The 115343-nt window shown below is 59.4% G+C and carries 100 protein-coding genes and 2 pseudogenes (2 of these 102 cut by a window edge); 44 read left to right on the forward strand and 58 right to left on the reverse strand.

Going from position 1 to position 115343, the window contains the following annotated elements; translation table 11 throughout:
* The 20 genes from pseG to ACA048_RS21295 all read right to left on the reverse strand — a co-directional run.
* On the reverse strand, positions 1 to 14 hold the start of the coding sequence (gene pseG / locus ACA048_RS21200) for a UDP-2,4-diacetamido-2,4,6-trideoxy-beta-L-altropyranose hydrolase (RefSeq protein ID WP_497626136.1). 1492 nt of this gene lie to the left of the window's left edge; 14 of the gene's 1506 nt are visible here — the first part of the coding sequence; it begins with the start codon at positions 12 to 14; its stop codon lies beyond the left edge, outside the window.
* Positions 11 to 706 (reverse strand): pseudaminic acid cytidylyltransferase, encoded by a 696-nt coding sequence (pseF, locus tag ACA048_RS21205; RefSeq protein WP_497626137.1) that lies wholly within the window; start codon positions 704 to 706, stop codon positions 11 to 13. The genes pseG and pseF overlap by 4 nt, the downstream gene beginning before the upstream one ends.
* Positions 707 to 743: 37 nt before the next feature.
* Entirely contained in the window at positions 744 to 1913 is a 1170-nt protein-coding gene (pseC, locus tag ACA048_RS21210) for a UDP-4-amino-4,6-dideoxy-N-acetyl-beta-L-altrosamine transaminase (RefSeq protein ID WP_497626138.1), read from the reverse strand.
* A gap of 103 nt (positions 1914 to 2016) precedes the next feature.
* The gene (locus ACA048_RS21215) at positions 2017 to 4953 is read right to left on the reverse strand and encodes a TIGR00180 family glycosyltransferase (protein ID WP_497626139.1); all 2937 of its coding nucleotides are present in this window, start codon (positions 4951 to 4953) and stop codon (positions 2017 to 2019) included.
* 51 nt (positions 4954 to 5004) lie between these two features.
* A complete protein-coding gene (locus ACA048_RS21220) occupies positions 5005 to 5742 on the reverse strand; it encodes a cephalosporin hydroxylase family protein (RefSeq protein ID WP_497626140.1) in 738 nt (245 codons plus the stop codon).
* A 17-nt stretch (positions 5743 to 5759) separates the two neighbouring features.
* A complete protein-coding gene (locus ACA048_RS21225; protein WP_497626141.1) occupies positions 5760 to 6830 on the reverse strand; it encodes a class I SAM-dependent methyltransferase in 1071 nt (356 codons plus the stop codon).
* Positions 6820 to 7677, reverse strand: coding sequence for an NAD-dependent epimerase/dehydratase family protein (locus ACA048_RS21230; RefSeq protein WP_497626142.1), 858 nt, complete (start codon positions 7675 to 7677; stop codon positions 6820 to 6822). The genes ACA048_RS21225 and ACA048_RS21230 overlap by 11 nt, the downstream gene beginning before the upstream one ends.
* The gene (locus tag ACA048_RS21235) at positions 7674 to 8900 is read right to left on the reverse strand and encodes a methyltransferase domain-containing protein (RefSeq protein ID WP_497626143.1); all 1227 of its coding nucleotides are present in this window, start codon (positions 8898 to 8900) and stop codon (positions 7674 to 7676) included. Before ACA048_RS21235 ends, ACA048_RS21230 begins: the two co-directional genes overlap by 4 nt.
* On the reverse strand, positions 8897 to 9457 hold the full coding sequence (locus ACA048_RS21240) for a dTDP-4-dehydrorhamnose 3,5-epimerase family protein (protein ID WP_497626144.1): 561 nt from the start codon (positions 9455 to 9457) through the stop codon (positions 8897 to 8899). The genes ACA048_RS21235 and ACA048_RS21240 overlap by 4 nt, the downstream gene beginning before the upstream one ends.
* The gene (rfbG, locus tag ACA048_RS21245; protein ID WP_497626145.1) at positions 9454 to 10536 is read right to left on the reverse strand and encodes a CDP-glucose 4,6-dehydratase; all 1083 of its coding nucleotides are present in this window, start codon (positions 10534 to 10536) and stop codon (positions 9454 to 9456) included. The genes ACA048_RS21240 and rfbG overlap by 4 nt, the downstream gene beginning before the upstream one ends.
* The gene (gene rfbF, locus ACA048_RS21250) at positions 10518 to 11291 is read right to left on the reverse strand and encodes a glucose-1-phosphate cytidylyltransferase (RefSeq protein WP_497626146.1); all 774 of its coding nucleotides are present in this window, start codon (positions 11289 to 11291) and stop codon (positions 10518 to 10520) included. Before rfbF ends, rfbG begins: the two co-directional genes overlap by 19 nt.
* A 229-nt stretch (positions 11292 to 11520) precedes the next feature.
* Positions 11521 to 15093, reverse strand: coding sequence for a glycosyltransferase (locus ACA048_RS21255; protein WP_497626147.1), 3573 nt, complete (start codon positions 15091 to 15093; stop codon positions 11521 to 11523).
* Positions 15094 to 15217: 124 nt separating this feature from the next.
* Entirely contained in the window at positions 15218 to 16786 is a 1569-nt protein-coding gene (locus tag ACA048_RS21260) for a flagellar hook-associated protein 3 (protein ID WP_497626148.1), read from the reverse strand.
* Between the two features lie 13 nt (positions 16787 to 16799).
* Complete coding sequence (gene flgK, locus ACA048_RS21265; RefSeq protein WP_497626149.1) at positions 16800 to 18860, reverse strand: flagellar hook-associated protein FlgK; 2061 nt, start codon at positions 18858 to 18860, stop codon at positions 16800 to 16802.
* Positions 18861 to 18883: 23 nt separating this feature from the next.
* Positions 18884 to 20179, reverse strand: a complete 1296-nt coding sequence (gene flgJ / locus ACA048_RS21270) for a flagellar assembly peptidoglycan hydrolase FlgJ (protein ID WP_497626150.1) — start codon at positions 20177 to 20179, stop codon at positions 18884 to 18886.
* A gap of 11 nt (positions 20180 to 20190) precedes the next feature.
* Complete coding sequence (locus ACA048_RS21275) at positions 20191 to 21279, reverse strand: flagellar basal body P-ring protein FlgI (RefSeq protein ID WP_497629910.1); 1089 nt, start codon at positions 21277 to 21279, stop codon at positions 20191 to 20193.
* Positions 21280 to 21306: 27 nt separating this feature from the next.
* Positions 21307 to 22002, reverse strand: a complete 696-nt coding sequence (flgH, locus tag ACA048_RS21280) for a flagellar basal body L-ring protein FlgH (protein ID WP_497626151.1) — start codon at positions 22000 to 22002, stop codon at positions 21307 to 21309.
* Positions 22003 to 22054: 52 nt separating this feature from the next.
* Positions 22055 to 22840: a flagellar basal-body rod protein FlgG gene (gene flgG / locus ACA048_RS21285; protein ID WP_223517029.1), complete on the reverse strand. Its 786-nt coding sequence runs from the start codon at positions 22838 to 22840 to the stop codon at positions 22055 to 22057.
* A 45-nt stretch (positions 22841 to 22885) separates the two neighbouring features.
* Positions 22886 to 23626 (reverse strand): flagellar basal body rod protein FlgF, encoded by a 741-nt coding sequence (locus ACA048_RS21290; protein WP_497626152.1) that lies wholly within the window; start codon positions 23624 to 23626, stop codon positions 22886 to 22888.
* A 254-nt stretch (positions 23627 to 23880) separates the two neighbouring features.
* Positions 23881 to 25440, reverse strand: a complete 1560-nt coding sequence (locus ACA048_RS21295; protein ID WP_497626153.1) for a sigma-54-dependent transcriptional regulator — start codon at positions 25438 to 25440, stop codon at positions 23881 to 23883.
* Positions 25441 to 25720: 280 nt separating this feature from the next.
* Here ACA048_RS21295 and phhA point away from each other — a divergent pair, with 280 nt between their 5' ends.
* From phhA to ACA048_RS21325, 6 genes are all read left to right on the forward strand, one after another.
* Positions 25721 to 26506, forward strand: coding sequence for a phenylalanine 4-monooxygenase (gene phhA / locus ACA048_RS21300; RefSeq protein ID WP_497626154.1), 786 nt, complete (start codon positions 25721 to 25723; stop codon positions 26504 to 26506).
* 106 nt (positions 26507 to 26612) lie between these two features.
* On the forward strand, positions 26613 to 26969 hold the full coding sequence (locus tag ACA048_RS21305) for a 4a-hydroxytetrahydrobiopterin dehydratase (protein ID WP_497626155.1): 357 nt from the start codon (positions 26613 to 26615) through the stop codon (positions 26967 to 26969).
* The gene (locus ACA048_RS21310) at positions 26969 to 28162 is read left to right on the forward strand and encodes an amino acid aminotransferase (RefSeq protein ID WP_497626156.1); all 1194 of its coding nucleotides are present in this window, start codon (positions 26969 to 26971) and stop codon (positions 28160 to 28162) included. Before ACA048_RS21305 ends, ACA048_RS21310 begins: the two co-directional genes overlap by 1 nt.
* A gap of 194 nt (positions 28163 to 28356) precedes the next feature.
* Entirely contained in the window at positions 28357 to 28488 is a 132-nt protein-coding gene (locus ACA048_RS21315; RefSeq protein WP_010461912.1) for a hypothetical protein, read from the forward strand.
* Positions 28489 to 28564: 76 nt separating this feature from the next.
* Positions 28565 to 28747 carry a hypothetical protein gene (locus tag ACA048_RS21320; protein ID WP_497629911.1) on the forward strand — a complete coding sequence of 61 codons (183 nt, stop codon included), beginning with the start codon at positions 28565 to 28567 and terminating at the stop codon, positions 28745 to 28747.
* 111 nt (positions 28748 to 28858) lie between these two features.
* Complete coding sequence (locus tag ACA048_RS21325; protein ID WP_497626157.1) at positions 28859 to 30058, forward strand: MFS transporter; 1200 nt, start codon at positions 28859 to 28861, stop codon at positions 30056 to 30058.
* Here ACA048_RS21325 and arfB read toward each other — a convergent pair.
* The 9 genes from arfB to ACA048_RS21370 all read right to left on the reverse strand — a co-directional run bounded on the left by arfB (position 30055) and on the right by ACA048_RS21370 (position 39411).
* Positions 30055 to 30468, reverse strand: a complete 414-nt coding sequence (gene arfB, locus ACA048_RS21330; RefSeq protein WP_008010994.1) for an alternative ribosome rescue aminoacyl-tRNA hydrolase ArfB — start codon at positions 30466 to 30468, stop codon at positions 30055 to 30057. The two genes, ACA048_RS21325 and arfB, sit on opposite strands and share 4 nt — an antisense overlap.
* A gap of 417 nt (positions 30469 to 30885) precedes the next feature.
* A complete protein-coding gene (locus ACA048_RS21335; RefSeq protein WP_497626158.1) occupies positions 30886 to 31575 on the reverse strand; it encodes a DUF4225 domain-containing protein in 690 nt (229 codons plus the stop codon).
* Positions 31568 to 32068, reverse strand: coding sequence for an Hcp family type VI secretion system effector (locus tag ACA048_RS21340; RefSeq protein ID WP_497626159.1), 501 nt, complete (start codon positions 32066 to 32068; stop codon positions 31568 to 31570). The genes ACA048_RS21335 and ACA048_RS21340 overlap by 8 nt, the downstream gene beginning before the upstream one ends.
* Before the next feature lie 235 nt (positions 32069 to 32303).
* On the reverse strand, positions 32304 to 33725 hold the full coding sequence (locus tag ACA048_RS21345; protein ID WP_497626160.1) for an amino acid permease: 1422 nt from the start codon (positions 33723 to 33725) through the stop codon (positions 32304 to 32306).
* Positions 33726 to 34530: 805 nt separating this feature from the next.
* Positions 34531 to 35817 carry a 23S rRNA pseudouridine(2605) synthase RluB gene (gene rluB, locus ACA048_RS21350; RefSeq protein WP_497626161.1) on the reverse strand — a complete coding sequence of 429 codons (1287 nt, stop codon included), beginning with the start codon at positions 35815 to 35817 and terminating at the stop codon, positions 34531 to 34533.
* A 282-nt stretch (positions 35818 to 36099) separates the two neighbouring features.
* Positions 36100 to 37071 (reverse strand): SMC-Scp complex subunit ScpB, encoded by a 972-nt coding sequence (gene scpB / locus ACA048_RS21355; RefSeq protein ID WP_497626162.1) that lies wholly within the window; start codon positions 37069 to 37071, stop codon positions 36100 to 36102.
* An 11-nt stretch (positions 37072 to 37082) separates the two neighbouring features.
* Entirely contained in the window at positions 37083 to 37904 is an 822-nt protein-coding gene (locus tag ACA048_RS21360; RefSeq protein ID WP_123434000.1) for a segregation and condensation protein A, read from the reverse strand.
* Positions 37905 to 38534: an L-threonylcarbamoyladenylate synthase gene (locus ACA048_RS21365; protein WP_497629912.1), complete on the reverse strand. Its 630-nt coding sequence runs from the start codon at positions 38532 to 38534 to the stop codon at positions 37905 to 37907.
* 13 nt (positions 38535 to 38547) lie between these two features.
* Positions 38548 to 39411 (reverse strand): PHP domain-containing protein, encoded by an 864-nt coding sequence (locus ACA048_RS21370; RefSeq protein ID WP_497626163.1) that lies wholly within the window; start codon positions 39409 to 39411, stop codon positions 38548 to 38550.
* Positions 39412 to 39498: 87 nt separating this feature from the next.
* On the opposite strand from ACA048_RS21370, the gene ACA048_RS21375 reads away from it, so the two are divergent.
* The 6 genes from ACA048_RS21375 to ACA048_RS21400 all read left to right on the forward strand — a co-directional run bounded on the left by ACA048_RS21375 (position 39499) and on the right by ACA048_RS21400 (position 43788).
* Positions 39499 to 40095, forward strand: a complete 597-nt coding sequence (locus tag ACA048_RS21375) for a septation protein A (RefSeq protein WP_497626164.1) — start codon at positions 39499 to 39501, stop codon at positions 40093 to 40095.
* Position 40096: 1 nt separating this feature from the next.
* Complete coding sequence (locus ACA048_RS21380; protein WP_150655059.1) at positions 40097 to 40396, forward strand: YciI family protein; 300 nt, start codon at positions 40097 to 40099, stop codon at positions 40394 to 40396.
* 122 nt (positions 40397 to 40518) lie between these two features.
* Positions 40519 to 40932 (forward strand): SH3 domain-containing protein, encoded by a 414-nt coding sequence (locus tag ACA048_RS21385; RefSeq protein WP_497626165.1) that lies wholly within the window; start codon positions 40519 to 40521, stop codon positions 40930 to 40932.
* Between the two features lie 7 nt (positions 40933 to 40939).
* On the forward strand, positions 40940 to 41617 hold the full coding sequence (locus tag ACA048_RS21390; protein WP_497626166.1) for a response regulator transcription factor: 678 nt from the start codon (positions 40940 to 40942) through the stop codon (positions 41615 to 41617).
* Between the two features lie 218 nt (positions 41618 to 41835).
* Complete coding sequence (locus ACA048_RS21395; RefSeq protein ID WP_497626167.1) at positions 41836 to 42273, forward strand: Spy/CpxP family protein refolding chaperone; 438 nt, start codon at positions 41836 to 41838, stop codon at positions 42271 to 42273.
* Between the two features lie 174 nt (positions 42274 to 42447).
* Positions 42448 to 43788 (forward strand): sensor histidine kinase, encoded by a 1341-nt coding sequence (locus ACA048_RS21400; RefSeq protein WP_497626168.1) that lies wholly within the window; start codon positions 42448 to 42450, stop codon positions 43786 to 43788.
* Between the two features lie 116 nt (positions 43789 to 43904).
* Here ACA048_RS21400 and ACA048_RS21405 read toward each other — a convergent pair whose 3' ends face one another.
* Positions 43905 to 44468, reverse strand: coding sequence for a nitroreductase family protein (locus ACA048_RS21405; protein WP_497626169.1), 564 nt, complete (start codon positions 44466 to 44468; stop codon positions 43905 to 43907).
* A gap of 118 nt (positions 44469 to 44586) precedes the next feature.
* Between ACA048_RS21405 and ACA048_RS21410 the strand changes: the two genes are divergently transcribed.
* Positions 44587 to 46041, forward strand: coding sequence for a TrkH family potassium uptake protein (locus ACA048_RS21410; protein ID WP_497626170.1), 1455 nt, complete (start codon positions 44587 to 44589; stop codon positions 46039 to 46041).
* Here the strand turns inward: ACA048_RS21410 and ACA048_RS21415 are convergent.
* The gene (locus ACA048_RS21415; protein WP_497626171.1) at positions 45998 to 47059 is read right to left on the reverse strand and encodes an AraC family transcriptional regulator; all 1062 of its coding nucleotides are present in this window, start codon (positions 47057 to 47059) and stop codon (positions 45998 to 46000) included. The genes ACA048_RS21410 and ACA048_RS21415 overlap by 44 nt on opposite strands.
* A gap of 163 nt (positions 47060 to 47222) precedes the next feature.
* On the opposite strand from ACA048_RS21415, the gene ACA048_RS21420 reads away from it, so the two are divergent.
* On the forward strand, positions 47223 to 47534 hold the full coding sequence (locus ACA048_RS21420; protein WP_497626172.1) for an Mpo1-like protein: 312 nt from the start codon (positions 47223 to 47225) through the stop codon (positions 47532 to 47534).
* Between the two features lie 29 nt (positions 47535 to 47563).
* Positions 47564 to 48154 (forward strand): HD domain-containing protein, encoded by a 591-nt coding sequence (locus tag ACA048_RS21425; RefSeq protein WP_497626173.1) that lies wholly within the window; start codon positions 47564 to 47566, stop codon positions 48152 to 48154.
* A gap of 147 nt (positions 48155 to 48301) precedes the next feature.
* On the opposite strand, the gene ACA048_RS21430 is transcribed toward ACA048_RS21425, so the two are convergent.
* Positions 48302 to 49117: a UDP-2,3-diacylglucosamine diphosphatase gene (locus ACA048_RS21430; RefSeq protein WP_497626174.1), complete on the reverse strand. Its 816-nt coding sequence runs from the start codon at positions 49115 to 49117 to the stop codon at positions 48302 to 48304.
* Between the two features lie 129 nt (positions 49118 to 49246).
* On the opposite strand from ACA048_RS21430, the gene ACA048_RS21435 reads away from it, so the two are divergent.
* Positions 49247 to 50005 (forward strand): helix-turn-helix transcriptional regulator, encoded by a 759-nt coding sequence (locus tag ACA048_RS21435; protein ID WP_497626175.1) that lies wholly within the window; start codon positions 49247 to 49249, stop codon positions 50003 to 50005.
* Positions 50006 to 50083: 78 nt separating this feature from the next.
* Positions 50084 to 50977: a DMT family transporter gene (locus ACA048_RS21440; protein ID WP_497626176.1), complete on the forward strand. Its 894-nt coding sequence runs from the start codon at positions 50084 to 50086 to the stop codon at positions 50975 to 50977.
* On the opposite strand, the gene ACA048_RS21445 is transcribed toward ACA048_RS21440, so the two are convergent.
* From ACA048_RS21445 to recQ, 4 genes are all read right to left on the reverse strand, one after another.
* The gene (locus ACA048_RS21445; protein WP_497626177.1) at positions 50971 to 51258 is read right to left on the reverse strand and encodes an Rdx family protein; all 288 of its coding nucleotides are present in this window, start codon (positions 51256 to 51258) and stop codon (positions 50971 to 50973) included. The two genes, ACA048_RS21440 and ACA048_RS21445, sit on opposite strands and share 7 nt — an antisense overlap.
* Positions 51255 to 52496 (reverse strand): type IV pilus assembly protein FimV, encoded by a 1242-nt coding sequence (locus tag ACA048_RS21450; protein WP_497626178.1) that lies wholly within the window; start codon positions 52494 to 52496, stop codon positions 51255 to 51257. Before ACA048_RS21450 ends, ACA048_RS21445 begins: the two co-directional genes overlap by 4 nt.
* Before the next feature lie 126 nt (positions 52497 to 52622).
* Positions 52623 to 53057 (reverse strand): MarR family transcriptional regulator, encoded by a 435-nt coding sequence (locus ACA048_RS21455; RefSeq protein WP_497626179.1) that lies wholly within the window; start codon positions 53055 to 53057, stop codon positions 52623 to 52625.
* 119 nt (positions 53058 to 53176) lie between these two features.
* Complete coding sequence (recQ, locus tag ACA048_RS21460; protein WP_007948577.1) at positions 53177 to 55303, reverse strand: DNA helicase RecQ; 2127 nt, start codon at positions 55301 to 55303, stop codon at positions 53177 to 53179.
* Positions 55304 to 55694: 391 nt separating this feature from the next.
* Here recQ and ACA048_RS21465 point away from each other — a divergent pair, with 391 nt between their 5' ends.
* The 5 genes and pseudogenes from ACA048_RS21465 (at position 55695) to ACA048_RS21485 (ending at position 60305) form a co-directional block, all read left to right on the forward strand.
* Positions 55695 to 56282 (forward strand): UPF0149 family protein, encoded by a 588-nt coding sequence (locus ACA048_RS21465; RefSeq protein ID WP_008156162.1) that lies wholly within the window; start codon positions 55695 to 55697, stop codon positions 56280 to 56282.
* 10 nt (positions 56283 to 56292) lie between these two features.
* Positions 56293 to 56688: a YbaN family protein gene (locus tag ACA048_RS21470; RefSeq protein WP_497626180.1), complete on the forward strand. Its 396-nt coding sequence runs from the start codon at positions 56293 to 56295 to the stop codon at positions 56686 to 56688.
* A 224-nt stretch (positions 56689 to 56912) separates the two neighbouring features.
* Complete coding sequence (gene lapG, locus ACA048_RS21475; RefSeq protein ID WP_497626181.1) at positions 56913 to 57620, forward strand: cysteine protease LapG; 708 nt, start codon at positions 56913 to 56915, stop codon at positions 57618 to 57620.
* 22 nt (positions 57621 to 57642) lie between these two features.
* Positions 57643 to 59583 (forward strand): cyclic di-GMP receptor LapD, encoded by a 1941-nt coding sequence (lapD, locus tag ACA048_RS21480; RefSeq protein ID WP_497626182.1) that lies wholly within the window; start codon positions 57643 to 57645, stop codon positions 59581 to 59583.
* A gap of 363 nt (positions 59584 to 59946) precedes the next feature.
* Positions 59947 to 60305: pseudogene (locus ACA048_RS21485) on the forward strand (DUF6124 family protein).
* A 227-nt stretch (positions 60306 to 60532) separates the two neighbouring features.
* Here ACA048_RS21485 and ACA048_RS21490 read toward each other — a convergent pair.
* Positions 60533 to 69193, reverse strand: coding sequence for a retention module-containing protein (locus ACA048_RS21490; protein WP_497626183.1), 8661 nt, complete (start codon positions 69191 to 69193; stop codon positions 60533 to 60535).
* Positions 69194 to 69785: 592 nt separating this feature from the next.
* Between ACA048_RS21490 and ACA048_RS21495 the strand changes: the two genes are divergently transcribed.
* Genes ACA048_RS21495 through ACA048_RS21505 form a run of 3 tightly spaced genes read left to right on the forward strand, consistent with a single transcriptional unit; the run spans position 69786 to position 74700 of the window.
* Positions 69786 to 71144: a TolC family outer membrane protein gene (locus ACA048_RS21495; RefSeq protein ID WP_497626184.1), complete on the forward strand. Its 1359-nt coding sequence runs from the start codon at positions 69786 to 69788 to the stop codon at positions 71142 to 71144.
* A gap of 19 nt (positions 71145 to 71163) precedes the next feature.
* Complete coding sequence (locus ACA048_RS21500) at positions 71164 to 73323, forward strand: type I secretion system permease/ATPase (protein WP_497626185.1); 2160 nt, start codon at positions 71164 to 71166, stop codon at positions 73321 to 73323.
* 9 nt (positions 73324 to 73332) lie between these two features.
* A complete protein-coding gene (locus ACA048_RS21505; protein ID WP_497626186.1) occupies positions 73333 to 74700 on the forward strand; it encodes an HlyD family type I secretion periplasmic adaptor subunit in 1368 nt (455 codons plus the stop codon).
* A gap of 34 nt (positions 74701 to 74734) precedes the next feature.
* Here ACA048_RS21505 and ACA048_RS21510 read toward each other — a convergent pair whose 3' ends face one another.
* A complete protein-coding gene (locus ACA048_RS21510; protein ID WP_497626187.1) occupies positions 74735 to 75328 on the reverse strand; it encodes a tRNA-uridine aminocarboxypropyltransferase in 594 nt (197 codons plus the stop codon).
* A gap of 3 nt (positions 75329 to 75331) precedes the next feature.
* Positions 75332 to 76225, reverse strand: a complete 894-nt coding sequence (locus ACA048_RS21515) for a LysR family transcriptional regulator (RefSeq protein WP_007945995.1) — start codon at positions 76223 to 76225, stop codon at positions 75332 to 75334.
* Positions 76226 to 76528: 303 nt separating this feature from the next.
* Between ACA048_RS21515 and speB the strand changes: the two genes are divergently transcribed.
* The 4 genes from speB (at position 76529) to ACA048_RS21535 (ending at position 80200) form a co-directional block, all read left to right on the forward strand.
* Entirely contained in the window at positions 76529 to 77479 is a 951-nt protein-coding gene (gene speB / locus ACA048_RS21520) for an agmatinase (protein ID WP_497626188.1), read from the forward strand.
* Between the two features lie 223 nt (positions 77480 to 77702).
* Positions 77703 to 79082, forward strand: a complete 1380-nt coding sequence (locus ACA048_RS21525; RefSeq protein WP_497626189.1) for a sodium:solute symporter family protein — start codon at positions 77703 to 77705, stop codon at positions 79080 to 79082.
* A gap of 85 nt (positions 79083 to 79167) precedes the next feature.
* On the forward strand, positions 79168 to 79893 hold the full coding sequence (locus tag ACA048_RS21530; protein WP_497626190.1) for an MBL fold metallo-hydrolase: 726 nt from the start codon (positions 79168 to 79170) through the stop codon (positions 79891 to 79893).
* Positions 79894 to 79948: 55 nt separating this feature from the next.
* Entirely contained in the window at positions 79949 to 80200 is a 252-nt protein-coding gene (locus ACA048_RS21535) for an acyl carrier protein (protein WP_497626191.1), read from the forward strand.
* Positions 80201 to 80428: 228 nt separating this feature from the next.
* On the opposite strand, the gene ACA048_RS21540 is transcribed toward ACA048_RS21535, so the two are convergent.
* A complete protein-coding gene (locus ACA048_RS21540; protein WP_007914492.1) occupies positions 80429 to 80557 on the reverse strand; it encodes a PA1414 family protein in 129 nt (42 codons plus the stop codon).
* Positions 80558 to 80696: 139 nt separating this feature from the next.
* Complete coding sequence (ptrR, locus tag ACA048_RS21545; protein ID WP_497626192.1) at positions 80697 to 81590, reverse strand: putrescine utilization regulator PtrR; 894 nt, start codon at positions 81588 to 81590, stop codon at positions 80697 to 80699.
* A gap of 103 nt (positions 81591 to 81693) precedes the next feature.
* Here ptrR and ACA048_RS21550 point away from each other — a divergent pair, with 103 nt between their 5' ends.
* On the forward strand, positions 81694 to 82875 hold the full coding sequence (locus ACA048_RS21550; RefSeq protein ID WP_497626193.1) for an MFS transporter: 1182 nt from the start codon (positions 81694 to 81696) through the stop codon (positions 82873 to 82875).
* Here ACA048_RS21550 and ACA048_RS21555 read toward each other — a convergent pair.
* Complete coding sequence (locus tag ACA048_RS21555; RefSeq protein ID WP_497626194.1) at positions 82820 to 83752, reverse strand: DMT family transporter; 933 nt, start codon at positions 83750 to 83752, stop codon at positions 82820 to 82822. The genes ACA048_RS21550 and ACA048_RS21555 overlap by 56 nt on opposite strands.
* 128 nt (positions 83753 to 83880) lie before the next feature.
* Positions 83881 to 84717 carry a CvfB family protein gene (locus ACA048_RS21560; RefSeq protein WP_497626195.1) on the reverse strand — a complete coding sequence of 279 codons (837 nt, stop codon included), beginning with the start codon at positions 84715 to 84717 and terminating at the stop codon, positions 83881 to 83883.
* Between the two features lie 351 nt (positions 84718 to 85068).
* Here ACA048_RS21560 and ACA048_RS21565 point away from each other — a divergent pair, with 351 nt between their 5' ends.
* The 3 genes from ACA048_RS21565 to ACA048_RS21575 all read left to right on the forward strand — a co-directional run bounded on the left by ACA048_RS21565 (position 85069) and on the right by ACA048_RS21575 (position 87130).
* Positions 85069 to 85257, forward strand: coding sequence for a PFL_1563 family small protein (locus ACA048_RS21565; protein ID WP_017337097.1), 189 nt, complete (start codon positions 85069 to 85071; stop codon positions 85255 to 85257).
* 222 nt (positions 85258 to 85479) lie between these two features.
* The gene (locus ACA048_RS21570) at positions 85480 to 86196 is read left to right on the forward strand and encodes a TorF family putative porin (RefSeq protein ID WP_497626196.1); all 717 of its coding nucleotides are present in this window, start codon (positions 85480 to 85482) and stop codon (positions 86194 to 86196) included.
* A gap of 64 nt (positions 86197 to 86260) precedes the next feature.
* Positions 86261 to 87130, forward strand: coding sequence for a DUF6279 family lipoprotein (locus tag ACA048_RS21575; RefSeq protein WP_497626197.1), 870 nt, complete (start codon positions 86261 to 86263; stop codon positions 87128 to 87130).
* Positions 87131 to 87251: 121 nt separating this feature from the next.
* On the opposite strand, the gene ACA048_RS21580 is transcribed toward ACA048_RS21575, so the two are convergent.
* A complete protein-coding gene (locus ACA048_RS21580) occupies positions 87252 to 87641 on the reverse strand; it encodes a transcriptional regulator (RefSeq protein WP_497626198.1) in 390 nt (129 codons plus the stop codon).
* A gap of 178 nt (positions 87642 to 87819) precedes the next feature.
* Here ACA048_RS21580 and ACA048_RS21585 point away from each other — a divergent pair, with 178 nt between their 5' ends.
* The 3 genes from ACA048_RS21585 to ACA048_RS21595 all read left to right on the forward strand — a co-directional run bounded on the left by ACA048_RS21585 (position 87820) and on the right by ACA048_RS21595 (position 89445).
* Positions 87820 to 88554 (forward strand): DUF899 domain-containing protein, encoded by a 735-nt coding sequence (locus ACA048_RS21585; RefSeq protein WP_497626199.1) that lies wholly within the window; start codon positions 87820 to 87822, stop codon positions 88552 to 88554.
* Between the two features lie 60 nt (positions 88555 to 88614).
* A complete protein-coding gene (locus tag ACA048_RS21590) occupies positions 88615 to 89085 on the forward strand; it encodes an AraC family transcriptional regulator (RefSeq protein ID WP_497626200.1) in 471 nt (156 codons plus the stop codon).
* An 84-nt stretch (positions 89086 to 89169) separates the two neighbouring features.
* Positions 89170 to 89445 carry a hypothetical protein gene (locus ACA048_RS21595; protein ID WP_497626201.1) on the forward strand — a complete coding sequence of 92 codons (276 nt, stop codon included), beginning with the start codon at positions 89170 to 89172 and terminating at the stop codon, positions 89443 to 89445.
* Between the two features lie 68 nt (positions 89446 to 89513).
* On the opposite strand, the gene ACA048_RS21600 is transcribed toward ACA048_RS21595, so the two are convergent.
* Positions 89514 to 90860, reverse strand: coding sequence for a DEAD/DEAH box helicase (locus ACA048_RS21600; RefSeq protein WP_027925824.1), 1347 nt, complete (start codon positions 90858 to 90860; stop codon positions 89514 to 89516).
* A 192-nt stretch (positions 90861 to 91052) separates the two neighbouring features.
* Between ACA048_RS21600 and ACA048_RS21605 the strand changes: the two genes are divergently transcribed.
* Positions 91053 to 92351, forward strand: coding sequence for a mechanosensitive ion channel family protein (locus ACA048_RS21605; protein ID WP_497626202.1), 1299 nt, complete (start codon positions 91053 to 91055; stop codon positions 92349 to 92351).
* 133 nt (positions 92352 to 92484) lie between these two features.
* On the opposite strand, the gene ACA048_RS21610 is transcribed toward ACA048_RS21605, so the two are convergent.
* Positions 92485 to 93129 (reverse strand): hydrolase, encoded by a 645-nt coding sequence (locus ACA048_RS21610; RefSeq protein WP_027925826.1) that lies wholly within the window; start codon positions 93127 to 93129, stop codon positions 92485 to 92487.
* A gap of 159 nt (positions 93130 to 93288) precedes the next feature.
* Between ACA048_RS21610 and ACA048_RS21615 the strand changes: the two genes are divergently transcribed.
* Positions 93289 to 94176, forward strand: a complete 888-nt coding sequence (locus tag ACA048_RS21615; RefSeq protein ID WP_497626203.1) for a LysR family transcriptional regulator — start codon at positions 93289 to 93291, stop codon at positions 94174 to 94176.
* Between the two features lie 46 nt (positions 94177 to 94222).
* Here ACA048_RS21615 and ACA048_RS21620 read toward each other — a convergent pair whose 3' ends face one another.
* From ACA048_RS21620 to ACA048_RS21640, 5 genes are all read right to left on the reverse strand, one after another.
* On the reverse strand, positions 94223 to 94753 hold the full coding sequence (locus ACA048_RS21620) for a MepB family protein (protein ID WP_497626204.1): 531 nt from the start codon (positions 94751 to 94753) through the stop codon (positions 94223 to 94225).
* Between the two features lie 8 nt (positions 94754 to 94761).
* Complete coding sequence (locus ACA048_RS21625; protein ID WP_497626205.1) at positions 94762 to 96228, reverse strand: S41 family peptidase; 1467 nt, start codon at positions 96226 to 96228, stop codon at positions 94762 to 94764.
* 71 nt (positions 96229 to 96299) lie between these two features.
* On the reverse strand, positions 96300 to 97166 hold the full coding sequence (locus ACA048_RS21630; RefSeq protein WP_497626206.1) for a carboxylate/amino acid/amine transporter: 867 nt from the start codon (positions 97164 to 97166) through the stop codon (positions 96300 to 96302).
* Positions 97167 to 97509: 343 nt separating this feature from the next.
* On the reverse strand, positions 97510 to 98109 hold the full coding sequence (locus ACA048_RS21635) for an FMN-dependent NADH-azoreductase (RefSeq protein WP_497626207.1): 600 nt from the start codon (positions 98107 to 98109) through the stop codon (positions 97510 to 97512).
* A gap of 229 nt (positions 98110 to 98338) precedes the next feature.
* A complete protein-coding gene (locus ACA048_RS21640; RefSeq protein WP_497626208.1) occupies positions 98339 to 98653 on the reverse strand; it encodes a 3-phosphoglycerate kinase in 315 nt (104 codons plus the stop codon).
* A 49-nt stretch (positions 98654 to 98702) separates the two neighbouring features.
* Here ACA048_RS21640 and ACA048_RS21645 point away from each other — a divergent pair, with 49 nt between their 5' ends.
* The 5 genes and pseudogenes from ACA048_RS21645 (at position 98703) to aqpZ (ending at position 103832) form a co-directional block, all read left to right on the forward strand.
* Positions 98703 to 99626, forward strand: a complete 924-nt coding sequence (locus tag ACA048_RS21645; protein ID WP_046033335.1) for a PA3225 family LysR-type transcriptional regulator — start codon at positions 98703 to 98705, stop codon at positions 99624 to 99626.
* Between the two features lie 14 nt (positions 99627 to 99640).
* A pseudogene (locus tag ACA048_RS21650) lies at positions 99641 to 100446 on the forward strand (alpha/beta fold hydrolase).
* Positions 100447 to 100449: 3 nt separating this feature from the next.
* Positions 100450 to 101007, forward strand: coding sequence for a peptidylprolyl isomerase (locus ACA048_RS21655; protein WP_497626209.1), 558 nt, complete (start codon positions 100450 to 100452; stop codon positions 101005 to 101007).
* A gap of 85 nt (positions 101008 to 101092) precedes the next feature.
* Positions 101093 to 102925 carry an ABC transporter ATP-binding protein gene (locus ACA048_RS21660; RefSeq protein ID WP_497626210.1) on the forward strand — a complete coding sequence of 611 codons (1833 nt, stop codon included), beginning with the start codon at positions 101093 to 101095 and terminating at the stop codon, positions 102923 to 102925.
* 208 nt (positions 102926 to 103133) lie between these two features.
* The gene (aqpZ, locus tag ACA048_RS21665) at positions 103134 to 103832 is read left to right on the forward strand and encodes an aquaporin Z (protein ID WP_497626211.1); all 699 of its coding nucleotides are present in this window, start codon (positions 103134 to 103136) and stop codon (positions 103830 to 103832) included.
* Positions 103833 to 103847: 15 nt separating this feature from the next.
* Here the strand turns inward: aqpZ and ACA048_RS21670 are convergent, their stop codons facing one another.
* From ACA048_RS21670 to aceK, 6 genes are all read right to left on the reverse strand, one after another.
* On the reverse strand, positions 103848 to 104972 hold the full coding sequence (locus ACA048_RS21670) for a GNAT family N-acetyltransferase (RefSeq protein WP_497626212.1): 1125 nt from the start codon (positions 104970 to 104972) through the stop codon (positions 103848 to 103850).
* A gap of 125 nt (positions 104973 to 105097) precedes the next feature.
* Positions 105098 to 105334 carry an anti-sigma factor family protein gene (locus ACA048_RS21675; protein WP_497626213.1) on the reverse strand — a complete coding sequence of 79 codons (237 nt, stop codon included), beginning with the start codon at positions 105332 to 105334 and terminating at the stop codon, positions 105098 to 105100.
* Positions 105328 to 105942 (reverse strand): RNA polymerase sigma factor, encoded by a 615-nt coding sequence (locus ACA048_RS21680; RefSeq protein ID WP_497626214.1) that lies wholly within the window; start codon positions 105940 to 105942, stop codon positions 105328 to 105330. Before ACA048_RS21680 ends, ACA048_RS21675 begins: the two co-directional genes overlap by 7 nt.
* 21 nt (positions 105943 to 105963) lie before the next feature.
* Entirely contained in the window at positions 105964 to 107085 is a 1122-nt protein-coding gene (locus ACA048_RS21685; RefSeq protein ID WP_497626215.1) for a beta-ketoacyl-ACP synthase III, read from the reverse strand.
* Positions 107086 to 107417: 332 nt separating this feature from the next.
* Positions 107418 to 111329, reverse strand: coding sequence for an ATP-dependent RNA helicase HrpA (gene hrpA, locus ACA048_RS21690; RefSeq protein ID WP_497626216.1), 3912 nt, complete (start codon positions 111327 to 111329; stop codon positions 107418 to 107420).
* A gap of 190 nt (positions 111330 to 111519) precedes the next feature.
* On the reverse strand, positions 111520 to 113238 hold the full coding sequence (aceK, locus tag ACA048_RS21695; protein ID WP_497626217.1) for a bifunctional isocitrate dehydrogenase kinase/phosphatase: 1719 nt from the start codon (positions 113236 to 113238) through the stop codon (positions 111520 to 111522).
* Positions 113239 to 113395: 157 nt separating this feature from the next.
* On the opposite strand from aceK, the gene ACA048_RS21700 reads away from it, so the two are divergent.
* Positions 113396 to 114304, forward strand: coding sequence for a DMT family transporter (locus tag ACA048_RS21700; protein WP_497626218.1), 909 nt, complete (start codon positions 113396 to 113398; stop codon positions 114302 to 114304).
* 131 nt (positions 114305 to 114435) lie between these two features.
* Here the strand turns inward: ACA048_RS21700 and ACA048_RS21705 are convergent, their stop codons facing one another.
* Positions 114436 to 115343: the 3' portion of an aldehyde dehydrogenase (NADP(+)) gene (locus tag ACA048_RS21705; RefSeq protein ID WP_497626219.1), read on the reverse strand. 673 nt of this gene lie beyond the right edge of the window; the window shows 908 of its 1581 coding nt (coding positions 674–1581); its start codon lies beyond the right edge, outside the window; its stop codon occupies positions 114436 to 114438.

Genomic DNA, 115343 nt, shown 5'->3' on the forward strand with positions numbered 1-115343 from the left:
ATCAGCACTCTCATTTCAATTCACCACCGGCTTTCAACGCGGCGTACAAGTATTCGGCGCGCTTCCAGTCTTCAAGGGTGTCGATGTCCTGCACCAGATGCCGGGGCAGGATCACCGGCAGGCTCACAGGGGAAAACAGTACATCACCGCGCAACCAGGCTTCACTACGGCCCCAATAGAACTGGCCGGCGTCCTGAAACGCTTCGGCCAGATCCTGCGAGCGGGTATTGCGAAACTCCGGGTAAAGCGGCCGCATTGCGCCGTGATCGTCGAGGGTCAAGGCACGCTGCACCGGGAAGCCGAAACTGGCCACCGAAAACGAGAATGACTTGTCCGGATTCTGCTCCAGCACGTCCAGCCCCTCACGCAGATACCGCGCCTGCAACAGCGGCGCGGTGGCATAGATGCAGCAGGCAAAGTCGAACGTGGGCAGTTCATCCAAGGCATGCACCATCACCGCCGCCGTGCCGGTGAAATCATCCGCCAATGATGCCGGACGCATGAACGGCACATGAGCGCCGTGCTGGCGCGCGACCTCGGCAATTTCTTCATCGTCAGTGCTGACGATTACCTGATCGAACAGCGCCGAATCCAGCGCCGTACGAATCGAGCGAACGATCATCGGCACCCCGTCGAACGACTTGAGGTTCTTGCGGGGTATGCGCTTGCTGCCGCCGCGCGCAGGAATAATGGCAACGCTGCTCATAGCCCACATTCCGACACACGAGGATAAATCATGCTGTTCAACCCAGAATTCGCCTCAAATGCTCCACCACTTCCTCTTGCTCTGCATCCATCAGATCGGGATACATCGGTAAGCTGATGGCCTCGGAAAAATAACGTTCGGCCTGCGGAAAGTCTCCGTCCTTGAAACCTTGTTCACGGTAGTAAGGCTGCAAATGCACCGGAATGTAGTGCAGGTTCACGCCCAACCCGGCGGCTCTCAGCGCTTCGAACACCTGAGTCTGATTGAGCTTGATCCGAGGCAGTTGCAACCGGACCACATACAGATGCCAGGCCGATTCGGCCCCGGACTGAGCCACCGGCAATGTCACCGCGATACCGGCCAGCAGTGTTTCATAACGCGCGGCCAATTGACGACGCTTGGCGACAAACGTATCCAGGCGCGCCATTTGCGACAACCCCAGCGCGGCGTGCAGATCGGTCATGCGGTAATTGAAGCCCAGTTCCAGCTGCTGGTAGTACCACAACCCCGTCTCCGGCACGTTCATCTGCGCCGGATCACCGCTAATGCCGTGGCTGCGCAGGCGCCGCAAACGCTCGGCGAATTCCGGGCGATTGGTCAGTACCATGCCACCTTCGGCAGTGGTAATGATCTTGACCGGGTGAAAACTGAAAATCGTCATGTCAGCGTATTGGCCACAACCGACTGGCCGTCCCAGATACGAGGCGCCCACTGCGTGCGAAGCGTCCTCGATCAGCGTGAAGCCATAGCGCTCGGACAGTTGCGCGATGGCGCGCATGTCGCAACTCTGCCCGGCGAACGCCACTGCCACCAGCACTTTAGGCAGCTTGCCAGCGGCTTCGGCGATCTCGAGTTTCTCTGCCAGCAACCGCGCATCCATGTTCAACGTTAGTGGGTCGATGTCGACGAAATCGACTTCGGCGCCGCAGTAACGACCGCAGTTGGCCGACGCGACGAAGGTGTTGGGACTGGTCCAGAGCGAGTCACCCGGCCCGAGCCCGGCGACCAGACAGGCAATGTGCAACGCCGCCGTGGCGTTGCACACCGCGACGGCGTACTCGGCCTGACAGTGGTTGGCCAAGGCTTTTTCAAAGCGTTCGATCGTCGGCCCCTGAGTCAACCACGGCGAGTTGAGCACTTCCATGACCGCGTCGATATCGGTCTGATCAATGTTTTGTCGGCCGTAAGGAATCCGGTAGGGCATCATGGCCGTGACTCAACACAACGCCCAACCAGCGAACACGCATGAGCGTCCTTGAACATCATTTTGCCGTTGCACATATGATGAGTCCTTTTGCTGGTCAGACCGCTCAAGCGAGCAACTGCGCCCAATTCACACTGGAGGCTGCGCTGAGGGTAAAGCCCTTGCCGGTCAAGGCCAGGTTCTCGTTGTACGCCGCATCCTGGGCGAAGCGTGCCTGCCACTTGTCACGCAGGGCAGCTACCGCCTGCGGGTCATCCGGCAAAGTGCCGGGGTGGGCGATTTGCACTTGCGGCGTCCATACGGTCAGCAACCCGGCATCAGCGACTTTCAGGCACAAGTCGACATCGGCATACGCTTGCTCGAAATGCTCTTCATCCAGCCCGCCCAACGCGTCGAACACTTCTTTGCGCACCATCAGACAAGCGTCGGAGACCGCCGAATAATTCTGCTCGACCAGCAGTCGATGCATATGACCCGGTGCGTCTTTTTTCTCGCCGATGAACGCACAAGCCACACCCTCTTCCAGGCCCAGAATCAGGCCGGCGCCGGTCACGTTGCCCTCGCGATCAACCAGTTTGGCACCCACCACACCTACTTCAGGACGCTGAGCCTGGTTGAGCAAGGCTTCGATCCAATTGGCATTGACCACCTCGGCGTCCGCCGCGAGCAGTATCAGATACTCACCTTGCGCCTGCGCCACAGCCTGGTTAAGCAGTGCCGACGGGCTCACGCGTTGCTCGTTCTTGATCAGACGAATCCGCCCGCGGCCGTTTTGCTCCAGACTGTCGAGCCACGTCAGCAGATCGGCTGACTGACTGTGATTGTCGGCGATGATGATTTCGTTGTTCTGATAGCGCGTGCGCTGCAATACGCTCACCAGGCAGCGCTGCAATTGCTCCTGACAGCCTTCGCTGCGTACGATGATCGACACCTTCGGACGCCCGGCGTGGCGGTAGTCGATCCGCAACCCACCAAATGCCTCGGCACTCACCTGCGCCTGATAGCCACGGGTTGCCAGGTGGCGCACCAGCGTCTGACGTTGGTGCTCGTTCGGTGCCTGCTCCACCGCCGGAGTAATGAGCAATGGCTCGGCTAAATGCGCCAGACCCGCCAGCCCGCCAGTTTCGATCAGGCGCAGCAGCAGGTCGAATTCCAGGGCATCGCTGAACTCGCGGGCATAACCACCGACATCCACCAGCACCTCACGACGGATCAGCCAATGCCGGGCGGTCAACGTCGGCAGACTTTGCAGCAGGTCGAGGTTGAAGGCCGGGCGAAAAACGTCGGTCAATGTGCCGTTACTACGGCGATGAATCTCATTCATCGCCACTGCACGGCAACCTTCGGCGTTCTGCAGCTCAAGGCTGGCGCGCAGGAAGCCGGCAGCCGTGAACTCATCGCCGGCCTCGGCCAACAGCAGCCAGTCCGAGGTCGAGCGCTGGGCAATCTGGTTCAGTCTATCGACGTAGTTGCTTGCACTGACCTTTACAAAATGCACGGTATTTTGTTCGGTGGTGACGTCGGGCAAATCACCAGTGGTGAAGACCACCACCTTGAAGGCGCGGAAAGCGCTTTCCATCAGACTGTCGAAGGTGACCTGCAACTTGTCCATGTCGGCGTCGAGGTCCAGCAACAGAATGCCGAACTGAGGCCCACCCCCGTTGGCCACCAGGTGTTGATTGATTTTGCGTACTGCTGTCTCGTTCGGCTGGCGTGCCTGCAACCAGTTCAACAACCGGCCGGAGGGCATACTGTCGAGCAACTGACGACTGTCGTAGGTCGGTACGCTGTCCAGGCGTGCAATCCAGTCCGTCAATGTTTTCGCGTCGGCACTCTCCCCCATGTCCAGCAGCTGCTGCGTCATTTTTTGCACGACCCGGCGGTTGAAGGCGCCCAACTGTATGGCATGCAGCAAACGGTTCTGGATAGTTTCAGGCGTGTCATTGGAATAGATACGCTGCAACGTGTGCTGCTGAAGTAACGCACCTTCCATTTCTTCCAGCTGCAAGCGTCCGGCCGGCATCGCATGGAGCAGGAATTCACACTCGGTCAGTTGCTCAAAAAACGCCTGGTTGTAGAACGGCATCTCGACATACTGCTGGGGCCCGAATGCGCGTCTCGGGCCAATGGTGGGATCTTTCCAGTAGGACTCGAAGATCGGCTCGATCGTCAATGCATTGCGCGCGGCCAGGCTGTCGGCCAGCACCTGAAAACTTTGCAGGGCGAACGCTGCAGTCTGCGCCTGGTCCAGGCCACTGATGCCAGTCGGCAGCGTGGCGAGGAAACCGGCAAAGCGCTCACGCTCAGCGACGGAGCGGGCGTCTTTGAAACTCACGACGTGAAAGATTTCGGTTTTGTGATCCGAACGGCCATAGTTGACCTCCCGCACGACATAAGGCATCGGCAGGATCCGCGCCTTGGCCCGCGCGAGCATGTAGTACACGTGGCCGACTTCCTGCCACTCGAAAATCGTGCCTTGCGGCATGGCCGCGTACCAGTCCTGCAACAGCGAAGTGCGGTGCACCGCATAGAACGGCGGGATGTACTGGCCCATGTAGTCGAGCACACGATCCTGCGCGCGCTCGGCGTTGTAATCCTCTTTCACCTTCTTGTCGCGACGGTAGTACTGCACCGAGTTGGAGTGCGTCAGGTACATCAGGCAATAGCCGTGGCACATACCGTAATCGGGATTGGCCTCGAGGAAGTTCAACGACTCGGTCAATGCATCGTGCAGCAAGAAGTCATCATCGGCGGCCAGCACCATGTACGGCGTGGTGACCTGGCTGGCGCCATACGCAAGCTTTTGCTGAAACCCCGTATAGGTGAACTGCGGCAAATGGCGATAGTCGACCGACGGGAAGTCGTCTGCGAGGCGCTCATCGCACTGCACGGACGAATCCAGCACCAACACCTTGGCGGAGTAACTGCTGTAATACTGCAAGGCACGTCGCAGGAACGCACTGCGGTTGTGGGTGATGACAACCACCGTGAACAGCTCGTTCAGCGGTGTCACGTTGGTTTGAGTGCTGCTTTGAACCTGCATTTTCCTATCCCCACAACCGGCCGATCGCCAAGTACCTGAAACTGTTTTTGATTAACGAACGCGACGCAGATAGCCGTCCGGCGCCACGGTGATCAGCAGCTTGTTTTGCAGTTGCTGGTCAATTTCGAAGTCCTTGTTTTCTTTCAGGTACTTCCACACCGCGGTTTTCGGGTTATCGCCCGGGCCCCACGGACGATCCGGGAAAAAGTCGGCAGGCATGTCTTCAACCACGGTGTCCATGACCACGCAGTAGCTGTCCACCGAAACCAACGGCGCGTACAGGCGCAGTTCTTCCAGTACGTGGTCGTGGGTGTGGTTGGAGTCCAGCACCAGAATGACTTTCTTGCCTTCGGCAGCCGCACGCACTTGTGCGGCGATCGCAGGATCGATGCTCGAACCCTCGATCATCGAAATGCGCTTGCTCATCGGATGGCTTTCGATGGCTTCGCGGTTGTGCGTACGAATGTCGAGGTCAATGCCCAGCACTTCGCCGTGACCTTGCAACTCCAGCAGCGATGCGTAGTAGATGATCGAACCGCCATGGGCGATACCGCATTCGATCACCAGGTCCGGCTTGACCTGCCAGATGATTTCTTGCATGGCCATCATGTCTTGCGGCAGCTGGATGATCGGACGGCCCATCCACGAGAAGTGGTAGCTGTATTTGTGCCTGGCGGACTCGTTGAAAAAGTCCCGGGCCAGGCCGGTGAGTTTCTGGTTGTCACCTTGCTGGGCGATCTGTTCCCGGCATTCGGCTTCGAAGGCGTTGTTGATGCTGTTGTCGGTCATTTCAAAATTCTCAATGGTCACTGAAACGAAGCGCTGTCGACGGCGTGATAGACGTAGCGTCCACCGGTCATCCGCTTGATCTCTTCGAGGTAATTGGAGTTCATCACAAACAGATTGGCGCCTTCGGGCAGAGCGTCCATGGCCTCTTGTGGAGAGGACACCCGCACGCCGCTAAGAGGCAGATAACGGCCCTGCTTGGCCGGATTGATATCCACCACGCGGTCCACCGCCACACCGGCCCGTTGCAGGAACAGTGAATAGATCACACCTTTGGACGATGCCCCCCAGATCGCCGAACCTTGCTCGGGCGTCTCCTGGATAATTTGCACTGCGCGCTCAAGGCTCGCGGTGAAACCTTCAGGCAGGTCCAGGCGTGGCACCCGCTGTTCGGGGGTCAAGCGCAAGCTTGCAAGGTCTGCGACGATGTACAGGTACTGGCCGCCGAACAGGTGGCCGGCCTCATGCACAGTGCCGAACATCCGGCGCAGGTCATCGAGGCGGAAATAATTGACGTGTTCGTAGAACAGGTCGAACCAGGCGCGGTGTTCGAGGATCCAGTCGAAGCACGGCACTTCGATGTAGATCTGCCCACCCTGATTGGCGTCGGCGATCTCGGCGAGGAAACTCACCGGATCCTGAATGTGTTCCAGCACATGGCGCAGCACGATGGCGTCCGCCGCCAGGCCGAGGCCGCGAGTGAACGGCGCCTTGATCACATCGGCGCTGTCGCCTTCGTAGGCCGGGTCGATACCGGTGATGGCGTAGCCCAGGCCTTTGAGAAGTTCGAGAAAGTAACCCTTGCCGCAGCCGACTTCGATCAGTTCCTGGCCCTTGAAGTGGCGGGCAATGATGCCCTCGACATCGTCCAGGTGCTTCTGGAACTGGCCCGAATGCGCCTGCTCGTTCTGGTAGTCGGCGTCGTAGCTGAGCGTGTTGGCATCGAAGGCCTGGTTGAAGATCAACCCGCTTTTTTCGTCCTGCACCAGGACCATGTCGGCGCACGCCGAAGCCCTGGCCGATGCGGCATCGGCAAAGGTGCGGTTTTGCAACACTGGCAGGTCGGCGACCCGATACAACTCATGCCTCATGCTCTGCTCCCAATAGCTGTTGCAAACGATCCGCCACGCCCCAGAATGCCATCGGTTCCTGGGTCGGGTATGGGTAGTGACCGAGGTTCAAATGGATCGATGCTCCTCGTTCACGCAGGCGCTGCTCGACCAGCGCCCGAACCGAAATCGGCTGGCCGCTGGAACAATTGATCACACCATCGAATTCGCGCTGTTGGGCGATTGCGGCGAGGTAACCGGCTGCGGTTTCAATCGCCAGGTAATCACGCAACTGCTCGCCGGCCGACATGTTGAAGCTGTCATCGCCGGCATCGATTGCCCGGTCCAGTGCAGCCAGCAAACTGTTCGGGTTTTGCCCGTCGCCGTGCAGGTAAAACAACCGCGCCCATTGCAGGGTGAAGGGCTGAACCCGCTGTAGATTTTCCAGAAACAGACGCAGCGTGTTTTTTGCCAATCCGTAAGGATTGCTCGGCTGCGGCGCTGTTTGCTCGCTGAGCGGCCCGCTCTGCAGACCGTATTCGAAACACGTGCCAGTCACCAAAACCTGTGAGACGCCCGCCTCTACCACGCCCTTGATGAACCGGTAGTCAGCCATCAGGTTGTGCTCGAAATGAAACAACGCCTGATAGTTCGGCAACCCTGGCCACGCCAGATGCGCCAAGGCATCAATGCCAGCGGTCAGCGCGGCGATGTCCAGATCAGCGGCGTGAATATCCGCTGCGATGAACTCCACCGCATTGATCCAAGGGATACTCGCGGCGGTCTCGGCGTTGCGCGCCACGGCCCGGACCTGACAGCCTCGGGCGAGCAAGGCAGCGACCAGATGCCGGCCGACGAAACCGGTGGCCCCGGTGACCAGAACCTTCACAGCACGGTCAACTCAGGCACGGCGATGACGAATCGGCCATCCCACTCGCGCACCTGCGCCAGTTGCTGACTGACTTCGTGCAGCAGATTCCACGGCAGGACCAGCACGTAATCCGGTTTCTCAATGTCGATCTGCGCCGGCGAAACGATCGGGATTCGACTGCCCGGCAGGTACTTGCCTTGCTTGTGCGGGTTGGCATCGGCGACCCAAGCCAGCAAGTCCGGTTTGACCCCGGCAAAGTTGAGCAAGGTGTTGCCCTTGGCCGCGGCGCCGTACCCGACCACATGCTTGCCGTCGGCTTTGGCCTGCAACAGGAAACGCAGCAGTTGGTGCTTGATGCGTTCGGCGGCGGGCGCGAGGGTTGCGTAGTACTCCGGTTTTTTTACACCGGCATCGAGCTCGGCTTGCAGTTGCTGTTGAACCGCTGGCTGTACCTCGCGGCGCACACCGTCGACGCGCTGAACGAAAACGCGCAGCGAACCGCCGTGGGTCGAGAGCTGACTGACATCGAACACTTCCAGACCATTGCGCTCGCACAGCGTCTGCACGGCGGTCAGCGACAGGTAGGAATAGTGCTCGTGATACAGCGTGTCGAATTGCTGCCCGGCCATCAGGGTCAGTAACTGCGGAAATTCGAACGTCGCTACGCCCGTCGGTTTGAGCAAGGTGGCGAAACCGCAGAGGAAATCATTGATGTCTGGCACGTGGGCCAGCACGTTGTTGGCAGCCATCAGGTCTGCTGCCCAGCCTTCGGTTTTCAGTTGTAACGCGGTATCGCAACCGAAAAACAGCTCGCGGATTTCCAGGCCTTTTTCCCGTGCCGCTTGCGCGGTGCTGCGGGTCGGCTCGACGCCCAGGCAAGGGATGCCGCGACCGGCCACGTACTGCAACAGGTAACCGTCGTTGGCAGCGATTTCCACCACACGGCTGTCAGCCGTCAGACTGAAACGCTCGACCATCTCGCCTACATAGCGCTCGGCATGGGCCAGCCAGGTGCTGGAAAACGAACTGAAGTAAGCGTATTCGGCGTCGAACAGACTGTCGGCGCTGGTGTAATCCTCGGTCTGCACCAACCAGCACTGCTGACACACCACCACCTTCAGTGGCACCCATTGCTCGGCCCGTTCAAGCTGATCGACGCGCACGTAGGCATTGGACGGCGGCGAAGTGCCCAGATCAATCAGCGGCAAGGCCAGCGGCGTTGCGCAACCACGGCAATTCATACACGCACTCCAGCGAAGTGTTCATCAAGCACGGGATGGCTGGAATCCCTGGCTGACAGATTATTGACAGGCAACGGCCAGGCAATCGCCAGCCGTGGATCGTTCACCGACAAACCGCCCTCGTGCGCAGGCGTGTAATCCGCGCTGTGCAGGTAAAGCAATTCGGCGTCATCGGTGAGGGTTTGGAAACCATGGGCGAAACCAGCCGGGATCAACAGGCTGCGGCCATCGCCGGCCCGCAGGTGTTCGGCGTGCCAGTGCAGGAAGGTCTCGGAATCGGGACGCAAATCCACCGCCACATCCCAGACCTCACCGCGCAGGCAGGTGATCAGCTTGGCTTCCGGGGCGCTGGCGTTCTGATAATGCAGACCGCGCACACTGCCCCGTTCACGGGTGCAGGAATGGTTGATCTGGCGGATATGAAACGGCTGGCCGAACGCGCTCAGGCTGCCCTCGCAGAACAGCCGGGCGAAGTGTCCGCGCTGATCTTCGAAGCGTTTGTGCTGGACGCTGAACAGCCCGGACAGCGGCAGTTCTTTCAACGAAAACTCGCTCACAGCGCGCCCCGGTAATGGTTCAATTGGCCAAGGGTGATGGCGCGCATGTCATCGCCATTTTGCCAGGCCAGGTGCCAATCGAGGGTCTGGGTCAGACACTGCTGCAATGTCCAGCGCGGTTGCCAGCCAAGCAGTTGGCGCGCGCGGCTGCTGTCCAGACGCAACAGGCCGGCTTCGTGCAGATCGCTCGGTTCGATGCGCAGGCCACGAGCCTGCGGCCAGCGGGTGGAAAGCAGTCCGACCACTTCGCCGACACTGCACATATCCGCTTCGCTCGGACCGAAGTTCCAGGCTCCTGCGTATTGCGGGCCTTGCTCGTACAAACCGGCAGCCAGTTGCAGATAACCAGCCAGAGGCTCCAGCGCGTGTTGCCACGGGCGAACGGCTTGCGGGTAGCGCAGGGTCACCGGTTCGTCCGCAGTCCAGGCCTTGAGCACGTCGGGAATCAGCCGTTCAGGCGCGAAGTCCCCGCCGCCCAGTACGTTACCGGCGCGCGCAGTGGCCAGCGCCAGACCGTGTTCGGCGTACTTGTCAGCCGGGAAAAACGACGCGGCGTAAGACTGGGCCAGCAATTCGCAGCAAGCCTTGCTGCTGCTGTAAGGGTCGTGACCGCCGAGGGCTTCGTCTTCGCGGTACGGCCACAGCCATTCCTTGTTGGCGTAGACCTTGTCGGTAGTCACCAACACGCAGGCGCGCACGCCACCGACCTGACGGATCGCTTCAAGCAGGTTGAGGGTACCCATGACGTTGCTGGAATAGGTGCCGAGCGGATCGCGATAGCCTTCGCGCACCAGCGGCTGGGCCGCCAGGTGCAGGACGATTTCCGGCTGCACATCGGTGATCAGTTCCAGCAAGGCGCCGAGGTCACGCAGGTCTCCGCGCTGATCGTTGATGCCCTCATGCACCCGGGCCAGTTTGAACAGGCTCGGTTCGGTCGACGGGTCGAGGGCAAAACCGCTGACTTGCGCGCCGAGGCTTTGCAGCCACAGAGTCAGCCAACTGCCCTTGAACCCGGTATGGCCGGTCAGCAGAACTCGTTTGCCGCGCCAGAATTCGTTACTCAGCCCCATTGCTTCCATGGGGCCTCCCCGCTCTGCCACAGTGCTTCGAGGTAGTTCTTGTCGCGCAGAGTGTCCATTGGATGCCAGAAGCCTTCATGCTCGAAGGCCTTCAATTGTTCGTCCTGGGCCAGACGGGCCAATGGCTCGGCTTCCCACGTGGTGTCATCACCGCCGATGTACGAGAGCACTTGCGGTGAAAGCACAAAGAAACCGCCATTGATCCAGCCACCGTCACCACGGGGCTTCTCGGTGAAACCGAGCACCTGATCGCCGAGACGCTCCAGGGCACCGTAACGGCCCGGCGGTTGTACGGCGGTGACGGTCGCCAGTCGACCGTGGGCGGTGTGGTAGTCCACCAGTTGACGGATATTGATATCAGAGACGCCGTCGCCGTAGGTAAAGCAGAAGGCCTCTTCATCCTTGAGGTAGCGGCTGGCGCGCAGCAAGCGGCCACCGGTCATGGTTTCCTCGCCGGTGTCGATGAGGGTGACGCTCCATGGTTCGCTGTAGTTCTGATGCACGTCCATGCGGTTGTTGCGCATGTCGAAGGTGACGTCGGAAGTGTGCAGGAAGTAGTTGGCGAAGAAGTCTTTGATCGCGTAGCCCTTGTAGCCCAGGCAGATAACGAAGTCATGAATCCCGTGGGCGGAATACTGCTTCATGATGTGCCAGAGAATTGGCTTGCCGCCGATCTCGATCATCGGCTTGGGCTTGAGGTGCGACTCTTCGCTGATGCGCGTGCCCAGGCCACCCGCCAAAATAACTGCCTTCATCGTCTCCCCTCTTCTTCGTCACAGGGCTCGGCCAAGCTGGATCAAGCTTTTGCGGGCTTTCTGGATAAAACCTTCAATGCCGTTATGGCACTTGCGGACTCACCGCAAGTGCTCGTTTTATGGCGATATGAGGGGTGCTTGCAGGAAACGCGCCAGCTCGTATACCCGAATCGCAGGCGCAAAAAAGGCGGCCCAAGGCCGCCTGCGGGTGTACATCCATCATGTTCAATCAGTTGGGCAACCAGCCCTCGGCCCAGTAGTTGATATTGTTGCCCTTGAGCATGTAATCGCGCAGCACTTCCTCACGCAGCGCATCGCCCATGCGATAGCTCGCATCAGGGTCGGACAGGTGCATGCGGATTGCCTCAAGCCATTCCACGGTGCTGTTGCTCACGACCTTGGTGCAGGGCAGATAGCCGCGATAGGCTTCTGTGTCGGTGCAAATCACCGGGTAACCACAGGCGCCGTACTCCAGCAGACGCAGATTGCTCTTGCAGTCGTTGAAGATGTGGAACTCCAGCGGTGCCAAGGCCAGGTCAAGGTTCAGACTGGCCAGTTTGGCAGGGTAGGCCTGCAGGCCGACGCTGGGATGGAACTCATGGACAAACGGGCGCAAAGCCTCTGGACACATGCCGAAGAACACCCATTCGACTTCGTTGGCAAGCAGGCGCACCACGTCCGCAATGATGGCCAGATCTCCATCATGGCTCGTCCCGCCGCCCCAACCCACGCGAGGCTTGCGAGAGGTGCGGCGCTGACTCGTGAGCCCGACCCAGAGGTGCGGCGCAAGCATGTTCGGGACGACCCGGATATCGTGATGCATGTCGCGTAATGCATCGGCCAAAGGCTGGGTCGAGACCACAACCCGATCACACAGCCCTATGCCACGGCGAACTATTTTATCGACCCCGACCTCCGCCTTGCGCAGGTGTGCGTTCTTTTTCGGAACGTCAATCACATAATCGTCAAGTTCGTAGATCCGGAAAGCGCGAGAACAGTTTTTGATTCGCTCGACCTCATTGACCGCGCCCAGGCTATAGCGCCCCTGCAACACAATCACATCGGGAGAACGCCGCTCGAGCTCAATATCCGTCGGCGCCTGATAAGTCAGGTGCCCCACCACACGCCCGGCCGCCTCTAACTCAAGGAACGGCTGAGTGACCCGGTAATGGCCCACAGCAGTCGTATTGATTGGAATCGCCAGAACCTTGGGCAACAGCTGACGCGAGAACGGGTCCCAGCCATCCTTGAATCCCGGATCCAGGCTGAAGTTCGTGGTGCCCAGACTCAGATTGGGGTTGTAGGCCGGATCCCTGGCCACCATTGGCAACCATCGCTGGTAAAAACCTTTTTGCTCGGCCTGCATCACCGCGGGAGCGGGATTGGAGACAAAGGATGGAACCACTCGCATCAATTCGGCGTAGGGAGTCCATACCACCAGGTATCCGCTTTGCTTCACACGCAGGCAAAAGTCAGCACCATTGAGTGCCTGTGACAGATCGTTCTCGTCCAGGCCGCGCAGATCATCGAATACCTTCTTGCGCACAAGCAGGCAATCGATGCCCACGGCACTGAAATTCTGCACCGTCTGCTGGCGCTGCATGTAACCCGACGTGTTGAGCGGCTCACCACGATTGGGAATACCAACGGCGCCCCGCAACCCCAGCACCAGGGCCGTCCCCTCGATACGCCCTTGCGGGTTCAGTAGCCGACCGCCGACCACACCGACTTCCGGACGCTGCGCGTGATTGAGCAACTCGTCGAGCCAATCAGGATTGACAACGACACTGTAGGGACTGAGAAGCAACAGATAGTCGCCGCGGGCGTGGCCGGCAGCGAAGTTCTGCACTGCCGCCAGATTGTCGCCATGATCACAGCGCAACACCCGCAGTTTGTCACTGCCCATTTGCTCCATGGCCGACAGCCAGTTGCAGGCATCGTCAGCCGTGCTGGCGTTGTCGACAATGAGGAGCTCATATCGAGTGCAAGCGGTTTTCTCCAACAGGCTTTCGACGCAACGCTCCAGAGAGCCGAATTCATTGCGGGTCGCAATGATGATCGAAACCATGGCCGGCTGATCGTGCAGATAATCCACACGGTTGATCAGCGGCTGGCTGCCGGAGCGGATTCGGTGCGGTGCGCCGATTCGCTCCAGATGCGCTGCCAGCACGCGCGGGTTCTGTTGGATAACCTGCGGCTGCGTCAGCCACTGGGACAGGCGCAACGCGGATTCCACAAGGACTTCGGCAACATGCCCGATAGCATGCGGCCCGTTACTCTCCACCAGGCGCCAGACCAGATCATGCACACCCAGCTCGCCAAAACCGTCTGCCATGCCGCCAAGCTCGATAATCCGCTGCCGCTGCAGGGCCAGCACCCGGCCGACATAGGGATAGCTGCGCATCAGATCCAGGTTGAAATCCGGTTTAAACACAGGCTCGATCGATACCTCATCGCGCAATCCGCCCTCGTCACTGTAGAGGCAGCGCACGTCAGGCATTTCAACCATGCGCTCTGCCAGCAACAATAAAGCCAGTTCATTCAAGCGATCGCCCGCCCGAACCAGATAGATCCAGTCTGCGTTGTCCAGTTGGGCGAGCAAGCGATTGAACTGGGTAACCGGATCATCCTCCAGTCGCACATGACGAACGCCGTCGCACGATGCGTGCTGCGAATCGGACAGCACAACCACTTGCTCGGCGGCATAGGTTTGCTGACGAATACTCTTGAGCGTCTCCTCCAGAGCCGGAACATCGCCTTCGGTGTCGAGAACAATCGGCACGATGCGCGGACGCCAGCTCCAACTCTGCAAACGAGCCTCGAGCAAACGCTGCTGGGCCGAGCTCAAACGACGGCAGGACAGCCATTCCCGGTACATATCGGTAAAGCTGTCGCACTCGTCGCCTACCCGGGAGTGCACCACCGTTTGAATGAAGCCCAATTGCCGGCCAAGACTGGTTTCTTCCCAAGCATAAGCTTGCCGCTCAATCGCATCGGCCAGTGCCAGATAACGTACCCAGCCCGGCGCAGGCGCCGGATCACCACTGCGCAAGGCAAGCATTTGCTTGAGCCAGTCGAGCTCTGTCGTTACCGCCGCCTTGACTGGCATCTGATTACTTAGCCGCGCCGGATGCAAACGCTCGAGGCTCAACACTTGACTCACCACCACCAGATTGCCACGCCGTAGCAGACAGGCGAACAAGGCGAAGTCCAGACGAGCGATAAACCCCTCGCCAATCTGAGTCAGGGCCGGCAAATATTCCAGCGCATGCCGGATTCGCAACAACGCCCCGCTAAGGCCACTGAGGAAGTTGACTTGGGTGCTTTCCAGTATCCCCAGCAGATCCTCGCCCTTGAACAAGGTGACACCCGTGGAAAAGCAGCAATTTTCCACTCGCTCGGAAAGCAGGATGGAATCACCGTCGTAAAACTGCCGCTGGCCAATCACCAGGTTGACGTCTTCGTGGTCGATGAAGCCGACGATCTGCTGAGCGATGCATTCAGGGAGTAACTGGTCGTCGTCACACAGCAACTTTAGATAGTCACCGCTGGCCTCTTGCGCACAGGCCATGAGGTTGGCCTGAAAACCCAAGCGCTGCGGATTGCGCACATAGCGCAGGCGAATCGCGACAGGCGCCTCACAGGCATCGACGATCTCGCGGATCTCGTCACCACCACTGTCATCGCAGACGATCACTTCAAGATTGGTGTAGGTCTGACTCAGCGCACTTTGCAGTGCCGTCTGGAAGAACTGTGGGTTGAAGGCGGGGATGGCGATGGTGACAAGAGGAGCTGGTTTCACGGCGGGGGAACTCTCGAGCGGCGGGACCTCACTCTAAGTGAGTAGAGCTCCCGGAACCGCTGAAAAAAGACGGTTTGCACTCAGCAGCCTTAAGCCCTCGCGACAACATCGCAAGGGCATGGACTCAGATTTTATTGAACAACCCCAACTGAGTGATTTTACTGAACGCCAGTTGCGAAGCTTGAAGCATGGTTTGCTGCAGAGTCAGGCGGGACATCACTTCGGCCGGATCGGAGTCGCGAATCGACGACTGAGTCTGGGTGTTGGCCAGTGCCAGGCTCTGGTTGATTTCAGCCTGGGTGTCCAATGATGCACCGCGACCACCCACGGAGCTGAGACCCGACGCCAACTGGTCGATGCCACTGGCCAAGTTGCCAATACCCGAGCCGACCGCCGCGTTCAGTTTCTGGATGGCTATCGGATCATTGTTGGTCGGCGTCGACAGTGCTGTTTTCAACTGATTGACAGTGTCCAGAACGTTCTGCGTCTGGTGAGTATTGACCACAACGGAAAACTGGTCTCCCGCCGCCGGCGTACCGCCCAGGGTAAAGGAGACACCTGATGCTGTTGCCGTGGAACCCGCCATTGTGCCGCTGGAAACCGGCTTGCTGTCAGCGGTCAGAGGCGCGGCATACAAATCGTAATCCGTGGCACTGGTGAACTTGAGGATCGCGCCGCCATCCGGAAAACTGGCGTGGTAGTCGGTGCTATTGGTGACCGCCGTCCCGGTGACCAGCGCCGTCGAGGGGTTACCTGGGCTGCGGGACGCATTGAAGCTGTCCGGCTTGGCCGCCAGGGCGAAACTGTGCCCGGTGATCACCGTACCCGGAACGTCACCCGCTTTCAGGTTAATGTTCAACTTCAGATCGACGCCACGGAAATTGACAGTCTGTGTGGCCGCACCACCGGTGGAACTGAACACGCCGTTCTGACTAGCCTCGGCGGTGACATCGTTGCCCAGCGAGTCGGTGATTTGCAGCTGCGTGTCGCTGATGAAATTCACCGTGTACGGCTCGCCACTACGGAATTTGGCGTTGTAGGTAACGTCGGAGCCCACCTGACCGTTGGAAAGCACCACACGACCGTCATCAACGGTTGGCGCGGTCATTGTAGTCTGGGTGCGGCTGGTATTGATGGCTTGCTGGAACACGTCCCAACCGGTGCTGTTGGTGGCCATCGACTGGGTATCGCCAATCGGCAGATCCAGCGTGACCTGATCACCGTTGTAGGTGTAGCTGCCATCGGTATTACGCGAGAACGGTGCGATATCGCCCTTGGATCCAGCGAAGATGTATTTGCCGTTTTCGTCCTTGGTGTTCATCAGGCTCAGCAGCTGCTCTTCGATCTGACCCAGCTCAGTGGCGTTGGCCTGGCGGTCAGCGTCGGTATAACCGGCGTTGCCGGCGCCCAGGGCCAGTTCCTTGGCGCGCTGCAGCACGTTGTTGATGCTGGTCATGACCGCTTCGGTCTGGCCAAGCGTGCCTTTGATGGTGGTCATATTGTTCGAGAACTGACCAAGCATCGAAGCCTGCTGACCCAATTGCAGCAAGCGCGAAGCGCCGACCGGATCATCGGCCGCGGTATTCACGCGAACCAGGCTGCTGGCTTCTTCGCTGCTCTTGACCACGTTGGCGAAGTTCTTCTGGTAATTGGCAGCCGAGGACTCGTAAAACTGGGCGGTAGAAATGCGCATGGGCTACGACTCCTTAAAGACTGTTGATCAGTGTGCTGAAGATTTCTTGCGCAGCCTTGATGATCTGCGAAGACGCGGTGTAGTACTGCTGATATTTGACCAGGTTGCCGGTTTCCTCATCGAGGTCGACACCGGACAGCGAGTCGCGGGCACCCTTGGCATTGGCCAGGATTGCGGTGGTCGCGGCGCTGTCGAGCTTGCCCTGGGCAGCCTTGGAACCCACACCCTCGACCAGTTTGCCGTAGGCGTCGTTCAGGGAAATACCCTTGCTCGCCGAACCGGTGTCCACGGTCTGTGCGGTTTGCAAACCGGCCAGCGTTGTACCGTTACGGTTATCCAGGCTACCCGGTTGGCTGAGCGAGACGTTGATCGCGGTGCCTTTGCCCGGCGAGCCGGCCACGGTCATGTCGAAGCTGACGGTGTATTGCGTGGCGGGGGCAGGCGGGATCGGTGCCCCACTGGCGTCCTTGAGCGCAACAGTCAAGTTCAGGGTGTTGTTCTCACCAGGCTTGATGGTGCCACTGCTGATAACCCCGCCCTTGGCATCCAGAAACTGATAGGTCTGGCTGGTGCCGTCGGCAGAAACATCGCCAAACACCACCTTGGTCGGCGTGGAGTTTTTCAGGCCGTTCTGCATCGCGGTGGTGGTGGTCGCGTCGTAGATGTCGAACTTCGTGGTCAGGGTCGGCTGACCGCTGGCTGGAATCGTCAGCGTGCCACTGCCGCCCGGCGCAATCGCCGCACTCAACGGTGCCGCTATCGCCAGACGTTTGGAGTCGGTCATCTCGGTTTTGATGTTCGTCGCGGCGTTGCGGGTCGGCGTGATCTTGAACGTGTCACCGGCGGCAGCCGTACCACCGCCGAGCGTCAACGAGAAACCATCGATCACCGGCGGCGGCGTGGTCAGGGTGCTGAACGCGCCCATGGACGTACCGTCCGGCAGACGCTGCACGGTGAAGTCGGTGCCGCTGGTGAAGGTGACTTTGTAATCGTTGATGGTCAGCTTGCCGCTGTCCTCGATGCTCACATCAAAGTTGCCGGAACCGGCGCTGTTACCGACGGTGGCGACGCTGCGGTTGGCCATCTGTGCGGCACTGTTGATGCTGTTGAACAGGTTCGAACCGAACTCACCGTTCTTGTCGATGCCCTGGGCCTGGATGCTGTTCATCTGATCGGCGACGACCAGGGCCACGCGACCCAGTTCGTTCATGGCCGGATCCAGTACGGTACTGCGATAGCGCAGCAGACCGCCGATCTCGCCACCGGTCATCACCGAGGTGATGTCGACGGTGCTCGAACCACGGTTCAGCTGAATGCCCATGCGCGATGGATCGGCCTGGCTCGGCACCACTTGCAGCGTGCTGGCAGTGCCGCCCATGACCAGCGGCTGACCGCTGCCCAGGTAAACATCAAGGTTACCGTCGCGCTCGATGACCTGCGCGCCAGTGAAGGTGGAGAGCTGACGCACGGTTTCATTGCGAGCGTCGAGCAGCTCGTTCGGCATGCCGCCGGCCTTGGAAACCTCGGAGATTTTCTGGTTCAACTGCGCCACGGTGGCGGCCAGTTTGTTGACCTGATCGGCCATGCTTGTCAGGTTGCCGTTGATGCTCGCGTTCTGCGCGGTCAACTGGGCGGACACTGAGTTGAAACGGTTGCTCAAGGCCTGGGCATCGCTGAGCAGCAGTTGACGGGACGCATCGTCACCCGGCTTGGCGTTGACGTTCTGCACCGAAGCGAAGAACTTGGTCAGCGCGCCGTTGAGGCCGGTGCCGCTGTCCGACAACAAGGCGTCGAGCGGGCTGATCTGCCCGGCGTACGCGGCCGCATCGCTGTTGAGCGAGGTGGTGGTTTGCAATTGCGCATCGAGGTAGCTGTTGTAGACGCGACGCACATCGGCCAGGGTCGTACCGCTGCCGATGTAGACGTTGCCGAACTGATTCGAGGCTTTGCTGCCCTGCACGGTTTGCTGGCGTGAGTAACCGGCGGTGTCGGCGTTGGCAATGTTATTGCCGGTAGTCATCAACGAGGATTGGCCTGCGGCCAGACCCGACATCCCGATATTGAGCAAACTCATGGTTCAGACCTTATGCCTTGTGCCTATAAAGGCGTAGTGGAAGCGCCCGCTGCAGCGTAGTTTTGGTAACTCGTCATCTGCTTGGCGATCTGCGAGATCTTGCTGGCGTAATCCGGGTCGGTTGCATACCCGGCCTTCTGCAACTCGCGTACAAACTGTTCTGGGTTATCGGCAGACTTCACGACATCTTGATAGCGATTATTGGTTTGTAACAAAGTCACCAGGTCATGGAAGCTGTCTTTGTAGGAGCCATAAGAACGGAACTCGGCCGTCTCCTTGACCATCTCGCCATTCCTGAATTCGCTGGTGATTGCTCGCGCCGAATCGCCGTTCCAACTGCTGCCGGCCTTGATGCCGAACAGGTTGTGGCTGCTGCTGCCATCCTGGGCACGCATGACCGATTTACCCCAACCGGTTTCCAGGGCGGCCTGGGCCACCAGGTAACGCGGATCGACGCCAATACGCTCGGCCGCCTCCTTGGCCATGGGCAGCATGGTGTTGACGAATTCGTCGGCAGAACTGAAGGCTTTCTTCGGCGGCGCCAAGGGAATTTGCGCCATGGCACGACCGTAAACCTGCAGGCGCCCGCTCGATTTGGTGTCTGTTTGCGAGGCCAGCCAATCGCCGTTGAACAGCGGGCCGGCACCGGTCGCGACCGTCGGCGTCGCGGCGCCTCGCTCAGGCAACAAGGGGTTGTTGGCGGTCGCGGTGGTCGTGGCCGACGGCACCAAACCGGCGAGCAAGCGATCCGCCAGTTTCGGCGGCAAGGCCAGACGGCGCTGATTGATCAGCTCCATGTCATTGCGATGTGTGCCCTCGCCTGTCGGCGCTTTCACTGAACGCGACGCCCACAACGGACGCTGACCATTGAGCCGCGACAGCGGACCGTCGGTGGCCACAGTGCCTGCCGCGATCGGCGTCGCCACCGCCGCTTTCGCCGCTTCCTGCTTGGCAGCGGACATGGCCGCCGCCTCACCCGGCGCCAGCGGTTTGTTCTTCGACATCTGACGCATCAGCACGTCTGCCAGACCAATACCACCGCCTTCGCGAGACATGGAAATGGCCAACTGCTGGTCGTACATTTCCTGGTATTGCTTGGCCGCTGGAGTGTTGAGCGGATTGCCCTGGCCCAACGCTTCGGTGGCCGAACGCATGGACTTGAGCATTTCTCCGAGGAACAGCGATTCGAACTCCTGCGCCACCTTGCGCATGTTGCCGTCGCTGTTCTTGTCGCCCACCTTCAGCTGGTTCAAGCGATTCAAGTCCGAATAGGAACCGGAGTCGCTGCTGCTGACCAGACCGCTCTTGCGCATATCCATGACGGCCGCCCTTAGATCACGATCAGGTCGGCTTGCAATGCGCCAGCCTGTTTCAATGCTTCAAGGATTGCCATCAAGTCACCCGGCGCCGCGCCGACCTGGTTCACCGCACGGACGATTTCGTCGAGGGTGGTGCCCGGGCCGAACTTGAACATAGGCTTGGCTTCTTGCTCCGCGTTAACCCGCGAGCGCGGCACAACGGCCGTCTGACCGTTGGACAGAGGGCCAGGCTGGCTGACAATCGGGTCTTCGGTGATGGTCACGGTCAGGCTGCCGTGAGTCACGGCGGCTGGCGAAACCTTGACGTTTTGGCCGATCACGATGGTGCCGGTGCGCGAGTTGATGATGACTTTCGCCACCGCCTGACCCGGATCGACTTCAAGGTTTTCCAGGATCGACAGGTAGTCGACGCGCTGGCTTGGATCAAGGGGTGCGCTGACGCGAATCGAACCGCCATCAATGGCCTGGGCAACGCCAGGGCCGAGCAAGTTGTTGATCTTGTCGACGATGCGCTTGGCGGTGGTGAAGTCCGAACGGTTGAGGTTCAGCGTCAGGCTATTGCCCTGGTTGAAACCGCTTGGCACTGAACGCTCGACCGACGCACCACCGGGGATACGACCCGCAGACGGAACGTTGACAGTGATCTTCGAACCGTCACGACCTTCCGCATCAAAACCGCCCACCACCAGGTTGCCCTGAGCGATGGCGTAGACGTTGCCGTCGATACCTTTGAGCGGCGTCAGCAACAAGGTGCCGCCGCGCAGGCTCTTGGAGTTCCCGATGGAGGAAACGGTGATGTCGACCTGCTGACCCGGTTTGGCAAACGCTGGCAGTTCCGCACTGATCGATACCGCTGCAACGTTCTTCAACTGCACGTTACCCGAATTCGGCGGCACCTTGATGCCGAACTGCGAGAGCATGTTGTTGAAGGTCTGCAGGGTGAAGGGCGTCTGCGTCGTCTGGTCACCCGTGCCGTTAAGCCCGACCACCAGGCCGTAGCCGATCAATTGGTTGGAGCGCACGCCAGAAATACTGGCGATATCCTTCAGCCGCTCGGCCTGCGCGTTGAACGCGGCAGACAACATCAAGGCGGCCACCATGAGGTGTTTAAGATTCAAACTGGCCACCTAGAAAGGGAACAGCGGGCTGAGGAAGAAACGGTCGAACCAGCCTGGCTGACTCGCATCGGCAAACGAACCGGTGCCCGAGTAGGTGATGCGTGCATCGGCGACACGGGTCGACGAGACCGTGTTGTCGGTCGAGATGTCATCGGAGCGTACCAGCCCGGCAATCCGCACCAGCTCATCGCCGGTGTTGAGGGTCATCCACTTCTCGCCCCGTACTGCGATGATGCCGTTGGGCAATACATCAGCGACGGTGACCGTGATCGAGCCCACGAGGGTGTTGCCCTGCGCCGCCTTGCTGTCACCCTTGGTCGCGCGGTCGCCTTCATAGCTGGCGTCCAGCGTCAGGTCACCACTGCCGAACGGGTTATTGGTGTTGGGCGTTGAGCCGAACAGCGAGGTCAGGGCAATGTTGGCCTTGCTGTTCTTGCCAATTTGCGAGTTGGCGTTTTTGCTGGCCTGGGTCCTCTCGTTCAAGGTAATGGTGATGATGTCGCCCACCCGGAACGCCTTGCGGTCGGTGTACAGGTTCTGTTCAAAACCGGCCTGGTAAATCGAGCCATTGTTCGCGGCAGCCGGCAACGGTGTGCGCGGCAACACCGGGGCGTAATAAGGGTCATTGGGCTTGGGCGTCACAGGGACGCAGCCCGCGAGCACAACAGCCCCACTCAGTGCCAGAACAGATACAAAGCGATTCATGACCCTACCTCACGGTGTTGCAGGCGACCGCATGACCGCCTCATAGACTTGATTACAGATTCTGCGTTACGAACGAGAGCATCTGATCGGCGGTGGAGATCACTTTGGAGTTCATCTCGTAAGCGCGCTGAGTGGTGATCATGTTGACCATCTCCTCAACGGTGCTGACGTTGGAAGTTTCCAGGGTGTTCTGCAGCGTGGTACCGAAACCGTTCAGGCCCGGTGTACCGACTTGCGGTGCGCCGCTGGCAGCGGTTTCCAGGAACAGGTTGTTACCCACGGCTTGCAGACCGGCCGGGTTGATGAAGTCAGCGGTTTGCAGGTTGCCGATCACCTGGCTGGCCGGGTTACCCGGAACGGTGATGGACACGGTACCGTCGCGACCGACCGTAAAGGTCTGTGCTTCGTTGGGAATAACGATGGCCGGTTCCAGGGCGAAGCCACTGGCGTTGACGACCTGCCCGTTGGAATCGAGGTGGAACGTACCGTCACGGGTGTAAGACGTGGTGCCGTCCGGCTGCAGAATCTGGAAGAAACCGCGACCGTCGACGGCCAGGTCAAGCGGCTGCTCGGTGGTTTGCAGGCTGCCGGCGGTGAAGTTTTTCTGGGTGCCGACGATGCGCACACCGGTACCCACTTGCAGGCCCGACGGCAGTTCGCTGTCCTGGGTCGACTGGGCGCCTGGCTGGCGTTTGATCTGATAGAGCAAGTCCTGGAACTCGGCGCGGTCACGTTTGAAACCCGTGGTCGACACGTTGGCCAGGTTGTTGGAAATGGTGGTCAGGTTAGTGTCCTGGGCGGACAGACCTGTTTTGGCAACCCATAGAGCCGGAAGCATTCGATTCTCCTCGTGCGCCTGTTTTACGGCGCGACGTTCTGATAATTAGCTGATCTGCAAGACCCGAGCCATGGCCTGGTCATCGTCTTTGGCGGTGTTCATCATCTTGATGTGCAGCTCGAACTGCTTGGCCAGCGCCAGCACCGAGGTCATTTCTTCCACGGCATTTACGTTGCTCGACTCCAGGAACCCGGATACCAGTTTGACGCCGGAATCGGCTTGCGCCGGCTTGCCGTCCTTGGTGTGGATCGAACCATCCAGGCCTTTGGTCATGTTCTTCAGGTCAGGGTTGACCAGCTTGATGCGATCGACTTCAGCCATCACGCGCGGGCCTTCGCCCATCGCACGGATGCTGATGGTGCCGTCCTCACCCACTTCGATTTGCTGCTCGGGTGGCACGGCGATTGGTCCGCCATTGCCCATCACCGGCATACCGTTGCCAGCACGCAGCACGCCCAGGGCGTCCACGTTCAGGCTGCCGGTGCGCACATAGCTTTCAGCGCCATCGGGAGTCTGCACGGCAATCCAGCCGTTGCCTTGCACCGCGACATCGAGGTCGCGACCGGTTTCAACCAGCGAACCAGGGGAGAAGTCGGTGGCCGGGCGCTCGGTCATGGCAAACGCACGCGCCGGAAAGCTGTCACCAAACACCGGCATCGAACGGGCCTGTTCCAGGTCCTTCTGAAAACCGTTGGTGGAGATGTTTGCCAGGTTGTTGGCATGAGCCTTCTGCGCCAGTGCATTCTGGCTGGCGCCGGTCATTGCCACATAAAGGTACTTGTCCACGCTCTTTCCTCTGCATGCCGGACGTTTGCCGCCCACCGCTGTACTGCGGAGCAATAAGCAATTTGCAGACCAACTTTTTTTTGGCGGTGCCAGGCCCGGCAAACAAAGGACTTGAAGGGTTTCAGAGGGGAATGGGGGATTGTGTCAAAGTCGAAAAACCGGCGGTGTTATGCCGGTGGGTGGCAACTGTCGGCCCTTGCAGCCAACGCAAAACCCTGTGGCGAGGGGGCTTGCCCCCTCACCACAAAAGCCAATCAGCCAGGCTCTTTGCCGACTTCATATTCACGCAACTTGTTGGCAATGGTCGTATGCGAAACCCCCAACCGCTTGCCCAACTGCCGACTGCTCGGATGCTCGGAATACAACCGCTCCAGCACCGCTTTCTCAAAGCGCCCGACAATCGCATCCAGCCCACCCTCCAGCGAAAAATCGCCAAGGGGCTGACGCACACCGTAATCCGGCAGACGAATATGTTCGGCCTTGACCGTCCCGCCCTCGCACAACGAAACCGCCTGGAACAACACGTTTTCCAATTGCCGGACATTGCCCGGCCAATGGTAATGACTGAGCCGCTCCATCGCGGCCGGCGCCAGTTTCGGCAGCGGGCAACCGATCTGCCGGCTGGCCTGGTCGAGGAAGTGCTCCACCAGCGGCGTCAAACCATCGAGGCATTCACGCAGTGGCGGTATGTGCAGCGAAAGCACGTTCAAGCGGTGATACAGATCCTGGCGAAACTCGCCTCGCGCGCACAGCTCGGACAAATCCACCTGGGTTGCGCAGATCACCCGCACATCCAGATAAACCTCTTCATCACTGCCCACACGCCGGAAGCAACCGTCCTGTAGGAAGCGCAGCAATTTCACCTGCAAGCGCGGGCTCATTTCCCCCACGCCATCGAGAAACAGCGTACCGCCCGCCGTCAGCTCCAGCAGACCAAGCTTGCCTTCGGCGCGAGCGCCTTCGAAGGCGCCGGGGCCGTAACCAAACAATTCGGTCTCGGCCATCGACTCGGGCAAACCGGCGCAATTGAGCGCCATTAATGGAGATTGCCCACGAGGGCTAGCCAAGTGACAGGCGCGCGCCAACAATTCTTTGCCGGTGCCGGTTTCGCCTTCTATCAACAGCGGCGCATCCAAAGGCGCCATGCGGCGGGCTTCGCGCACTACCGCTGCCATCACTTTCGAGCTTTGAAAAATGCTGTCGAATCCGCGCAGTTCTTGCTTGCGCACGTTATAGATGCGTTCGCCCACTCGGTCAGCGCGGTGCAGCGTCAGTACCGCACCGGCCATGGCTTCGCTGTCGTCATGCTCCGATTGCAGCGGCGCGATGTCGGCCAGAAACACGTCGCCCTTGACCTTGACCCGCAGCCCGTTGATGCGTGATTTGTTGGCCCGCACCAGCTCCGGCAAATCAAAATCCTCGGCGTAACGCGACAGCGGAATCCCCGGCACCTCATCCACCCGCACCCCGAGCAACTGCGCCGCCGCCCGGTTGGCCGCGACGATGGAGCCACCCATGTCGATCGACAACACCGGAAACTCCAGGGCACCGAGCAAAGCATTGAGCTCCATGTGCCGACGCTCGCTGGGCATCAGCCCTACGCGCTTGACGCCGAATACGCCGGCTATCGATTCGAATTTCGGACGCAGGGCCTGGAACTGAATGTTGATCAGGTTCGGGCAATGCAGGTAGATCGCATTGCCATGCTCACCGCCGACCTCGCCACGAGCGACGTTGATCCCGTATTCCACCAACAAGTTGAGAATGTCGCGCAGGATACCGATGCGGTTCTGGCAGTGGACTTTGATACGCATATAAAGGCCCGAAGAAAGGGGGAATCGAGGCCCCGCGCGAGGATTTTTCTGCGCCGACGCCAAAGTAGTCGTCAAGATTATGTGACACCCGAACGCCTTTTCAAACCCGAAAATCTCAATAGCTGCGCCCTAGGGGCCAAACCGTAACGAATACTTTACGAAAAATGGCGAATTTTCCTATGCGGAACGTCGAACACCGGCTGCAATGACGCTCACCTTGGGGTATTTCTAGGTCCATAGCAGAACATAACAAGAACAGATCCCCTAGCAGGAGAGCAGCATGAAGCAGACGCAATACGTGGCTCGCGAGCCCGATGCGCAAGGTTTTATCGACTACCCCGCTGAAGAACACGCGGTGTGGAACACGCTGATCACTCGTCAACTGAAAGTGATCGAGGGTCGTGCGTGCCAGGAATACCTGGACGGTATCGAAAAACTCGGTCTGCCCCACGACCGCATTCCGCAACTCGGTGAAATTGACAAAGTTCTCGGTGAAACCACCGGCTGGCAAGTGGCCCGAGTCCCGGCGCTGATCCCCTTCCAGACTTTTTTCGAATTGCTGGCCAACAAGCAGTTTCCGGTGGCGACGTTTATTCGTACCCGCGAAGAGCTTGATTACCTGCAAGAGCCGGACATTTTCCACGAGATTTTTGGCCACTGTCCGCTGCTGACCAACCCTTGGTTTGCTGAATTTACCCACACCTACGGCAAACTTGGCCTGCAAGCGACCAAGGAAGAACGCGTGTACCTGGCGCGCCTGTACTGGATGACGATTGAGTTCGGCCTGGTCGATACAGCTGAAGGCCTGCGCATTTACGGCGGAGGCATTCTTTCTTCTCCAAAAGAAACCGTTTACTGCCTGTCGAACGAACCTGAACATCAGACGTTCGATCCGCTGGAATGCATGCGCACGCCGTACCGCATCGACATCCTGCAACCGCTGTACTTTGTTTTGCCGAACCTCAAGCGTCTGTTTGATGTGGCTCATGAAGACATCATGAGCATGGTCAAGCAAGGCATGCAGCAGGGCTTGCACACACCAAAATTTCCGCCAAAGGCTGCGTGATCCGCGCCTTTTGGCATCAGGTGAGTCTGTTACGGACCCACGCTTTGGTTTAGCGTGAGTCCCACTGACGACCGTTTCCCCAAACACTCGATTTCAGGAATTCATCATGTCCACATTGAACCAAGCCCACTGCGAAGCCTGCCGCGCCGATGCTCCTCAGGTCAGCGACGAAGAGTTGCCGGTACTGATCAAGCAGATCCCTGACTGGAACATCGAAGTCCGCGACGGTGTGATGCAGCTGGAAAAACAGTTCCTGTTCAAAAACTTCAAACACGCGCTGGCGTTCACCAACGCCGTTGGTGAAATCTCCGAGGCTGAAGGTCACCACCCAGGCCTGCTGACCGAGTGGGGCAAAGTTACCGTTACCTGGTGGAGCCACTCCATCAAAGGTCTGCACCGCAACGACTTCATCATGGCCGCGCGCACTGACGACGTGGCCAAGGACGCCGAGGGCCGCAAATAATGCATTTCGACGCCATAGGTCGAGTACCCGGCGATCCGATTCTCGGTTTGATGGAAGCCTATGCGCAGGACCCGAACCCGCGCAAATTCGACCTCGGCGTGGGTGTCTATAAAGACGCCCAAGGCCTGACGCCGATTCCGCAATCGGTGAAGCTTGCCGAGCAGCGTCTGGTGGATCGTCAAACCACCAAGACCTACATCGGTGGCCACGGCGAGCCGGCCTTCGGCAAAGCCATCAGCGAGCTGGTGCTCGGTGCGGACTCCGCGCTGATCGCCGGGCAACGCGCTGGGGCGACCCAGACGCCGGGCGGCACCGGCGCGTTGCGCTTGAGCGCCGATTTCATCGCCCAGTGCCTGCCGGGCCGTGGCGTGTGGTTGAGCAACCCGACCTGGCCGATCCACGAAACCATTTTCGCGGCGGCCGGGGTCAAGGTCAGTCATTACCCGTACGTTGGCAGCGACAACCGCCTCGACGTCGACGCCATGCTCGCGGTGCTCAATGAAGCACCAAAGGGCGACGTGGTGCTGCTGCACGCCTGCTGCCACAACCCGACCGGTTTTGATCTGTCCCATGACGACTGGCGCCGCGTGCTGGACGTCGTACGCAGTCGCGATTTGTTGCCGCTGATTGACTTCGCCTACCAGGGTTTCGGCGATGGTCTGGAGCAGGATGCCTGGTCGACCCGGTTGTTCGCCGCCGCGTTGCCGGAAGTGCTGATCACCAGTTCGTGTTCGAAGAACTTCGGTTTGTACCGCGACCGCACCGGCGCGCTGATTGTCTGCGCAAAAACCGCTGACAAGCTCGTGGACATCCGCAGCCAACTGGCCAACATCGCCCGCAATCTGTGGTCGACGCCGCCGGATCACGGTGCCGCCGTGGTGGCGACCATTCTTGGCGATCCAGAGCTGAAAAGCCTCTGGGCCGACGAAGTGGAAGCAATGCGTTTGCGTATCGCCCAGTTGCGCAACGGTCTGGTCGAAGCGCTGGAACCGTATGGTTTGCGCGCGCGTTTTGCGCACATTGGCGTACAACGCGGGATGTTCTCCTACACCGGTTTGACGGCGGAGCAGGTTAAACAGCTGCGCGATCATCACAGCGTTTACATGGTCAACTCCGGCCGGGCCAACGTGGCGGGGATTGATGCGACGCGTCTGAATCTGCTGGCCGAGGCGATTGCCGAAGTCTGCAAATAACCCCAGCTATCGCACCGCCGCTCCCACATTTATTTTGCAGTGTTCTCACCTACAGACCTGTCTAGACAACCCCATCCGTCGAAACAAATGGATATAAAAGTCTGATTGTCATTTTTACTGCTGTATCCTGCCCAGGCTTTGTATAAGCGCGGATCTACCAGATCTATCAACAGACTTTGCGAGGAGCGCGAAACATGCACGAGATCCCTAATCTCCCCTTCCCAAGCCTGCACGAAACTGAGCAGACAACCACGCAACAAGCCGGCGCCCAACAGCCCGAGCCCAAAGAAGCCACTGAACGCCGCCAGGCCGACAGCGAAGACTGAAACACCTGCAATGCCAGACCGTGTGGAAAGCGCTAACATGCGCTTTCCACACCGCCTGAACCTTGAGCCCCACTCCATGAACGACGAATTCAGTGAAAGCCAGGCCAGCGTCTTGATCGGCACCGCCGAGAAGATGATCGAGATCTGGAATCGCCTCTCCCCCGAGAAACAAGCCGCACTGCTCGCCCGTTTCGGCACTCAAGAAAACGCCTTGGCCGCCCTGGTCACGACGCAACTGGTTGCCCCCGCCAAACCCTGACCCACGCCGCACGCCGCACGGCAAATAGTTTTACTTTTTCCACGACCCGCGACCGCTCGCACCGCTATCATAAGCAGCCTATCTATCCTGCTTTCCCGTGGACCATTACCCATGTCTGAAAACCAGCGCCCCCTGGCGGTCACGCTGCAAGTCGTTTCCATCGTTCTGTTTACCTTCATCGGCTACCTGAATATCGGCATTCCCTTGGCCGTATTGCCCGGCTACGTCCACAGCGACCTCGGTTTCGGCGCAGTCATCGCCGGACTGGTGATCAGCGTGCAATACCTGGCCACCCTGCTCAGCCGACCTTATGCCGGCAAAATCATCGACAACAAGGGCAGCAAACTGGCGGTGATGTACGGTCTGGCCGGTTGCGGCTTGAGCGGTGTGTTCATGCTGATTTCTGCCTGGACCCAAAGTCTGCCGATGCTGAGCCTGATCAGCCTGCTGATTGGCCGCCTGGTGCTCGGCAGCGCCGAAAGCCTGGTCGGCTCGGGATCGATTGGCTGGGGCATCGGCCGGGTCGGCGCGGCAAACACCGCCAAGGTGATTTCCTGGAACGGCATCGCCAGTTACGGCGCACTGGCCGTCGGCGCGCCGTTCGGCGTGCTGCTGGTCCATCAGTTGGGCTTGTGGAGCATGGGCGTGAGCATTGTGCTGCTGGCCGTTCTGGGCCTGGCACTGGCCTGGCCAAAAACCGCCGCACCGATTGTGGTCGGTGAGCGTTTGCCGTTCTTGCATGTACTGGGACGCGTGCTGCCCCACGGTTGCGGCCTGGCGCTGGGCTCCATCGGTTTCGGCACCATCGCCACCTTCATTACCTTGTATTACGCCACACAACACTGGGACAACGCGGTGTTGTGCCTGAGCTTGTTCGGCGCCAGTTTCATCGGCGCGCGCCTGCTGTTTGGCAACCTGATCAACCGCCTCGGCGGGTTCCGCGTGGCGATCGCTTGCCTGTCCGTGGAAACCCTGGGATTGCTGTTGCTATGGCTGGCGCCGGATGCCCATTGGGCACTGGCCGGTGCAGCGCTGAGCGGTTTCGGTTTTTCGCTGGTGTTTCCGGCGCTGGGCGTGGAAGCAGTCAACCTGGTGCCCGCCTCCAGCCGTGGCGCGGCCGTCGGGGCTTATTCGCTGTTCATTGATTTGTCGCTGGGGATTACCGGGCCACTGGCGGGGGCCATTGCGGCCGGGTTTGGTTTTGCTTCGATCTTCCTGTTTGCTGCGATTGCCGCGCTGAGCGGTTTGGCATTGAGCGTTTACTTGTACCGGCAAGCGCCGAAGCAACGCGAAGCGCGTGAGTCGCGTTAAAAATCGACCTTGCCGCGCCCGGCCTTGATGCTCCCGCGCTTGGTCTTGGATTCGAGCCGACGCTTTTTTGAACCCAGCGTCGGCTTGGTCGGGCGGCGCTTCTTTTCGACCTTGGTCGCGCTGAGGATCAACTCGGTCAACCGCTCCAGCGCATCGGCGCGATTGGCTTCCTGCGTGCGGTATTGCTGGGCCTTGATGATCAACACACCTTCGCTGGTGATGCGACTGTCGCGCAGCGCCAGCAACCGCTCCTTGTAGAACTCGGGCAAGGACGAGGCCGGAATGTCGAAGCGCAGGTGCACGGCGCTGGAGACCTTGTTGACGTTCTGCCCGCCGGCGCCCTGGGCACGAATGGCCGTCAACTCGATCTCGGCATCCGGCAGATGCACGTTGTTGGAAATCACCAGCATGGAAAAGCGTCCGGGTTCAGGGTGATCAGGATACCGCGAATGCCCGTTGGACAGCAGGTGATCACGGCTGCCCGCGGATCAACAGCCACAGTCATGCTTATGCATGGCCACGCAACCTCGGAATGTAAAAGCGTAAACCAAAAAAAACGAGAGTCACGTAGGTTACCGAATAAGCAATGTTCAGATGTTTTCCTTCCAAGGGTACTATTTCAGTTATGCACCAAACTATTACGCCAGTCGGCAAGCCACAGCAGCCTAGAACCAGACAAGTGACAGACAAATGGTATCGAATATTCTCAAGCGTCATAAACTTTCACACCTCTTGAATCGTACTCTCCGACTGAAAAAGCCAATCACAACAGAAAGCTTTTAATCCAGTTGCGACAACGCTGTTCAAATAACGGAGCAGCCACCATTTCATCCACCCGCAGAGCTTTCTTTAAGCATTGCATCCACAGTCAGAAAATCAACCAAGGCTTCGAAAGCCAATGCCAACTTACCCGTTTGCCGAAAAGCCTGTTCATAATTCATAGGATCACGCTTGAACAGTTCGAACGTGCCTGGCTTTTGTACTGGTCTGAGCACCCCATACCCAGATAAAAACAAATCAATAGAATAATAGGCTACATTACCCAAGCGAGAATCTTTAAATGCCGCTTGATAGATATATCTGACAGGTCCAATCGTAGCCGGTGCTTCTGGGCCGTTATAAATATTCCCCAAACCCTCATAGATATTATTAGTGCCGTGCGCAACCAACAATACCCCTGGTATTGCACCAATTGCCGCGGGGGCTGCAGTTGCCGCACTACCGGTTCTAATCTGCATAACGCCGGCCGCCATACCAATGCCATTTTGCAGGTAAAAACGCGCTTTTGACGACAACTCCTCGTACTCGCCAAGAATCTTTTGAACCCCTTCCCACGCACTTATCAACCCTTCATCAACCGCTTGAACAACCTCATTGGCATAAGCTGAGATAATCGAACTAAACCGCAGTTGCGTGAAACTGTCAGGAAGATGAGTCATGCCGATATTGCATCCTGCCGCAACGAGGTCGGATGCGGCCTTCGTCACATCATGAATATCGCACGACGCTTCATTCATCCTCATTCCCCCAAGTACTGTAAGCACTCGTTGCCCCTGGCACGTGCGCCCAAGCAATCTCTCTATACCGAATAGACACCAACTCTTGCGGCTCCGCATCGTTCATACGAATAGCGTGGGGAACTTGTTGGCTGATATGCGCGATACGCGCACCTGTAAGATGGATTGAATAGTATCGCTCTTGCCCGCCCGCGGAGGCGGTGCGGTAGAGATTGATAATACACTCGACCTCTTCACGCTCATGCAGTGCACTTGCCAATAGAGGTGATGACTTATCGATAACTTTAGTAATCATGATCGGCCTGTGCTGGCCGCGACCACCTGCAATGCTGCCATCATTACCGGTGACCATATCGTGCGAATAAGCCAGCACCATGATTTCGTCCTTATGCGCGAACTGGCACTTGTTACCAAGCGAGCTTTGGCCTGAGCAGCCGGCAGAAATAAGCCCTTGTCGATTACCGGTAATACTCATGTAGCTGTGACTGGCCATAAGCGCTAATCCTTGATGTATTCAAAGCGCCAGACTATCGCAAAAAAAGCATAAGGCAGGGTGTAGGCCGCTTCTGAATTAACGAGCATTAACCTATTTCTTAAGATTTCCGAAATTACTGTAGTAAACAGTGAATGCTTATGTAGGATCGGGATTACAGCGCAATCTAAAGTTAACGTAACAAGAACAAAAAACCCGGCACATTGGCCGGGTTTGTTGTTTCTGCGCTCTGCGCTTACTTCGCGCTGGAGCCTGCTGCGTGCAGTGCGTGTTGGGCGCTGCGTTTGTTTTTGATGCCGTAGCAGATCCACATGAACACGACCCACACCGGAATCGCGTACACCGAGACCTGGATCCCCGGAATCAGCAGCATCACGCCCAGGATGAACACCACGAACGCCAGGCAGACGTAGTTCCCGTACGGGTACCACAGCGCCTTGAACAGCGGCGTTTGTTTGGTTTTGTTCATGTGCTGGCGGAACTTGAAGTGCGAGAAGCTGATCATCGCCCAGTTGATGACCAGGGTCGCAACCACCAGCGACATCAACAGTTCCAGCGCGTTTTGCGGGATCAGGTAGTTCAACAGCACCGCGATCAGCGTCACCGCCGCCGAGGCGAGGATCGAACGCACCGGCACGCCGCGCTTGTCGATCTTCGACAAGGCCTTCGGCGCATCGCCCTGCTCGGCCATGCCCAGCAGCATACGGCTGTTGCAGTACGTGCCGCTGTTGTACACCGACAACGCCGCAGTCAACACCACGAAGTTGAGGATGTGCGCGGCGGTGTTGCTGCCGAGCATCGAGAACACTTGCACGAACGGGCTGCCGCTGTAGGAATCACCCGACGCGTTCAGGGTCGCCAGCAGGCTGTCCCATGGCGTCAGCGACAACAGAATGACCAGCGCGCCGATGTAGAAAATCAGGATCCGGTAGATCACCTGGTTGATGGCTTTCGGGATCACGGTTTTCGGCTTGTCGGCCTCAGCAGCGGTGAAACCGAGCATTTCCAGGCCACCGAAGGAGAACATGATGATCGCCATGGCCATCACCAGACCGCTGACGCCATTGGGGAAGAAACCACCGTGGGACCACAGGTTGCTGACCGACGCTTGCGGACCGCCATTGCCGCTGACCAGCAGGTAGCTGCCCAGGGCAATCATGCCCACGATGGCAACGACCTTGATGATCGCAAACCAGAACTCGGCCTCGCCAAAGACTTTGACGTTGGCCAGGTTGATCAAATTGATCAGGACGAAGAACCCGGCTGCCGAGACCCAGGTCGGGATGTCCGGCGCCCAGTAGTGGATGTATTTGCCGACCGCGGTCAGCTCCGACATCCCCACCAGGATGTACAGGATCCAGCAATTCCAGCCCGACAGGAAACCGGCAAAACCGCCCCAGTATTTGTGCGCGAAGTGGCTGAAGGAACCGGCAACGGGCTCTTCAACGATCATTTCGCCGAGCTGGCGCATGATCATGAACGCAATGAAGCCGCAGATGGCGTAGCCGAGGATCATCGACGGGCCGGCGGATTTCAGCACCCCGGCCGAGCCGAGGAACAAGCCGGTACCGATCGCGCCACCGAGGGCAATCAATTGAATGTGGCGATTTTTCAGGCCGCGTTTGAGCTCGCCTGACTGCGAGGTTTGTCCACTCATGAAAAGGGTCTCACGTTCTGCGTATTTACAACGGTCATGCGTCACCTGTTTGTTTTTATCTGTGACGAAATCGAACCCGACACACTCGTGGCGTGGCGGAGTGAACAAGGCGGATAGCCTTGAGGTTTGCGCTGATGCGCAGGAGGTCACAGTTAAAACGCGGCGCATTGTACACCTGTAACCCCCTGCTACCAGACCCGCCTGATCAGCGTGTCGTTTGCCGGGATTGCCTGTGTCCACCCCGAGCGTCTCGGGCGGCTGCAAAAATTGAGTCAGACCTTTGCAGGTCAGTGACGGGAGCAATCGAAAAATCGCCCCTCGATAGGAGATGGAGATGAGTCACGGCGTACATTGCGCCTCCTTCTTGTTATGCACCTGCACGACAGGCATGGGGCGCATCTGACCCTTACGGCGCCGCCGAAACAAGCGGGCCAGAGCCTTGGGCGATCGTTCAGCAGATTGATTCCGGCAGGTTTTCCTTACACCCGTTCCGCGAGCGTTACCCCAACGGGTTTTAGGCGATATTTCGTCAGGATTTCTTTACATGCCGTAACGAATATTTTCCTGATCGGATTCGTCTGCGAGACGACTGCACATTGACGACAGGAAGCTTGCGGCGCCGCTACTGCCGTCATCGCGAGCAGGCTCGCTCCCACCTTATTTGATCGCATTTCCCCGTGGGAACTCGGTCCACTGTGGGAGTGAGCCTGCTCGCGATGAGGCCCGAGCATTCACCACAACACTTAAAATCAGACCAAAAAAACGCCACCCCGAGGGATGGCGTTTTTTATGCAGCGCTTACCGATTACTCAGGCTTGCGACGACCAAAGCCCGGACGCTGGCCCGAGCCGGCTGGCGCTCCGCGGCGCTTGCCCGATGGCGCGTCCTTGTCGACCAGGACGATGCCAGGGCGTTTCTTCGGCGCTGGCTTGGCCGGGCGCTTGGTATCAGCAGGACGGTCGGCCACTGGCGTACCGCGACCCGACTCACCACGACCTGCCGGAGCACCGCGATCACTGCGACCGCCACTTGGCGCACCACGGCCTTCGCCGCGCTCGGTGCGACCATTGGCCGGACGTGGCGTGCGTGGACCACGCTCGCCATCAGCACGAGGTGCTGCTGGTTTGCGGGCTGGACGCTCGCCTTCGATATGCGGTTCACGGGTATCACGCGGTGCAACAGTTGGCTGTGCGCCGGCTGCTGGACGCAATGTGCGCACGCGCTCGGTCTTGCCCATCGGACGGGACGATTTACGCTGCATGCGATCGAGCTTGTCTTTGCTCTTGGCGTTCATCTGCGGCATCGCAACCGGCGTCAGGCCAACTTCAGCACTCAGAATGTCGACTTCGTACTGGCTCATTTCGCGCCAGCGACCCATCGGCAGGTCGGAGTTGAGAAACACCGGACCGAAACGCACACGTTTCAGACGGCTGACCACCAGGCCTTGGGATTCCCACAGGCGACGAACTTCGCGGTTGCGACCTTCCATCACCACGCAGTGATACCAGTGGTTGAAACCTTCACCGCCTGGCGCCTGCTTGATGTCGGTGAACTTGGCCGGGCCGTCTTCGAGGACGACGCCTGCTTTCAGACGCTCGATCATCTCGTCATCGACTTCGCCACGCACACGTACCGCGTATTCACGGTCCATTTCGTAGGAAGGGTGCATCAGGCGGTTGGCCAACTCACCGTCGGTGGTGAACATCAGCAGACCGGTGGTGTTGATGTCCAGACGGCCGATGTTGATCCAGCGACCTTCTTTCGGGCGCGGCATCTTGTCGAACACGGTCGGACGGCCTTCCGGGTCGACACGGGTGCAGATTTCACCGTCGGGCTTGTTGTACATGATCACGCGGCGTACCGACTCGGCGGCTTCTTCGCGCTTGATCACCTTGCCATCAATGGTGATGGCGTCATGCATGTCGACACGCTGACCGAGCGTGGCGTCTTTGCCGTTGACCTTGATGCGGCCGTGGCTGATCCAGGCTTCTACGTCACGGCGCGAGCCGACGCCGATACGGGCGAGGACTTTCTGCAGTTTTTCGCCTGCTGGGCCGATTTCCTGGTCGTCTTTCTGGTCGTTGATACTCATCTGGGCACCTCCCGGTGTGGTCTGTTCAGGCTCTGCCTGAAGCGATGTAAATCAATGCACTTGGGCGAAGGGATCGCCGAAGGGTCGCGAATCATACGCCCATGCGGGCGATTTCGCATCAGAGACTAGCTGATGATCGCAGAGTCACTTGCTTTCCGCCGACCGGTGGCGCCGTGCGCTTATGTAGGAGCCGAGCTTGCTCGCGATAGCAGACGTCCATTCACCTTGATGGTGAATGTGCTGACGTCATCGCGAGCAAGCTCGGCTCCTACAGGATTGGGGTCAGTCGTCGAACTCGCGGCGTTCTGCTTCGATGGCTTCGGCGAGTGCCCGGGCTTCGGCTTCTTCTTCGCTCAACTCGGGCTCGGGCTCGGGTTTCGGTTGTTCGAGTGCGGCAACGGCAGCCAATAATTTTTCGCGAGCTTCGGCGACGCCCAGCACGTCGTCTTCAAGCTCTGGCTCCGGCTCTTCTTCGACTGTGGCTTCGGGCTCGAACTGAAGTTCACTGTCGATTTCCGGCTCAACCGCGGTCACTTCGCCATCGCGCAACAAATCGTCGAAATCGGTCTTGAGCCCCTCCTCCATGGTGTCCAGTTCCAGCAACAACGTGTGGAAACTGGTTTCTTCCTTCGGTTCTTCCGGCTCGGCACTGGCATCCGCCAATTCCTGCAGGCTGGCAGGCACGGGCGCGTCGTCGAAATCGAGCACCGGGTCCGGTTCCAGCTCGCGCAGTTCGGCCAGCGGTGGCAGATCGTCGAGGTTTTTCAGGTTGAAGTGATCGAGAAACGCCTTGGTGGTCGCGAACATCGCCGGTTTGCCGGGCACATCGCGGTAGCCCACGATGCGGATCCACTCACGCTCTATCAGCGTCTTGACGATCTGGCTGTTGACCGCCACGCCCCGTACGTCTTCGATCTCGCCCCGGGTGATCGGCTGTCGATAGGCGATCAGCGCAATGGTTTCGAGCATGGCGCGGGAATAACGCTGCGGCCGCTCTTCCCACAAACGCCCGACCCACGGCGAAAACTTTTCGCGGATTTGCAGGCGGTAGCCCGAAGCCACTTCCTTCAGCTCGAAGGCGCGGCCATCGCAGGACTTGGCCAATATCGTCAGCGCTTTCTTGAAAACCGGCGGCTCCGGCCGCTCGCCCTCTTCGAACAGTTCGAACAGGCGTTCAAGCGATTGCGGTTTTCCCGAGGCCAACAGAAAGGCTTCAAGCAGTGGCGCCAGCTCGCGGGGTTCGGTCAGGTTCATGATTCAACTCGTTATTCGGCTCGGGCCCGCACGTGGATCGCTGCGAACGGCTCATTCTGCACCAGCTCGACCAAGGATTCCTTGACCAGTTCGAGGATCGCCATAAAGGTCACCACCACCCCGAGTCGTCCTTCCTCAGCGGTGAACAGCTCGACAAAGGGCACAAAACCGCCGCCCTTGAGCCGGTCCAGCACATCGCTCATGCGTTCGCGGGTGGACAGCGCCTCGCGGCTGACCTGGTGGCTTTCGAACATGTCGCCACGGCGCAGGACTTCGGCCATGGACAACAGCAATTCTGACAGACGCACGTCTGGCAACAGTTTGCGCGCCCGGGCTTCCGGGGCATCCAGCTTGGGCACCACCACGTCACGACCGACGCGGGTCAGGCCATCGATGCCTTCGGCGGCGGCCTTGAAGCGCTCGTATTCCTGCAAGCGGCGGATCAGTTCGGCGCGCGGGTCGTCTTCTTCGTCTTCGATGGTTTCGGCGCGGGGCAACAACATCCGCGACTTGATCTCGGCCAGCATCGCGGCCATCACCAGGTACTCGGCGGCCAGTTCCAGGCGCACCGACTGCATCAACTCGACATAGCCCATGTACTGGCGGGTGATTTCCGCCACCGGGATGTCGAGGATGTTGATGTTCTGTTTGCGGATCAGGTACAGCAACAGGTCGAGCGGGCCTTCGAAGGCTTCGAGAAACACCTCCAGTGCATCCGGCGGGATGTACAGGTCCAGCGGCATTTCCAAAACCGCCTGGCCATACACCATCGCGAAGGGCAGCTCTTGCTGGGCTCCGGCCTGACTGTCGACAACGGGTTCTACTGCAGACATCTACGCCTCGGCCATGAACGGCGAAGGGTCGCCGCAACCGACACGGATCACTTCCGGCTCGCCGTCGGCGAGATTGATCACGGTGGACGCCTTGATCCCGCCGAAACCGCCATCAATGATCAGGTCGACCTGATGCTCCAGCAACTGACGCATTTCGTGCGGGTCCGTCATTGGATCGGTGTCGCCGGGCATGATCAGGGTCACGCTCATCAGCGGCTCACCCAGCTGCTCCAGCAGCGCCAGGGCAATTGGATGGCTAGGAACACGCAAGCCGATGGTGCGTTTTTTCGGGTGCAGCAACAGGCGCGGGACTTCGCGGGTGGCGTTGAGAATGAACGTGTACGGCCCCGGCAGGTGCGCCTTGAGCAAGCGGAACGTGCCGGTATCGATTTTGGCAAACAGCCCCAGTTGCGACAGGTCGCTGCAAATCAGCGTGAAGTTGTGTTTGTCATCCAGCCCACGCAAACGGCGCACGCGATCCACAGCATTTTTGTCGCCGATCTGGCAACCAATGGCATAGGACGAGTCCGTGGGATAAACCACCACCCCACCGCTGCGAATGATCTCGACAGCCTGTTTGATCAGGCGCGCTTGTGGGTTTTCCGGATGAATCTGGAAAAATTGACTCACATTCTCTACCTGTTCAGACGGCGGCAATAATTGGGTCATGTTTGAATCGACACCACAGTGGTGGCAGATCCTCTGGGAGCGGGCGGTATTCGCCGATCTCGGACCAGCCTCCAGGGCCATGAAAATCACTGCCGGCACTGACCAGCAGACCGAACTCACGAGCAAGAATCGCCAGACTGCCCACTTGTTCGGCGGGCTGATGGCCATTGACCACTTCAATCGCGTGGCCCCCGGCTTGAATATAGTCAGAAATCAGGCGACGGCGCTTGCTGCGAGTGAAATCGTAGTGCCAGGGATGCGCCAGGCTGACCCAGGCCTTCGCGGCACGCAGGGTTTCGACGGTCTCCTCCAGGGTCGGCCAGTGTTGCTTGACGTCGCCCAGCTTGCCGGCGCCCAACCATTTGCGGAACGCTTCGGCGCGGTCCTTTACAAACCCTTCACGCACCATCCAGTCGGCGAAGTGCGGGCGGGCCGGCGCGTTGCCGCTGTCGCCCAGTTCCTGCTGCATGGCCCGGGCACCGTCCAGCGCTCCCGGCATGCCCTTCAATGCCAGCTTGCGGCTTATTTCTTCGGATCGTAGCCAACGGCCACCATGCAGTTTGGCAATCGCCTCGACCAACGGCGGCGCCGTTACATCAAACCCGTAACCCAATACATGAATGGTCGCGCCGCCCCAGGTGCAGGACAATTCGACGCCATTGACCAATTGCATCCCCAGCGCGGTCGCGGCTGTGCGGGCCTCATCGAGGCCCTCAAGGGTGTCGTGATCGGTCAAGGCCAGGACTCGCACGCCTTTCTCGAACGCACGCGCAACCAGTACCGCAGGCGCCAGGGCGCCATCGGAGGCCGTGCTATGGCAGTGCAAGTCAACATTCACAGGACTTTGTTACCTCAAATCAGCTGGCGCTATCGCGCGCCCATATGTTTGTTATTATGCCGCCACATCCTGCTTCTGGCTGCCACTGTGAAACAATTCATCGATTTCATCCCGCTTCTACTGTTTTTCATCGTCTTCAAACTCGATCCACGGGTCGTTGACATCGCCGGTCATGAGTTGACTGTAGGCGGAATCTACAGCGCCACCGCGATGCTGATCATCAGCTCCCTGGTGGTTTACGGCACGCTGTTCATCAAGCAGCGCAAGCTTGAGAAAAGCCAGTGGCTGACCCTCATCGCCTGCCTGGTCTTCGGTAGCCTGACCCTTGCGTTCCACAGCGAAACCTTCCTGAAGTGGAAAGCGCCGGTGGTGAACTGGTTGTTTGCCCTGGCGTTCATTGGCAGCCACTTCGTCGGTGACAGCCTGCTGATCAAGCGCATCATGGGCCACGCGCTGACCCTGCCGGAGCCGGTCTGGACGCGCCTGAACATCGCCTGGATCGCGTTCTTCCTGTTTTGCGGTGCAGCCAACCTGTTCGTCGCGTTCACCTACCAAGAATACTGGGTCGACTTCAAAGTCTTCGGCAGCCTGGGCATGACGCTGCTGTTCCTGGTCGGCCAGGGCATTTACCTGTCCCGCCACCTGCACGACGCCGATATCACCACGCCAAAAACCGAGGACTGACATGCTTTACGCAATCATTGCCACAGACGTCGCCAATTCCCTGGAAGCCCGACTGGCCGCGCGCCCAGCCCACCTTGAGCGCCTTCAAGTGCTCAAGGGCGAAGGCCGCATCGTATTGGCCGGTCCACACCCGGCGGTCGACAGCAATGATCCGGGCGCTGCGGGTTTCACCGGCAGCCTGATCGTCGCCGAATTCGATTCCCTGAGCGCCGCACAAACCTGGGCCGACGCTGATCCGTATATCGCCGCAGGCGTCTACGCCAACGTTTCGGTCAAGCCGTTCAAGCAAGTCCTGCCGTAACTTTCCCCCACAAATGCCCCCGCGCGGTGAACCTTGTCGGTTCATCGCGCTCTCAATCGCTCATTATTCTCGTTTGCCTGCCGACAACCTGCCCAATCACTCGATTGGAATCAGGAGTCGCGATGCGCAAGGGTCCGTTGTGTCTGTTGTTGGTGACGTTGTCGATGGTGGCCCCGGCTCACGGTGAAGAAAGCGCCGAGGGCGGTAATTCGACGCCGCTGTCGCTCAGCGCCGGCAGCCAGATTGCCGAGTTGCAGCAGCGCTTGAAGGTAAGCGAACAGCAACGAGAAGAACTGAACAAACAATTGCAAAATACCGATGGTGAACGCGAAAGCGCTCAACTGAGCCGGTTGCGCCAAGAGAATCAGCGCCTCAAGCTGCAACTCAAGGAAACGCAGGCCAGCAGCCCGCTACCGCGCCTGCTGACTGATCAGCAGCAGTGGTTTGTCATTGGAGCAGGAGTTGCGCTATCGGCCCTGCTGTGCGGTATCTTCGCCAGTGGTGCCACCAGAAAACGTCGGCAATGGCTAAATTGAGTGATTCATGAGCGAGCTGTTACTAATTGATGATGACCAGGAGCTGTGCGAGCTTCTGAGCAGTTGGTTGAGCCAGGAAGGCTTTCACGTTCGGGCTTGCCACGATGGCCAGAGTGCCCGCCGCGCGCTGGCCGAAACCTCCCCGGCCGCCGTGGTGCTGGATGTGATGCTGCCGGACGGCAGCGGCCTGGAACTGCTCAAGCAATTGCGCAACGATCACCCGGACTTGCCGGTGCTGATGCTGTCGGCGCGCGGCGAGCCACTGGACCGCATCCTCGGCCTGGAACTTGGCGCCGATGATTACCTGGCCAAACCCTGCGACCCACGGGAACTGACAGCCCGTTTGCGCGCTGTGTTGCGCCGCAGCCATCCGGCGGCGGTGTCCAGTCAGATGGAACTGGGCGACTTGTGTTTCAGCCCAGTGCGCGGCGTGGTCAGCATCGATGAACAGGAATTCACCCTCACCGTCTCCGAAAGCCGTTTGCTTGAAGCCCTGCTCAAGCAACCCGGCGAGCCTCTAGACAAACAGGAACTGGCGCAGATCGCCCTCGGCCGCAAGCTGACCCTGTACGACCGCAGCCTGGACATGCACGTCAGCAACCTGCGCAAAAAGATCGGCCCACACCCCGACGGCCGCCCGCGCATCGTTGCCCTGCGTAGCCGTGGCTATTACTACAGCCTCTAAACCCGAACATCCCCCCGTAGGAGCACGGCTTGCCGGCGATGACAATCTCACGTACGCCATCGCCGGCAAGTCGTGCTCCCACGCAGCCTGTTTGTTTTGTCAGGTCGGCGAGAAACCGTCTTTACCCAAGCTTTACGCTTCGCTGACCGCCGCTGACCTTGACCTGCGTAATCTGAACTCATCCGGAACGTACCGGGAACGAGACAAGGAGATTCACCATGCGCAAGACTCTTATCGCTCTGATGTTCGCCGCCGCCCTGCCGACCGTTGCCATGGCCATGCCTGAAGGCAGCGGCCCGATGGACGGCTCGCACCACGGCGGTCAGATGCACGGCATGCACGGTAAAGGCCCATACAGCCAGCTGGACCTGAGCCGCGAACAACGCGAACAGATCCGCAAGATCATGGGCGAACAGATGCACGAGCGTAAGCAACTGGTCGACAAGTACCTGGAGAAACTCTCGCCAGCTGACCAAAAAGCCATGAAAGACGAAATGGCGGCCAATCACAAAAAAGCTGAGGCCGACGTGCGTGCCCTGCTGAAACCGGATCAACAGAAGCAATTCGACGAGATCCAGAAAAAACAGGCTGAGCGTCGCGCAGAATGGGCCGAGTTCAAGGCCTGGAAAGCGCAACAACCGCAAAAAGCGCAATAATGCGCTAACCCGGACCCGACGGCTCAACCCGTTGGGTCTGATACCACCCAATCTAATGTGGGAGCGAGCCTGCTCGCGAAGAGGGAGTGTCAATCGACATCATTGTTGCCTGACACACCGCTTTCGCGAGCAGGCTCGCTCCCACAGGGATTTGTGTTTGTGTGAGGATTTTCTGTGCGTTCATTGTTCTGGCGTATTCTGGCCAGCTTCTGGCTGGCCATCGCTCTGGTGGCAGGGCTGTCCATTCTGCTGGGGCACATGCTCAACCAGGACGCGTGGATCCTCAGCCGCCATCCGGGCCTCAATACACTGGCCGAACAGTGGACGCAAACCTACGAATCCCAGGGTGAAGAAGCCGCTCAGGACATTCTGGAACAGCGCAAACGTCAATATCACATTGACGTTCAGGTGTTGAACGAGAGCGGCGACCCAGTAGTGCGAGGCACATTCCCTCGTCGCGCGGCGGCGTTTGAAGCTCGGCAGAACAACGATGATCGGCATCTGCCTTGGCGTCGTTTGACGGCGGAGTACACCAGCGAAAAAACCGGCGACACCTACCTGCTGATCTACCGCATCCCTCACCCGGAACTGGATTCATGGCACCGCGAAAGCCTGCTGTGGCCATTGAGTGCGCTGGGCATTGCCTTGGTGGTGCTGACCTTGTTCAGCCTGTTCGTCACGCTGTCGATCACCCGCCCGCTCAGCCGTTTGCGTGGCGCAGTGCATGACCTGGGACAAACCACTTATCAGCAAAACAGCCTGGTGAAACTGGCCAACCGACGCGATGAATTCGGCGTGCTGGCCAACGACTTCAATCGCATGGGCTCGCGCCTGCAAAGTCTGATCGGCAGTCAGCGGCAATTGCTTCGCGATGTGTCGCATGAACTGCGCTCCCCACTCGCCCGACTGCGCATTGCACTGGCATTGGCGGAACGGGCCAACCCTGAAGAGCGTGAAAAGCTCTGGCCGCGCCTGACCCGCGAATGCGACCGACTGGAAGCGTTGATCAGCGAAATTCTGGTACTGGCGCGGGTCGATGCCGACAACGCCAGCGCCGAAGAGGTCGACCTCAACGCGTTGCTCAATACGCTGCAAAAGGATGCGCAATTGGGTTCGCCGGAGCAAAACGTGCGCCTTGAGGCAGAGCCGCAATTGAACCTCAAAGGCTGGCCGACGATGATCGAGCGTGCCGTCGACAATCTGCTGCGCAACGCTCAGCGCTTTAACCCGGTCGGGCAGTCGATCGAAATGCAGGCCGTGCGTCAGGGCGAGCGCATTGTGGTCAGCGTGCGTGACCATGGGCCGGGTGTAGATGCCGAGCATTTGAACCAGTTGGGTGAACCCTTTTATCGAGCACCGGGGCAAACGGCTGCTGGACATGGTTTGGGCCTGGCGATTGCGCGTCGCGCGGCGGAACGACATGGCGGGAGTCTGATGCTGGCCAATCATCCGCAGGGCGGGTTTGTGGCCAGCCTGGAATTGCCGCTGGTGCCGGGGGCCGTCGTCCAACCCTGATCCCCTGTAGTGATCGTCCCCACGCTCCGCGTGGGAATGCAGCCCGTGACGCTCCGCGTCACAGTGGACGCAGAGCGTCCGTTGAGGCATTCCCACGCAGAGCGTGGGAACGATCCTTACGCGGAAGGCCAGGCGCTGACGAATTCGGCGAGGTCGACTTTCTCGGCCACGCGCGGTTCTTTCTGCGGCGTGCCGAGGTAAAGGAACGCAATCACTTCTTCCCCTTCAGCCAAACCCAACCCTTTGGCCACATGCGCCGAATACGCCAAGTCACCGGTGCGCCACACCGCGCCAATCCCTTGCGCATACGCCGCCAGCAATATCCCGTGCGCCGCGCAGCCCGCTGCCAGCCGTTGTTCGGATTTCGGGTATTTGACGTGATCCTGCACCCGCGCAATCACCACCACCACCAATGGCGCACGCAGTGGGCCGTTGCGCGCCTTGTCCAGTGCCGCTTCAGACACCTCGCTGTCTTGCAGCTTCGCCGCTTCGGCCAGCAGCTCGCCCATTTGCTCGCGCGCCGCGCCCTCGACCGTCAGAAAGCGCCAAGGCTGCAAATGGCCATGGTCCGGGGCGCGCATGGCCGCGCAAAACAGGACTTCGCGCTGTGCAGCAGTCGGTGCCGGATCGATTAGTCGTGGAACGGAAACACGGTTGAGCAAAGCGTCGAGAGCCTGCATCGGCCACCTCCTGAAAAAATGTTTGGCTATTCTATCTGCAAGTGCGCAAGCGGCGTCGGTTTACATGTCCTCCCCCGCAGGTAGAATGGCCCCCCCCACAACAGCCCGAGCGGACTTCATGGCGTTGCCGACCTTACGGATTATTGGTTTTATCATCGGCATCTTCCTGATCACGCTGGCTATCGCCATGGTCGTGCCCATGGCGACCCTGGTGATTTTCGACCGCACCCACGAGCTACCATCGTTCCTGTGGTCGAGCATGATTACCTTTGTCGCAGGACTGGCGCTGATTATCCCTGGTCGTCCCGAACACATACACCTGCGTCCACGGGACATGTACCTGTTGACCGTCAGCAGTTGGCTGGTGGTGTGCATCTTCGCCGCGCTGCCGTTTTTGCTGGCTCAGCACGTCAGTTTCACTGACTCGATCTTTGAAAGCATGTCCGGCATCACCGCCACCGGTTCGACGGTACTCAGCGGCCTGGACACCATGTCCCCCGGCATTTTGATATGGCGTTCGCTGTTGCACTGGCTCGGCGGCATCGGCTTTATCGGCATGGCGGTAGCGATTCTGCCGCTGCTGCGTATCGGTGGCATGCGCCTGTTTCAGACCGAGTCGTCGGACCGCTCTGAAAAAGTCATGCCCCGTTCGCACATGGTGGCCCGTTTAATCGTGGCGGCCTACGTCGGCATCACCATTGTCGGTAGCCTGGCGCTCTGGTGGGCCGGGATGAGCCTGTTTGATGCGATCAACCACGCGATGTCAGCGATCTCCACTGGCGGCTTTTCCACTTCGGACCAGTCGCTGGCCAAATGGACGCAACCGGCGGTGCACTGGGTGGCGATTGTCATCATGATTCTCGGTAGCCTGCCCTTCACCCTGTACGTAGCAACCTTGCGCGGCAATCGTCGGGCATTGATCAAGGATCAGCAGGTTCAGGGGTTGCTCGGCATGTTGCTGGTGACCTGGCTGGTGCTCGGCACCTGGTACTGGTGGACCACCCAACTGCATTGGCTCGAAGCCTTGCGGCATGTGGCGTTTAACGTGACATCGGTGGTCACGACCACCGGTTTCGCGCTGGGGGACTACAGCCTGTGGGGCAATTTCTCGCTGATGCTGTTCTTTTACCTGGGCTTTGTCGGCGGATGCTCCGGCTCGACAGCTGGCGGGATCAAGATTTTCCGCTTTCAGGTCGCCTACATCCTGCTCAAGGCCAACCTTAACCAATTGATTCACCCGCGTGCGGTGATCAAGCAGAAGTACAACGGTCACCGTCTCGACGAAGAAATCGTGCGTTCGATCCTGACCTTTTCGTTCTTCTTCGCCATCACCATCTGCGTCATCGCGCTGCTGCTGTCGCTGCTCGGCGTGGACTGGATGACCGCCCTGACCGGTGCGGCCAGCACCGTGTCCGGCGTCGGGCCGGGGTTGGGTGCGACCATCGGGCCGTCGGGTAACTTTTCGTCGTTGCCGGACGCCGCCAAGTGGATTCTGTCGTTCGGCATGCTGCTGGGCCGACTAGAGATCATTACGGTGTTTGTTCTGTGCATTCCTGCTTTCTGGCGACACTGACCTGCGCCGCCGCTCCGGTCATGTGCGCCCGGTACTCGCCGGGGGTGGCGTCGAACCAGCGGCGGAAGGCGCGGAAGAAATTGCTCGGGTCGGCGAATCCCAGCAGGTAGGCAATTTCCAGCAGGGTCATGGTGGGCTGGGCCAGGTATTGCTCGGCCAATTCGCGTCGCGTGTCATCGAGCAACGTCTGAAAACTGGTGCCCTCTTCCTGCAAGCGTCGCTGCAAGGTGCGTTGCGACAGGTGCAGCGTCTGCGCTACCGTTTCGCGTTTAGGTTCGCCCTGTGGCAAAAGACGGCACAACACCTGACGCGCCTTGTGCGTCACGCGGGTTTCGGAGAACCGCGCCAGGTACTCGCCGGCAAACCGGTCATGCAACAGCGCCATCGCCTCATTGGCAGTGGGCAGTGGCGCTTCCATGTCGGCACGTTCGAAAATCAATGCGTCGTAAGGTGCGTTGAACACCAACGGCGCATGAAAGGCTTGTTTATAGGGTTCGAGGTCAGCGGGCTCATTGCCCTGCACCAACACCTTGCGCGGTTGCAAGGTACGCCCGGTCAACCAGCCGCATAACGCCAGCGCACAGGCCATTGAAGCTTCAGCGCTTTGCCGGGTCGGCGGCAGGTGATCGCCGTGGACCGTCAGAATCAGCGCATAACCCTCATCCAGCAGACGGAAACTCAGGTCGGCACTTTCGGCAATGATCCGCTGATAGCGCACCAGTCGCTGAAAGCCTTCGGCCAGGGTCTGGCTGGACATCAACGCGTAACCCGCCACATGGAAGGAGGCCGGCCGCACCACCTTGCCCATGTTCAGGCCTATTGCCGGGTTGCCGGACAACTCAACCGCGCGCTGCCACAGTCGCGTCATGGAATCTTGCGGGAAACGCGCATCCGGATCATCCAGTGATGCGTAGTCGAGCCCTAGCTGCTGGAACAGAACCTGGCAATCCAGGCCGTCCATCTCCAGTGCTTTGACAATCCCCATCGCCCAGCTTGCAGAAGTCGTTCGTTCGCTCATGGCGTTTACTTACTGTTCAGTGAGCCGTCTGACGCGGCTGGTTTTCGAAGGATACTAAAGTGGCGCCCATTGTCACTGGCTGATGCCATTGATCACTCTAGACTCAAATAAGCTACCCGCAGCACAACTTGCAATCAGAACAATAACCACAGAGATCGCAGTCGTGGAAAACATCAAACGTTTCAACAGCTTCGCTGAGTTCTACCCGTATTACCTCAACGAACACAGCAACAGCACTTGCCGACGACTGCACTTTATCGGCACGACGCTGGTCATTTTCATTCTGGCCCTGAGCATCGGCAAAGGCGCATGGCTGATGTTATGGGCCCTTCCCCTGGCGGGCTACAGCTTCGCCTGGGCTGGGCATTTCTTCTTCGAGAAGAATCGACCTGCCACCTTCCAACATCCTCTTTATAGCCTGCTCGGCGACTTTGTCATGTACCGCGACATGATTCTGGGCCGCGTGCCGTTTTAAGCGCCGTGAACAAGAAGAGACAATAGCCGATGAATGCCAACGCCCGTTTCACCCACATGAAGGATGGGACACAGGAAGACTGGGCGATCATCGCCGCAGACTTCAGTGCCTACGCGAAACAATTGCCGGCACGGATTGTGGCGCACCTGAAGTTGCTGGAGGGCGATTTTGGTGGCTTCCCGGTCGACCGTCTCACCCACTCCCTGCAAACCGCCAGTCGTGCCTGGCGCGATGGCCGTGATGAGGAATATGTGGTCTGCGCGCTGCTGCATGACATTGGCGACACGCTGGGTTCCTATAACCATCCAGACATTGCGGCGGCGATTCTCAAGCCATTTGTCAGCGCTGAAAATCTTTGGATGGTGGAAAAGCACGGGATTTTCCAGGGCTATTACTTCTTCCATCATTTGGGCATGGATCGGCACCTGCGTGAGCAGTTCAGCGAGCATCCGCAGTATCAGGCGACTATCGAGTTTTGTGCCCAGTACGATGCGGCGGGGTTTGACCCGGCGTATGAAAACCTGCCGCTGAGCTTCTTTGAACCGATGATGGAACGGTTGTTTGCGCAGCCGAAGAACTCGATCTACAAGGCAGCGATGGAAGAACATTCGCCCACCTGATAGACCGAGCGGGACCGCTGTGCGGTCCATCGCGAGCAGGCTCGCTCCCACAGTTGATCTCGGGTAGTCACAAAATGTGTGTTCACTGGAGATCTAATGGTAGGAGTGAGCCTGCTCGCGATGAGGCCAGTCCAGCCTCTGCAAATCTCAAGCCGGTTCGGCGACCTCAACGGCCCTCAACTCCGCCTCCCGGGCCTGCGCATCCGCCAGGCGATACAACTCGATCGACCCGTCCCAATGCTCGATCAGCGCCGTACATGACTCCACCCAATCCCCGCAATTGAGGTAATCCACCTCGCCGACCTTGCGAATCTCGGCATGGTGAATGTGCCCGCACACCACGCCATGCAACTCGCGCTTCATACATTCGTGAGCGATGGCTTCCTCGAAATCGCTGATGAAGCTGACGGCAGTTTTTACTTTGTGCTTGAGGTACGCCGACAACGACCAATAGCCGTAGCCATAACGCGCACGCCAGTGGTTGAGCCAGCGGTTGAGGGTCAGGGTGAATTCATAGGCCGAGTCACCCAGAAAGGTCAGCCAGCGGTGGTACCGGGTAATGACATCGAACTGATCGCCGTGGATCACCAGCAGATGACGGCCATCGGCGGTCACGTGCACGGCTTCGTCTACCAATTGGATGTTGCCCAGAATCAGCCTGGAATAACGGCGCAGGAATTCGTCGTGATTGCCGGTCACGTAGATGACTTCAGTGCCGCGCTTGCTCATGGTCAGCAAACGACGGATCACATTGGTGTGCGCCTGAGGCCAGTACATGCCGCCGCGCAGCTTCCAGCCATCGATGATGTCGCCGACCAGGTAAATCTTGTCCGCGTGGTAGCCCTTGAGAAACTGCGACAGGTGCTCGGCCTGGCAGTCCCGAGTGCCCAAGTGCACATCAGAAATCCACAAAGTCCGCACACGTTGCTTACGACTGGGTTTGGCGAGCTCGGCGCTGGTCATGGGCAACCCTCTGCGATGGTTTTTCCAAGCGTGCGCCGGTCGGGTTAATTGACCATGACAGTGTTGAGTCATTCCTGTGACAACCATGGGCCGGTGTAGACTGGCCCCATCTTGCCCAGGAGAGCGGTGATGAGACCGATCCTCACACTACGCCAGTACACCGACGACCTGATCGTCCACAGCCACGACCACGCCCAACTGGTGTTCGGCTTGTCGGGTGCGCTGGATTTTGAAGTCGACGGGCGAGGCAGCCAGGTGGTGCAACAGAGTTTTGTGATGGTACCGTCCGGTTTCCATCATGCCTGCGGTAGCAGCAATGGCAGCCGTTGCCTGGTGCTCGATGTGCCGAGCGATCAATGGGTTTCACAGTCGCTTGGCGAGCATGCCGAGGCCAGTCGCCGTCTGCTCGACAACGCCGGGCGTTTGCCGCTGGATGCGGGGCAAAGCCAATTGGTCAGTTGGCTGGCGGGCAGTCAGGTCAACGATCCGTTGATAGCGCAACAAGGCGCGGTGCTGTTATTGGCCAGCCTCAATAACGCCACGCCGGCCAGCGTCGGAGGGCGACGCCTGCCGTATGCAACTTTGAATGCGCACATCGATCAGCGCGCGGCCTATCCGCTGCAAGTGGCGGATCTGGCCGGTGTAGCCGGGTTGTCCAGCGCCCGATTGCACGCACGATTTGTCGCAGAGTGCGGGCAGACACCGATGGATTACATCCGCAGTCGGCGGCTTCATATCGCGGTCGGACTGTTGCGAGATTCGCCATTGCCTATCGGCGAGATTGCCAGTCGGGTCGGTTACAGCTCCCAGAGTGCATTCGCCGCTGCCGTGCTGCGCGAGTTTGGCGCCTCCCCCGGCAAACTGCGGCGCGAGGCTGGCGACAAATGATGCGAGTCTGACGACAGACAGGCGTGCCGCCAGCCCTCTAGACTGCACCTCTGTTGGTTGTATTGATCAAGGATTGCAATGACTCCCCGTACCGCCCTTGGCGCCCTGCATATCGGCGCATTGATGTTTGGCCTGACCGGTGTGTTCGGCAAACTCGCCGCCGCCTCCCCTGCTGTCATCGTCTTTGGCCGTGCCGCGTTTGCGGTCCTGGCATTGGCGGTTTTTGCACGCTTCGCCAGTAACACCCGTTGGCGCACGCTTGAAGCCATGGACTGGCGCCGTCTGCTGCTCGGCGGTTTGCTGCTGGCCGGGCACTGGGTGAGTTTCTTTATTGCGGTGAAGGTGGCGGGAGTTGCGATTGCGACCCTGGGCTTTGCCAGCTTCCCGGCGTTTACCGTGATCCTCGAAGGGCTGATCTTCCGCGAGCGGATTCGCGCCAATGAAATCCTGCTGGTCGTGTTAGTGAGCGTCGGGCTGGCGCTGGTCACACCTGAATTCGATCTGGCGAGCGGCGCAACCACGGGCCTGCTCTGGGCCGTCGGTTCCGGGTTGTTGTTTGCCCTGCTGTCGCTGACCAACCGGGCCAGCTCCGGACGAATCCCGCCGGTGCAGGCCGCGCTGTGTCAAAACGTGGTGGTCGCGTTGTGCCTGCTACCCGTGGCGGCTCCCCAATTGAGCGAAGTGCGTGGTCTCGACTGGCTGTGGATCGGTCTGCTCGGCGTGTTCTGCACCGGCGTCGCACACAGCCTGTTCGTCGCCAGTCTGGCGGTGATCAAGGCACGCACCGCCGCAGTGGTGTTCGCCCTGGAACCGGTTTACGGGATCACCGTGGCCTGGTTGTTGTTCGATGAAAACCCGACGCTGCGGATGCTGATCGGCGGTGCGCTGATCATCGTCGCGATCGTGGTCTCCAGCAGGCTATCCGGCGGTTCCAGTAAAAAGACCGTGGCGGCTGAAGCGGCGTCTCACTGAGAACGGTCGTTGTGGCCCAGGTCGCGGTCCGGATCGATCTGATCGCGGACCCGCTGCTTGAGCACCTTGGCTTCCGGGAAACCGCCATCGGCCTTACGCTCCCAGAGCTGCACGTCGTCACAAAAAATATGGAACACCCCACCCGTGCCGGGCACCAGCGACACTTTGCCCAAGTCGTCACCGAAGGTGCTGAGCAGTTCCTGGGCCAACCAGGCGGCACGTAACAACCATTGGCATTGCGTGCAGTAGGTGATGACGATTTCCGCTTTGTGCGCGGTCATGATGACTCCTTCAGTTTCAGGTTAAGCGGTTCAAGTTCCAATGATTGGCCGGCATTACTGAATTCGTCGAGGAAGCCGTCATCCAGTGACGGCGAACTGTCGAAAGGGCTGACCATATCCCAACTTGAGTCCATCGACACATCATCCAGGTTCAACTGGAACTCGTCGTTAGACACCGCGTTCAGTGGCACGACAACCAAAGGTGCCATGCTATTCAGTTTCGAGTGGCTGGCGCGCAAATCCTGAAATTTTAGTGGGTTTAACCCGGCGTCTCGCAGGCTGTTTTCCTGAGTTGCACAGGCTGGATCAAGCATCGGCTCCGGCGGTGATGGCAAATCGGGAGAAGCCTTGGGCAATGCAAGAGCCTGCTGGCGTCGATGACGACGAAGGATTAGCCCCAGCAGTGCCAAAGCCACCAGCGCCAGCAGCCCGATGATCAACAACCCGTTGCTGGCTTGCGGTTCCTCGACAACGACAGCGACGGGCGTAGCGGGCTCGGTGGCCGCGGGTTTGAGCTCAGCCAAACGGGTTTGCAGTTCGGTCATCTGCTTTTTCTGACCGGCGATCTGCTCGTCTTGAGCCGCAAGCTTCGCATTCAATTCATCGACGGTTTTTTGCAGTTGCTGGTTTTGCAGCACGCTGGTGGTCAATTGTTCGGTAACAACGGGATCGCTCACAGGGGCGGCGGCAGGTTGAACCGCGACCAGCGTTGAGGCGGGTTCATTGATGGGGTTTGATGACGCATTGGCCGGCTGGACGGCTGGAAATGCAGAAGACGGAGGCTCAGCGACTGGCTCATCAGCGAAGGGATCGACCGCCTCCGCGTCCGGTGGATCAATCAGTACCGTGTATTCGCGCAGCAATCGCCCGCTGGGCTGATTGAGCTGCACCACGAAATCCAGAAAAGGTTCCTTGACCGCTTTGCTGGAGGTCACCCGGATCACACTTCGGTTGCCGCGCAGGATAGGCGTGAACTTCAGATTGTTGAGGAACAACACCCGCTCGACGCCGGCGCGGCTGAATTCATCCGCTGTCGCCAGGCTGACGGATAACTCGCCCTCCTCCAGGCCACCGACATCCACCACGGCGATGTCGGCACTCAGCGGCTGATTCAGTGCAGAGTGGAGTGTGATGTCGCCCAATCCCAACGCAGGCGCCAATGCCGAGTACGTGAAAGCGCCACCGAGCAAAAGCAACCTGGCACCGCACTGCAAAACCAATCGCCAACTCTCGAACATGAGCATCCCTTAAATACAGAACCAACCTGTGCGAGTTCGCACATCCGTTACGAACACGATATTGCCAGGTAGTTCTTTATAGTCTGCCCAACGAGGTATCTCAAAAGTCCGGCGAGTGGTTATGCCTCAAGATTTTTCCAGGTTGGCCAGAATGTGCCCGTGAACCCGCATACAGACCTGTAGTTCCGCCTCATCGACGCCTGCGAAGAGCTCGTGGCGCAGTTGCGTGGCAATAGTTTCAATTTGTTCGATCAGGGGACGGGCCGGCGTGCAGAGGACAATTTTTTTGGCCCGGCGGTCTTCCAGTACGGCTTGGCGCTGGACCAGGCCCTGGGTTTCCAGGCTGTCGAGCAAACGGGCCAGGGTCGGCCCTTCGACGCCAACGCTTTGCGCCAGCTCACGCTGGGTGGGGGCTTCTTCGAAACGCGCCAGGTGCAGCAGCACCAGCCAGCGCGCCTGGGACAGTCCCAGGCCAGCGAGACGACGGTCCAGCTCGGCACGCCAGCCACGCGACATCTGGGCCAGTTGCATGCCAAAGCGGTGTTGATCGGTTAACGGCATAAAACACTCATGATCAGACTGAAATAAGTAAAACCTAATTATTAGCCAGCTAATCATGACCGTTGACTTGAAGCAAGGCTCGGTCTGTAGTGAATCGTTACATCAACCTACAAGACGGCTTAAACCTCAAACTCGGATTGCAGGGCGGCACGCACACAATACAAAACGCCTTCCGGCACTCTCCCGGCAAACAGCGCCGCAATTTCCGAAACCGCTGGCAACTCGCCTTCGCCGTCGAGGAACGCATCCTGGACTTCGCCCATCAATTCTTCCGGCAAATCCAGCGCCTGCTCCAGCGACAGCTGCTGCTTGCCAATCGCTTCGGCGAGCATGGTGTAGACGTTCTTTTCCGAGCATTGCAGTTGACCGGCGATTTGCAGCGGCGTCATGCCGGCACGGGCCAGGGTGATCAATTCGTGGCGTACGTCCGCCACGACTTTCGGTGCCTCGACCTGGCCACCCAGCACTTCAAGGAAGGCCTCGCCGTAACGCTCGAGCTTGCGGGCGCCGACGCCGCTGACGGTGGCCATTTGCGACAACGAAGTCGGCTGGCTGCGGAGCATTTCCAGCAGCGTCGAGTCAGGGAAGATGACATACGGCGGCACGCCATGTTCTTCGGCCAGTTTGCGCCGCAAGGCACGTAGCGCTTCCCACTGCTCGCGCTCTTCGCCACGCACCAGTTGGCTCGCCTGGCTCTTGCTGCTTTTGGCGGTGGTTTGCGGCTTGAGGTCGCGGCGCAGCTCCAGGGTCACTTCGCCCTTTAACAGCGGCCGGCAAGTGTCGCTCAGGCGCAAACCGCCGTAGCCTTCGAGGTCGATGTCGGCCAGACCACGGGCAACCAGCTGTCGGAACAGGGAGCGCCATTCACTCTCACCCATCGCTTTGCCAACACCAAACACGGACAGGTGCTGATGCCCAAAGCTGCGGACCTTTTCGTTATCCTTACCCAGCAATACATCCACCAGATGCCCGACCCCGTAGCGCTGGCCGGTACGGTAAATCGCCGAGAGTGCCTGACGGGCCGGCTCAGTGGCGTCCCAGGTCTGCACGCCGTCGACACAGTTGTCGCAATGGCCGCACGGCTCGGGCATGTCTTCGTCGAAGTAGGCCAGCAGCGTCTGGCGACGGCAGCGGGTTTCTTCACAGAGCGAGAGCATGGCATCGAGCTTGTGCTGCTCCAGACGCTTGTGGCGCTCGTCGCCTTCGGAGTTCTGCAACATTTGCTTGAGCATCACTACGTCTTGCAGGCCGTAAGCCATCCAGGCGTCTGCCGGCAAACCGTCACGACCGCCGCGACCGGTTTCCTGGTAGTAAGCCTCCAGGGATTTCGGTAAATCGAGGTGAGCGACAAAACGCACGTTGGGCTTGTCGATGCCCATGCCGAAGGCCACGGTGGCGACCATGATCAGACCTTCCTCGTTGAGGAAACGCTTCTGGTGGTGCGCTCGGGTTTCGTTGGGCAAACCGGCGTGATACGGCAGCGCCGGGAAGCCTTGTTCGCTGAGGAATACGGCGACTTCGTCGACTTTCTTGCGTGACAGGCAGTAAACGATGCCGGCATCGCTGCGCCGCTCGGCCAGGAACGCCAGCAACTGCTTGCGCGGCTGCTCCTTGGGCACGATGCGGTAGAAAATGTTCGGGCGGTCGAAGCTCGACAGAAAGCGTTCGGCGTCCTGTAGATGCAGGCGATCGACGATTTCTTCGCGAGTGCGCTTGTCGGCCGTAGCCGTCAGGGCGATGCGCGGGACGTTAGGGAATAACTCGGCCAATTGCCCCAATTGCAGGTATTCACGACGGAAGTCATGACCCCATTGGGACACGCAGTGCGCTTCGTCGATGGCGAACAGGGCAATTTCAAGGCTTTGCAGAAAGGCCAGCATGCGCGGCTGAACCAGACGTTCAGGTGCCAGGTAGAGCATCTTCACTTCGCCGCGTTTGATGCGGGCCGCCAGGTCGCGCTGTTGTTCGGCGCTCAGCGTGGAGTTCAATGCAGCGGCGGCGACACCCAGCTCTTCGAGGGTGGCGACCTGGTCGTCCATCAGCGCGATCAGCGGTGACACCACCACCGCCAGGCCTTCACGCAGCAGCGCCGGCACCTGGAAGCACAAGGATTTGCCTCCACCGGTAGGCATCAGCACCAGGGCGTCGCCGCCACTGGCCACGCGCTCAATGATTGCACCCTGACGGCCACGAAAACTGTCGTAGCCGAAGATGTCCTTGAGGACGCGTTGAGCCTGTTCGAGCATAAAAACTCCAAAAATCACAAAAACATCCCTGCAAGGCTGGTTCAGAACCACGCAAGCTGCACCGACAAATCGTAAGTGCGCATTGCATGTCGCTGCACATTTCAGCCGCGACGCCAGCAGGGCATCACAAAACGCGCGAGTATACCCGAGCCCTCCCTTGCACAGGGCACCGCTGATAAGACAAATCAAGCCAATGCAACAAAGAAACCTGTGGAAGCGAGCCTGCTCGCGAAAACGGTGGGTCAGTCAACATTGATGTTGAATGTAATGCCGCCATCGCGAGCAGGCTCGCTCCCATAGGGAATGCGGTGCAAATATGCCGTGCGGCTGGCCTGAGCGCTCAAGAAGGCCTAGAATTCCCGCATCGAACTTTCCCCAAGGTAGCCCTTTAATGTCCTTCGCTGAGCAACTAACCCGTTTGCAAGTCTTCCTCGACGCCGACGAACTGCATGACGAGGCGCTGGACTACGTGGCCGCCCACGGCTACCTCACTGCGCTGTCGATCTGTTCCGAAACCGTTCCCGACCGTGAATGGATCGACGCCCTCTTCGCCGAAGAGCCGCATTACGCCGACGACACCGAGCGTGAAGCGATCGAATCCACCCTCTTGGCCCTCAAGGCGCACATCGCTCGCCAACTGGCGTCCGATGAAGAGTTCGAGCTGCCCTGCGACCTGGACCTGGGCGAAGAGCCGGACGATTCCGACCTGCGCGGCTGGTGCATCGGTTTCATGGAAGGCGTGTTCCTGCGCGAAGCCGCCTGGTTCGAAACCGCCGAAGACGAAGTCAGCGAAATGCTGCTGCCGATCATGGTCGGTTCGGGTCTGTTCGACGAACAGCCTGAGTTCGAAGACATCGCCAAAGACGCCAACCTGATGGACGACATGATCGTACAGATCCCGGAAGCCCTGACCGCGCTGTACCTGCTGTGCCAGGCGCCAGACGAAAAACCGGCGATCCTCAAGCCACGTCACCACTAAGGTTTTGCCTATGGACAACCCCATAGGCAACCGCTCCCTGATGTTGCGTTACGTGCTGCTGGCCATCGGCTGGCTGAGCGTAGCGCTAGGGGTGATCGGAATTTTTCTGCCGGTATTGCCCACCACGCCTTTCCTGTTGCTGGCCGCCGCGTGCTTCGCCCGCAGTTCGCCGCGTTTCTATCAGTGGCTGGTGGGGCATCCACGGCTGGGCCCCTGGATTCGCGACTACCTCGACGGCAACGGCATCCCGCTCAAGGGCAAGGTCTACGCCATCGGGTTGATGTGGGCGAGCATCCTGTTCTCCTGCTATCTGGTGCCCCTGCCGTGGGCGCGCGGGTTCATGCTGACCAGTGCCGTGCTCGTCACGTTCTATATCCTCAAGCAAAAAACCCTGCACAAGCCCTGACCCGATTTCTGTGGCGAGGGGGTTTGCCCCCGTTGGGTTGCGAAGCGACCCCAATCCTGCAGACCGAATTTCTCCTCACACACCACGCTGACTGGATTACGACTGCTGCGCAGCCGAAAGGGGGCAAGCCCCCTCGCCACAGGGTTCGTAGCAACCTGGCAATTTGTCCGCCCTCGCTGAAAACACCGCCTAGACTTCAGACATCTTCACGCGAGTTGCTACACATGTCCCGTCGTCCGCGTAGTCCAGGATGGTCAACGCTCCGACTTCGGCTCGGCGGATGGCTGCTGTTGGCCAGCTTCCTGCTGACGGGGCTGGGCAGTGTCCTGGCCGCCTGGGACTTTGCGCAGATCCTGCAAATCGCCGAAAAGCGCTACGGCCCCCTCGGCCCCGCCCAGGGAAGAATCGAGGCCTGGAGTCAAATGCTCAAAAGCGAACTCAAGCAGCCCGAGCGCGAGCAACTGAATGCGGTCAACCGCTTCTTCAATCAGCAGCTGAATTTTCAGGACGACACGCGCATCTGGCGTCAGACCGATTACTGGGCCACGCCAGAAGAATCGCTGATCAAGGGCGCCGGCGACTGTGAAGACTACGCGCTGGCGAAGTATTTCAGCCTGCGCTATCTCGGGATTCCCAGCGAGAAACTGCGCATCACCTACGTCAAGGCCCTGGCCCAAAACCAGGCGCACATGGTGCTGACCTTCTACAGCAGCCCCACAGCCGAACCGTTGGTGCTGGATAACCTGATCAGCGAGATCCGCCCCGCGTCCCAGCGCAAAGACCTGCTGCCGGTGTACGCCTTCAACGCCGAAGGCCTGTACTTGCCCGGAGCCAATGGCGGTAAACGCAGCAGCGACAGTAAAAAACTGTCGCGCTGGCAAGACGTGTTGAAAAAGATGCAAGCCGAAGGGTTCGCCGTGGGCGAAGGCTAGTCGCCACCGCAAGGAGCGTTTTATGTCACTGCGCAAACAGTTGTTTCTCGCCATTTGCATGTTCCTGTTGGTGGCTTTCAGCGGCAGTTTTTTTGTCAGCCTGGAAAACTCCCGCGAACAAATGCTCGGCCAGTTGCGCTCCCATGCTCAAGACGCCGCCACCGCGCTCGGTTTGTCGCTGACCGCACAAATCGATGACCCGGCCATGATCGAGCTGATGGTCAGTTCGATTTACGACAGTGGCTATTTCCGCAGCATCCGCGTCGTCAGCATTGGCGATGAACAGGTGTTGGTGGAACGCAGTGCTCCCGCGAAAATCGAAGGCGTTCCACGCTGGTTCGTCAGGCTCGTCAACCTGCGCCCGGAGGGTGGTGACGCGCTGATCATGCGCGGCTGGGACCAGGTGGCGCGGGTCGAAGTGTTGAGCAATCCGCAATTCGCTTTGGCCAAACTCTGGGACAGCACCCTCGGCAGCCTGATTTGGCTGCTGATCTGCGGCTTGCTCAGCGCCGTGTTCGGCGGTTGGCTGTTACGCCGGCAATTGCGTCCGCTCGACAAGATGGTCAAACAGGCCGCAGCCATCAGTAAACGCGAGTTCTTGAGCCTGCCGAAACTGCCGCGCACACCGGAATTGAGACGTGTGGTGCTGGCGATGAACCAGATGGTCGAAAAACTCAAAACGCTGTTCGCCGAAGAAGCCACGCGCAGCGAAAAACTGCGTGCCGAATCCTATCAGGACAGCCTCACCGGCCTGGCCAACCGGCGCTTGCTGGATGAACAACTGGCCGATCACCTGCTGGTCAGCGAACAGAGCAGCGCCGGCCATTTGCTGATGCTGCGGATCAACGACCTGATCGGCCTCAACCAGCGTCTGGGTGGCCAGCGCACTGATGCGCTGATCAGTGCTGTCGGCGAACTGCTTATGCGTCTGACCCAACCGCCGGAACGTCGTACCTGGTTGGCAGCGCGCAATCGCGGCGGCGAATTCAGCCTGCTGACGCCGGGACTGGACAGCGCCGACGCTGCACGCCTGGCCTCGGAAATCAGCGCCACCCTGGAAAACCTGCGCCTGACCGCTGCCAGCGATTGCATGCCGGTGGCGCACCTGGGCATCGTCGCCTACCACCCCGGAGAATCGGCCAGCGACGTACTGCTGCGCCTCGATCAGGCGCTGACGCAAGCCCGGCAACACCCCGAGCGGCCGTGGGTACATCTGGCCGATACCGACACCGCAATCAACCACTCCCAACATGACTGGCGCAGCTGGATCGACGATGCCCTGACCCACGGCAAACTGCAGTTGTATTTCCAACCCGTCGTGCAATGCGCCGACACCAGCCAGGTGCTGCACCACAAAGTCCTCGCGCGCCTGCTCGACCCGAGCGGTGAAGCGATTGCCGCCGGGCATTTCTTGCCGTGGATCGAGCGTCTTGGCTGGTCCGCGCGGTTCGACCTGGCGATGCTCGAAGCGACTCTCGACTACCTGGTCGTGAACCGCTGGCCGCTGGCGTTGAGCCTGTCCGGCAGCACCCTGCGCGACCCGGCGCAGCTGCGAGAAATCATCGATTTACTCGACTCACTGCCGGAACTGGCACCGCTGCTGACCCTGGAAATCGACGAACGCCAATTGCCACCCCCCGAGGAACTACACCGCCTGAGCCACAGCCTGCTCAACACAGGTTACCGCATCGGTTTGCAGCATTTCGGCGGCAGCTTCAGCCAGATCGGCAATTTGACGCAGCTGGGGTTGGCGTATTTGAAAATCGATGGCGCGTACATCCGCAGCATTGATGTGCAGCCTGACAAACGACTGTTCATCGATGCGATTTTTCGGGCGACCAACAGCATCGATTTGCCGTTGATTGCGGAGATGGTGGAGACGCAGGGGGAGTTGGAGGTGATTCGGGAGCTGGGGTTGTTTGGGGTGATGGGAAGGTTGATCGGGCCGCCGGAGCCTATGTAGCAGGACGCAATAAACATCCGTGTTTAAAAGACACCTCCAGACACTCACTAAGGCTACACATCCTTGCGCCGCTGCCTACGACTGCGCCAGAATCCGCCGGCTTGTGCGCTTTGACCCTGATCTTTATCGTTTCCGCATCGCTGCCAATCAGCGATCGGGTTTAGCGACCCGACCAGGTATAAGTGCAAAAACCCAGTCTTACTGCAGGCGAATGTCTGCAGTTTCGATATGGCGGCTGTGCGCGGGAGACCCTAGGGTCTGCCGGGTCTTATACCTCTCGGTTCGCTAACCTGCGTACAGCCGCCACCCTTACTTGTTTAGCGACAGGTTCTGGTGGTTCCAACAGGTATAAGGAGCTTCACCATGTTCAAAATCACGCCAAACCCGCCAGAAACCGACGACGTTCCCCCTACGAAACCCCCGACTCCAAAAAGCTCAACAACGCCGCCGACCGCGCCCTCGATTACTACCTCAAACCGGTCATTCCCAAAGACACTCCGCGTAAACCCAGCACCATCTACTTCGTCGGGCCCGACACCGATAACGAAACACTGCTGGTCAACGCCTGTGAGACGTTGGCGTCAGCGAGTGTGATGTTGAGTGATTTCGCGGGGCAGCTGAATGGTTCACAGCGCCACACCCTGCTGGGTATTCAACACTCCGTGATGTTGGGGGAGTTGGCGGTGAACCGGATGCTGGATAACGTCGACCCGCAGGGCTAACTCACAATGATGGTGAGGCAGGGTTAATAGCTGAGTTTTGTGGTGGTTGGCCGGTCCTCTTCGCCGGCAAGCCGACTCCTACAGTTGTTTTGTGTCGTTTACTTGTTTTGTGTTCGCTGAAGATCGAATGTAGGAGCGGGCCTGCTCGCGATGGCGGTGTCACAGGCAACAAAAAACCCGCCATTCCTTACCCAGGAATGGCGGGTTTTGTTGTTTCAGCTTTCAGGTCACACGGTATCCACCTTCAACGAATGGTCATTCAACATGCCATTGATGATGGTCGCCGTATCATGCCCACCCGCCACCACTCCGCCCGCTCCCGGTGTGACACCGTAATGGTTGGCCAGGTCGACGCCGGCCAGGTCGATGGTCTGGTTCGGCGTAGCGCCGGCCATGGCGCTGACGTCGATGCTGGTGAGCACCGAGGCGCCGCTGCCCACGACTTTGAAGTGCAGGTAGTCATCCAGCGAAGCCGCGGTGCCGTTTTCGCCTTGCAGCAGTTGCGACAAATCGAGTTTGTCGGTGCCGGGGGTGAAGTCGGTGACGACGTCGTGGCCGCTGTTGCCTTTGAGCCACTGGAAGGTGTCGGTCCCTGCCCCGCCGGTGAGGGTGTTGTTGCCCAGACCGCCGATCAGGAAGTCATCACCGCCGCCCCCCTTGAGGATGTCGTCGCCCAAACCGCCGTTGAAGAAGTTGCTGTTGTTGTCGCCCGTGAGGCTGTCGTTGAAGTTGGAGCCGACCAGGTTTTCGATGCCGGTGAGGGTGTCAGTGCCGGCACCTCCGGTGTTTTGCGCAGTGGCCAGGTTCAGGTCGACCGTGACTCCGGCAGTAGCATGGGCGTAGTTCGCGGTGTCGATGCCGGTGCCGCCGTCGAGCAGGTCGTTGCCGATGCCGCTGAACAGCAAGTCATTGCCGGCGCCGCCGTGCAGTTCGTTGTTGCCGGTGCCGGCGGTGAGTACGTCGTTGCCGTCGCCGGCATTGATGACGTTGTTGCCGGTGCCTGCCACCAACACGTCATCGCCCGCCGTGCCGGTGAGGGTGTGGCCATCCTGGTAGCTGATGGTCACGGCAGCGCTGTCGCTGCCGCCGTGGTTGTCGTTGGCGGTGTAGGTGCCGTGAGCGTCCTGTGTGATGTCGTGGGCGCCCGCGTAGTTGACGGTCATGGTCAGCTGGTAGCCCTCGTCTCCTTTGGCATTACCGCCACTGGTGTTTTCGATGTTGGTGATATGGATCTGGTAGGTCCCATCCGCCGACGCTGTGATCGTCCCGCCGTCCGCAATGCTGACGAAGGCGCCACCATTGAGGGAATACTCCATGGTGATGTGCCCGGCCGCCAGGCTGTGATCCAGATTGAGGGTTTCACCCGCTTTGAGCTTCACGGTGATGAGGTCTTCATCATTGGCGTTGTTGGCTGTCACCTGCCCCAGATACCCGCTGATCACCAGTAGCGCCGTCATCGCGGCGGTGTTGGCCGCAAAGGCACTGCGCACATCCGCCAGGACCTGGTTGGCCGCAACATTGTTGGTGGCAGCGAAATTGATCGCGCCGGTTCCGGTGAAGTCAGCGCCCTTGATCACCCAACCGGTATTGAAGTTGGTGGGTGAGGCGGTTAGCGGATCCTTGTCGGCATCGGTGTCGTTGGCCAGCAGTAACTCGCCCGGCACCGCGATGTTGCTCGATCCCACATTGGTGATGATGTGGTCATCGATCGCCACCGGCGCCGCGTTCGGAATGACTTTGACCGTCAGCGTGGAGCTGGCCAGGTCGCCGTCGTTGTCGCTGGCGGTGAAGCCGATGTTTTCGGTGATGACCACCGCAGTGGATTTTTGCGAGGTGTAGTTGTACTCGCCTGTGTCGAGGTTCACCACCAGGGTGCCGCCATTGTTGGTGGCGATGCTGATGCTGTTGTTCACCGTGTTGAACGTGCCGTGATTATCGCCGCCACTGAAGGTCAGCGAACCCTGGTTGGTGTTGCCTTTAGGGTCATAGGTGTAGGTGGTGCCATCGACCACGATAGTTTTGATGAAACCGCCATCGGCGCCGAACGTACCGCCCTCCAGCAATGTTCCGGTGACTGGCGCACCGACCACGGTGCCCGAGAGCACTGAGTTGAGCTGGTTGAGATCAGTCACTACGACCGCGTTGGTGTTGGTGTGGGTACTGCCGTCATAGGCCAACGGGTCGAGGTTGGCGTTGCTCACACCGCTGCCTAGGCCGATCGCATAGTTCTTGATGCCGTTGGCGTCGAGGAAGGCTTTTAGGGCGATTTCGTCGTTGGTGCCGATGTCGCCTTCGTTGGGTTTGCCGTCGGAGAAAAAGTAGCCGACGTTCTGTGCACCGGTCAGTTTTCCGGACGTATTGAACGCCGTCTGCATGGTGGCCACAGCAGCATCGTAGTTGGTGCCACCACCCGCTGTCAGGCCGGTAAGGATCGACTTCGCGGTTGCCACGTCGACCCACACCGTGGTTCTGTCGGTGGCGTTGCTGCTGAAGGTGACGAGCTGCACTTTCACATCGCCAAGGTCGTCGTACTTGTCGAGCAAGGCGCTGATGGCCGATTTGGCCAACGCCAGCCGCGACACGCCCGGCACACCGGAGGCATCGGCCATACTGCCGGAGATGTCGAGCACGATCAGCACGTTGGAGTCGATTTCCACCGCTGCCACGGAGCGATCCGACGCCACCGCTTTGGGCACGTCGTCGACAATATTGACGACGATGGTGCTGGTGGTGCTGTTGCCCAGGGCATCGGTGGCTTTGTAGGTGAAACTTTCACTCAGGGTGTTTGGCCCGTCGTTGGCGTTCGGCGACGTTTTGGGTGCCGAAGTCAGGGTGTAGGTGTACGTGCCGTCGGCGTTGAGCTGGATCTGCCCGTACGCGCCGGTGGCACTGCCAACCAGGCTGTAGGTGAGCGCGCCGCTGCCACCGGTGACCGAACCGACCAGCGTCCCGGAGGCGGTTTCCCCGGTATTGCCCGGGGCGCTGCCGGTGACGGTGCCACCCGCCAGGTCCTGACCGTCCTTGTTCAAGTCCAGGGCTTTTTCGTAGACCGTCACGTCGGTATCGCGGGCCGCCGTGATGCAGCTGTTCGACACGTCGATGGTGATGGTGGTGGTGCTTTCATCGCCGTCGGCATCGCGCAGGGTGTAGGTGAAAACGTCGGTCGCGCCCGAACCATTCACCGCATTGGGATTGCTGTGGTACACGGCGTTGCCGTTGGCATCCAGCGTCAGATAGCCGTAGGTGCCACCGATGTTCAGGCCCAGGCCACCGATGGCCGAGGTCGAGGTATCGCTGCCGGCGCGCACGCCCACCACGGCCCCCGTCAGGGCCGGGCCATCGGCGCCGCCGATGTCGTTATACAGCACGTTGCCCGAGACGGTTGCGCCTTCCGCTACCGACGTGTGATCCGGGTTGGCGGTCGGCAGGTCATCGACGATGTTGACGTTGATCTGACCTGAGGCGGTGCTGCCGTTGGTGTCCGTGGCCACCACATCAATATTTTCGGTGAGGCTGTTGGCTCCGTTGGCGGTTGGATGAGTTTCGTTATCCACCAGGGTATAGCTGTAGCTGACGACCCCGGTGGTGGCGTTGAACCCGGTGATGGTCAGCGTGTTGCCCAGTGTTGTGATGATCGATTGCGGGAAGCCTGCGGACACGCCACCGGCCACCACATGAATGCCGCCGACATCGAGGGTCTGCAGGCCATCGAGTGCGGTCACGGTGAAGGTGCCGTTCTGGGTCAGCGCCGGGGTGTTCGGGGCGGTGCCGTAGTTGAGGTTTTTCTCGTAGACGGTCAGTTCGCCGCCGTTGACGTTGAGGCCGTCGAGGGTGACCGGATCATCGTTGTTGTGGATTTGCAGCACCAGGTTGGCAGTGCTGGTGTCGCCGTCGGCATCGGTGAAGGTGTAGGTAAAGGTTTCCGTGCCATTGCCGCCGCCGTGCAAGTTTTTGAAGTCTGCATCATTGGGGTTCAGCGTGTAGGTGTAGGTGCCATCGGCATTGAGCACCAGCGTGCCGTAAGTGCCGTTCAGCGTGGCCGGCGTGATCGGTCCGGCATTCGGTCCGGTCGCTACGCGGTCTGCACCTTGAATGTCGTTGGTCAGAACGTTGCCGGTGAGGGCCAGCACGTGTTCCGTCGCGGGGCTCAGGTTCGTGTCATTCACGGCTTTTGGCACGTCATCGACGATGCTCACCACGATGGAACTGGTGGTGCTGTTGCCCAGCGAATCAGTCGCCAGGTAGGTGAAACTTTCGGTCAGCGTATTTGCGCCGTTATCGGCATGCGGCGTGGTCGTCGCCGGCGACGTCAGGGTGTAGGTGTACGTGCCATTAGCGTTGAGCTGGATCTGGCCATAGTTGCCCGTAGCGCTGCTCACCAGGGTGTAAGTGATCGCGCCCGTCGCACCGGTGACCGAGCCAACCAGCGTGCCCTTGGCGGTTTCGCCGGTGCTGGTCGGGTCGCTGCCGACGACGGTACCAGCCGCCAGGTCCTGCCCGTCCTTGTTCAGGTCCAGAGCTTTTTCGTAGACCGTCACATCAGTATCGCGGGCCGCCGTGATGCAGCTGTTCGACACGTCGATGGTGATGGTGGTGGTGCTTTCGTCACCGTCGGCATCGCGCACGGTGTAGGTGAAAACGTCGGTCGCGCCCGGACCACTCACCGCATTGGGATTGCTGTGATACACGGCGTTGCCGTTGGCATCCAGCGTCAGATAACCGTAGGTGCCACCGATGTTCAAGCCCAGGCCACCGATGGCCGAGGTCGAGGTGTCGTTGCCGGCACGCACGCCCACCACGGCCCCCGTCAGGGCCGGGCCATCGGCGCCGCCGATGTCGTTGTCCAGCACATTGCCCGAGACAGTTGCGCCTTCCGCTACCGACGTGTGATCCGGGTGGGCGGTCGGCAGGTCATCGACGATGTTGACGTTGATCTGGTTGGTCGCGGTGCTGCCGTCTGTGTCTGTCGCCACCACATTGAAGTTTTCGGTGATGCTGTTGGCACCGTTGGCGGCTGGATGGGCTTCGTTATCCACCAAGGTATAACTGTAGCTGACGACGCCGGTGGTGGCGTTGAACCCGGTGATGGTCAGCGTGTTGCCCAGCGTTGTGACGATCGATTGCGGGAAGACTGCGGGCACGCCACCGGCCACCACATGAATGCCACCGACATCGAGGGTTTGCAGACCATCGAGCGCGGTCACGGTGAAGGTGCCGTTCTTCGTCAGGGCCGGGGTGTTCGGGTTGGTGCCGTCACTGAGGTTTTTCTCATAGACGGTCAGTTCGCCGCCATAAACATCGAGCCCTTTGAGGACCACCGGATCGTCGTTGTTGTGGATCTTCAGCACCAGGTTGGCGGTGCTGGTGTCGCCGTCGGCATCGGTGATGGTGTAGGCGAAAGTTTCCGTGCCGTTGCCATTGCCGTGCAACGCTTTGAAATCGGCATCGCTGGTGTTCAGGGTGTAGGTGTAGGTGCCGTTGGCGTTCAACACCAGAGTGCCGTAAGTCCCGGCAAAGGTGCCAGGGGTGATCGGACCGGCATTGGGGCCGGTCGGTATGCGGTCGGCGCCTTGCACGTCGTTGGTCAGCACGTTGCCGTTGAGGGTCAGCAGGGTTTCCGACGCAGTACCCGCGTTGCTGTCGTTCACGGCTTGAGGCAGGTCATCGACAATGTTGACGTCGAGCGTGCCGTTGGCGGTGGTGCCGTTGTCATCCACCACGGTTACGGCGAATTGCTCTGGCAGTGAGTTGGCGTCGTTGCCGGTTGGGTGAGCTTCGTTGTCGGCCAGGGTGTAGCTGTAACTGACTACGCCCGTGGTGGCGTCGAACCCGGTGATGGTCAGCGTGCTGCCCAATGGCGTAACGATGGATTGCGGGAAGCCGGCGGCGGTACCGCCCACCACCACGTTGATGCCGCCGACGCTCAGGGTTTGCACGCCGTCGAGGGCGGTGATGGTGAAGGTGCCGCTTTGGGTCAGCGCCGGGGTATCGGGACTGCTGCCGTCGCCGAGGTTTTTCTCGTAGACAGTGAGTTCGCCACCGTTGACGTTGAGGCCGTCGAGGGTGACCGGGTCATCGTTGTTGTGGATTTGCAGCACCAGGTTGGCGGTGCTGGTGTCGCCGTCGGCATCGGTGATGGTGTAGGCGAAAGTTTCCGTGCCGTTGCCATTGCCGTGCAACGCTTTGAAATCGGCATCGCTGGTGTTCAGGGTGTAGGTGTAGGTGCCGTTGGCGTTCAACACCAGAGTGCCGTAAGTCCCGGCAAAGGTGCCAGGGGTGATCGGACCGGCATTGGGGCCGGTCGGTATGCGGTCGGCGCCTTGCACGTCGTTGGTCAGCACGTTGCCGTTGAGGGTCAGCAGGGTTTCCGATGCGGTGCCAGCGTTGCTGTCGTTCACGCCTTGAGGCAGGTCATCGACGATGTTGACGTCGAGCGTGCCATTGGCGGTGGTGCCGTTGTCATCCACCACGGTTACGGCGAATTGCTCTGGCAGTGAGTTGGCGTCGTTAGCGGTTGGATGCGCTTCGTTGTGATCCAAGGTGTAGCTGTAGCTCACGACGCCAGTCGTGGCGTTGAACCCCGTGATCGTCAACGTGCTCCCCAACGGAGTCGTGACAGATTGCGGGAACCCAACCGCCACACCGTTGGTGACTACCGCGATGCCGCCGACAGTCAGCGTCGTCACGCCGTCCAAAGCGATGATGGTGAAGGTGCCGCTTTGGGTCAGCACAGCAGAGTCCGGGGCACTGCCAAGGCTCAGGTTTTTCTCGAAGACGGTGAGTTCGCCACCGTTGACGTTGAGGCCGTCGAGGGTGACCGGGTCATCGTTGTTGTGGATTTGCAGCACCAGGTTGGCAGTGCTGGTGTCGCCGTCGGCATCGGTGATGGTGTAGGCGAAGGTTTCGGTGCCGTTGCCATTACCGTGCAGCGCTTTGAAATCGGCATCACTGGTGTTCAGCGTGTAGGTGTACGTGCCATTGGCGTTCAGCACCAAGGTGCCGTAAGTCCCGGCAAAGGTGCCAGGAGTGATCGGGCCGGTATTTTCCCCAATGGTCACGCGGTCGGCGCCTTGGACGTCGTTGGTCAGCACGTTGCTGTTGAGGGTCAGCAGGGTTTCCGATGCGGTGCCAGCGTTGCTGTCGTTCACGGCTTGAGGCAGGTCATCGACGATGTTGACGTCGAGCGTGCCATTGGCGGTGGTGCCGTTGTCGTCCACCACGGTTACGGCGAATTGCTCTGGCAGTGAGTTGGCGTCGTTGCCGGTTGGGTGAGCTTCGTTGTCGGCCAGGGTGTAGCTGTAACTGACCACGCCCGTGGTGGCGTCGAACCCAGTGATGGTCAGCGTGCTGCCCAATGGCGTGACGATTGATTGCGGGAAGCCCGCGGGCACGCCACCGACCACCACATGAAGGCCGCCGACATCGAGCGTCTGCACGCCGTCGAGGGCGGTGATGGTAAAGGTGCCGCTTTGGGTCAGCGCAGCGGAGTCCGGTGCACTGCCAAGGCTCAGGTTTTTCTCGGAGACAGTCAGTTCGCCGCCGTTGCCGTTGAGGCCCCCCATCGTAATCGGGTCATCGTTGTTGTGGATTTGCAGCACCAGGTTGGCAGTGCTGGTGTCGCCATCAGCATCAGTCAGCGTGTAGGGGAAGGTTTCTGTGCCACTGCCACCGCCGTGCAGCGCTTTGAAGTCGGCATCGCTGGTGTTCAGCGTGTAGGTGTAAGTGCCGTTCGGATTGAGCACCAGGGTGCCGTAGGTCCCGGTGAAGGTGCCGCCAATGACTGGGCCGCTGTTGGGGCCAACAGGAATGCGGTCTGCGCCCTGCGTGTCGTTCGGCAGCACACTGCCGGTCAGGGTCTGCAGGGTTTCCGATGCGGTACTGGCGTTGCTGTCATCGACAGCCTTGGGCACGTCGTCAGTGATGTTGACGTCCAGCGTGCCGGTGACGGTGTCACCGTTGCTGTCGCCGGCCACCACGGTGAGCTGCTCGATGAGGGGGTTGGTACCGTCGCCAGCCGGATGCGTGACGTTTCCATTTAGGGTAAAGCTGTAACTCACCACGCCAGTGGCCGGGTCGTACGTGATGGTCAGGGTGTTGCCCTGTGGCGTAGTGATCGACTGAGGAACGCCCGCGGCCACACCACCCGTGATGACATTGATGCCGCCGATGCTCAGGCTGTTCAGCCCGTCCAGCGCCGACACACTGAACGTGCCGTTCTGTGTCAACGCGCTCGGATTACTCGCGGAACCGTTGGGCAGGCTGGCTTCGTTGAAGGTCAGTTCCCCGCCTGCGACCGACAGGCCGACGAGCGTGACCGGATTGTTGACGGTCGTTGGCGGGGGCGCCACCACGGCCGGGGTGTCGTCGGCGTTCTGGATATCGGCATTGTGCCGTTCTTCGGGAAATTCCGGGATGCTGCCAAACCCAGCCGTCGGGAAGCCAATCGTCGGATCGACCCGCCCGCCCACCTCTTCCAGCAAGACAAAAGTGTGGCCGCCGCCCGACGCACCATCGCCCGCCGGGGTCGAGCCAGGCCCTGCCGCAGTGGCTTCAGCGGTCTGCGTCGGGTCAGCGCCCGCTGCGATTGCTTTTTGCAGTTGTTCGACATCGGTCAGCTGCACTTCGCTCGGCGTCACCGCCTCAGATGTGCCGACATGCGGCGACTCATTCGCAAGGAGCTGCGGGCTCATTTGCAGGCTGCTGCCACGCCCGAGGGTCAGTTCCTCACCATTTTGCAGATGGACCGCCACCGCGCCTTCGGCTCCGGTGACCAGTTGATCACCGGCGAACAATCGATCGCCCTCGACCAACGCGCGCCGGGTGCCGTCGCTCGCTACCGCGAATACCTGACCAATGACCTTACTGACGATACCGATGAGCGTAGCCATGTGCACTTCCTCCGCTGCCAACAGCTGTCGGCATCCTGTTTTTTCGAAGAAAGTGCTCATGGTTTAAAGCAGGTAGCCGAGCGGATCGCCTGCAGGGCGCGTTTACCTGAGTAAGCCGTTGCCCTGGCGATGTGCTCGCCCAGCGTGTCGCTCAACCGCAGCGTCGGCAACAGTGGGATAAACCCTCTGCAATCAATGGCTTCGGGGCCCACTTGCGTCGCAACTAGCCTGGTGAACGATGCGTAACAGTCCTGAATCAACCAAGCGACAAAAAACCGTCACTCAAAAACCGTTACGCTGCCCTCCCCTCCAGCACTTCCCAGCCCTATGTCGATAAGTGGCTTGAATTTTTCAAAAAACCTTTGAAAGCTCCCTAAAGCTGATAATTCAAAGGCTTTCGCACTGAACAATGTGCTGGATTTTGCTGACGGCATAAGTTTTTTTTGGCATAAAAGTAATGAGAAATATTTCTTAGCTATCCTCTAGAATGTTCTTAGCTCTGTTGTTACAACGGTGAAACGATTTTACCTATAAATGCCGTCAAATAATTGGCGACTGATAAGCACCATCAGGAATTCAGGGAGATACACCCATGCGCGTTTTAACCCCCCTTTGCAGCGCGGTTCTGCTGGCCATTGCCTGCTCTTCCAGCGCTCAAGCCATGTCATTGACCGAGGCAATCCAAAGCACTATCGCAACCCATCCTGAACTGGCCTCGCGGGTGGACTCGCGCCTGTCCGCGGATGAACAGGTGAACGTTGCCAAAGGGGGCTTTTATCCATCAGTTGATCTGACTGGCGCCTACGGGCGGGCGCGCAGCGATAACACCAACACCCGGCAATTCGACAAACACAACACCGAAACCATGAATTACACCCAGTCGGAATTGCGCTTGCGGCAGATGCTGTTTGACGGTTTCAGCACCTCGAACGAAGTTAATCGCACCAAAGACGTGGTCAACTCTCGGGCCTATTACGCACAAGGCACCGCCCAGGACCTGGCCCTGCGCACCATCGAGGTTTACCTCGAAGTGCTCAAGCGCCGCGAACTGGTGACCCTGGCCAAGAACAACCTGCAAGCCCACTTGCGTGTCAACGACCAGATCGGCCTGCGCACCCAGCGCGGCGTCGGCAGCAACGCCGACTCCGATCAATCCGGCGCGCGCCGGGCACTGGCACAAAACAACCTCGATACCGCTGAAGTCGACCTGGCGGACGCCGAGTCGAACTTCTTCAGCGTCGTAGGGCGCCTGCCCGATGAGCTCGAAACGCCGCCATCGACCCGCGGTGAGCTGCCCGTCACCCTGCCGGAAGCCCAGCAGAGCATGGTGGCCAACAACCCGTACCTGAAATCCGCGCAGGCCGACGTGCAATCGGCCGAGAGCCAGTACGAAGTCGCCAAATCGCCGTTCTACCCACGCCTCGACGCCGAAGCCGCGGTGGTCGCAAACAACAACGTGCAGGGCGATGAAGGTCACGACAACGAGTGGCGCGTGGGTGTGGTGATGAACTACAACCTGTTCCGCGGCGGCAGTGACAAGGCGCGCCTGGCTTCCGATGCACACCAGATCAACCAGGCGATGGACATCCGCAACAACGCCCTGCGCCAGCTCAACGAGAACATGAACCTGGCCTGGAACGCCATGGTCAATGCGAAGAAACAAACCCCTACCGCGCGCGAATACGCCGAAACCAGTAAACGCGTGCGCATTGCCTATCAGGACCAGTTCGGCCTGGGTCAGCGGTCACTGCTCGACTTGCTCGACAGTGAAAACGAGCTCTACAACGCCAACCGCCGCTACACCGAAGTGCGCTACACCGAGGAATACTCGATGTACCGCGTGCTGGCCGGTATGGGTGAGTTGCTGAGCAAGCAACGGGTAGTGTTGCCCGCCGATGCAATCGCCTCCTCCGAAGTGAAAAACGAAGCCCGTTTGCCTGACATGAAGTAGCTCACTGGGAGCGATCAATGTGACCAGCATGGAATCCGGCAACACCGGTGTCGATCCGCGCCTCAGCTTCGATGACCCGCTCCTGGACGGTCTGTTGATCCTCTGCAAACTGCACGGCGCGACCGTCAGTCGCGCCAGCCTGAGTGCTGGGCTACCCCTGAACAAACAACGCTTGAGCCTGGACCTGCTGCCGCGTGCAGCGGCCCGGGCCAGTTTGCAGGCGCGTGTACTGCGCCGTGAACTGGGGGATATTTGCGCCCTCAACTTGCCGGTGATGTTAATCCTCAACAACGGCCGCACGGCCATCCTGCGACGCTTTGGCGATGATGGTCAGGTGCTGATCCTGCCCAGCGAGGCCGACGGCGGTGAACAATGGGTCAGCACGCAAGAGCTGGCCGAAAACTACAGTGGCCAGGCCTTGTTTGCCCGGCCACGCCATGAACTCGAAGACTTGCGCTCGCCCCTGGTGCCGCGTGTGGAAGCGTGGTTTCGCGACACGCTGAAACTGTCGAAATGGCTGTACAGCGATGCGATTCTGGCGAGCTTTCTGATCAACCTGCTCGGGTTGATGGTGCCGCTGTTCGTGATGCAGACCTACGATCGGGTGGTGCCGAACCAGGCCACCTCGACCTTGTGGGTGTTGTCGATCGGCTTGCTGATCGGCACCGGTTTCGAACTGGTGCTGCGGGTCGTACGCGCGCATTTGCTCGACACCGCGGGGAAGAAAACCGACGTGATCCTGTCGGCGACCTTGTTCGAGCGCATCACCGGCATGTCGATGAAAGCCCGCCCGGCGACCATCGGCGGTTTTGCCCAGAGCATTCATGACTTCCAGGGCCTGCGGGAATTTCTCACCGCCGTCACCTTGACCAGCCTGATCGACCTGCCCTTCGCCGTGTTGATGCTGGTGGTGATCGGCTTGCTCGGCGGCTGGCTGGTGGTGATTCCGTTGCTGGCGTTTCCGATCACGATCATCTTCGCGATGGTGATCCAGGTGCGCCTGCGCGACACCGTGCAAAAAAGCCTGAGCCTGGGCGCCGAACGCCAGGCCTTGCTGATCGAAACCCTCGGCGGCCTCGAAACCCTCAAGGCCTGTAGCGCCGAGAGCGAGCGCCAGCACAAATGGGAAAGCACCCACGGCGCCCTCACCCGCCTCGACAGCCACGCGCGCAACCTCTCGGCGGTAGCCACCAACGGCACCTTGTTTATCCAGCAATTCTCCGGCATGGCGACCATCGTCGCCGGGGTCTACAGCATCATCGCCGGCAACCTCAGCGTGGGGGCGCTGGTGGCGACTTACATGCTTGGTAGCCGCGTGCTCGCGCCACTGGGGCAGATTGCCGGTTTGATCACTCGCTACCAGCAAGCGCAACTGACCATGAAAAGCACCGATGCGCTGATGGGCCTGCCGCAGGAACGCGACGCGAAACAGCGGCCGCTGGAGCGCACACAACTGCAAGGCGCGCTCGACGTCAGCGACGTGACCTTCCACTACAACGGCCAGAACGCACCGGCGCTGGCCAACGTCAGCTTCAGCATGAAGCCGGGCGAACGCATCGGCATCATCGGTCGCAGTGGTTCGGGTAAAAGCACCCTGGCGCGACTGGTCATGGGGTTCTACGCGCCAGAAGAAGGCCAGTTGCTGCTCGACGGTCTGGACCTGAGGCAACTGGATGTCGCGGACCTGCGCCAACAGATCGGTTACGTCGCCCATGACCTGCCGCTGCTGGCCGGCAGCCTGCGCGACAACCTGACCCTGGGCGCCCGCTACATCAGCGATTCGCGGATGCTCGAAGTGGCCGAGTTGACCGGCGTCACCGAACTCGCCCGTCAGCATCCGCAAGGGTTTGATCGTCCGGTCGGCGAACGCGGACAGTTGCTGTCTGGGGGGCAACGTCAGGCCGTGTTGCTGGCGCGGGCCTTGTTGCTCGACCCGCCGATCATGTTGCTCGACGAACCGACCAGCGCGATGGACAACAGCAGCGAAGACGTTCTGCGGCAAAAACTCCACACCTGGGTCCAGGGCAAAACCCTGCTTTTGGTCACCCACCGCACCTCGATGCTCAGCCTGGTGGATCGACTGGTGGTACTGGATAACGGACGGATCGTCGCCGACGGTCCGAAAGAAGCGGTCATCGATGCACTGCGCAAGGGCCGTGTCGGCTCTGCGGCTGTCTAGGAGCGCCCCATGGCCCGTTCATCATCCGACACACCAAAAGACCGGGGCTACTTCGGCAGTTTCAGTAAAACCGCCGAGAGTGAATTCATGCCGGAAACGGCCAGCGCCTCGTTGCAAGATTCCCCCCGCTGGTCGCGGATTACCGTGTGGCTGGCGGCGGGGCTGATTATCAGTGCTGTGGTGTGGGCCAAGTTCGCGGTGCTTCAAGAAGTCACTATGGGCGAAGGCAAGGCGATTCCGTCGAGCAAGGTCCAGGTGATCCAGAACCTGGAGGGCGGCATCGTCACCGAGATCTTCGTCCGCGAAGGGCAAATGGTGAACAAAGGCGACACGTTGCTGCGCCTGGATGACACGCGGTTTCTGTCGAACAAAGGCGAGAGCGAAGCGGATCGTTATGCACTGACGGCGCAGGTTGAACGGCTGTCGGCAGAAGCGGAAGGACGCCCGTTCAAGCTGTCAGATGAAGTGATCGCCAAGGCACCGCAAGTGGCCGAGGACGAGCGCTCGCTGTACGAACAACGCCAGCGTCGACTTGCCAGTGAGCAGCGCACGCTGAGCGAACAACTTCGGCAAAAAACCCAGGAACTGGCAGAATTCCGTTCCAAACAGGGACAGTTCAGCTCCAGTCTGGCGCTGCTCCAACAAGAGATGAACATGTCCACGCCACTGGTGGGCACCGGGGCGGTTTCACCGGTGGAAATCCTGCGTCTCAAACGCAGTGCGGTGGAGATCCGCGGCTCGCTGAATGCGACGACGCTGGCGATTCCCCGGGCAGAAGCGGCGATCAACGAGATCAAAAGCAAGATCGACGAGTCGGAACAATCCTTCCGTTCTGACGCGGCAAAGGAGCTGAATGAGAAACGCACCGACCTGTCGAAAATCACAGCATCGAGTATCGCCATCGATGACCGCGTGACGCGCACGACAGTGGTGTCGCCGGTTCACGGCATTATCAAAGTGCTGAAGGTCAACACCATCGGCGGTGTGGTTCAGCCCGGCAGCGACATGGTGGAAATCGTGCCACTGGAAGACAACTTGCTGATCGAGGCCAAAGTGCGGCCGCAGGACGTGGCGTTCCTGCATCCGGGGCAGAAAGCGATGGTCAAGTTCAGCGCGTACGACTACACGATTTATGGCGGGTTGAGCGCCAAACTTGAACTGATCGGCGCCGACACCATCACCGATGACAAGGGCAACAGTTTCTATCTGATTCAGGTTCGGACGGATAAAAACCACTTGGGCGGGGATGTGAAACCGTTGCTGATCATTCCGGGGATGGTTGCCACGGTGGACATCATCACGGGCGAGAAGAGCGTGCTGGATTACCTGCTCAAACCGGTGTTGAAAGCCCGGACTGAGGCGATGCGCGAGCGCTAACCAATGATCGTTCCCCCGCTCCGCGTAGGAACGATCATTGTCCGTGATTCTTCAAATAGATCTCCTCCCCCATCGCCGCGATCTGCCCTTCAATCAACGCCTCGAACGGTTTCAACAATGGCTCAAACGTGCCCGGCGCTTCCAGCGTTTGCAGCGCCTGCACGATCGCCTCCACCGTCGACAACGCCCCCGGCCCCGGTGCCTTGCGCAATCGATATCGCGATACCCCGCCATCCGCCAACGTCACCCTCGGCAACGCAGCCAGCAGTGGATTGAGGTGCAGCATCTTGCGCGCCTTGCGCCAGGTGCCGTCCGGGACGACCAGCAATAGCGGCTCGTCAGTCGCCGTATAGGTTGGCATCGGCTGCGCGTCCTCGCCCGGAAACAACAACCGCGCCTGATACCCCGGTTGATTCAACAGCGCCGGCAAATCCTCGAACACCTCACCGACGATCAGTTCGGCATTGTTCAAGCCCAACGCCGCCAGCCGCGCCGTGTTCAGTGCATGGTTGACTTCGCTCGGATGCTGCAAAAACAGCACTCGGGTGCGGCTATCGAGACACGGGATCAGCGGGCACAAACAATGAGTTTGCGGGCGCAGGCAACGGGGACACTGGATTCTGGACATGGATCAAGCCTGATTCAGTTGTGCTTTGAGCAGGTCGCGAAAGGTCTGGATCAGCGGTTCGCGACTGCGGCCGCGGCGCACGATCATCGAGAACGGCGCCTGATAACCAAAGGTCGCCGGCAGCAACACACGCAAATCGCCCTTGTCCGCCCAGGCCTGAGCGTAGTGCTCCGGCAGGTAACCGATGTAGGCACCGGACAGCACCAGAATCAGCTGTGCCTCCATACTCTCCACCGTCGCCGCGCTGTGTTTGAAACCGTGACGCGCCAGTTCGGCCTGGCTCCAGTAACCCCGGCCAACCATCCGTTGCTGGGTGATGACTTGCTCAGGGATACGCCGCTCGGTGAACAGCGGATGCCGGCTGCTGCAATACAGCCAGTGCTGCTCGCGGTAAAGCGGCATGTAGACCAGGCCGCTCATGCGCGTGGAGAACGCGCCGATGGCCAGGTCGAGGCGATTGTCCTGCACACCGAGTTGCAGTTCGTACGGGCTCATCACCGACAAATGCAAATGCACCGCCGGGTGTTCCTGGCTGTAGGCGCCGATGGCTTCGGCGAAGGGCAAGGCCTTGTCGCTGACCGTTGAGTCGATCACGCCAAGGTTCAGCGTGCCGCGCAGTTCGCCCTTGAGGGCTGCGGCGTATTGCTCGAAGCCTTCGAGCTCGCCCAATAGACGCAGGGTTTCCTGATGAAACAGTTCGCCTTTGCTGGTCAGGCTGAACCCACCACGACCGCGATGGCAGAGCACCAGACCGAGGGCCGCTTCAAGCTGGCTCATGTAGGTGCTGATGGCCGACGTCGAGAGGTTGAGTTCTTGCTGGGCGTTGGCGAACCCTTGATGACGGACCACGCTGACGAAGATGCGCAAAAGTTTCAGGTCGGGTAAAGCGTTGGCCATGGGGCTCTCTCCAAAGATCGTTCCCACGCTCTGCGTGGGAATGCCGCCTCGGACGCTCTGCGTCCGCTCCGGGGTTGTGACGCGGAGCGTCACGGGATGCATTCCCACGCAGAGCGTCCGCTCCGATCAGCAGCGAGTCTATCGCTGCCCGAGCCATTAGTTTAGAAAAATCTGAACTAAGTATTTGCCCGTAGCGATTCTTCCCGGCCACTACATTTCGCAGAATCGTTTCCCAGCGGTGCCTGTGCCTATCCGGACCTGTGCAACCGACATAAATAAAACAACGACGATGAGGCCCTACCCGTGGACAAGATTCTTCACCAACCACTGGGCGGCAATGAAATGCCGCGCTTCGGCGGCATCGCCACCATGATGCGACTCCCCCATTTAGATTCCGCTGCCGGTCTGGACGCTGCCTTCATTGGCGTGCCACTGGACATCGGCACTTCGCTGCGCCCTGGCACCCGTTTCGGACCTCGCGAAATCCGCGCTGAATCGGTGATGATCCGCCCGTACAACATGGCGACCGGAGCTGCTCCGTTCGATTCTCTGTCGGTGGCCGACATCGGTGACGTGGCAATCAACACGTTCAACCTGCTGGACGCGGTACGGATCATCGAAGAGTCCTACCACAAGATCCTCGAACACGATGTGATCCCCCTGACCCTTGGCGGCGACCACACCATCACCCTGCCGATCCTGCGTGCCATTCATAAAAAGCACGGCAAGATCGGCCTGGTGCACATCGATGCGCACGCCGATGTGAACGATCACATGTTCGGCGAGAAAATCGCCCACGGCACCACTTTCCGCCGCGCCGTCGAAGAAGGCCTGCTGGATTGCGACCGCGTGGTGCAAATCGGTCTGCGCGCTCAAGGCTACACCGCTGACGACTTCAACTGGAGCCGCAATCAGGGCTTCCGCGTGGTTCAGGCCGAAGAATGCTGGCACAAGTCCCTGGCCCCGTTGATGGCCGAAGTTCGCGAGAAAGTCGGTGGCGGTCCGGTGTACCTGAGTTTCGACATCGACGGCATCGACCCGGCCTGGGCGCCTGGCACCGGCACCCCGGAAATCGGCGGTCTGACGACCATTCAAGCGATTGAAATCGTTCGCGGCTGCCAAGGCCTCGACCTGGTCGGTTGCGATCTGGTAGAAGTCTCGCCCGCTTATGACACTACTGGCAACACCTCGCTGCTGGCTGCCAACCTGCTGTACGAAATGCTCTGCGTACTGCCGGGTGTGGTCCACCGCTAAGGATGGGTCACGAACGTACATGATCACCAGCACCACGGCAAAACCTGAACTGCGTCAGTCAACCTGACAACTGTTCCCTTGTGGAAACGAGCCTGCTCGCGATGACGGCGGCACATCCAACGTTGATGTGACCGAAAAACCGTTTTCGCGGGCAGGCTCGCGCCCACAGAGAACAGAAACACCTTTGTTTCACTATAAAAAAGACAATCGGAGACACGCCATCATGGCTTTGGATTTATTCGTCGTACTCATCTACGCCGCCGCGATGCTGATACTCGGCTACTACGGCATGCGCAAGGCCAAGACCAACGAAGACTTTTTGGTCGCCGGTCGTAACCTCGGCCCGAGCCTGTACATGGGCACCATGGCCGCCACCGTTCTGGGCGGCGCGTCCACCGTCGGCACCGTACGTCTGGGCTACGTTCATGGCATTTCCGGTTTCTGGCTTTGCGCGGCCCTCGGTTGCGGGATTGTGGCGCTGAACCTGTTCCTCGCCAAACCGCTGCTGAAACTGAAGATCTACACCGTTACCCAAGTGCTGGAAAAACGCTACAACCCGATGGCCCGCTCTGCGAGCGCAGTGATCATGCTGGCGTACGCGCTGATGATCGGCGTGACCTCGATCCTGGCCATCGGCACCGTGCTGCAAGTGCTGTTTGATCTACCGTTCTGGGTCTCGGTATTGGTCGGCGGCGGCGTGGTGGTGATCTACTCCGCAATCGGCGGCATGTGGTCCCTGACCCTGACCGACATCGTCCAGTTCGTGATCAAGACCGTAGGCCTGATGTTCATCCTGTTGCCAATCTGTCTGTATCGCGTTGGCGGTTGGGATGAGCTGGTGTTGAAACTGCCGGCCACCGCCTTCAGTTTCACCACGATTGGCTGGGACACCATCATCACCTACTTCATGATCTACTTCTTCGGGATCCTGATCGGCCAAGACATCTGGCAGCGTGTGTTCACCGTCAAGACCGCCAAAGTGGCTCAGGTTGCCGGTACGTTCGCAGGCTTCTACTGCATCCTCTACGGACTGGCCTGTGCCCTGATCGGCATGGCTGCTCACGTACTGATCCCGGACCTGGACAACGTCAACAACGCCTTCGCCGCCATCGTCAAACTGTCCCTGCCGGACGGTATTCGTGGTCTTGTAATCGCCGCGGCCCTGGCCGCCATGATGTCCACCGCCAGTGCCGGCCTGCTCGCCGCTGCCACCACCCTGACCGAAGATATGCTGCCGAAACTGCGTGGCGGTAAACCGTCGAGCCTGCGCATCAACCGCCTGTTCACCCTGTTGACCGGCATCGTCGTACTCGGCATCGCTCTGGTCGTGAATGACGTGATCAGCGCCCTGACCCTGGCGTACAACCTGCTGGTGGGCGGCATGCTGATCCCGCTGATGGGTGCGATTTTCTGGAAACGCGCAACCACCGCCGGCGCAATCACCAGCATGGGCATGGGCTTCGCCACTGCGCTGGTGTTCATGTTCAAGGACGGCCTGGATGCCAATACCCCGATCTACTACAGCCTCGGCGTTGGTCTGGTGAGCTTCGTGCTGGTCAGCCTGATGTCCCGTCGCCCGGCAGCTCAGGCCAGTGCCGCCTAAGCTGAACATAACAACTTGATGCTTTCTTCGGCGGGTGTGGCGTCGGTTGCCACACCCGTTTTTTTTCGTCTGGAGAAAAGTGTTTATGAAGATCGTCAGCCGCGATCTGTGGTTCGAGGTGAAACAGCTCAGCGACGGTATACGCCTGATTCACGAGCCCTACATCCGGCCTTTCTATCGCTGCAACCTTTGGCACATTCAAGGCCGTAACAAAGATTTGCTGTTGGACAGCGGTTCCGGGCTGGTCAGCCTGCGCGAACAATTGCCGTGGATCACCGAACGGCCGCTGGTGGCGGTGGCCAGTCATTGCCATTTCGATCACATCGCCGGGCATCACGAGTTCCCCGAACGGCTGGTGCACCCGGCTGAGGCGGACATCCTCGCCGCACCAGACGGCGACAACGATTTGAGCAAAGCCTTTGTCGGTGACGACATGTTCGAAGCGCACCCAGATTGCCCGTTGTGCTACGCCGAATACCGGGTCAAAGCGGCACCCGCCACGGGCATGATTGAAGAAGGCGATGTACTGGACCTGGGCGACCGCGTGCTGCAAGTGCTGCACACCCCGGGGCATTCACCGGGGGGCATCAGCCTGTATGAAGCGGCGACCGAGACCCTGTTCAGTGGCGACATCATCTACGACGGCCCGCTGGTCGAAGACGCCTACCACTCCAACCTCGACGACTACGCCCGCAGCCTGCAACGCCTGCGTGAGTTGCCTGTGCGCACGGTGCATGGCGGGCATTTCGGCAGTTTCTCGGGGGAGCATTTGCGCACGATGATTGACGAGTGGCAGCGCTCACACGACTGAAGCCTGCTGTACTCAAGCGCAGGGCCAACAACACTATCGTCCTCGAAGAACGACCATGAAAAGAGCCGCCGTTCGCCTCGCCGTCCACCAGTTCATCAGCCGCGTGCTGGAGGGCCGGGATGACTTCAGCGATGATGCCAGCCTGGCGGAGTTGGGATTGGAAAAAGAGGACATCGAAGAGCTGATCTTCCATCTGGAGGATGAGCTGGGGTTGACGGCGTTTACGGCGGAGGAAGACCGGCTGCTCAAGACCGCCAGGACGGCGAATGATTTGAGTCGGTTTTTGATTGAGATCGGGCGGCATTGAGACGGGTTTTCAAACACTCCTTTTGTGGCAGGTGCATTTGTGGCGAGGGGGTTTGTCGGAACGCCGCATCGCCCCGTTGGGCCGCGAAGCGGCCCCAATCCATTCACCCGAGTTGTATCAGGAAGACCTCATTAGGCTAATTACGAGTGCTGCGCACTCGAACGGGGGCAAGCCCCCTCGCCACAACAAGCTCCTTCACCACAGGTGAACTGCCAGACTTACCCGCTGTTACCGGCGGCGTTGCTGACGTCGGCGCTGTTCGTCGTCCGTACGAATAGGCACAGGTTGCAGAGGCGGTTCGATCAAACCGAGTGCAACACCCAGATCGTGCAGCCAGTTTTGGATTTTCTCTTTCATGGTGCCCCCTTCAGGGTAGTGCCGAGCGACCGGAATTCTGAGGCCGCTTCGCACTGATAATAGTCCGAAGTCCTACGCAATGCTCATCAAAAGACGCAATGATCTGTTACTGAATTGAACAAAATACCTGACCGGTAGTTCAAGCAATCGCCTGGGCCTGAACCAGTGCCGACGGATAGACCTTCTGCTGCTGCTCGATCCACGCGTTCAAATTGGCCCCGACCATGCCCTTGCGCCACATCAGCCACGTCGTCGCGCTCGCAAATGGTTCCGCCAAAGGGTGCACCGCCACGCTCTCGCGACCCGGCAGACTGGCGAGCATCGACTCCGACATCAACGCCACGCCCGAGCCTGCAATCACACACGCAAGCATTCCCGGATAGGATTCGATCTCCATCGCCCGCCCCATGGCGGCGTGGTCATGGGCGAACCAGGCCTCCAGGCGCATCCGGTAGGAACAACCCTGGCGAAAGGTGAACACCGAGCGCCCTTCCACATCCAGCGCAGTGCGTACCGGCGAGTGCTCGGCCTCCGTGATCAGCACCAGCCGCTCGTCGCATAACGGCACGCCGTCCAGCCCCGCGAACTCCAGCGGGCCGTCCACCAGCGCCGCATCCAGCCGACCGCTGAGCAGACCTTCAAGCAGTTCGCCGCTTGGCCCCGATTGCACTTGCAGGTTTACCGCCGGGTAATTGCGGTGATAACGCGCCAACAACCCCGGCAGATGAATCGCCGCCGTGCTGTACATGGTGCCGAGCACGAAGTCCCCGGCCGGTTGCCCGCCCTGCACTGCCGCACTGGCTTCGTCATGTAGGGCGAACAGCTTGGCGGTGTAGTCCAGCAGGACTTTTCCCGCAGGCGACAACTGCAAACGCTGACGTTCGCGGACGAACAGTTCTACACCGAGCTGCTCCTCAAGTTGTTTCAGCCGTGTCGACAGGTTGGATGGCACCCGATGCAAACGTTCGGCAGCACGGGTGATCGACCCCTCCTGCGCCACCGCCTGGAAGATCCGCAATTGGCTGAACTCCACGACCTTCTCCAATTCAGAACAAGTTACTCACTATTATTCATTTTTAATGAAAGTCAAACAGTCCTAGCCTGACGGTCATTGATCCTTTACTGGAACTCAGATTATGTCCGCGCTGATTCGCTTACTCGCCAGTTTTATCGCCCTGATGATGGCCATGGGCATCGGGCGCTTCGCGCTGACTCCGCAAATGCCGCACTTGCTCAGCGAAGGTCAGATCGACCTGACCGCAGCGGGCCTGATTGCCGCCGCCAATTACCTTGGCTACTTCGTCGGCGCGCTGGATGCGATGTTCTCGCGCAGACCGGCGCAAGTCCGTCAGCGCTTGCTGGGAGGGTTGTGGCTCTGTGTGTTGCTGACCCTGGCGTCGTTCTGGGCCAACGGGTTTTGGTCGCATCTGCTGTTGCGCTTTGGCACCGGCGTGGCCAGCGCCTGGGTGTTGGTGATGATCACCGCATTGAGCCAGCCATTGGCGGTAGCGGCTGGTCGTCCACGGTTGGGCGCGCTGGTATTTGCCGGACCGGGCCTGGGGATTTTTCTCACGGGTTTACTGGCCTTGGGTTCGAACCTGTTGGGGCAGACCTCCGCGACGTTGTGGCTGGTGTATGCCGGCGTAGCGCTGGCGATGCTGCTGGGGATTCTGCCGTTTTTGCCACAACCCGCGGCGACGCTGGCGGCCGCTCCCATCGCGGTCTCGTCGGATAATCAGGGCATCGCTCGAATGAGTGTGATCTATGGCTTGTACGGTCTGGGCTACATCATCCCCGCCACGTTCCTATCACAAATGGCCAACGCGCAGTTTCACGGGCATTGGCAGGCCGACCTGTTCTGGCCGTGCTTCGGCTTGGCGTCGGCTGTCGGCGTGGTGCTGGTGAGCCTGCGTCGACAGTCCCTGAATGGCACACGCCATTGGCTGATGATCACCTTGTGGCTGCAAGCCGCCGGGGTCTTCGCCTGCCTGTTGGGGAGCGGTACGGGGTTGGCGCTGGGGGTGATGCTGTGCGGCACGCCGTTTCTGGCCTGCATGCAATTGGTGATGCAACGTTCCCGCGAACTGGCGCCCCACGCCACCCAGCGCAACGCCGGGTTGCTGACCGCGTGCTTCGCCGCGGGTCAGCTCGCCGGGCCGTTGCTGGCCGCCCTGAGCAGCCATTTCAGTGGCGGTTTGCAGCCCGCCTTGATCATTGCCGGGAGCGGATTGCTCATCGCCGGCAGCCTGTTGCTGCGCCCGGTCAGGACTGCCCGAGGGCTTTGCGCAAACGACGGCGAACCCACTGTTCAGCGCTGACGAACGTGATGCCAAGCAACACCAGCACGGCGCCGATGACAAAGTTGAGGCTCAGTTCTTCACCCAGCAACACCACCCCGAACGTGACGCCGAACAGCGGCGTCATGAACGAAAACACCGCCAGGTTCGCCGCCAGATAACGACGCAACAGCCAGAACCAGGTCAGGTAACTGAAGAACGACACCACCAATCCCTGGAACAGCACGCTGGTCACTGCCACCGCGGTCAGGCTGACGTGAGTGACCTGGCCGCTGAGGATCGCGATCAGCATCAGACCGACGAAACCGACGATCAGTTGATAGAACAACGTGAGTGTCACCGGCGCTTCCGACAGGCGCGAAGCGCGCACCACCACTGTGGTTGCGCCCCAGGCGGCACCGGCCAGTACGCCCAGCGCATCGCCCATCAACATGCGGTGATCGAGGTTATCCCAGGACACGCCACCGGCAAACGCGATGGCGATCCCGACGAAAGCGAGGAAAATTCCCAGCCACTGCAAAGGCCTTAAACGCTCACTCGGCAGTAACCAATGCACGCCCAACGCGGTGAAAATCGGCGCGGTGTAGAGGAACACCGACATGTGCGCCGCCGTGGTCAGTTGTAAGCCTTCGGAGATGAAGAAGAACTCCAGACCAAACAGCGCACCGGCCAACAAGCCGCCGCGCCACGTGACGCCGACCTGATCCCAGCCACCCTTCCAGCAGATCAGCAATCCGACGAGCAATGCGGAAATGCCCGACCGCCCCACCGCCTGCATGACCGGTGCGATGTCGGGCGCCGCCCACTTGATTATCACCTGCTGTACGCCCCAGATCAGACACAACCCGATCATCACTTGCAGGGCAAATCCGTCGGCGCTACGCCGGCTGGCGCTCATCGTGACACCTCGACAACACAATCCATGGCAGAAACTCGGCAGAATAAAAACAAAGCCCGGCACAGGGGCCGGGGCTTTTTATCACAGTCCAGCCCGATGCAATCGCGTTACAGGGGGCCGATGCGAGGTCAGCTTAGTTCAATGCGATCCGCGTGAATGACGATCTGGCCATTCTTGTACAGCGCACCGATGGCCTTCTTGAAGTTGCCTTTGCTGACGCCAAACATACTGGTGATCACTGTCGGATCACTCTTGTCGCTGACCGGCAGGGTGCCGTTGTTTTCACGCAACTTGGCGAGGATTTTCGAGTTGAGGCTGGTGGCCGCTTCTTCGCCTACGGGTTGCAGGCTCAGGCTGATCTTGCCGTCGGCGCGGACTTCCTTGATAAAGCCTTTCTCTTCTTTACCGGCCCGCATGAACTTGAAGACCTCGTTCTTGTGGATCAAGCCCCAGTGCTTGTTGTTGATGATTGCCTTGAAGCCCATGTCGGTCGCTTCGGCCACCAGCAAATCCACTTCCTGGCCAGGGGTATAGCTGGCCGGGGTCTTGTCCAGGTAGCGATCCAGGCGCGCGGTCGCGGTGATACGACGGGTATGCTTGTCGAGGTAGACATGCACCACCACATACTCACCGGCGGTCATTTGGCGTTTTTCTTCGGAGTATGGCAGCAGCAGGTCCTTCGGCAGACCCCAATCCAGGAAAACGCCGATGCTGTTGACTTCAACGACTTTCAAACTGGCGAATTCACCGACCTGAACTTTCGGCTTTTCGGTAGTTGCGATGAGTTTGTCATCGCTGTCCAGATAAATAAAAACGTTGAGCCAGTCTTCATCTTCGCTGGGAATATCTTTGGGGATATAACGATTAGGCAAAAGGATTTCGCCATCCGCCCCACCGTCCAGATATAAACCGAAGTTAGTGTGTTTAACCACTTGCAAACTGTTGTAACGCCCGACTAAAGCCATTTCAAATACCCTCATTACGTGGGCGGCATTCTACCCGGTTTTGCGGACGACGTTCGCTGGCCGGCCCGGTGGTGGAAGAAAATACTCTGCGAACCTTGATTTTCCTGGGCGTTGCCTCCGAGTACCTCGCCACTCGTCAGCCCGACGAGGTGAGATTTTCACCTGCCAGCCCATTCATGCGCGGGCTCTTTTCGTCAACGTTCTTATTTAAAACAGCGAGTTAGAGACCTATTTCAGATAATGATCCGAGATAAATTACAGCCCAGCGATGTGTATTTTGAGGGGATATTAGCCAAGCAATTGTCAAGTATTTCCTGTACGATGCCTGGCCAAGTTAATTTCTACAGGTTAATGGCCGCCATGCGTGTAAAAGCATCCAACAGCAAAGCAAAGCCAGCTCCAGCCGTTGAAACCAGCGAATCGATCAACAACCAGATCGCTGCGTTCCTCAAGTCCGGTGGTGAAATCCAGCAAATTGCCAAAGGCGTCAGCGGCCAGACGTTCGGCCCGTCCAAGCAGATCACTTTGGGCAAGAAGTAACACTCCCCCTAAGATCCGCCGCGTCAACTGGTCCATAAGCGCTTTGAGCTTCGAAGCGCTTGGACTGGAACCCTCCCGCAACACCCCTCCAAACCCATCAATATTTCAAAAATCGACGAACGGCCCTCAATGCCGAGCATTCGCCGGTATGCTTGCACACGTCTAGAACAAGCGTTTCAGCAGGTTTTCGATTCCTGCTCCTCGCTGTCAATGGAGTGACGCATGCTCAAACCCTCTCTCATAGTGCTCTGTACGTTGCTGGCATGTCCGGTTGCCAACGCGCAAATTTTCCAGCGCGAACTGGGCGACTTCGACCTCAAGCTCGGCACCACGCCCAGCCGCAGCATGGCCCAGGGGCTGGTCAAGCCGTCCAGCACCGGTTCATTCCATGGCGGCCTCGACCTGACCCACGACAGCGGCGTCTACGTCGGCCAATGGGCCCCGAGCATGGGACTGAGTCCGGGCAAGAACCTTGAAGTGGATTCCTACCTGGGGTTTAAACAACCCTTCGATCAAACCCTCGGGTACGAAGTAGGAATGATCCACTACAGCTATCCGAAAGTGGACACCCTCGACAGCCAGCAACTCTTCGGCGGCCTGACCCTGCTCGGCAGTCGCTTTGGCGCCGCCTTCAGCAATGACCCCGACAAACTGAACCGGACACTGTTTGCCGACCTCGGCGGCAATCAACCGTTCGGCATCGGGATCAGCATGAAGTACACCACCCACCAGCTCTACACACCGGCGTCGGTCGACAGTGGGTATATCGGCAGTTTTACCGATTGGTCGGTGCAACTTTCCCGGCCGTTCATGGGCATCGATCTGGACCTGATCTACAGTGATTCAAGCCTCAGTGGCAGCAACTGCTCGGCCTATTCCGGCCACAACAGCCAATGCGACGGGCTGGTCACCCTCAAGGCTGAACACACGTTTTATTGAACAGCTGAACTGCCGGGTTCATCCTGCGTTCACATGAGAACCTACGCTTAGCAAGGATCCGCCCATGTCGCGCTGGCTCATTCGTTTCGCCGCTCTGCTCATCCTGAGCCTTGCCCTCGGCGCGTGCAGTCGAGTGGGCCTGGCCTACCGCAACCTCGACGTGATCATTCCGTGGACGCTCAACGACTATGTGGACATGAGCGGCGAGCAGAAAGGCTGGTTCAACGAACGTCTCAAGGAACACCTGGACTGGCATTGCACCACGCAACTGCCGGGCTACATGGATTGGCTGGACCGCTTGCAAACCATGGTCAAAACCAACCAGGTCACCGACGCCGCGCTGCAAGCCCGCACGCGGGAAGCCAAAGAAGCCATCGCCCAGACCGCCCGGGAAATCACCCCGTCGGCGGTCGAGTTATTACAGGGGCTGGATGACAAACAAGTCGCGGAAATGAATGATGCCTTCGCCAAGGACCTGCGCAAACGGCAGGAGGAATACCTCAAACCGTCCCTCGATCAGCAGATCAAGCAACGTGCCGAACGCATGGAGAAACGTCTGGATGACTGGCTTGGCCCGCTGAGCCCCACCCAACAACAACGGGTGGTCACCTGGTCAAAGGCCCTGGGTGACCAGAACTCGCAATGGATCGCCAACCGCGCGCACTGGCAGACGCAATTCAGCGCAGCTGTTGCCCAGCGCCATAGTCCGGATTTCCCACAGAGAATCGAGACACTTCTGGTCAATCGCGAGAGTTTGTGGACACCTGCCTATCGCCAGGCCTACGCCAACACCGAGGCTCAGGCCCGGGGGTTAATCGTGGATTTGATGGCCGAAAGCACGCCGGTTCAGCGTCAGCGGTTGTTGAAGAAAATCGAAGGGGTGCGCAAAGATTTCAATGACCTCAAATGCCTAAAGGCCGCCAAACAAAGCTAAGCCACACACATTTCCCCTGTGGGAGCGAGCCTGCTCGCGATTGCGGTACACCAGTTACATCATTGTTAACTGTTAACCGCAATCGCGAGCAGGCTCGCTCCCACTATGTTATGCGCGATGTTCAGGCAATCTGCGCTCTCGACGCCACTTCATCAAACGTCACTTCATCGAGCGCATCCACTTGCTCATCCAACACCTGCCGCGGATGGTCGTTGCCCGGAATGCTGCTGTCGATCAGGCTCAATAAACTGGAGCCGCGCAGCGTCAAAATGTAATTCGAGCCGGTACCGCCCTGCTCCTCAGGCCGAGGCTCGATGTAACCACGTACCAGCAGTAACTTTTCGTACTCGCCGGCCACTGCTTTCAGGTGATCGAGGTTTTCCGTCTGCTCGCCTTCCGCCGTTTTCTCCGCCACGTATTGCTCGGCATAGGGCCGTGGCGTGAAGCTGCTGGCACCGTTTTGCACCTCGTGCAGCAAGCGTTCGATCAAATCCCAGTTATAAGTGGTCATCCTGTTTCAACCTCCAGAACGCATGATTGAGAGGGCCTTCTTGGGTTGTGACCGAAACCGGGCGCAGCCGTTCAGCCGAAGTTTTGGGCAGCACCGACCGGCGGTATGTCGAATCTGGCGTAGGCCAAACGACTAGGCTGTGTAAGTCACCTCTCAGCCTCCCGCAGGAGCAATGCGAATGAACATTCAGAATCATCCCGTGGTGTCCCGCGAAGAATGGCTCGTCGCGCGCAAGCAACATCTGGCCCACGAAAAAGCCTTCACCAAGGAACGAGATAAACTCAGCGCCGAACGCCGCGCCCTGCCCTGGGTGAAAATCGACAAGGACTACCACTTTCAAGGGCCCCACGGCGAACTGAAACTCGCCGACCTGTTTGGCGGCCGCAGTCAACTGCTGATCTACCACTTCATGTTCGCCGCCGGATGGGACGAAGGATGCCCAGGCTGCTCGTTCCTGTCCGACCACATCGACGGCGCCAACCAACACCTGGCGCACCATGACATCGCTGTCGTGGCGGTTTCCCACGCACCGTTCGCCGAATTCCAGGCCTTCAAGCGTCGCATGGGCTGGAAATTCGACTGGGTGTCGTCAGAAGGCTGCGATTTCAACTACGACTTTGGCGTCACAGCCCGAGCCGAAGACGTCGCCGCCGGCAAAGCCACTTACAACTACGAAAAATCCGACGGCGCCGAAGAAGAACTCCCCGGCTTCAGCGTGTTTTATCGCAACGAAGCTGGCGACATCTTCCACACCTATTCCACTTACGCCCGAGGTCTGGACCTGTTGGTCGGCGCCTACAACTACCTCGATCTCACGCCCAAGGGCCGTAATGAAGAAGAAATCATGGAATGGGTGCGGCATCACGATCGTTATGAAGAAAAAGCCGCCGCTAGCTGCTGCCATGGGGGCTAGCCTCATAGACCAAGTCGCGGCCATCGCCCCCTCAACGAACCAGACTCCAAGGTCCAGACAATGAACGTCACCCTGCAAACCCTACCACCAGCCCGCGTCGCCTACCTGCGCTACACCGGCCCCTACGGCCCGGAAATCGGCACCTTCTGGCGCGAAACCGTCTCCCCGTGGATGATCGAAAATAACCTGCTCAACCGCGTGCGCTACGGCATCGGCCACGACGACCCGAGCACCACACCACCGCAATTCTGCCGCTACGACGCCTGCGTCGAAGTGCCCGCCGACTTCGAACCCGAATACCCCTTCGCCGCCACTAATCTGCCCGGCGGCCGCTACGCCGTCGCCCATTTCAAAGGCACGGGTAGCGAAATTCCTGCGGCTTGGGGTGAACTGTGCGGGCAGTGGATGCCGCAAAGCGGTTTGGCCTACGACCAGCGTCCGGGGTTCGAACGCTATCCGGTGGAGGCTTCCTACGACGAGAACACCGGCGTGATGGAAATGGACATGTGCATCGCCATCAAAGACCAGTAATACCTCCGGGCAACAACTCTGAACTTTTCCCGGGCTTCAACCCTCAACCGATTAACCCGCCTTAACCGGACCTGAGGCTCACCTATGAAAACCCTGCTGAAACTCACCCTCGTCACCACCCTCGCCTGCGCCCTCCCCGTTTGGGCCTGCACCCCCGAGGAAGCCACCGCCAAGCGCGAGCAACTGGCCCAGGAAGTGGCCAAGCTCACCGAGCAGAATCCGGTCAAAGCCAAAGAAATAAACGCCGAGTTGCAAAAGATGGACCTGGGCACAGCCAGCAAGGACTTGCCGGACAAGTGCCAGTTGATTGATCAGCGTTTGAAAGAGTTACAGACGGCGGACAAGAAAGCCGAAAGCTGATCAACCAACAAATCCCGCGCATAAAAAAACCGGACATCTGTCCGGTTTTTTTGGGTCACGACAACGGCTTATTCAGCAGCCGGCGCTTCCGGCTTGCGGCGCTTGAGCGGCGCCATGCCGTCTTTGCTGACCAGCGACAGGGCGTCGGTCTTCGGGCGGTTGGCGATTTTGCGCTTGGTCGGTGCCTTGGCGCCGGTTTTCTTCTTGTCGCCTTTGGCGTCGACCTTTTTCTTCTTCACGCCAACGGCTTTGCCTGAGGCCTTGACCTTTTTCGGTCCGCCGTAGGTGCCTTTGACTTCCTTGATGGTGCGGCGCTCGAAGCTCTGCTTGAGGTAGCGCTCGATGCTCGACATCAGGTTCCAGTCGCCGTGGCAGATCAGCGAGATTGCCAGGCCTTCGTTGCCGGCACGGCCGGTACGACCGATACGGTGAACGTATTCGTCGCCGCTGCGCGGCATGTCGAAGTTGATCACCAGGTCCAGGCCATCCACGTCCAGGCCGCGGGCGGCGACGTCGGTGGCGACGAGGATTTTCACGCCGCCCTGCTTCAGGCGGTCGATGGCGAGCTTGCGATCCTTCTGGTCTTTGTCGCCGTGCAACACGAACGCTTTGTATTCCTGCGCCACCAGACGGCCGTAGATGCGGTCGGCCATGGCCCGGGTGTTGGTGAACACGATGGCCTTCTGATAGGTCTCGTTGGCCAGCAACCAGTTGAGGATCTGCTCTTTATGCACGTTGTGGTCAGCGGTGATGATCTGCTGACGGGTGGTCGCGTTCAGGTCGCTGACGTTGTTGACCTGCAGGTGCTCAGGGTTGTTCAACACCTTGGCCACCATGTCGCGCAGGCCCGAACCACCGGTGGTGGCGGAGAACAGCATGGTCTGCTGGCGGTTGGTGCACTCGGCCACCAGACGCTGCACGTCATCGGCAAAGCCCATGTCGAGCATGCGGTCGGCTTCGTCGAGGACCAGCACTTCAACTTCTTTGAGGTCGAGGTTGCCGGCGTTCAGTTGCTCGATCATCCGGCCCGGCGTACCGATCAGGATGTCCGGCACCTTGCGCAACATGGCGGCCTGGACCTTGAAGTCTTCACCGCCGGTGATCAGGCCGGACTTGATGAACGTGAACTGGGCGAAGCGCTCGACTTCCTTGATGGTCTGCTGAGCCAGCTCGCGGGTCGGCAGCAGGATCAGGGTCTTGATGCTGACGCGGACTTTAGCCGGGCCGATCAGACGGTTGAGGATCGGCAAAACGAAGGCAGCGGTTTTGCCGCTACCGGTTTGCGCAGTCACCCGCAGGTCACGCCCTTGGAGCGCCAGCGGAATAGCCGCTGCTTGCACAGGCGTTGGCTCGACAAATTTAAGCTCGGCCACGGCTTTGAGCAGGCGTTCGTGCAGGGCGAATTGGGAAAACACGGGTGCTACCTCGAAGAAATACAAAAAAACAGCTGCATAGGGTAACGGTTTCGAGCGCTAAGGCCGAGTTTCTTTGTGAAAACGACGGTAAACAGTGGCTTTTTGTTGCCTGATTTGTCTTCAAACGTCATCCAAACCCTCTTAAATGCTCTAATCGCCCGATCGCGTCCTTCAGGAGAATCGTTTTAGCCCATGGATATCAAACAGCTCTGGCTCAACGTCCAGGACCTCTGGGGTGCCCTCGATCAGCACCCGCTCGTGCATTCAAGCCTGACGCTGATGCTGTTATTGGTCATTGCGCTGGTCGTCGGACGAGTGGCGCGTTACCTCATTCTTCACGCGACCAAAATGCTCGGGCGCCAACCGGCGCTGCACTGGATCAATGACTTTCGGCACAACAAGGTCTTTCATCGCCTGGCCCAGATGACACCGTCGCTGGTGATCCAGTTCGGCTTGCACCTGGTGCCGGAGCTGAGCAAGACCAGCCTGAATTTCCTTGGCAATGTCGCGCTGGCGTTCACCCTTCTGTTCCTGCTGCTGGCGTTCAGCGCCCTGCTCAGCGCCTTGCTGGACATCTACGCGCGCACCGAACACGCCCGTACCCGCTCGATCAAGGGGTACGTGCAACTGACGAAAATGGTGTTGTACGTGCTGGGTGCGATCGTCATCGTATCCACCCTGATCGACCGTTCGCCGCTGTTGCTGCTTTCGGGGCTGGGTGCCATGTCGGCGGTGATCATATTGGTCTACAAGGACACCCTGCTGTCGTTCGTGGCCAGCGTGCAACTGACCAGCAATGACATGCTGCGGGTGGGCGACTGGATCGAGATGCCGCAAGTCGGCGCTGACGGTGACGTGGTCGACATCACGTTGCATACGGTGAAAGTGCAGAACTTCGATAAAACCATCGTCTCGATCCCGACCTGGCGCTTGATGTCCGAGTCGTTCAAGAACTGGCGTGGCATGCAGCAATCCGGTGGTCGACGGATCAAGCGCAGCCTGTTCATCGACGCCAGCGGCGTGCGTTTCATCCGCGATGACGAAGAGCAGAAGTTGTCGCAGGTGCATTTGCTGACCGATTACATCGGTCGCAAACAGGCTGAACTCAAAGCCTGGAACGAAGCGCAGGGCAATGTAGCCTCCATGTCCGCCAACCGTCGTCGGATGACCAACATTGGGACCTTCCGGGCTTATGCATTGGCGTATCTGAAAAGTCACCCCGAGATTCAACCCGGCATGACCTGCATGGTCCGCCAGATGCAGACCACCGCGCAGGGCATTCCGCTGGAAATCTACTGCTTCACCAGCACCACGGCGTGGGCGGATTACGAGCGAATTCAGGGGGATATTTTCGATTACTTGCTGGCGGTGCTGCCGGAGTTTGGGTTGGGTCTTTACCAGCAGCCGAGTGGTGGGGATTTACGGGCCGGGTTGTTGCCGGCGATGCTGGGCGCAAGCCACATTCCCGACGCCGAAAAACACATCATGTAACACCCAACCCCCCTGTACGAGCGGGCTTGCCCGCGAAAGCAGAGTGTCAGTCAACGAATCTATTGACTGACACTACGCCTTCGCGGGCAAGCCCGCTCCTACATGGGTTTGCATCTTTTCCGAGATTTGCGCGTTACTTGACCTGGCGCTGCGGCGCCTTGTGCACCATGGTGTAAGCGTAATCCACGCCCATGCCATACGCGCCGCTGTGTTCCAGCACCAATTCCATCACCGCTTCGTAGGTGTCCTTGTGTGCCCAGTCACGTTGGTACTCAAGCAGAACCTGTTGCCAGGTCACCGGCACCGCACCCGCCTGAATCATCCGCTGCACCGACATGTCGTGCGCTTCCTTGGTGGTGCCGCCAGAGGCGTCAGTGACGATGTACACCTCGTAACCTTCAGCCAGGGCTTCCAGGGCCGGGAAGGTCAGGCAGACCTCGGTCCACAGCGCGGCAATGATCAGTTTTTTGCGGCCGGTGGCTTTTACCGCGTCAACCAGCGCCTTGTCCTCCCACGAGTTCATCGAGGTGCGCTCGATCGGCTTTTGCTCCGGGTGAACCGCCAGCAGCTCGGGCCAGATGTAACCGCTGAAGCTTTCGGTTTCCACCGAGGTGTAGATGGTCGGCACGTTGAAGATCTTCGCGGCCTTGGCCAGGCCTACCGTGTTGTTTTTCAGCGTTTGACGGTCGATCGACTGCACACCGAACGCCATTTGAGGCTGGTGGTCGATCAGGATCAGGGCGGAATTGGTTGGGTTGAGCAGTTCACGGATAGACATGGCGCGTTCCTTTTGATGTCGATTTTCAAAGTGAGTAATGGGTGAGTCGACGTTGCCTTCAGCGGCGTTGTCGTCGGCTTGGATGTCACTTTAGGGGCTGGTATAGAAAGGGACAATTCCCTAAAATCGAGAATCATTGATTCTAAAACAGGGACAATCATGGATCGCATTGAATGCATGCGCGCCTTTGTCGTCACGGTCGGCGAGAACGGCTTCGCCGCCGCTGCACGGGCAATGGATGTGCCGCGATCAAAAGTCAGCAAACAGATTCAGGCGCTGGAGGACGCGATCGGCGTGCAATTGCTGCAGCGCACCACCCGCAGCCTGCACCTGACCGAGGCAGGTGCCGAATACTTCGATGCTGCGCGCGAAGTTTTGGCCTCGCTGGACGAGGCCGAACAGCGAGCGCGTAACGGCATCGGCGAATTGCGCGGGGTGTTACGGGTCAATGCGCCGATGTCCTTTGGCTTGCGCCGCCTTGGGCCATTGATCCCGCTGTTTCATGAGCAGCACCCGAACATCGAGTTGCAACTGGTGCTCAGCGACCAGCAGGTTGACCCGGTGCGCGGTGGTTTCGACGTGACCATCCGCATCGCCAGCCTGCCGGACTCGACGATGATTGCCCGGCAACTGGCACCGGCACCGCGAATCATGGTGGCGTCCCCGGCGTATCTGGCGCGCGCCGGCATACCGCAGACCCCGCAAGACTTGCGCGCGCACCAGTGCCTCAATTACGGGTACCTGCAAAGCGGCGTCAGCCTGCAGTTGTGCAACGGCCAGGAAACCCAGCGGGTCAACGTGACCGGCCCCTTGCACGCCAACAATGGCGACTTGCTCGCTCAGGCCGCCGAAGCCGGGATGGGCATCGCCCTGCTGCCTGACTTCATTGTCGAGGATGCGCTGGCGGCAGGCCGCCTGGTGCCAGTAATGTGCGAATGGCAGGCGCCCGTGATCACCATTAACGCGGTGTACCCTTCGGCACGACGGGTCCCGCAGAAGACCCGCACTTTTATTGAGTTTTTGGTGGCGCAGTTGGCAGAGAAGTAACGCACATCCCTTGTAGGAGTGAGCTCACTCCCACAAGGTAAGGTGTCTATTGCCCGAAGAGTCGGCGCACCTGATCCGCGTCGGCGCTGCCGTTGTGTTCAAGCGCGAGGAAATACTTCAGCTGCCATTGCTGCGTCCTGATCGCCTGTTTTGCGACAGGTCTGGCCCACGGCGGATAGACGCGAATCGCGCGCTTGCCACCGACACCGTCAATCGACATGACCCCTTTGGCGGCCAGTATTTTCTGATCGAACACAAAATGTCCGCGGTGCGTGTCATCAGCAACGCTCACCACCACAAAAGCGACGCCATCGCCGGTGTCGAACGGTGCAATCTCGCTGGTCGACGTCGGCCGCTTCCATAGCGTAACGAACTGGCCAATCTTGGTCGGCGTGGTTTTCGCCACACGGAAGACCACAACCTGGTCATCGAGGCCAAGGCGGCAAGCTTCGTACTCGGCACTCTGCGGCTCGCGCTGAGCCTCGTGCGTCAAAGTCATGCCTGCTGGTTTGTACATTTGCTCGATGGCGGCGACCAGTTCGTGTGGAAGGTTATCGCTGTGCTTGAGGAATGGCACTGATCGGATCATAAGTTATTAAGAACCCATTTTTGAACTGCCGCGGTGTCATTTATATCGCCATCAAAAACAAATTGCGGATCATAACTTTGATTATTTCCCCGCACGCGCCCCCTCCATAACTTTAACGGCATCCAGAACTGCGCACCACTTGGCAGTGTTTGAGAGCCTATATCCATATAAACTGTATCGCCGCTCGTTGACGCCCCTAAGTGGACAACCCCCGGAATGGCAAGAACGACGTCCGCAAAGTCTAGACAGGCACTCGCGCAAAATGAGTCAGTTACCAATGCAAGCTTACCTTTGAAACCTTGAGCATTGAATCCTCTCGAACCCTCTTGATCGACCGAGGAAGTGCTCGGCTGTCGCAACCAGTCTTTTTTCTCGTGAAGCGCTAGTTCCATCGACTTGGATAAGCTGAAAACAAACTTATAAGCCTCACTATTTTTTCCATAGTCGCTTTCCATAGTAGTTAAAGCTTGATCGAGCGTTGAAAGTGCAAATGGAGAAACTCGCCACATCGCATACGCAGATGACTCATCCAAGCTTTTTACCAATTGCGAGCCCAACAGAGCAGAAAGTATTTCAGCGCCAACCAAACTGTTACCACCGCGATTGCCTCGTGTATCAAGCACAACCAGCTTGGCATCATCGATACGCTTGATGACGTCGAGCATTTTATCGAGGGAAGCATTCTCGGCTGCTGATGGCATGAAATTGGATACATGTATCCAATATTGCCCGTCCCCCAAATCCTTGAGAGTTTGTGGCGGTTGAGGCTGGTGTAGAAAAGCGTCCAACTGCCCCCGATCTTCTTGCCACAATAAAGTAAAGTTTTGTCTTGCCCCATTGGGGAGAACAACCAAGCAGCTTTTGGATAAAACCCTCTCCAGCACCGGATAGTTGGCATCATCGACCGTTAGCTGCTTAGCTAAATGTAACCAAGTCGATTTTAGTTCAAGTCTCCGATCAATATAAGGAGATAGTTCACTCTCCAGTATCTCGCGGACTGACTTGTTATCACACGATATAACCCTGGAACCCATCGGCGGTAACGGCACAGGCCAATTTTTAGCGACGTTTTTTACAACGAAACTCTGCCCCTGCCCATCCAAAATAAAACCTGCCCAGGAAGAACCTCCTTGATCAGGTTGATTCAGCCCTACGTGCCCATCCTTGAAACCCGCAATGTAAAAATTCAGCACGGCTTGAGAGTCTTTCCTTGAGTTGACACGTTCGGACAGCTGACTTGCTTGCAAATAACCCCGTTCAACCCAGTGTGTAAAAGTCTCATTACTGCTATCAATAGCGCCTGGATGAGAACTAACTATCAGTTGTCGCATGACAGAAAGATCATTGATGGTTAGATTTTTCCAATTTTTTGCGTCTGATGGCACTTCGGCTTCAACGTCCGGCCCCGTCAAGCCAGCACACAGACAGACAGCCAACACTATTTTTTTGTACGCAATTTTCATGCGGGCATTCCCTTAGCTCACTTCTCCATGGCTGACCAGCTGAACCTCTTCCGCTTCAGCTGCAGTAGCGCCTACACGAGGTTGACTGCGCGCCTGATACCCAACCGACTGATCCACACCGCCATCAAAATCACCGATCCACCGAGGAACAACCGCCCCAACTCCTCATGCTGATTCCAGATCAACAGATTGATCAGCAAGCCCACGGGCACATGCAGGTTGTTCATCACCGCCAACGTCCCACCGTTTACCAGGCAGGCGCCTTTGTTCCACCAATACAAACCGAGCGCGGTCGAGACCAGGCCGAGGAACACCAGCACGCCCCATTGCAGAGGCGCTTCGGGCAGGAAGTTCTGTTTGCCAAACAGCAGAAACGCCGGCAAGGCCACCGCTAATGCACCCAGATAGAAGTAACCGAATCGGCGGTAGTGCGGCAGATCGCTCGGATGGCGCGCCACCAGGTGTTTGTACAACACCTGCCCGGCCGCGTAGGTGAAGTTGGCCAGTTGCAGCAGCAGGAACCCCATGAAGAAATCCGGGTTGATCCGGTCGTAACGAATCACCGCTGCCCCCATCACCGCCACCACCGCCGCAATCAATGCCCACGGATTGAAGCGCCGGTTCAGCGCATCTTCGATCAAGGTCACGTGCAGCGGCGTGAGGATGGTGAACAGCAACACCTCCGGGACTGTCAGCACCCGAAAGCTCAGGTACAGGCAGACGTAGGTCACGCCGAACTGCAACGCGCCGATCAACAGCATGCCGCGCATGAACGCAGGCTCCACCGAACGCCAGCGCGTCAGCGGAATGAACACCAGCCCCGCCAGCACCACGCGCACCAGTACCGCGAAATAACTGTCGACGTGACCCGCCAGGTATTCGCCGATCAAACTGAAGGAAAACGCCTGGATCAGCGTGACAAAAAGTAGATAGCCCATGCTCGCCTCGTTTTGAATGGCGGCGACGATAGCGGGTTTTTCCCATCACTGCGAATCGTCAGGCGACACACACCCCTGTAGGAGCTGAGCTTGCTCGCGATAGCGGAGTACCAGCCGACATCCATGTTGAATGTGGCACCCCCATCGCGAGCAAGCTCAGCTCCTACAGGGTTATGTGCGTGCCCATCAAATTACGGGCAAAAAAAACCCGATCTCGCTAAGCGTTCAATCGGGCAACAGCACTCAGAGCAATAAGTGCAAAGGGAGGTTCGATGCGCGTAAAGCCTTGAAGGGGTTGCGCCAGGTCACTTGAACATCAAGGGATTATCTGGCGATTAAAGCCTCATGCCACTTGGGAAAGCTTGGCGTTGGCCTGGTTCAGGCCCTTCTCGTGGAAGTCGCCGCCCAGGTTCATGCCTTCGGCGTGAATGAAGGTCACGTCGTGAATGCCGATGAAAGCCATGACCTGACGCAGGTACGGTTCCTGGTGATCCGCGGTGCTGCCAGCGTAGATCCCGCCGCGAGCGGTCAACACGTAGGCACGCTTGCCGCTGAGCAAACCATGCGGGCCGGTGTCGGTGTATTTGAAGGTCACGCCCGCACGCAGCACATGGTCGAGCCAGGCTTTAAGCGTGCTGGGGATGGCGAAGTTGTACATCGGTGCAGCCATGACCAGCACGTCGGCGGCCAGCAGCTCATCGGTCAACTGGTTGGAGCGCTCCAGCGAAGCCTGTTCGAGGTCACTGCGTTGCTCGGCAGGTTTCATCCAGCCGCCCAGCAGGTTGATGTCCAGGTGCGGCACCGGCTTGACGGCCAGGTCTCGCACAGTGATCTGGTCGGCCGGATGAGCAGTTTTCCACTGGCTGATGAAGGTCTGGGTCAGTTGGCGGGAAACCGAGTCTTGCTGACGGGCGCTGCTTTCGATGATCAGAACGCGTGACATGGGATGTAGGCTCCATCTGAGAATGCTGTAAGGCGATGGAGTGAAGGTTAAACAGAGTCATATCGATGAAAAAGCGCAAATAACTGCTATAACCAATCAATTAATTCGTTTATAAGCTGAGCATACCTTGTGGGAGCGGGCTTGCTCGCGAAGGCGCAGTGTCAGTCGATACTAATGTTGTCTGATACACCGCCTTCGCGAGCAAGCCCGCTCCTACAGGGGATTGAATTCATTTCGGCGTGCAGGTCAGCTCGATACGCAGCTTGATAATGCTGCGGGTGAACTTGGCTGTGGCGTCTTTGTGTTTTCCGGCGGGCACATCGATCTTGCGAGTACGCGGTGCTTCCGGGCCATTGCTGAAAACCGCTTTGCAACTCGCATCAACGTCGCCGTAGTTAGCCACCCGGATGGAGCCCATGTCGTTATCGGTGTCGTAGGTGATGTAGTCGATCTTCATGCCGTTGAGGCTTTTCTGCACATCAATCGGATAAGCAAACGCCGTCAGCGGCAGCATCGCCAGCAGCACACAACAAAGCTTTTTCATTCAGCAGTCTCCATAAAGGGCTGCCAGCTTAGGACAAGAGGAGCCATTCATGAAAGCGCCCCGCGTGACCCTTGATCAATGGCGAACGTTGCAGGCCGTGGTCGACCACGGTGGTTTCGCCCAGGCCGCCGAAGCGCTGCACCGCTCGCAATCGTCGGTGAGCTACACCGTGGCACGCATGCAGGACCAACTCGGGGTGCCGCTGTTGCGCATCGACGGACGTAAAGCCGTGTTGACCGAAGCCGGTGGCGTGTTGCTGCGTCGCTCGCGACAACTGGTGAAACAGGCCAGTCAGCTGGAAGACCTGGCCCATCACATGGAGCAAGGTTGGGAAGCCGAAGTGCGGCTGGTGGTCGACGCTGCATACCCGAGCGCCCGCCTCGTCCGCGCCTTGACCGCGTTCATGCCGCAAAGCCGTGGCTGCCGGGTTCGTCTGCGCGAAGAGGTGCTGTCGGGGGTGGAGGAAGTCCTGCTCGAAGGCGTGGCCGACCTGGCAATCACCGGTTTGAGCATTCCAGGCTATTTGGGCGCGGAATTGAGCGATGTCGAATTCGTCGCAGTCGCCCACCCCGAACATGCGCTGCACCGCCTCAACCGTGAGCTGAATTTCCAGGACCTGGAAAGCCAGATGCAAGTGGTGATCCGCGACTCCGGGCGGCAGCAGCCGCGCGATGTCGGCTGGCTCGGTGCCGAACAGCGCTGGACCGTCGGCAGCCTGGCCACCGCCGCGACGTTTGTCAGCAGCGGCCTGGGGTTCGCCTGGCTGCCCAGGCACATGATTGAACGGGAACTCAAAGAAGGTACGCTCAAGCTGCTACCGTTGGATCAGGGCGGCAGTCGTAACCCGAGTTTCTACCTGTATTCAAACAAGGACAAACCCTTGGGACCTGCGACGCAGATTCTCATCGAACTGCTGCGCACCTTCGACACCGCACCACTGGACGCGCCTTTTGCTGCGCCTGAACAAGCCTGACAAGGAGTGAATGCATGGCCTATTTCGAACACGAAGGTTGCAACCTGCACTACGAGGAATACGGCCATGGCACGCCGTTGCTGCTGGTCCATGGCTTAGGGTCCAGCACGCTGGACTGGGAAATGCAGATTCCGGCACTGTCCGCGCGCTACCGGGTGATCGTCCCGGATGTGCGCGGCCACGGTCGTTCCGACAAACCCCGTGAGCGATACAGCATCGCCGGCTTCAGCGCCGACGTGGTCGCGCTGATCGAGTATTTGAACCTCGGCCCGGTGCATTACGTGGGGCTTTCAATGGGCGGCATGATCGGCTTTCAACTGGCCGTGGACCAACCGAAATTGCTCAAAAGCCTGACCATCGTCAACAGCGCGCCACAGGTCAAATTGCGCAGTCGCGACGATTATTGGCAGTGGTTCAAACGCTGGAGCCTGATGCGTGTCCTCAGCTTGGGCACTATCGGCAAGGCGCTCGGCGGCAAGCTGTTCCCGAATCCGGATCAGGCTGACTTGCGTCAGAAGATGGCCGAGCGCTGGGCAAAAAACGACAAACATGCTTATCTCGCCAGTTTCGATGCCATCGTTGGCTGGGGGGTTCAGGAACGACTTTCGAAGGTCGCCTGTCCAACCCTCATCGTCAGTGCAGACCGTGATTACACGCCGGTGGCGCTGAAGGAAACCTATGTAAAACTGCTGCCCGATGCGCGGTTGGTGGTGATCGCGGATTCACGCCACGCCACCCCGCTGGACCAACCCGAACGCTTCAACCAAACACTGCTCGAGTTTCTTACCGCAGTCGACACCACTCCAATCAGGATCACTGACCCATGCTGAAAAAAATCGCCCTCGTCGCCGGTTCCGTTCTGTTTGCCGCCAACCTGATGGCCGCCACGCCAGCCAAGGCACCGCACGTGTTGCTGGATACCACCAACGGCCAGATCGAAATCGAGCTGGACCCGGTCAAGGCGCCGATAAGTACCAAGAACTTTCTTGATTACGTGAACAGCGGCTTCTACAACAACACGATTTTCCACCGTGTGATCCCGGGCTTCATGGTCCAGGGCGGCGGCTTCACCCAACAAATGGAACAAAAAGTAACCAAGGACGCGATCAAAAACGAACACAAGAACGGCCTGGTCAACGTTCGTGGCACCTTGTCTATGGCACGCACTTCGGCACCTGATTCGGCCACCAGCCAGTTCTTCATCAACGTCAAGGACAACGATTTCCTCGACAACGGTGATGGTTATGCCGTGTTCGGTAAAGTCGTGAAAGGCATGGACGTGGTGGACGTCATCGTCAACTCGCCAACCACTATGCGCGGCGGTATGAAAGACGTGCCCGCCGATCCTGTGTTCATCAAGTCGGCCAAAGTCATCGACTAAGCTTCACAGGAAGTCTTGAGCGGCTGCCGGCCTGCGGCGCCGCTCACACTGTTCAAAGGAGAGCCCGTGCGCGGGCGGAGAACTGATGCTTTATCGCCGTTTTGAAAAACTGATCGACATATTCCGCGACGCACCGACGGCAGCCCCTCCGGATCGGGTTTTCCCTTTCTATACCTATTACCTGAAGCAGGTCTGGCCGAGTTTCGTCGCCCTGCTGATCGTCGGCCTGTTTGGTGCGCTGATCGAAGTGGCGCTGTTCAGCTACCTGAGCCGCATCATCGACCTCGCCCAGGGCACACCCAACGTCAATTTCTTCAAGGAACACGGCATCGAACTGGCCTGGATGGCGGTGGTGGCGCTGATCCTGCGCCCGGTGTTCGTCGGCCTGCATGACCTGTTGGTGCACCAGACCCTGAGCCCCAGCATGACCAGCATGATCCGCTGGCAGAACCACAGTTACGTGCTCAAACAGAGCCTCAATTTCTTCCAGAACGACTTCGCCGGGCGCATCGCCCAGCGCATCATGCAGACCGGCAACTCGTTGCGCGATTCGGCGGTGCAAGCAGTGGACGCGCTGTGGCACGTACTGATCTACGCGATCAGTTCGCTGGTGTTGTTTGCCGAAGCCGACTGGCGCCTGATGATCCCGCTGCTGAGCTGGATCGCTGCTTACATGGGTGCGCTCTACTACTTCGTGCCACGGGTCAAAGAGCGTTCGGTGGTGTCTTCCGATGCGCGTTCCAAACTGATGGGGCGGATCGTCGACGGCTACACCAACATCACCACGCTGAAGCTGTTCGCCCACACCAATTTCGAACAGCAGTATGCCAAGGAGGCCATCGAAGAACAGACGGTCAAGGCGCAACTGGCCGGCCGTGTGGTCACCAGCATGGACGTGGTCATCACCAGCATGAACGGGTTGCTGATCGTCACCACCACCGGCCTGGCCCTATGGCTGTGGACGCAGTCGCTGATCACCGTGGGCGCGATTGCCCTGGCCACGGGCCTGGTGATCCGCATCGTCAACATGTCCGGCTGGATCATGTGGGTGGTGACCGGCATCTTCGAAAACATCGGCATGGTTCAGGACGGCTTGCAGACCATCTCTCAACCGGTCAGCGTGATGGATCGAGACGAGGCCAAACCACTGGCCGTCGCCCGCGGCGAAGTGCGTTTTGAGCATGTGGATTTCCACTACGGCAAAAAGAGCGGGATCATCGGCGACCTCAATCTCAACATCAAAGCGGGTGAAAAGATCGGCTTGATTGGTCCGTCCGGCGCCGGCAAATCAACCTTGGTCAACCTGCTGCTGCGCCTGTATGACGTGGAGGGAGGGCGCATCCTCATCGACGGCCAGAACATCGCTGAAGTCGGCCAGGAGAGCCTGCGCGAGCGTATCGGCATGATCACTCAGGACACGTCGCTGCTGCACCGCTCGATCCGCGACAACTTGTTGTATGGCAAACCCGACGCCACCGACGCCGAACTCTGGGACGCGGTGCACAAGGCCCGCGCCGACGAGTTCATCCCGTTGCTCTCGGATGCCGAAGGTCGCACTGGTTTTGACGCGCATGTGGGTGAGCGTGGGGTGAAACTGTCTGGCGGTCAGCGTCAGCGGATAGCGATTGCCCGCGTGCTGCTCAAGGATGCGCCGATCCTGATCATGGACGAGGCGACGTCGGCCCTCGATTCGGAAGTGGAAGCGGCAATCCAGGAAAGCCTGGAAACCCTGATGCAGGGCAAAACCGTGATCGCCATCGCCCACCGTCTCTCGACCATTGCCCGGATGGACCGCCTGGTGGTGCTGGAAAACGGCAAGATCGCCGAAACCGGCACCCACGCCGAACTGCTGGCCCATGGCGGGTTGTATGCACGGTTGTGGCAGCACCAGACCGGGGGATTTGTCGGAATCGATTAATTCAAAATCACCCCTATCCCCTCGCTCCCACAGGGGATCGTCGAAATACAAAAAACCGCCTCAGCCTCTCAACCACGGGCTCTGGCGGTTTTTTATGGCACTGGAATTTAAAAAAAAGCCTGCTGTACTCAGCCAAGGTTCTGGAGGTGGTTCTGCAGTCCATCTGCTGGATGCGAAAGGCATTAAAACTCCGAAAGGACACGTTCTCATGTCTCTATTCAAACGTTCAGCGACAGAGTTGGTAGGTACGTTCTGGCTGGTGTTGGGGGGTTGTGGCAGTGCGGTGCTGGCCGCCGCCTTCCCGGATGTAGGAATCGGTTTACTGGGGGTGGCCCTGGCGTTTGGCTTGACGGTGCTGACCATGGCGTTCGCTATCGGCCATATCTCCGGTTGTCACCTCAACCCGGCGGTGTCGCTGGGGCTGGTGGTCGGCGGACGGTTCCCGGCCAAGGAGCTGCCGGCTTACTTCATTGCGCAGGTGATTGGCGGGGTGATTGCAGCCGCGTTGCTGTACTTCATTGCCAGCGGCAAGCCCGGTTTCGACCTGGCCGGCGGCCTGGCCTCCAACGGCTATGGCGAGCACTCCCCCGGCGGCTATTCCATGGTGGCAGGGTTTGTTTGCGAGCTGGTGATGACGGCGATGTTCATCCTGATCATCCTCGGCGCCACCGACAAACGCGCCCCTGCAGGACTGGCCCCCATCGCCATCGGCCTGGGGCTGACCCTGATTCACCTGATCTCGATACCGGTCACCAATACCTCGGTCAACCCGGCACGCAGCACCGGCCCGGCACTGATCGTCGGTGGTTGGGCCATTCAACAGCTGTGGATGTTCTGGGTCGCACCGCTGCTGGGTGCGGTGATCGGCGGCATAACCTATCGCTGGCTGGGCAAAGAAGACACTTAACGACTCGGACGAGGATCAGTCTTGCCGGTAAGGCAAGGCGGTCTTCGCCTCCTGCGCATACGCCAGCACCCCAACGCGCTCTTGCTGCAGGAAGTCTTTGACCGCCGCTTTAAGACCCGCGTGACGCAGGTAATGCCAGGAATGGGTGATCACCGGTTCAAACCCGCGAATCAATTTGTGCTCGCCTTGGGCTCCGGCGTCGAAACGTTGAAAGCCATTGGCAATCGCATAATCCATGCCCTGATAGAAACAGGTCTCGAAGTGCAGTCGATCAAACTCCGCCAGACAGCCCCAGTAACGGCCGTAAAAACTGTCGCCGCCCACCAGACTGAAGGCCATGGCCACCGGTCGTGAGCCTTGTTTGGCCAGCACCACACGAATCGACTCCGGCATGCGTTCGGCCAACAGGCTGAAAAATTCGCGCGTCAAATAAGGCCGTTGGCGACGTACCGCGTAGGTATTGGCGTAGCAGGCGTAGACAAAATCCCACTGCACCTGATCCAGCTGCCGACCTTCAAGCCATTCGAAATCAATGCCCTGCCCCGCTACTTGCTCGCGCTCTTTGCGCATCTGCTTGCGTTTGCGTGAACTCAGGACGTCGAGGAAATCCTGAAAGTCCCGATAGCCGCGATTCTGCCAGTGATACTGACAGCCAATTCGCTGCAACCAGCCAGGCTGTTCGGCCAGTGCCGCGTCGGTGAAGGGGTCGGTGAAGTTGATGTGCGCGCTGGAAAGCGCTTCGATCTCAAGGTAGCCCGGCAGGCTTTTGAGTAACTCGAAACCGTCCTCGACGCTGGCCGCCAGCAAGCGTGGCCCGCTGACGGGACTGAAGGGCACGGCGGTCAATAATTTGGGGTAATAGTCGATGCCTGCCCGCTCACAAGCATCCGCCCAGGCATGATCGAACACGTACTCGCCATAAGAATGCCACTTGCGGTAACTGGGCAGCGCGGCGATCAGCCGATCCCCCTCGATGTGCAACAAATGCTCGGGTTGCCAGCCGGAATGCGGGCCGACACTGCCACTGTCCTCCAGGGCACTGAGGAAGGCATGGCGCAGAAATGGCTGACGCTCAGGTACGAGCGCATCCCAGCTGCGCGGTGCTATTTCGGACAGTTTTTCCAAACGTTGCAGCGGCATCAACTTCCTCTCCACTTCTTTGACCAGGACCGTCAGCGCATTCGTGGTGTGGATGGATTGACCCCATCATCCGTTCGATACATCCGCGCGAGCCTGTTTCTTGCCCCCGCAATGAATCCCCTCTGCTACGGAATGTCCTTGCGACGTTCGGCAGCGAGACGTTCGGCCAGCGCATCGGCGTCCGGCACCGTTTCTTCAGGCATGGCGCGCAATGTCGCCTGCATCACCCGCATCTGACGAATGAAGCGCCGGCAATTAGGGCAGAACAACAGGTGATGACGCACCATCAGCCGCTCACGAAAACTCAACTGATCGTCAAGATAATCGCTGGAGCGTGCCACTTGTTCCTTGCAGGTCAGCATTCGCCGGTTTCCTCAAAATGCTCTACGGTCGCAAAGACCTTCAACCGTGCCCTGTGCAACAGCACGCGAACATTGGAGAGCGAGATTTCCAGAAGATTACAGATTTCTTCCAGCTCCAGCCCCTGACGCTCGCGCAATAACAATACGCTGCTTTGCAGTTCCGACAGACTGAGCAGCGTGCGTTCCAGGCATTCACGCAGCTCGTTTTCGGTCAGCAGCGCTTCCGGGGTGTCCTGGTGCCAGGCAAACGGCGCCACCAGCCAATGACCATCGCCCGGCGAGAAACGATCGTCATCGAGGGTGCCGTGGGGCGACGGAAGGTCATCAAGCAAAACCTCGCGGCGGTTTTGCTTGTAGCGACCTTTGGCCGAGTTGGCGGTAATGGTCAGCAACCAGGTCTTGAGACTCGAACGCCCCTCGAACCCTTTAAGATTGCGCACGACCGACAACCAGGCGTCCTGCACCACTTCGTCGGCATGCCGGTTGCCGACAATCGCATAGGCCACCGCACGCATGGCACTCTGGTAAGTGCTGACCAATTCCTTATAAGCCTTCTGCTCGCCCGCCAGCAGACGGTCGAGCAATCGGGTGTCGTCAGCGACAGCCATGAGTACCTCTCATCCGTGAGCTCAACGCTTGCGCAGAATCACGCTACCAATCGAATAACCGGCGCCAAACGAACTGAGCACGGCCAGCGAACCGGCGGCCAGATCATCCTGATTTTTGTGAAACGCAATCACCGAACCTGCGGAGCTGGTGTTGGCGTAGGTGTCGAGAATCACCGGTGCTTCTTCTTCGGTGGCCTCGCGACCCAGCAGTTTCTTGACGATCAGGTGGTTCATGCTGAGGTTGGCCTGGTGCAGCCAGAAGCGCTTCACGTCGCTGATGTTCAGCGCATTCTCTTCCAGGTGCGTCGCGATCAGTTCGGCAACCATAGGGCACACGTCGCGGAACACCTTGCGGCCTTCCTGCACGAACAGTTTGTCCTTGGCACCGATGCCCTCTTCCGCCGTGCGGTTGAGGAAGCCGAAGTTGTTGCGGATGTTGTTGGAGAACCTGGTCAGCAGCTTGGTGCTGACGATGTCGAATTGGTACTTGGACGTCGCCAGCTCCGCACGTTCGATGATCACGGCCGTGGCAGCGTCACCGAAGATGAAGTGGCTGTCGCGGTCGCGGAAGTTCAGGTGACCGGTGCAGACTTCCGGGTTGACCATCAAGATGGCCCGGGCCTGGCCCAGTTGCACGCTGTTGGCGGCCGCTTGAATGCCGAAGGTTGCCGAGGAGCAGGCAACGTTCATGTCGAAACCGAAACCCTGGATGCCCAGCGCTTCCTGGACTTCGATGGCGATGGCCGGGTAAGCGCGTTGCAGGTTGGAACAGGCGACGATCACGCCGTCGATGTCCGCGGCGGTCTTGCCGGCGCGCAGCAAGGCTTGTTCGGCCGCGCCGATAGCCATTTGGCAGAGTACCGACCATTCGTCGTTCGAACGCTCCGGCAAGCGCGGCGCCATGCGTTGAGGGTCGAGGATGCCTTCCTTGTCCATGACAAAGCGGCTTTTGATGCCGGAGGCTTTCTCGATGAACGCCGCGCTGGACTCGGTCAACGCTTCGACTTCGCCACGGGCGATGGCCTCGGCGTTGTCGGCGTTGAATTGAGCAACGTAGGCGTTGAAAGACTGCACCAGCTCTTCGTTGGAGATGCTGTTCGCCGGGGTGTACAGGCCAGTGCCGCTGATGACGACGTTATGCATGGTTGTTTCTCTAATCTGTTCAGGCAGAAAGCATTGGCACCGACGTACCAACACACAAGGGGTCTGTTCCCGTCATGGGAAGCCAACCAGGCATCGCTTTATTCCGATCCGCCCGAACCTTGAAGGGCTCAAAACCACGGGGCCGGCGTTTATAGGCGCGAAGTTTGCCATAAACCTTAGGGTTTGGCGCCTTTTGCAAGACGTTTTGGCATACACAATTCCTGTAGGAGCCCGGCTTGCCGGCGAAGGCGCCATCATGGGCGATGCCTGGCTCAAGGGCGCCTTCGCTGCGATGCGGCGACCCGACAAGCCAGCTCCTACAAGGGGCCGTGTTACGGCTCGACCTGGGTCCACTGTTTGTTCAGGCGCTTGTCGGAGATCGGCACCTTGGTCCCCAATTGCTGGGCAAACAGCGAAACCCGGTATTCCTCCAGCCACCAGCGATAGAGCTCCAGCTGCGGATCACGCTTGCCTTCCTGGGCGTGTTTACTGGCGCGGGTCTGATATTGGGTCCAGAGGCCGGACAATTCGCCGCTCCACACCCGATCCCTCTGCACCTGAGCACCGATTTTTTCAAAGCGCTGCTCGACCGCTTTCAGGTAACGCGGTAATTCCTTGAGCCACACCATCGGCGTTTCACGGACAAAACCGGGATAAACCAGGTGACTGAGCTGCTGCTTGATGTCGTTCAGGGCTACGGCTTGCGCCAGGTCGATCTTGCCCTTGAAGCGTTTTTGCAGACCATGCCAGAGCTTGAGGATTTCCAGCGTCAGCTTCGCCAGACGCTCGGCGTGTTCAGTCCAGCCACCGCGCTTGCGCTCGGCCAACGCCGCCAACCCGGCGCCATCACGCGGCAACGGGTCTTCACCCTCGAGAATGCAACTGTCGAGACTGGCCAGCAGAATGTCTTCCACCAGACTATCGATGCGCCCCATGTCGCGGTACATCAGGCCCAGTTCGGTGAGCCCCGGCAACTTGCTGCGCAGGAACTTCGCGGGTTCGGCCAGTTGCTGCATCAACAAACGCTGCAAGGCGCGGCGATGCTGGAACTCGGCTTCAGCCGGCGTCGAGAAACGCCCTTCCTTGACCGTGCCGCCCTCTTCGACCAGCGCCGGGTAGACCGTCATCGACAGCCCGGCGATCTTCTGTTGGGTTTTCTCGGCAACCGCGGCAAAGACTTTCGCTTCCACCGGCTGCTGACTTTTCGCGGATTGTGGTACCGCCAACGCCGCCTGGCTGGCTTGGGCAAAACGCGCGGTCAGTTCGGCCAGATCACGCCCTTCGCCAAGGAACTTGCCCTGGCCGTCGACGATTTCCAGGTTCATGCGCAAATGGCTGTCGACCTGCTGCGACGCTTCCGCCCAGGCTTCATCGCTGACCCGCGCGCCAGTCATGCGCAACAATTCGCGGCCCAGCGCCTGAGGTAAAGAACCCTCGGCAAACGTCATGCGCTGCAACGCCGCTTTGACGAAGTCCGGCACTGGCACGAAATTCTTGCGCAGCGCCTTGGGCAAGTTGCGCACCAGCGCGATGCACTTGGCTTCGATCACACCGGGCACCAGCCATTCCAGACGTTCCGGTGGCAACATCGGCAGCAACGGTGCCGGTACGCGCAAGGTCACACCGTCGCGTGGATGATTGGGTTCGAAGTGATAACTCAGCGCCAGTTCCAGATCGCCGATGTGCAAGGTGTCCGGATAATGCAGGGCAGTGACTTCGCTGGCCTCGCGCGCCAGCACGTCTTCTTCGCGCATGATCAGCAGCTGCGGGTCTTTCTGACTGTTGACCCGGTACCAGCTGTCGAACGTCGCGGTCTGGTGGATCTCCGCCGGCAATCGCGCATCGTAGAAGGCGAACAGGGTTTCTTCGTCGGCCAGAATGTCGCGGCGACGGGCCTTGGCTTCCAGTTCGTCGAGTTGTTCCAGCAGTTGCGCGTTGGCCGTCAGGCATTTGGCCTTGGATTGAATCTCGCCGCGCACCAGCCCTTCACGAATGAAAAACTCACGGGACACCACTGGGTCAATCGGCCCGTAATGCACCGGCCGACGGCCGACCACGATCAGTCCGAACAAGGTGATTTGCTCGAAAGCCACGACCTGACCGCGCTTCTTCTCCCAGTGCGGTTCGAAATGGTTTTTCTTGATCAGGTGCCCGGCCAGCGGCTCGATCCAGTCGGCGTCGATCTTGGCGACCATGCGCGCATAGAGCTTGGTGGTTTCCACCAGTTCGGCGGTCATCAGCCATTGCGGACGCTTTTTGCCCAAACCGGATGACGGGTGAATCCAGAAACGCCGCTGACGGGCGCCCAGGTAATCGCCTTCATCGGTTTTCTGGCCGATCTGACTGAGCAGGCCCGAGAGCACGGCTTTGTGCAGTTTCGGGTAATCCGCCGGCTCTTTGTTGATGCTCAGCTGCATGTCGCGGCAGATCAGGCTCAACTGACGGTGCGAGTCGCGCCATTCGCGCAGTCGCAGGTAATTCAGGAAGTTCTTACGGCACCAATTGCGCAACGGACTGGCCGTCAGCGCCTGGCGTTGTTCTTCAAAGCCGCGCCACAGATTGACCAGCCCGGCGAAGTCCGAGTCCACATCCTTCCATTGCGCGTGCGCCTGATCCGCCGCTTGCTGACGCTCCGGCGGGCGCTCGCGCGGGTCCTGAATCGACATGGCACTGGCGACGATCAGCACTTCCTGCAAGCTGCCGAGTTTCGCCGCTTCCAGCAGCATGCGGCCCATGCGCGGGTCCACCGGCAAGCGCGCCAGATTGCGCCCCAGCGGGGTCAGCTGACTGTTGCGGTCCACTGCCGAGAGTTCTTGCAGCAGGTTGAAACCGTCGCTGATCGCCTTGCCGTCCGGCGGTTCGATAAACGGGAAATCGGTGATCTCGCCGAGGCGCAGGTGCAGCATCTGCAAGATGACGGCGGCGAGGTTGGTCCGCAGGATCTCCGGATCGGTAAATTCCGGACGGCCAATGAAATCGTCTTCGCCATAGAGGCGGATGCAGATACCCGGCTCGACTCGCCCGCAACGACCTTTACGCTGGTTAGCGCTGGCCTGGGAAATCGCTTCGATGGGCAGGCGCTGGACCTTGGCGCGGTAGCTGTAACGGCTGATGCGCGCGGTACCGCTGTCGATCACATAACGAATGCCCGGTACCGTCAGCGAGGTTTCCGCGACGTTTGTTGCCAATACGACTCGACGGCCTGCGTGCGACTGGAAAATCCGCTGCTGCTCCGCCGGCGACAGGCGCGCGTACAACGGCAGGATTTCGGTGTGCTTGAGCTGGGCCTTGCGCAGCATGTCGGCCGCGTCACGAATCTCGCGCTCGCCGGGCAGGAACACCAGCACATCGCCGGGACTTTTGCGCTCGCTGCGTTCGAACGCGGCTATTTCGTCGAGGGTGGCGAGGATCGCCTGGTCCACGGTCAAGTCATCCTCGACGCGGTTGCCCTCTTCGTCCTGCTCCAGGGTCAGCGGGCGATACCAGGTTTCCACCGGGAAAGTGCGGCCGGAGACTTCGACAATCGGCGCATCGTCGAAGTGTTTGGAGAAACGCTCCAGGTCGATGGTTGCCGAGGTGATGATGACTTTCAGGTCCGGGCGACGCGGCAGCAGGGTTTTCAGGTAACCGAGCAGGAAGTCAATGTTCAGGCTGCGTTCGTGGGCTTCGTCGACGATGATCGTGTCGTAGCGTTCGAGGTAGCGGTCGTTCTGGGTTTCCGCCAGCAGGATGCCGTCGGTCATCAGTTTGATCAGGGTGTTGGAATCGCTCTGATCCTCGAACCGCACCTGATAACCGACCAGCGCGCCCAACGGTGTCGCCAGTTCTTCGGCAACGCGGCTGGCCACGCTGCGCGCAGCGATTCGACGGGGCTGGGTGTGGCCGATCAGGCCATGCTGGCCGCGACCGATTTCCAGACAGATCTTCGGCAACTGGGTGGTTTTACCCGAGCCGGTTTCCCCGGCGATGATCAGCACCTGATGCTTGAGCAGCGCTTCCTTGATTTCGTCGCGTTTGGCGGCAATCGGCAAACTGTCGTCGTAGCGAATCACCGGCAGGCTGGCACGCCGCGCCAACACCTGATCACAGGACGCCTGCATCCGCGTCACCCACAGGGCCAGCTTGGCCTCGTCGGGTTTCTTGCGCAGCTCAAGCAACTGCCGCCGCAGCCGGTGGCGGTCGGCGAGCATGGCGTGATCGAGGTTTTTCAGCAGTTTGTCGATGGAGGGCGATTCGTCGGTCATCGGGTACGCAATTCAGTCGTCTAGTGGCGCAGGGAGGCGATTGTCGCAGATTTGGCGGTACAAATGAGTGCGGCGATTTTTCGAACGGCCACTGTTCCCTGTAGGAGCCCGGCTTGCCGGCGATAGCGATCTTACGGACGCCATCGCCGGCAAGCCGGGCTCCTACAGGTTTGTGGTCGCCCAAGCGAGGTTATTCGTTATCGAGGCCTTTACGGCGATACGGGAACACGTCGATCACTTTGCCGGCACGAATCGCCTCCTGAAGGCTTTTCCAGTAATCGGCGTTGTACAACTCGCCATGCAACTGATCAAACAGCCGCCGCTGCCCTGAATCGGCAAACAGAAACGGCGGAAACTCTTCAGGAAACACATCCAGCGGCCCGATCGAATACCAAGGCTCCGACGCCATCTCGTCTTCCGGTGTGCGCGGCTGCGGGATGTGCCGGAAGTTGGCCTCGGTCAGGAAGCAAATCTCGTCATAGTCATAAAACACCACGCGACCGTGCCGGGTGACGCCGAAGTTTTTCAGCAACATGTCGCCGGGAAAGATATTCGCCGCCGCCAATTGCTTGATCGCCAGGCCGTAATCTTCCAGCGCCTCATGCACCTGCGCCTCGTTGGCGTTTTCCAGGTACAGGTTCAACGGCGTCATTCGCCGTTCGGTCCAGCAGTGACGGATCAGCACGGTATCGCCTTCCACCGACACCGTGGACGCCGCCACTTCGAGCAATTCCTCCAGGCACGCCGGGTCGAATTTGCTCAACGGGAAACGGAAATCAGCGAACTCCTGGGTGTCGGCCATGCGCCCGACGCGGTCGACGCTTTTTACCAAGCGGTATTTCTCGATCACGGTAGCGCGGTCGACGTTTTTCGACGGCGAGAAGCGGTCCTTGATGATTTTGAACACGGTGTTGAAACCCGGCAGGGTAAACACGCTCATGACCATGCCGCGCACACCGGGGGCCATGATGAACTGGTCGTCGGTGTTGGCCAGGTGATTGATCAGCGCCCGGTAGAACTCGGACTTGCCGTGTTTGTAGAAACCGATCGAGGTGTACAGCTCAGCGATGTGCTTGCCCGGCAGAATACGCTTGAGGAAACCAATGAACTCCGCCGGTACCGGCACGTCGACCATGAAGTACGAACGGGTGAACGAGAAGATAATCGACACGTCCGCTTCATCGGTTATCAGCGCATCGATCTGAATTCCGCGACCTTCGCGGTGCAGCAGCGGAATCACCAACGGCCACTGTTCGTCGTGGGTGTAAATGCGCCCAACCAGATACGCCCCTTTATTGCGATAAAGCACCGAGGAAAACAGTTCGACGCTTAACTCCGGGTCTTTGCACACCCAGTCCGGCAGGTTCTCGCGCAGTTGTGCTTCGAGGCGGCTCAAGTCACCGGCCAGATCGGCGTAATCCTCGCTGAAGCGGTAGTCGGCAAATATGCTCGCGAGCATGCCGGACAACTGGCCCTGAGGTTTGTACGTGCGGGTTTGTGCAGCGCGGGCCCGGCGCAGGCTCGGGCGGGTGGTGTGGATGAACATGCAGCCGTCGCTGATCAGGTCATGGCTGAACAAACCGCAGAAAATCGAGTTGTACCAGGTCTCGGACAGCTCATCGTCAAAGCGCAGGTCGATCAGCGTGATGTACGCGCTTTTGACCAGCGGCCAGCAACTGACATCCAGCGTGTCGGCGTCAAACGCGATGCGCAGCCGTTCCACCGTTTCGCTGACTTTTTCTTCATAGAGATTGATCCGCGCAGCTGACGCGACTTGCGTCTCCTGCCATTGGGCCTGCTCGAAACGGGCCCGTGCGCCGTCAGTGATCTGACGGAAATGCTCGCGGTAATCGTCAAAGCCGTCGAGGATCATTCGGGCGATATCGGCGGCTGGCCATTGCTGCGGCATGGTGAGACCTCTGCGGGAATTCGTGAGCCCTGAGCTTAGCCAGTGAACCGGGTGCAGGAGAAGCGTAATTTTTCGCTCAGGTTATTTGCCCGTTTTTCGGTTGCCATCGATCAGGCCCTCGGCAACACTCTCGTCCCCATCAAGGAAGGAGAGCACCGTGAGCCCCGTCGATATCGTCCGTTTACTGTCGCTGGCTGCCATTTGGGGTGCGAGCTTTCTGTTCATGCGCATCATCGCCCCAGAGATTGGCACAATCCCCACTGCGTTTTTCCGCGTGTCGATTGCCGCTGCCGGCCTGCTGGTGATTCTCGGGCTGATGCGCATCAGCTGGGATTTCAAAGGCAAACTCAAAACCGTGATGCTCCTCGGGGTGATCAACTCCGGAATTCCGGCGACCCTTTATTCCGTGGCCGCCCAGGTACTGCCGGCCGGGTACTCGGCGATCTTCAACGCCACCACGCCGTTGATGGGCGTGCTGATCGGCGGGTTGTTCTTTCATGAAAGGCTCACCGCCGCCAAGCTCGGCGGGGTCTTCCTCGGATTGTTGGGTGTTGGCGTCCTGACCCGTGCAGGACCGGTCGCATTCGACATGCAACTGCTGATGGGCGCCCTCGCCTGCCTGCTTGCCACGACGTGCTATGGCTTCGCCGGTTTCCTCGCCCGCCGCTGGCTGGATCATGCTGGCGGTCTCGACAGCCGTCTGTCTGCGCTGGGCAGCATGCTGGGGGCGACGTTGTTTCTATTGCCGCTGTTCGGCTACAGCGTGATCAGCCAACCGCCAGCGAGCTGGGGTGGCTGGAATGTCTGGTTGTCGTTGCTGGGCTTGGGGCTGGTGTGTACCGCGCTTGCATACATCATTTACTTCCGTTTGCTCAGCTCGATCGGGCCGGTGAGGTCGATGACCACGACCTTCCTGATCCCGCCGTTCGGGGTGTTGTGGGGGGCGTTGTTGCTGGATGAGCCGTTGTCCATGGCGCATATCTATGGCGGGGTGCTGATTGCAGCGGCGTTGTGGTTGGTGTTGAAGCCCTCGGTGGTAAGGGCTGCGGGGGTGCCTGCCAAGTAATTTTCGGTGAGGCTGATGCCGCCATCGCGGGCAAGCCTTGCTCCTACAGAGTTTATATCTGCCGCGTTTTTTGGACACGGCACCTATCTTGTAGGAGCAAGGCTTGCCCGCGATGGCGTCAGCTCGAACAACTACAAAGCTGACTGACTCACCTCCCCATCCACCAACCGCCGAATCCCCAGCGGATTAGCGTTCTGCAACGCCTCCGGCAGCAGCGCATCCGGGTAATTCTGGAAGCACACCGGCCGCAGGAACCGCTCAATCGCCAGTGTCCCCACCGACGTCCCCCGGGAATCCGACGTCGCTGGGTACGGTCCGCCGTGTACCATCGCCTCGCACACCTCGACCCCGGTCGGGTAACCATTGAGCAAAATCCGCCCGACCTTTTCCTGAAGCATTTCTGCCAGCCAGCGGTATTCCAGCAACTCCTCGGCCTCGCCAATCAACGTCGCTGTCAGTTGCCCGCGCAACCCTTGCAACGCCGCCGCCAACTGAGCCTGGTTCTCGACTTCGACGACGATGGTGGTCGGCCCGAAGACTTCTTCCTGAAGCCGTTCATCACCCTCTAGTAACAGGCTGACATCGGCCTTGAACACCTGCGGCTGCGCCTGATGACCTTGTTGCGGTCTGCCCGCCAGATGCGTCAGCCCCGGATGTTCGTGCAGCTCGCCGAGGCCTCGGTGGTAGCTGACCAGCGTACCGGCGTTGAGCATGGTTTGCGCCGGTTGCTGGTTCGTGCTGGCGCAAAAGGTTTCCAGAAAGGTGCTGAACTGCGGCGAACGCAGGCCAATGACCAGGCCGGGATTGGTACAGAATTGACCACAACCCTGGGTCACCGAACCGGCAAGCTGCGCGGCGATTTGTTCGCCGCGTAGCGCAAGCGCTTCGGGCAACAGGAAGATCGGGTTGATGCTCGACATCTCGGCAAACACCGGAATTGGCTGCGGCCGGGTCGCAGCCATGTGGCTCAGGGCATTGCCGCCCTTGAGCGAACCGGTGAAGCCCACCGCCTGAATCGCCGGGTGCTTGACCAGCCACT

The sequence above is a fragment of the Pseudomonas sp. LBUM1659 genome (assembly GCF_059716045.1).

What these genes read in the sequence shown, in the direction of transcription:
- pseF (WP_497626137.1), bottom strand. Translation starts at nt 706, where the DNA reads ATGAGCAGCGTTGCCATTATTCCTGCGCGCGGCGGCAGCAAGCGCATA.
- pseC (WP_497626138.1), bottom strand. Translation starts at nt 1,913, where the DNA reads ATGATGCCCTACCGGATTCCTTACGGCCGACAAAACATTGATCAGACC.
- ACA048_RS21215 (WP_497626139.1), bottom strand. Translation starts at nt 4,953, where the DNA reads ATGCAGGTTCAAAGCAGCACTCAAACCAACGTGACACCGCTGAACGAG.
- ACA048_RS21220 (WP_497626140.1), bottom strand. Translation starts at nt 5,742, where the DNA reads ATGACCGACAACAGCATCAACAACGCCTTCGAAGCCGAATGCCGGGAA.
- ACA048_RS21225 (WP_497626141.1), bottom strand. Translation starts at nt 6,830, where the DNA reads ATGAGGCATGAGTTGTATCGGGTCGCCGACCTGCCAGTGTTGCAAAAC.
- ACA048_RS21235 (WP_497626143.1), bottom strand. Translation starts at nt 8,900, where the DNA reads ATGAATTGCCGTGGTTGCGCAACGCCGCTGGCCTTGCCGCTGATTGAT.
- rfbG (WP_497626145.1), bottom strand. Translation starts at nt 10,536, where the DNA reads ATGGAAGCAATGGGGCTGAGTAACGAATTCTGGCGCGGCAAACGAGTT.
- rfbF (WP_497626146.1), bottom strand. Translation starts at nt 11,291, where the DNA reads ATGAAGGCAGTTATTTTGGCGGGTGGCCTGGGCACGCGCATCAGCGAA.
- ACA048_RS21260 (WP_497626148.1), bottom strand. Translation starts at nt 16,786, where the DNA reads ATGCGCATTTCTACCGCCCAGTTTTACGAGTCCTCGGCTGCCAATTAC.
- flgK (WP_497626149.1), bottom strand. Translation starts at nt 18,860, where the DNA reads ATGAGTTTGCTCAATATCGGGATGTCGGGTCTGGCCGCAGGCCAATCC.
- flgJ (WP_497626150.1), bottom strand. Translation starts at nt 20,179, where the DNA reads ATGGATATGCGCAAGAGCGGTCTGGTCAGCAGCAGCGACTCCGGTTCC.
- ACA048_RS21275 (WP_497629910.1), bottom strand. Translation starts at nt 21,279, where the DNA reads ATGGTGGCCGCCTTGATGTTGTCTGCCGCGTTCAACGCGCAGGCCGAG.
- flgH (WP_497626151.1), bottom strand. Translation starts at nt 22,002, where the DNA reads ATGAATCGCTTTGTATCTGTTCTGGCACTGAGTGGGGCTGTTGTGCTC.
- flgG (WP_223517029.1), bottom strand. Translation starts at nt 22,840, where the DNA reads ATGCTTCCGGCTCTATGGGTTGCCAAAACAGGTCTGTCCGCCCAGGAC.
- ACA048_RS21295 (WP_497626153.1), bottom strand. Translation starts at nt 25,440, where the DNA reads ATGCGTATCAAAGTCCACTGCCAGAACCGCATCGGTATCCTGCGCGAC.
- phhA (WP_497626154.1), top strand. Translation starts at nt 25,721, where the DNA reads ATGAAGCAGACGCAATACGTGGCTCGCGAGCCCGATGCGCAAGGTTTT.
- ACA048_RS21305 (WP_497626155.1), top strand. Translation starts at nt 26,613, where the DNA reads ATGTCCACATTGAACCAAGCCCACTGCGAAGCCTGCCGCGCCGATGCT.
- ACA048_RS21310 (WP_497626156.1), top strand. Translation starts at nt 26,969, where the DNA reads ATGCATTTCGACGCCATAGGTCGAGTACCCGGCGATCCGATTCTCGGT.
- ACA048_RS21315 (WP_010461912.1), top strand. Translation starts at nt 28,357, where the DNA reads ATGCACGAGATCCCTAATCTCCCCTTCCCAAGCCTGCACGAAACTGAG.
- ACA048_RS21320 (WP_497629911.1), top strand. Translation starts at nt 28,565, where the DNA reads ATGAACGACGAATTCAGTGAAAGCCAGGCCAGCGTCTTGATCGGCACC.
- ACA048_RS21325 (WP_497626157.1), top strand. Translation starts at nt 28,859, where the DNA reads ATGTCTGAAAACCAGCGCCCCCTGGCGGTCACGCTGCAAGTCGTTTCC.
- arfB (WP_008010994.1), bottom strand. Translation starts at nt 30,468, where the DNA reads ATGCTGGTGATTTCCAACAACGTGCATCTGCCGGATGCCGAGATCGAG.
- ACA048_RS21335 (WP_497626158.1), bottom strand. Translation starts at nt 31,575, where the DNA reads ATGAATGAAGCGTCGTGCGATATTCATGATGTGACGAAGGCCGCATCC.
- ACA048_RS21340 (WP_497626159.1), bottom strand. Translation starts at nt 32,068, where the DNA reads ATGGCCAGTCACAGCTACATGAGTATTACCGGTAATCGACAAGGGCTT.
- ACA048_RS21345 (WP_497626160.1), bottom strand. Translation starts at nt 33,725, where the DNA reads ATGAGTGGACAAACCTCGCAGTCAGGCGAGCTCAAACGCGGCCTGAAA.
- rluB (WP_497626161.1), bottom strand. Translation starts at nt 35,817, where the DNA reads ATGAGTATCAACGACCAGAAAGACGACCAGGAAATCGGCCCAGCAGGC.
- scpB (WP_497626162.1), bottom strand. Translation starts at nt 37,071, where the DNA reads ATGAACCTGACCGAACCCCGCGAGCTGGCGCCACTGCTTGAAGCCTTT.
- ACA048_RS21360 (WP_123434000.1), bottom strand. Translation starts at nt 37,904, where the DNA reads ATGTCTGCAGTAGAACCCGTTGTCGACAGTCAGGCCGGAGCCCAGCAA.
- ACA048_RS21380 (WP_150655059.1), top strand. Translation starts at nt 40,097, where the DNA reads ATGCTTTACGCAATCATTGCCACAGACGTCGCCAATTCCCTGGAAGCC.
- ACA048_RS21385 (WP_497626165.1), top strand. Translation starts at nt 40,519, where the DNA reads ATGCGCAAGGGTCCGTTGTGTCTGTTGTTGGTGACGTTGTCGATGGTG.
- ACA048_RS21390 (WP_497626166.1), top strand. Translation starts at nt 40,940, where the DNA reads ATGAGCGAGCTGTTACTAATTGATGATGACCAGGAGCTGTGCGAGCTT.
- ACA048_RS21395 (WP_497626167.1), top strand. Translation starts at nt 41,836, where the DNA reads ATGCGCAAGACTCTTATCGCTCTGATGTTCGCCGCCGCCCTGCCGACC.
- ACA048_RS21405 (WP_497626169.1), bottom strand. Translation starts at nt 44,468, where the DNA reads ATGCAGGCTCTCGACGCTTTGCTCAACCGTGTTTCCGTTCCACGACTA.
- ACA048_RS21410 (WP_497626170.1), top strand. Translation starts at nt 44,587, where the DNA reads ATGGCGTTGCCGACCTTACGGATTATTGGTTTTATCATCGGCATCTTC.
- ACA048_RS21415 (WP_497626171.1), bottom strand. Translation starts at nt 47,059, where the DNA reads ATGAGCGAACGAACGACTTCTGCAAGCTGGGCGATGGGGATTGTCAAA.
- ACA048_RS21425 (WP_497626173.1), top strand. Translation starts at nt 47,564, where the DNA reads ATGAATGCCAACGCCCGTTTCACCCACATGAAGGATGGGACACAGGAA.
- ACA048_RS21430 (WP_497626174.1), bottom strand. Translation starts at nt 49,117, where the DNA reads ATGACCAGCGCCGAGCTCGCCAAACCCAGTCGTAAGCAACGTGTGCGG.
- ACA048_RS21435 (WP_497626175.1), top strand. Translation starts at nt 49,247, where the DNA reads ATGAGACCGATCCTCACACTACGCCAGTACACCGACGACCTGATCGTC.
- ACA048_RS21440 (WP_497626176.1), top strand. Translation starts at nt 50,084, where the DNA reads ATGACTCCCCGTACCGCCCTTGGCGCCCTGCATATCGGCGCATTGATG.
- ACA048_RS21445 (WP_497626177.1), bottom strand. Translation starts at nt 51,258, where the DNA reads ATGACCGCGCACAAAGCGGAAATCGTCATCACCTACTGCACGCAATGC.
- ACA048_RS21450 (WP_497626178.1), bottom strand. Translation starts at nt 52,496, where the DNA reads ATGTTCGAGAGTTGGCGATTGGTTTTGCAGTGCGGTGCCAGGTTGCTT.
- ACA048_RS21455 (WP_497626179.1), bottom strand. Translation starts at nt 53,057, where the DNA reads ATGCCGTTAACCGATCAACACCGCTTTGGCATGCAACTGGCCCAGATG.
- recQ (WP_007948577.1), bottom strand. Translation starts at nt 55,303, where the DNA reads ATGCTCGAACAGGCTCAACGCGTCCTCAAGGACATCTTCGGCTACGAC.
- ACA048_RS21465 (WP_008156162.1), top strand. Translation starts at nt 55,695, where the DNA reads ATGTCCTTCGCTGAGCAACTAACCCGTTTGCAAGTCTTCCTCGACGCC.
- ACA048_RS21470 (WP_497626180.1), top strand. Translation starts at nt 56,293, where the DNA reads ATGGACAACCCCATAGGCAACCGCTCCCTGATGTTGCGTTACGTGCTG.
- lapG (WP_497626181.1), top strand. Translation starts at nt 56,913, where the DNA reads ATGTCCCGTCGTCCGCGTAGTCCAGGATGGTCAACGCTCCGACTTCGG.
- lapD (WP_497626182.1), top strand. Translation starts at nt 57,643, where the DNA reads ATGTCACTGCGCAAACAGTTGTTTCTCGCCATTTGCATGTTCCTGTTG.
- ACA048_RS21490 (WP_497626183.1), bottom strand. Translation starts at nt 69,193, where the DNA reads ATGGCTACGCTCATCGGTATCGTCAGTAAGGTCATTGGTCAGGTATTC.
- ACA048_RS21495 (WP_497626184.1), top strand. Translation starts at nt 69,786, where the DNA reads ATGCGCGTTTTAACCCCCCTTTGCAGCGCGGTTCTGCTGGCCATTGCC.
- ACA048_RS21505 (WP_497626186.1), top strand. Translation starts at nt 73,333, where the DNA reads ATGGCCCGTTCATCATCCGACACACCAAAAGACCGGGGCTACTTCGGC.
- ACA048_RS21510 (WP_497626187.1), bottom strand. Translation starts at nt 75,328, where the DNA reads ATGTCCAGAATCCAGTGTCCCCGTTGCCTGCGCCCGCAAACTCATTGT.
- ACA048_RS21515 (WP_007945995.1), bottom strand. Translation starts at nt 76,225, where the DNA reads ATGGCCAACGCTTTACCCGACCTGAAACTTTTGCGCATCTTCGTCAGC.
- ACA048_RS21525 (WP_497626189.1), top strand. Translation starts at nt 77,703, where the DNA reads ATGGCTTTGGATTTATTCGTCGTACTCATCTACGCCGCCGCGATGCTG.
- ACA048_RS21530 (WP_497626190.1), top strand. Translation starts at nt 79,168, where the DNA reads ATGAAGATCGTCAGCCGCGATCTGTGGTTCGAGGTGAAACAGCTCAGC.
- ACA048_RS21535 (WP_497626191.1), top strand. Translation starts at nt 79,949, where the DNA reads ATGAAAAGAGCCGCCGTTCGCCTCGCCGTCCACCAGTTCATCAGCCGC.
- ACA048_RS21540 (WP_007914492.1), bottom strand. Translation starts at nt 80,557, where the DNA reads ATGAAAGAGAAAATCCAAAACTGGCTGCACGATCTGGGTGTTGCACTC.
- ACA048_RS21550 (WP_497626193.1), top strand. Translation starts at nt 81,694, where the DNA reads ATGTCCGCGCTGATTCGCTTACTCGCCAGTTTTATCGCCCTGATGATG.
- ACA048_RS21555 (WP_497626194.1), bottom strand. Translation starts at nt 83,752, where the DNA reads ATGAGCGCCAGCCGGCGTAGCGCCGACGGATTTGCCCTGCAAGTGATG.
- ACA048_RS21560 (WP_497626195.1), bottom strand. Translation starts at nt 84,717, where the DNA reads ATGGCTTTAGTCGGGCGTTACAACAGTTTGCAAGTGGTTAAACACACT.
- ACA048_RS21565 (WP_017337097.1), top strand. Translation starts at nt 85,069, where the DNA reads ATGGCCGCCATGCGTGTAAAAGCATCCAACAGCAAAGCAAAGCCAGCT.
- ACA048_RS21570 (WP_497626196.1), top strand. Translation starts at nt 85,480, where the DNA reads ATGCTCAAACCCTCTCTCATAGTGCTCTGTACGTTGCTGGCATGTCCG.
- ACA048_RS21575 (WP_497626197.1), top strand. Translation starts at nt 86,261, where the DNA reads ATGTCGCGCTGGCTCATTCGTTTCGCCGCTCTGCTCATCCTGAGCCTT.
- ACA048_RS21580 (WP_497626198.1), bottom strand. Translation starts at nt 87,641, where the DNA reads ATGACCACTTATAACTGGGATTTGATCGAACGCTTGCTGCACGAGGTG.
- ACA048_RS21585 (WP_497626199.1), top strand. Translation starts at nt 87,820, where the DNA reads ATGAACATTCAGAATCATCCCGTGGTGTCCCGCGAAGAATGGCTCGTC.
- ACA048_RS21590 (WP_497626200.1), top strand. Translation starts at nt 88,615, where the DNA reads ATGAACGTCACCCTGCAAACCCTACCACCAGCCCGCGTCGCCTACCTG.
- ACA048_RS21595 (WP_497626201.1), top strand. Translation starts at nt 89,170, where the DNA reads ATGAAAACCCTGCTGAAACTCACCCTCGTCACCACCCTCGCCTGCGCC.
- ACA048_RS21605 (WP_497626202.1), top strand. Translation starts at nt 91,053, where the DNA reads ATGGATATCAAACAGCTCTGGCTCAACGTCCAGGACCTCTGGGGTGCC.
- ACA048_RS21610 (WP_027925826.1), bottom strand. Translation starts at nt 93,129, where the DNA reads ATGTCTATCCGTGAACTGCTCAACCCAACCAATTCCGCCCTGATCCTG.
- ACA048_RS21615 (WP_497626203.1), top strand. Translation starts at nt 93,289, where the DNA reads ATGGATCGCATTGAATGCATGCGCGCCTTTGTCGTCACGGTCGGCGAG.
- ACA048_RS21625 (WP_497626205.1), bottom strand. Translation starts at nt 96,228, where the DNA reads ATGAAAATTGCGTACAAAAAAATAGTGTTGGCTGTCTGTCTGTGTGCT.
- ACA048_RS21630 (WP_497626206.1), bottom strand. Translation starts at nt 97,166, where the DNA reads ATGGGCTATCTACTTTTTGTCACGCTGATCCAGGCGTTTTCCTTCAGT.
- ACA048_RS21635 (WP_497626207.1), bottom strand. Translation starts at nt 98,109, where the DNA reads ATGTCACGCGTTCTGATCATCGAAAGCAGCGCCCGTCAGCAAGACTCG.
- ACA048_RS21640 (WP_497626208.1), bottom strand. Translation starts at nt 98,653, where the DNA reads ATGAAAAAGCTTTGTTGTGTGCTGCTGGCGATGCTGCCGCTGACGGCG.
- ACA048_RS21645 (WP_046033335.1), top strand. Translation starts at nt 98,703, where the DNA reads ATGAAAGCGCCCCGCGTGACCCTTGATCAATGGCGAACGTTGCAGGCC.
- ACA048_RS21655 (WP_497626209.1), top strand. Translation starts at nt 100,450, where the DNA reads ATGCTGAAAAAAATCGCCCTCGTCGCCGGTTCCGTTCTGTTTGCCGCC.
- ACA048_RS21660 (WP_497626210.1), top strand. Translation starts at nt 101,093, where the DNA reads ATGCTTTATCGCCGTTTTGAAAAACTGATCGACATATTCCGCGACGCA.
- aqpZ (WP_497626211.1), top strand. Translation starts at nt 103,134, where the DNA reads ATGTCTCTATTCAAACGTTCAGCGACAGAGTTGGTAGGTACGTTCTGG.
- ACA048_RS21670 (WP_497626212.1), bottom strand. Translation starts at nt 104,972, where the DNA reads ATGCCGCTGCAACGTTTGGAAAAACTGTCCGAAATAGCACCGCGCAGC.
- ACA048_RS21675 (WP_497626213.1), bottom strand. Translation starts at nt 105,334, where the DNA reads ATGCTGACCTGCAAGGAACAAGTGGCACGCTCCAGCGATTATCTTGAC.
- ACA048_RS21680 (WP_497626214.1), bottom strand. Translation starts at nt 105,942, where the DNA reads ATGGCTGTCGCTGACGACACCCGATTGCTCGACCGTCTGCTGGCGGGC.
- ACA048_RS21685 (WP_497626215.1), bottom strand. Translation starts at nt 107,085, where the DNA reads ATGCATAACGTCGTCATCAGCGGCACTGGCCTGTACACCCCGGCGAAC.
- hrpA (WP_497626216.1), bottom strand. Translation starts at nt 111,329, where the DNA reads ATGACCGACGAATCGCCCTCCATCGACAAACTGCTGAAAAACCTCGAT.
- aceK (WP_497626217.1), bottom strand. Translation starts at nt 113,238, where the DNA reads ATGCCGCAGCAATGGCCAGCCGCCGATATCGCCCGAATGATCCTCGAC.